Origin of the sequence: Enterobacter chinensis (genome assembly GCF_034008295.1) — a bacterium.
Taxonomy (GTDB): Bacteria; Pseudomonadota; Gammaproteobacteria; order Enterobacterales; family Enterobacteriaceae; genus Enterobacter; species Enterobacter chinensis.
The window spans coordinates 1-115,343 of record NZ_JARDVI010000009.1 but is presented as its reverse complement, the minus strand read 5'-3'; the positions used below and the strand labels follow the sequence as shown (position 1 = coordinate 115,343).

Sequence of the window (115,343 nt, the reverse complement as noted above, 5' to 3'; positions counted from 1 at the left end):
ATCGAAGGTTTCGATATCCGCTTCAATAATCGCAGCTCTTGGCGTCAGACTATCAAAAATGACGTGTAGCACTCGCCCGGAGAGTTCAAACTCATCAACGAGTTTAAACGACCTGGCAACTGTGCTCGGGCTATATGTTGTAGGCATCACGATCATATGTGAGTCCCCTCTTGTGAGTACCGGCATAATTCCCTTTATATCCCAATCTGCCAAATTTTGCGCAGCTTAGCATCACCGGCTTTAACGATGCTCTTGATGAAATCCTAAACAGGGGCGTTTAAAAACATATTTTCCGCAGCGCCTGCGCCAGCTGCACTCGCGTAAACGGCTTACGCAGTAACTGAACGTCCGGCAGCTGAGGGTTATGCGCAGGCCGTAAATCCTGGCCGCTGATCAGCAGCACCGGAAGCTGCGGATAATGACTGCGCACATGGTTAATCACCTCCGCCCCGCTCAGGTTTCCGGGCAACATCAGGTCGCTGATAAACATGCCAATATCCGGCGACGCCGCCAGCATGCTCAGCGCCTGCTCGCCGTTGTCCGCTTCCAGCGTCAGGTAGCCAAGCTGATGCAGTTGCTCGCACAGGGTTTGGCGAACATCGGCTTCATCTTCCAGCACCAGCACCAGCCGCTCGTTATCGACGGAGGCGGCGGCAGACTGCGTTTCATCAACTGCGGCGGCGAGCAGCGTCGAGCGCGGGAGGTGAAGCCGCACGGTCGTCCCCTGCCCCGGCGCGCTTTCGATCTCCACGCGACCGCCGGACTGACGCACAAAACCGTAGACCATCGACAGGCCCAGCCCGCTTCCACTCCCGGTCTGTTTGGTGGTGAAGAACGGTTCAAAGACCCGCGATTTCACCTCCTGAGACATCCCGCTGCCGCGATCGATGACTTCCAGCGCCACCATATCCTGCCGGCGTCCGTCGCTGCGGGTGACGCGCTGATTCCAGGTACGGATTTTTATCACCCCGCTTTGTCCTTCCATCGCATCGCGGGCGTTCATCACCAGGTTGATGATGGCGTTTTCCAACTGGCTGACGTCTATCCAGGCGGGCCACGCCGGGGATTGCGCTTCAATCTCAAGCGTGAGCGTGGCAGGCAAAGAGTGGCGCATCAGCTCCCGGAGGTTCTCCAGCAGCGGCAGCATGTCTACCGCATGCGGCGTCAGGGATTGCTTACGGGAAAACGCCAGCAGGCGCTGGGTCAGTAAGGCACCACGCTCGGCAGCCTTCAGCGCCCGGGTGATGCGCGGCGCGTCTTTTGATTCAGGATCGGTAAGCTCAAGGCTGCCGATGATCACCGCCAGCAGGTTATTAAAATCATGCGCCAGCCCTCCCGTCAGCTGTCCGACGGCTTTCATTTTCTGGCTGTGCAGAAGCGCCTCTTCCAGCCCCTGACGCTCGATGCGGTCGATCTCCATCTGCGTGGTTTTCTCTTTCAGCAGACGCGTGGTGTGCTCAAGCGAGGCGGTGTTGCGGGCAAAAACGTTAAACGCGCGCGCCAGCTCACCCAGCTCATCGCGCCGCTGCAGGGCGGGGACGGAGACATCCTGTTCACCGTGAGCAAGGCGCGACATTGCCCGGGAAATCGCCGTCAGGTTGGAGGCCAGATTGCGGTAGATATACCAGCAGGCGCACCCGGTGATGATCAGCGCCAGCACGGCGAAGAAGCTGATAAACACGCTGATGGATTGCAGTTCGTGATGACTCTGGGCCGTGCGAAGCCGGGAGGCCTGCGCCACCTGCTCAACGTACTGATTGATGTCACTGTTGAGGATCGCCACCAGCGCCTTAATGTGGAACATATACCAGCTTATCGCCAGGTCGCTCTCTTCCAGCTGTTTCGACAGGGGGGCGAGCTTACCTAACTCGGCATTAAAATCAGGCAGAACCCCCTTCACGATCGGCTGTACGGCACTCCGTGTCAGGGCTGCGGTCACCGCATCCAGCTGCTGAACGGTCGCGCGCGGCGAAGGAGTGTCGATGGCGGCAGCGAGCAGCCGGTCCATCTCCATCAGCTGCTGCGCATCCGGAACATTGCTGCCATAGCGGAGGTTGATGTCCTGCAGATGACGCAGGTAGCTCTGGCTTTGATACAGCGAGCTAAGCAGCGCGTTACGCTCCAGATGGCGTCGCTGTCCACGCTCAAGCATCTCCGTCACGCTCTGCTGCAGCTCATGACTACGCTGAATAATCCGCGCCACCAGCGCCGGCTCCTGCTGCGCCAGCGGCGCATCCGCAAGCTGCTCCAGCGAGTGGCGCAGCGCCATTTGCGTTTGCTTCAGCCTCTCGGCTTCGCCTTTGTACTCCAGCGCTCCCACCACCTGCGAGAGCCGCACCGCCGCCGTCGCCACGTTAGCGGTATCGCGGGCCAGGTTCATGCTGCCGGTCATATCATCCAGCGTTTGCTGCTGCACCTGCTCCTGGATTTGGCTGGCATGACGGAAACCGAGCACCGCCACGCCGCTCACCATCAGCGTAACGGCGACCACCAGCAGATTGAAAATCAGCAGGCGGCCTCGGGCGCTGGCGAAAAACGGGGGACGTGATGGCATGGAGTTAGGTTCCTGTGCGGTTTGGTGCCCTCACCCTGCCCCTCTCCCACCGGGAGAGGGAAAAGGAAAATGTGATGGCGATTAGCTATTCATAACTATGACAAATATGAACAGCTTCTGACATTTTGCATTTACGTACCTGTGATGAAGTGCAGATATCGACATTCACAGGAGATCCGCCATGAGCAGAACCCCAGTACTGGAGATGCGCAGCATTGCCAAAACGTTTGGCAGTTTCCACGCGCTCAAGGGTGTGGATTTGACGGTCTTCCCCGGTGAGATCCACGCGCTGATGGGGGAAAACGGCGCGGGAAAAAGCACGCTGATGAAAATCCTCGCGGGAGCCTATACCGCCACCAGCGGCGAAATCCTGATCGACGGCCAACCGTTTCATATCAAAGGGCCGAAAGATGCGCTGGCTGCAGGCATTACCCTGATTTATCAGGAGATGCAGCTCGCGCCCAACCTGACCGTTGCCGAGAATATCTTTCTTGGCAGCGAGCTGTCGCGCGGCGGGATGGTCCAGCGTAAAGAGATGGCCGCTCAGGCGCAGGCGGTGATTGAGCGCCTCGGCGCGCAGTTCAACGCCACCGATCTGGTGATGAAGCTGACCATCGCCGAGCAGCAGCAGGTGGAAATCGCCCGCGCGCTGCACCGCAACAGCCGCATTCTGGTGATGGATGAACCCACCGCCGCCCTCTCCTCACGCGAAACCCATCGCCTGTTTGAACTGATTTTGCGCCTGCGCGATGAAGGGATGGCAATCATCTATATCAGCCACCGGATGGCGGAAGTATATGAACTTTCTGACCGCGTCAGCGTTCTGCGCGACGGGCAGTACGTCGGCAGCCTGACGCGCGACAAGCTGAACGCCTCCGAGCTGGTGAAGATGATGGTGGGCCGCCCGTTAAGCGACCTGTTTAACAAAGAGCGTGATATCCCTCTCGGCAGCCCGCGTCTTAACGTGCATCACCTCACCGACGGTAAAAAAGTACAGCCCTGCAGCCTGCAGGTGCGTTCCGGCGAAATCGTCGGCCTGGCGGGGCTGGTGGGCGCCGGACGTTCTGAGCTGGCGCAGCTGATCTTTGGCGCGCGCAAAGCCACGGGCGGCATGATTGAGGTCGACGGCGAGCCGGTGGTGATCCACTCCCCGCGCGCCGCTATCGAAAACGGCATCGGTTTTCTCACCGAGAACCGCAAGGAGCAGGGGCTGTTTCTGGAGCTGGCGGCGCAGGAGAACATCACCATGGCGACGCTTGAGCGCGACGCCACCTTCGGCATGTTAAACCGCAAAAAAGCCCAGTCCATTTCCGATGACGCTATCGCCCTGCTTAACATCCGCGTGCCGCACTCTCAGGTGCGCGCGGGCGGGCTGTCAGGGGGCAATCAGCAAAAGCTGCTCATCTCCCGCTGGGTGGCAATCGGCCCGCGCATTCTGATTCTGGACGAACCGACGCGCGGCGTGGACGTCGGCGCGAAAAGCGAGATCTACCGCATCATGAACCAGATGGCGCGCAAAGGCGTGGCAATTTTGATGATCTCCAGCGAGCTGCCGGAAGTGGTGGGGATGAGCGACCGGGTGTACGTGATGCGAGAAGGCAGCATTGCGGGTGAACTCCACGGGCGTGACATCTCTCAGGAAAACATTATGACGCTGGCAACCGGCGTGAACGACACACATCATCAGGCGGTGCAATCATGACAACTCCTACCCATCCGCAGCAGGTGGCGAAATCCGCCTCCGCAAAAAAAATGCTGATGAGCGATCTGATGCAAACGGTCGGCATTTTGCCGATTCTGATCCTGATTGTGGCGGTATTTGGCTTTATCGCGCCCAACTTCTTCACCGAGAGCAACCTGCTCAACATTACCCGTCAGGCGTCGATCAACATCGTGCTGGCGGCGGGAATGACCTTCATTATCTTAACCGGCGGGATTGACCTCTCCGTAGGCTCGATTCTGGGCACCACGGCGGTGGCCGCGATGGTGGTGTCGCTGATCCCCGAATTCGCCATGCTCTCCATTCCCGCCGCGCTGATGCTCGGCATGGTGCTGGGCCTGTTCAACGGCGCGCTGGTGGCCTTTGCCGGACTTCCGCCGTTTATCGTCACCCTCGGCACCTATACGGCGCTGCGCGGCGCGGCGTACCTGCTGGCCGACGGCACGACGGTTATTAACTCCAACATCAGCTTCGAGTGGATCGGCAATAACTACCTCGGCCCGATTCCGTGGCTGGTGGTCATCGCCCTGGCGGTCATTGCTATCTGCTGGTTCATCCTGCGCCGCACCACGCTTGGCGTTCACATCTACGCGGTGGGCGGCAATATGCAGGCGGCGCGCTTAACGGGGATCAAGGTCTGGCTGGTGCTGCTGTTTGTTTACGGCATGAGCGGCCTGCTCTCCGGGCTTGGCGGGGTGATGAGCGCCTCACGCCTCTACAGCGCCAACGGCAACCTCGGCATGGGCTACGAGCTGGATGCGATTGCGGCGGTGATCCTTGGCGGGACCAGCTTCGTCGGCGGGATCGGCACGATCACCGGCACGCTGGTCGGCGCCCTGATCATCGCCACCCTCAACAACGGCATGACGCTGATGGGCGTCTCCTACTTCTGGCAACTGGTGATCAAAGGGGCGGTGATCATCATTGCGGTGCTGATCGACAAATACCGTACCCGACACCATCAAAGTGCATAACAACAAAACCCTACAGCTTCGAGGAAAACAATATGCGTTTGAAACCGTTAGTAACCGCGCTCTGTGCTGGCGCGCTGCTTGCCGCAACGCCGTTTGCGCAGGCGAAAGACCTGAAATCCATCGGCGTGACGGTGGGTGACCTGGCTAACCCGTTCTTCGTGCAGATCACCAAAGGTGCCGAGCTGGAAGCGCGCAAGCTGGCGGGCGATAACGTCAAAGTGACGCTGGTCTCCAGCGGGTACGATCTGGGCCAGCAGGTGGCGCAGATCGACAACTTTATTGCCGCTAAAGTAGACATGATCATCCTTAACGCCGCAGATTCCAAAGGGATCGGCCCGGCGGTGAAGCGCGCGAAAGACGCAGGGATTGTGGTCGTTGCGGTTGACGTGGCGGCGGAAGGGGCTGATGCCACCATCACCTCCGATAACACCCAAGCGGGTGAAATGGCCTGTAAATACATTACCGACCGTCTGAAAGGCAAAGGCAATGTGGTGATCATCAACGGACCACCGGTCTCAGCGGTGCAGAACCGCGTGGAAGGTTGCCAGACGGAATTCAAAAAACATCCGGATATCAAGGTGCTCTCGGATAACCAGAACGCCAAGGGCAGCCGTGAAGGTGGCCTGGAAGTGATGACCTCCCTGCTGGCCGCTAATCCGAAGATCGACGGCGTATTCGCCATTAACGATCCGACCGCGATCGGTGCCGATCTGGCGGCAAAACAGGCGCAGCGCAATGAGTTCTTTATCGTCGGCGTGGATGGATCACCGGACGGTGAGGAAGCCCTGAAGCGTGAAAACTCCCTGTTTGTGGCGACCCCGGCGCAAGATCCGCAGGTGATGGCGGCAAAAGCGGTGGAGATCGGCTATGACATATTACAGGGCAAACCTGCGCCGAAAGAGCCTGTGCTGATCCCGGTGACGATGATCGATAAAAAGAACGTCGGCACGTATAAGGGTTGGACGGTTAAGTAACCCTTCGCCCTCTCCTGCCGGAGAGGGCGTCGTTTACCTGGAGTCCCCATGAAACGCTCCGACATCAATGAAATCCTCGGCCACACGCGGCAGTTTTTTTCTATGCACGACGTGCATCTCCCGCCGTTTGCCAGTTTCCCGCCAACAAAATGGCAGCAGCTTGACCAGGCCGCATGGCAGGAAGTGTTCGATCTCAAACTCGGCTGGGACGTGACGGCGTTTGGTGGCAACAACTTTGCCGCCGAGGGTCTGACGTTGTTTACCCTGCGCAACGGCTCGCCGAACGGCATGCCGTATGAAAAATGCTATGCCGAAAAAATTATGCACGTGCGGGACGGTCAGTTGACGCCGATGCATTTTCACTGGCGTAAACGAGAGGACATTATCAACCGGGGCGGCGGGAATCTGATTGTTGAATTGTGGAATGCCGGTGCGCATGAAGAGACGGAAAACACCGACGTGACGGTCACCGTCGACGGCTGCCTTCAGACCCACGCGCCCGGCAGCCAGCTGCGCCTGCTGCCCGGGGAAAGCATCTGTCTCACGCCCGGTCTTTACCACTGTTTCTGGGGCGAACGCGGCTTCGGCGACGTGCTGGTCGGGGAAGTGTCGTCGGTCAATGACGATGAACACGATAACCACTTTTTGCAGCCCGTCGCCCGCTATAACAACATCGAAGAAGACGAACCGGCGCTGCTGGTGCTGTGCAACGAGTACAACCTGTTTCGGATATAAGGGGTGAATGATGCCACTGATTTCTCTTGCCGACGGTCTTGAGCACGCCAGGACGCATCGCTATGCGCTGGGCGCGTTTAACGTGCTCGACTCCCATTTCCTGCGCGCGCTGTTCGCCGCCGCAAAGCAGGAACGCTCGCCTTTTATCATCAACATCGCCGAGGTGCACTTTAAATACGTGTCGCTGGATTCGCTTGTCGAAGCGGTTAAGTTCGAGGCCGCTCGCCACGATATTCCCGTGGTGCTCAACCTCGACCACGGCCTGCATTTTGAAGCCGTCGTACGCGCCCTGCGCTTAGGGTTCAGCTCCGTGATGTTCGATGGTTCAACGTTGAGCTACGAGGAGAACATCCGCCAGACGCGTGAAGTGGTGAAGATGTGCCATGCCGTTGGCGTGTCGGTAGAAGCGGAGCTTGGCGCAGTCGGAGGCGATGAAGGCGGCGCGCTTTACGGGCATGCGGATGAAGCATGCTTTACCGACCCACAGCTGGCTCGCGAATTTGTCGATTCAACCGGTATTGACGCGCTGGCGGTTGCCATCGGCAACGCGCACGGTAAATACAAGGGCGAACCTAAACTCGATTTCCCACGCCTGGACGCCATTCGCCAGCAGACGGGGCTGCCGCTGGTGCTCCACGGAGGCTCCGGTATTAGCGATGCTGATTTTCGCCGCGCGATTGAGCTGGGCATTCATAAAATCAATTTCTACACCGGGATGTCGCAGGCCGCGCTTGCCGCCGTGGAGCAGCGTATGGCAAACCGCCAGCCGCTCTATGACGAGTTTGCCGAGCTGCTGCTGGGGATAGAAGAGGCGATTACCGATACGGTCGCCGAACAGATGCGCATCTTCGGCAGCGCGGGGCGGGCATAATGGAACGTAAAGGCATTATAGCCGCAGGCAATATGCTGGTGGATCACGTCCATCAGATCGTGCAGTGGCCGGAGCGCGGCTGGCTGGCGGAAATCACCCACAGCGAACGCTCAACCGGCGGCGCACCACTCAACGTCCTGCTGACGCTGGCGAAGATGCACGTCGGCCTGCCGCTGCAGGCGGTAGGGCTGATTGGCGAAGACGGCGACGGAGATTACATCCTGGCGATGCTCGACCAGTACCACGTCAACCGCCAGCGCGTGCAGCGCACCACCTTTGCGCCGACGTCTATGTCGCAGGTCATGACCGACCCCTGCGGGCAACGCACCTTTTTCCACTCACCGGGGGCCAACCGCCTGCTGGATCTGCCCGCTTTCGACCGTCTCGACGGGTCGATGAAAATTTTCCATCTCGGCTACCTTTTGCTTCTCGACAGCCTGGACATGCCCGATGACGAATTTGGCACCCGCAGCGCGCGGCTGCTGGCGCAGATGCGCGAGCAAGGGTATGAAACCTCGCTCGATCTGGTTTCCCGCAAGGGCGACCCGCGCTATCAGCCGCTGGTGCTCCCTGCCCTGCGCTATCTCGACTATCTGGTGATTAATGAGCTGGAAGCCGGGGAGTTTAGCGGCCTGACAATGCGTGATGAAAGCGACGCCCCGCACGTTGCCCATATCGCTGCAGCCGCGGCGCAGCTGCTGGCTGCCGGCGTTCGCCAGCGGGTGGTGATCCACTGTCCGGAAGGGGCATGGGGAGAAGCACGCGGTGAAGAAGGTCGCTGGATCCCGTCATGGATGCTGGAGCAGGAAGAGATTATCGGCAGCGTCGGCGCGGGTGATGCTTTTTGCGCAGGCTTTTTATATGGCTGCCATGAATCGCTGCCGCTTGCGGAAAGTATTTATCTGGCGCATGCCTGCGCGCGGGCAAGCCTGCTGGCCGCCAATGCTATTGACGGCGCAAAAACGCTGGTCGAGCTGCAACTGTTTATTAAAGAGAATACTTAGGCCGCTTTCTCGCAATGAGACACATCGGTGGCAAACACGTAACCTAACCCACGAATGGTTTTGATCAGGGCTGGCTGGTGCGGGTTAGCCTCGATCTTCCGGCGCAGACGCATGATCAACACGTCGATAGTGCGATCGAACACCTCGGCGCTTTCGCTGTGGGTCAGCTCAAGCAGCCTATCGCGGCTTAGCACACGGCGGGCATTTTGCGTGAGCGCCAGCAACAAGCCGTACTCGCCCTGGGTTAAGGGCACGGTATTGCGGTTCGGATCGCTTAGCTCGCAGCGGGTGGTATCGAGCGTCCATCCATTAAAGGCAATACCCGCGACGGGTGCCGCGGGAGTTTCTGCAGCCAGTACGCCCGTACGGCGCAGTACCGCTTTGACGCGGGCGACGACCACGCGCGGGTTGAACGGTTTGCCAATATAATCGTCGGCCCCCATCTCCAGCCCCACCACCACATCTGACTCACTGCCCAGACCGGTTAACATCACAACCGGTAGCGCCGGACGCTGCTTTTGCAGCTGCAGCAAAACCTGCAGGCCGTTGATATCGGGCAACATCATATCCAGCAGAACAAGCGCGATATTCGGATCCTGCTGTACCCGGCGCAGCGCATCCTGGCCGTTATGGCAGACAAGCACGCTAAAGACGTGCTCGCTCAGCACATCCTGAAGCAGTTCGCAGACTGCCGTATCGTCATCAACCACCAGAATCGCCGGTTTCATCGTATGCTTCCGTCAGGGAATTATGTTAAGTCTGAACCATTCTGCCGTCGGCTCCAGTTAAATAGTTTTTTCAGTGACGGAAATTCAACCCATGTCACATCCGCTGCCCTGTCGACACGTCAATTTTGACGATTCGCTGCTTTTGGTCAGCGTTTTCGCTGCGAATGGGCCGTAAAGTCTAAGCATACCCACACTAAAAACATGGCATAGAAGCTGCATAGTGGGTGCGAACGATTCGATTAACTGGAGCAGACTGATGAAAAAAGTCGTCACGGTTTGCCCTTATTGTGCCTCAGGTTGCAAGATCCACCTGGTGGTCGATAACGGCAAAATCGTCCGGGCGGAGGCCGCACAGGGGAAAACCAACCAGGGCACGCTATGCCTGAAAGGTTACTACGGCTGGGATTTTATTAACGATACCCAAATCCTCACCCCACGCCTGAAAACCCCAATGATCCGCCGCGAGCGCGGTGGCAAGCTGGAAGCCGTCAGCTGGAACGAGGCGCTCGATTACGTCGCCACGCGCCTTAGCGCCATCAAGGCCAAGTATGGTCCGGATGCGATTCAGACCACCGGCTCTTCACGCGGGACGGGGAACGAAACTAACTATGTGATGCAAAAATTCGCGCGCGCCGTTATTGGTACCAATAACGTCGACTGCTGCGCTCGCGTCTGACACGGCCCATCGGTTGCAGGTCTGCACCAGTCGGTCGGTAACGGCGCAATGAGTAATGCCATCAACGAAATAGACAACACCGATCTGGTGTTTATTTTCGGCTATAACCCGGCGGATTCTCACCCTATCGTCGCGAACCACGTTATTCGCGCTAAGCAAAATGGGGCGAAAATCATCGTCTGCGATCCGCGCAAAATTGAAACCGCGCGCATTGCGGATATGCACATCGCGTTGAAAAACGGCTCGAACATCGCGCTGCTGAACGCAATGGGGCACGTCATTATTGAGGAGAACCTGTACGACCAGGCGTTTGTCGCGACCCGTACGGAAGGTTTTGAAGAGTATCGGAAAATTGTCGAAGGCTATACGCCAGAGTCGGTTGAAACGATAACCGGCGTCAGCGCGCAGGAGATCCGTCAGGCGGCAAGGATGTACGCCGCAGCGAAAACCGCCGCCATTCTGTGGGGCATGGGCGTGACCCAGTTCTATCAGGGCGTAGAGACCGTGCGCTCTCTGACGAGTCTCGCGATGCTGACCGGCAATCTGGGTAAAGCGCACGTTGGCGTGAACCCGGTGCGTGGTCAGAATAACGTCCAGGGTGCCTGCGATATGGGTGCGCTGCCAGATACCTATCCTGGCTACCAGTACGTGAAATTCCCGGAGAACCGCGCGAAGTTTGCGAAGGCCTGGGGCGTGGAAAGTCTGCCTGAGCACACCGGGTATCGCATTAGCGAGCTGCCCCACCGTGCGGCGCACGGTGAAGTACGTGCGGCCTACATCATGGGTGAAGATCCGCTTCAGACCGACGCCGAGCTCTCCGCGGTTCGCAAAGGGTTTGAGGATCTGGAGCTGGTGATTGTCCAGGATATCTTTATGACCAAAACCGCAGCGGCGGCGGATGTGATTTTGCCGTCAACCTCCTGGGGCGAGCATGAAGGTGTCTACACGGCGGCAGACCGCGGCTTCCAGCGCTTCTTTAAGGCGGTCGAACCGAAGTGGGATTTGAAAACGGACTGGCAGATCATCAGCGAAATAGCCACCCGTATGGGTTACCCGATGCACTACAACAACACCCAGGAGATCTGGGACGAGTTGCGTCACCTGTGCCCGGACTTCTACGGCGCGACCTATGAAAAAATGGGTGAGCTGGGGTACATCCAGTGGCCATGTCGGGATGAGTCAGAGACCGATCAGGGAACGTCGTATCTCTTTAAAGAGAAATTCGACACCCCGAACGGACTGGCGCAGTTCTTCACCTGCGACTGGGTCGCGCCGATCGATAAGCTCACCGACGAGTATCCGATGGTGCTCTCCACCGTACGTGAAGTGGGCCATTACTCCTGCCGTTCGATGACCGGAAACTGCGCCGCGCTGGCGGCACTGGCGGATGAGCCCGGCTATGCGCAAATCAATACCGCCGACGCGCAGCGCCTTGGTATTGAGGACGAAGCGCTGGTGTGGGTGAATTCGCGCAAAGGGCGGATCATCACCCGTGCGCAGGTCAGCGATCGTCCGAACAAAGGGGCGGTCTATATGACCTACCAGTGGTGGATTGGTGCCTGCAACGAGCTGGTGACGGAGAACTTAAGCCCGATAACCAAAACGCCGGAGTATAAATACTGCGCCGTACGCATGGAGCCGATTGCGGATCAGCATGCGGCAGAACAGTACGTGATCGACGAATATAACAAGCTGAAAGCCCGGCTGCGTGAAAGCGCAATGGGTTGAAGCCGTTAATTCATCGTTGAATAAAGGGAGTGAGATATTCACTCCCTTTTTATTTCCGCTCAACACATTAAATATATCAATTACTTTTCTGGAAAGCGGCTCGCAGAAATAATGTAAATTTCACGAAAAAGAATTACATCTTTGCATTTTGATTCAGAGAGATAAGATATGCGGCGGGTGCTTAAGACTTTCTGTCTTGAGCATTGTTGAGGGACAGAAAGTGGAAAGCCCCGGGAAATCTTCATTTACCCGAGGCTACCCCTCAACACCAACAGGTTGAGAGTAGCCTCTTATTCTTTTTTTGACAAGGAGTAAAAGGCATGACGCCATTAAAAACTGCGTTAGGCATCGTCTTTATTATTTGCCTGACGATAGTGATATTTACCTTTATTACTCGCGGAAAACTTTGCGAGTTTTCAATAAAGGGTGAACATCAGGAGGTGGCGGCAAAATTAGCCTGTAACGCAGGCTAACCTCTGCGGGCGGAACGACAGTTCCGCCCGGCTTGTAGGATGCTGAGGTCTTAATGCACCCATTTTTTTCTTCCGCCACCGCGATTATACTGCGCGGCGTGTACCCAGATGATAAGAATCCATGAAACCTATTTTTCTGTTGTTGTTATTTTTCACCTTGTTCGCGCACGCGGATGAGATAGGCAGCCAGTATCAGAAACAGGCAGAAGCAGGCGATGCCCGCGCCCAGTATTATCTTGCCGATACGTACTTCAGCTCTGGCGACAGCAAGCAGGCTGCGCTGTGGGCCGAGAAGGCCGCAAAAGGCGGCGATGTCGATGCCATGGGGCTGCTCTCACAAATTCTCTTTACGCAGGGCGACTATGCCCAGGCTAAAGCGCTGGCGCAGCAGGCGACCATCGCGGGCAGCAAGCGCGGCACCATTATGCTGGCGCGCATTTTGGTGAACACGCAGGCGGGTAAAACGGACTATCTCCAGGCCATTAAGCTGCTGCAAACGGCCACCGAAGATATTGACAACGACTCTGCGGTCGATGCGCAGCTGCTGCTGGGGCTGATTTATGCCAACGGTGTAGAAGTGGCCCAGGACGACACTCTGGCGGCATCGTGGTTTAAACGCAGCTCGTCTCTTTCACGTACGGGCTACGCGGAATACTGGGCAGGGATGTTGTTCCAGCAGGGTGAGAAAGGGTTTATCACGCCCAATAAACAGAAAGCGCTGTACTGGTTGAACCTGAGCTGTACCGAAGGGTTTGATACGGGATGTGAAGAGTTTGATGCGTTGAGCGGCGAGTAAAGTGCCGGGTGGCGGCTTCGCCTTACCCGGCCTACAAAACCCGTAGGCCCGGTAAGCGCAGCGCCACCGGGCTTAAGATGTTACTGGTCAGCCGTCTTATCAAAACGACCCAGCACCTCACGTTCATACGCCAGCGCTTTTTTGCGATCGAATTTGTGTTCCCACTTGGCGATAACCAGCACCGCCAGGGCATTCCCCACCACGTTCAGCGCCGTACGCGCCATGTCGAGGATACGGTCGACACCGGCGATAAACGCCAGACCTTCCAGTGGAATACCGACGCTACCCAGCGTCGCCAGCAGTACCACGAACGAGACGCCCGGTACGCCTGCGATACCTTTGGACGTCACCATCAGCGTCAGGACCAGCACGATCTCCTGCCACAGCGACAGATCAATGCCGTACAGCTGCGCAATAAAGATAGCAGCGATACTCTGGTACAGCGTCGAACCATCCAGGTTAAAGGAATAGCCGGTGGGCACCACGAAGCTGGTAATAGAAGCAGGCGCGCCGTAGGTCTCCATCTTCTCAATAATGCGCGGCAGCACGCTCTCGGAGCTTGCCGTGGAGTACGCCAGAATCAGTTCATCTTTGAGGATACGGATCAGGATCCAGATGCTCAGCCCACACAGACGCGCCACAATACCCAGCACCACCAGCGCAAAGAACAGGATGGCGAAGTGCACCAGGATCACCAGCTTCGCCAGCGGCCACAGGGAGGCAAAACCGAAGTTGGCCACGGTGACGGCGATAAGCGCAAACACCCCTACCGGTGCGTAACGCATCACCATGTGGGTCACTTTAAACATGGTTTCGGAGATAGAACGGAACACGGTCACCAGCGGTTCGCGGTGTGTCGCGGGCAGCGAAGAGAGTCCCAGACCGAACAGTACCGAGAAGAAGATGATAGGTAACATCTCGCCCTTCGCCATCGAGGCCACGATGTTGGTCGGTACCAGCGAAAGGATTGTGCCCATCAGGCCGTGCGCATGGCTCTGCACGTCAGCGGTCGTACTTTGGTATTTCGAAATATCCACCGTTGCCAGTTGCGACATATCAATCCCGGAACCCGGCTGAAACACGTTCGCCAGCGTGATACCGAGGATGATGGCAACTGTAGTGATCACTTCGAAATAGATAATGGTTTTCGCACCAATACGGCCTAGCTGTTTCGCATCGCCAACGCCCGCAATCCCGACCACCAGCGTCGAGATCACAATCGGCACCACGATCATCTTGATCAGATGAATAAAGATATCTCCTGCCGGTGAGAGCAGGTTTGCAATCAGCCATTCGCGGCTGTCGCTGTGATAGTGGAGGTAACTGCCCAGCAAGATGCCCAGCACAAGGGCGATTAAGATCTGCCAGGCAAGGCTGACTTTAACGTTTTTCATAGAAACTGACTTCCTCAATGAAGCGCCTTATTCACTCAAACTGCATGAATATGGGGACATACTGAAAGGGTATGAATTGTGTTGCGTTGGTTTATGGGATTTTTTAACGCGGCGTATGAGTATCATTTGCGCGACCTGTTGCGCAAGTCTTAAAGAACGACGCGTTTCACTCACAAAAGCGACAATGACGGGAGTTTGTTCTAATTCTCATAAATAACCTTTTGTTATAAAAACGATTTTTTAAACATAAATGTGAATAATCGTCAGCATAAATTATTTTCCTTCAAAGTTTCATTCGCTCATTTTTCATACTCTTCAAACAATGCGTGATCTGTAGCCCAAATACTAAACAAAGCTTGTAAAGCCCCTACAATTAACGTTTTTGCGACATATTATTAACATCTTACAAGGAGAAAAAAAGCCATGAGCCAAATCCACAAACATGACATTCCCGCAAACATTGCGGACCGTTGCCTGATCACCCCGGAGCAGTACCACGAGAAATATCAGCAATCTATCACTTCCCCGGATAGCTTCTGGGGTGAGCAGGGCCATATCCTTGACTGGATTAAACCTTATCAGAAGGTGAAGAACACCTCCTTTGCGCCCGGCAATGTCTCCATTAAATGGTATGAAGATGGCACGCTGAACCTGGCAGCAAACTGCCTTGACCGTCACCTTGCCGATCGCGGGAATGAGACGGCCATCATCTGGGAAGGCGATGATGCCTCGCAGAGCAAACACATTACCTATAAAGAACTGCATCGCGACGTGTGCCGCTTCGCCAACGTCCTGCTGGAAAGAGGTATTAAAAAAGGCGATGTGGTCGCCATCTATATGCCGATGGTGCCGGAAGCGGCGGTTGCCATGCTGGCCTGCGCACGTATCGGCGCGATTCATTCCGTTATTTTCGGTGGGTTCTCCCCAGAAGCGGTTGCTGGCCGTATCGTCGATTCAAGTTCAAAACTGGTGATCACCGCCGATGAAGGCGTGCGCGCAGGGCGCGGTATCCCGCTGAAGAAAAACGTCGACGAAGCGCTGAAAAACCCGAACGTCAAAACGGTCAGCAACGTTATCGTCCTTAAGCGTACCGGCGGCAAAATCGACTGGAACGAGGGGCGCGATCTGTGGTGGAGCGACCTGATTGAGAACGCGAGCGACCAGCATCAGCCGGAAGAGATGAACGCGGAAGATCCGCTCTTTATTCTTTACACCTCCGGTTCGACCGGCAAGCCGAAAGGCGTGCTGCACACCACCGGCGGCTATCTGGTCTATGCGGCTACGACCTTCAAATATGTCTTCGACTACCATCCGGGTGACATCTACTGGTGTACCGCCGACGTGGGCTGGGTGACCGGGCACAGCTACCTGCTGTACGGCCCGCTGGCCTGTGGCGCAACAACGCTGATGTTTGAGGGCGTACCAAACTGGCCAACCCCGGCGCGGATGTGTCAGGTGGTCGACAAGCATCAGGTCAATATTCTTTACACCGCCCCAACGGCGATCCGCGCATTAATGGCGGAAGGTGATAAAGCCATTGAAGGTACCGACCGCTCTTCGTTGCGCATCCTCGGTTCCGTCGGCGAGCCGATCAACCCGGAAGCCTGGGAATGGTACTGGAAAAAAATCGGTAACGAGAAATGCCCGGTGATGGACACCTGGTGGCAGACCGAAACCGGCGGCTTTATGATCACCCCCATGCCGGGTGCGACGCAGTTGAAAGCAGGTTCTGCCACCCGTCCATTCTTCGGCGTACAGCCTGCGCTGGTGGATAACGAAGGCAATCCGCTGGACGGTGCCACCGAAGGCAACCTGGTGATCACAGACTCCTGGCCGGGTCAGGCGCGAACCCTGTTCGGTGACCACGATCGCTTCGAGCAGACCTACTTCTCGACCTTTAAAAACATGTACTTCAGCGGCGATGGCGCGCGTCGTGACGAAGATGGTTATTACTGGATAACCGGACGTGTGGACGACGTACTGAACGTCTCCGGCCACCGTCTGGGTACCGCTGAGATTGAATCAGCCCTTGTGTCGCATCCGAAGATTGCCGAAGCCGCCGTTGTCGGTATTCCGCACAACATCAAAGGCCAGGCGATTTACGCGTACGTCACCCTGAACCACGGTGAAGAACCGTCACCAGAGCTGTATACCGAAGTGCGCAACTGGGTCCGCAAAGAGATTGGCCCGCTTGCCACGCCGGACGTGCTGCACTGGACCGATTCGCTGCCGAAAACCCGCTCCGGTAAAATCATGCGTCGTATTTTGCGCAAAATCGCGGCCGGGGACACCAGCAATCTCGGTGATACCTCAACGCTCGCGGATCCTGGCGTGGTGGAAAAACTGCTCGAAGAGAAGCAGGCCATCGCAATGCCATCGTAACCTCCTCACCCTAACCCTCTCCCTCAAGGGAGAGGGAATAATAAAACCTCCCCTACCCATACTTCTGGAGAACTCTGTGATGAATAACGATATTTGTCAGCAGATAGAGAATAGTGCGCACTACAGGGAGCTCGTCGATAAGCGGCAACGGTTTGCCTTCATCCTTTCCATCATCATGCTGGTTATCTACGTCGGCTTTATTATGCTGATCGCCTTTGCTCCACACTGGCTGGGCACCCCGCTGCACGAGGGGACCAGCGTGACGCGCGGCATTCCGATTGGCATTGGCGTGATTGTGATTTCATTCTTGCTGACCGGCGTCTACGTCTGGCGCGCGAACGGTGAATTTGATCGTCTTAACAGAGAAGTCCTGCGCGAGGTAAAAGCATCATGAAGCGAGTTCTGACGGCGCTCGCCGCCACACTTCCCTTTGCCGCCCACGCGGCAGATGCCATTACCGGCGAGGTACAGCGCCAGCCAACCAACTGGCAGGCAATTGTGATGTTCCTGATTTTCGTCCTGCTGACGCTGTACATCACGTACTGGGCGTCGAAACGCGTGCGCTCCCGTAACGATTACTACACCGCAGGCGGCAACATTACCGGTTTCCAGAACGGGCTGGCGATTGCGGGTGACTTTATGTCCGCCGCCTCGTTCCTCGGGATTTCTGCGCTGGTGTACACCTCCGGCTATGACGGCCTGATTTACTCCCTCGGCTTCCTCGTCGGCTGGCCGATCATTCTGTTCCTGATTGCTGAGCGCTTGCGCAACCTGGGACGCTATACCTTCGCAGACGTGGCCTCGTACCGTCTGAAGCAGGGGCCGATTCGTACCCTCTCCGCCTGCGGTTCGCTGGTGGTGGTGGCGCTGTACCTGATTGCGCAGATGGTCGGCGCGGGTAAATTGATCCAGCTGCTGTTCGGCCTGAATTACCACATCGCGGTAGTGCTGGTTGGCGTGCTGATGGTGATGTACGTCCTGTTCGGCGGCATGCTGGCGACCACTTGGGTGCAGATCATCAAAGCCGTTCTGCTGCTGTTCGGCGCAAGCTTTATGGCCTTTATGGTAATGAAGCACGTCGGGTTCAGCTTCAATAACCTGTTTACTGAAGCGATGGCGGTCCACCCGAAAGGGGAAGCGATCATGAGCCCGGGCGGGCTGGTGAAAGATCCGATATCCGCACTCTCGCTCGGCCTGGGTCTGATGTTCGGTACCGCAGGTCTGCCTCACATTCTGATGCGTTTCTTCACCGTGAGCGACGCGCGTGAAGCGCGTAAAAGCGTCTTCTACGCCACCGGTTTTATGGGTTACTTCTACATCCTGACCTTTATCATCGGCTTTGGCGCCATCATGCTGGTGGGGGCGAATCCGGCGTTTAAAGACGCGGCAGGCGCGCTGATTGGCGGTAACAACATGGCGGCGGTGCACCTGGCTGATGCAGTGGGCGGTAATCTCTTCCTCGGCTTTATCTCTGCCGTGGCTTTCGCCACCATTCTCGCGGTGGTTGCAGGGCTGACGCTGGCCGGCGCTTCTGCGGTGTCGCACGACCTCTACGCCAACGTGATCCGTAAAGGGGCAAGCGAACGTGATGAGCTCAAAGTCTCTAAAATCACCGTACTGGTGCTGGGCGTGGTCGCCATTCTGCTGGGCATCCTGTTCGAGAAACAGAACATCGCCTTTATGGTGGGGCTGGCCTTCTCGATTGCTGCAAGCTGCAACTTCCCGATCATCCTGCTCTCCATGTACTGGTCAAAACTGACCACCCGTGGGGCGATGATTGGCGGCTGGCTGGGGCTGCTGACAGCGGTGATCCTGATGGTTCTGGGCCCGACCATCTGGGTGCAGATCCTCGGTCACGCCAGCGCCATCTTCCCGTATGAATACCCGGCGCTGTTCTCTATCGCCGTGGCATTTATCGGTATCTGGTTCTTCTCTGCCACCGACAACTCGCCGGAGGGTAACCTGGAGCGCGAGAAATTCCGCGCCCAGTTTATCCGTTCACAAACCGGTCTCGGCGTTGAGCAGGGCCGCGCGCACTAAGCTCTTCTCCCCGGTCACTTGACCGGGGAATTTAAAACATCACCCACGCCACCAGCGGTGCAATCAGCACCATCACCACGCCTGAGAGCATCATCACCAGGCTCGCAACAACGCCCTCCTGCTGACCCAGTTCATACGAGCGTGCCGTGCCCGCGCCGTGTGAAGCCGCACCAAACCCCGCGCCTTTCGCCATCCCTTCCCGAATAGAAAGCCGCAGAAACAGCATATCGCCGACCGCCATCCCAAAGACGCCCGTCACCACCACAAACAGCGCCACCAGATCCGGCTGCCCGCCAAGCGGTTTCGCGGCGGCCAGCGCAAACGGCGTGGTCACCGAACGCACGGCCAGGCTGCGCTGAATTTCATCGGGCAGCGTAAACAGCCGCGCCAGCCAGACCGAGCTACAGACCGCCACCACCGTGGCGGTGAGCACGCCTGCGCTGAGCGACATCCAGTGGCGCTTGATAATCGCCAGATTGTCGTAAACGGGAACGGCAAAGGCGATGGTCGCCGGGCCGAGCAGCCACAACAGCCAGTGGGATTCACCAATGTAGTTCTGCCAGGAGATATGGCCGAAGACCAGCATCAGCACCAGCAGAATCGGCGTGAAGACCAGCGGCATCAGCGGCAGGGCATGAAAACGGCGATACAGCCGCTTGTTGGCGAAGTAGATCCCCAGCGTCGCAATCAGGCACAGGACGCTTATCTGAAAGTTAGTCATGCTTGTGCCTGCGGATTTCAAACCGATAGACTTTGTCCACCACCCAGGCAGTCGCCCCCAGTACCATCAACGTACTCAGCGCGATGACCGCAAAGATCCGCCAGCCGTCCACCATCAGCAGTTGCGCATAGTTCACCACCGCCACCACGGCAGGAACAAAGAACAGCAGCATCTCTGCCAGCAGCCAGCGTGCGCCGGCGCGCACCCAGTTAAGGGGGATCACGCGACAGAGGATGAGCGTCAGCATCAGCAGCATCCCCACCAGGTTGGCGGGCAGCGGCAGATGGAGCCAGCCGACAAGATATTCAGCAAAAACAAACAGTCCCGCGTAGAGCAGTACCTGAACCGGTACCTGGAGTCGCTGTACAACGGCTGGCGTAACACGGCTTAACGCCACGGCCATGGGGGTTTTCCTCAAAAATGAGACGAGGCGCCAGTATAGTGAGCGCACGGAGTGGACTGAAATGAATTAAAATCATCAAAGGTATAGTTTCGAGGAATAATCATGGACATAAGAACGCTGCGCTATTTTGTCGAAGTGGTTCGCCAGCAGAGTTTTACCCGCGCAGCGGAGAAGTTGTTTGTTACCCAGCCCACCATCAGCAAGATGCTGAAAAACCTCGAAGATGAACTGAACTGTACCCTGCTGCTCCGCGACGGGCGCAAGCTGTTGCTGACCGACACCGGACGCGTGGTGTTCGAACGCGGGCTGGCGATTCTGGCAGAGTTCCGCCAGCTGGAAGCTGAGCTGGATGATATCAATCATCTGACCAAAGGAGTGCTTCGCCTCGGCATTCCACCGATGGTGGGGATGATGATGGCCGGGCCGATTAGCCTGTTTCGCCAGCGCTATCCCGGCGTTGAGCTGAAAATTTCGGAGTTTGGTGGGTTAACCGTCCAGCAGGCCGTCACTAACGGCGAGCTCGACGTCGCCATGACCGCCCTCCCCGTTGAGGAAGAGAGCGGTCTGGCGACGCTTCCTCTCTTTAGCCACCCGCTGTGCGTGCTGGTTCCCCGCTCCGGCGACTGGCTGAAGAGAGACTCGGTGAAACCTGAATTACTTGGCGAGCACCCTCTGCTGATCTACAACGAAGATTTCGCCCTCAGCCGCCAGCTGATGACGCTGTTTAATCAACATAACGTGAAGCCGCGCATTGCGGTGCGCAGCGGTCAGTGGGATTTCCTGGCGGCGATGGTGCAGGCCGGCGTGGGGATTGCCATCCTGCCGCAGCCGATTTGCGAGCGTCTGGATAAAAATACGCTGCGCTGGATCCCGCTGGAGAGCAAGTTGCACTGGCAGCTGGGGATGATCTGGCGCGAAGGGGTGTATTTGTCGCACAGCGCCCAGGCGTGGCTGGAGTGCTGTGAGGGGTTTTGGGTGCGGTCTGAATAGTGCCGGGCGGCGGCTTCGCCTGACCCGGCCTACGGTTCGAACGTAGGCCCGGTAAGCGTAGCGCCACCGGGCAAAAGCGCGTTACTGATTCTCTATCAACAACGCTTCCAGCAGATCCAGATCGTGCAGCAGCTTTTGCAGCGTCTCGTTGCTGATCTGCCGCGTAGCGCGCAGGTGGTACAGCTCGGCACGCTCTGAGCGCAGCGCCGCCAGACGGAATCGACGCTCCAGGTTCTCCTCCTGCAACGAGCTTTCCACATCGTTACGCCCATCGGCACGGCGACGCAGGTTACCAATCACGCGGGAACTGACCTCTGTCAGCAGCTGATTATCGATGTTCTCTTCCGCATCCGCGGCCAGGCGCTCTTCCATTTTCTGGATAGCGACAATCGCCACTTCGGCGGTGGCCGCACGCGCAATTCGCTCCTCTTTGTGCTGCTGGGTCGAATCACCCGCGTCGATATGCTGCAGCAAAATCGGCAGCATAATCACGCCGACAAACAGGGAGAACAGAATCACGCCCGCCGCCAGGAACACCAGCTCGTAGCGCGCCGGGAAGACATCGCCCGTAGGCAGCAGCAGTGGAATAGAGAGCACACCGGCAAGGGTGATCGCCCCGCGTACGCCAGCAAAGGAGGCAATCAGCAGCTCACGCGTTGTCCACGAGCCGAACTCCATCGGCTTTTTCTTCAGGAAGCGTACGCTGAAGTTTTTCATCGTCCACAGCCAGCCGAAACGCACCAGCATCAGCGCCAGGTAGATCAGCACGACGTCGGTAAACAGCATCCAGACCTCAACGTTCGGGTCGGCTTCGGCCGCCACCAGCGAGGATTCCATAATGCCCGGCAGCTGCAGGCCCAACAGCAGAAATACCATGCCGTTAAACACGAATTCGAGCATCGCCCAGGTACTGTTGGCGCGCAGGCGCATCGCCAGCGGCGCGCGGCGCATCACGCCGGAGCGGGTGATGGTCATCCCTGCCGCCACCGCCGCCAGAATGCCCGACACGCCGATGTGTTCAGCAATCAGGTAGGAAGCAAACGGCAGCAGGAACAGCAATACGATCTGCGTCGCGGGTTCATCACCGCCCCAGCGGCTGAGGAAGCGCAGCGAGCGGCCGTACAGCCAGCTCACCACGAAGCCCGCCAGGATACCGCCAATGGCCACCTTAAAGAACTCCAGGGTCGCGCCGCCGACGGTAAAGACCATCGTGCCCATCGCAACGGCCACGGCAAATTTCAGGGCGACCAGGCCGGAGGCGTCATTCATCAGCGCCTCCCCCTGTAAAATCCCCATAATTTTCTTCGGAATACGGCCTTCACCCACAATGCCGGAAAGCGCCACGGCATCGGTTGGCGACAGCACGGCGGCCAGCGCAAAAGCCGGAATTAACGGGATGCCTGGTACGGCCCAGTAGATGAGAAAACCAATCCCGACCACGGTGACCACCACCAGCGCCAGCGCCAGGCCGAAGATCTCTCGCCCGTGCTCAAGGAATTCGCGCGTGGGCGTTTTCCAGCCATCGGCAAACAGCAGTGGCGGGATAAACAGCACGAGGAACAGTTCCGGGTCGAACTCAACGTGCAGGCCAAACGTCGGCCACGCCAGCAGCGCGCCGATGGCAATTTGCATTAATGGCAGGGGGACCTGAAAGGGCAGTACGCGTGTAACCACCCCGGATAGCGAGACCACAAGGGTCATGATGAGTATTGTGAAGAAGATTTCCATGCGTTCCCTGTTTGCTGTGTTGCTTATGTACTACGGAAGGCGTCGTGCCTTTCATTCTATCTTCCCCAGAGTAACGTAAAAGGCAACAGGATGAGTCCTGAAAATAAAAACGGGCGGCCTGAGCCACCCGTTTTCGCATCAAAGGACAACTTAGATTGCCCAGCCGCCCGCGTAGAATGCCACCAGCGCAACAGCGATGACCACGGTGCCGACGTTCAGCTTGCGCCATTCACCGGAGACCAGACGACCAATCACCAGCGACGCGAAACCGATCATAATGCCGGTAACAATGTTACAGGTCAGCACGATAAAGACCGCGGTAATCAGGCCAGACATGGCGTCCACGAAATCCGCAAAGTCGATTTTCGCCACGTTGCTCAGCATCAGCAGACCAACATACATCAGCGCTGGTGCGGTCGCGTACGCCGGAACCAGATAGGAGAGCGGAGAGAGGAACAGGATCAGCATGAACAGCACGCCGACGGTGATCGCCGTCAGGCCGGTTTTACCGCCCGCCGCCGTACCCGCTGCGGACTCGATGTACACTGCCGCAGGTGCCGCGCCCACCAGGCCAGAGAAGACGCTGCTCAGGGAGTCGGTGGTCAGCGCTTTGCCGCCATCAATAATCTGACCGTCTTTATCCAGCAGGTTTGCCTGGCCCGCGACGGCACGAATGGTACCGGTCGCGTCAAATACGGCGGTCATCACCAGCGCCAGCACGCTTGGCAGGATCACCGGATTCAGCGCGCCGACGATATCCAGGCTGCCAATCAGGGAGTTGCCTTTGTCATCGCTCAGCGACGGCATAGCGAAAATACCGGAGAAGTGGACGTTCGGATCGAAAATCAGGCCGACAATGGAAACGCCGATAATCGTCAGCAGAATGCCGCCCGGGACTTTCAGTTTTTCCAGACCGATAATCACCGCCAGACCGATAAGCGACATAATCACCGGGAAGCTGGCGAAATGACCCAGCGCCACCGGCAGACCCTCCAGCGGGTTCTTGATAACCAGACCGACGCCGTTAGCGGCGATCAGCAACAGGAACAGGCCGATGCCGATACCGGTACCGTGCGCCACGCCCTGCGGCAGGTTGCGCAAAATCCAGCTACGGATGCCGGTTGCTGAAATAACGGTAAACAGCACGCCCATCAGGAATACGGCGCCCAGCGCAACCGGTACGCTAATGTGCTGGCCCAGCACCAGGCTGAACGCGGTGAAAGCGGTCAGAGAGATAGCGCAACCAATCGCCAGCGGCAGGTTCGCCCACAGGCCCATCACGATAGAGCCCACGCCGGCCACAAGGCAGGTCGCCACAAAGACAGCCGCTGGCGGGAAGCCCGCTTTGCCCAGCATGCCCGGCACAACGATGACGGAGTAAACCATCGCCAGAAACGTTGTCAAACCGGCAACGATTTCCTGGCGCACGGTGCTGCCGCGAGCCGAAATTTTAAACATGGCGTCAAGTGAACCGCCAGTACGCGCAGATGGCGTAGACATAGAAAACATCCCCTGAGAGTTTTTTAGGAAGCCCGTAAGCGAGGTGGAGACGCCACTGCCAGCTAAACGTCAAATCCTTGTGTTGCGTTTGCGACGAAAGGGCGTCACAAAAAAAGCAAACGTTTAGCTCCGCGCTTACAAACGGGTGGTCAAATTAAGGCAAACGATTATCTAGCCTAATCCCCGCCCTTTTCAACTGAACTTTCTCGTTTTTCGCTAAAATTCACTTATGACGCTGAAGAAATAAACAGAGGATGCGCAAACGTTATCGTCTATGCGCAATTTGTTTACATTTCAATCCTCACCCGGGATAGATAACGGGCCACCTTGTTGCAGCGTTTTTTGCCAGCCGGGGCTGTTCTCGACCTTTGTCTTCCATGCCTGAATATGCGGCAGATTAGGAATACCGCCGCGTGCCAGCAGGGCAAAGATCGGGAAACTCATCTGAATGTCGGCCATGCTGAGCGTATCCCCGGCAAACCAGCTGTTTGCAGCAAGATGTGACTCAATAAAGCGCGCATGGGTTTCCAGCTGACGGTTGAGATACGCTTTCTGCACCCCCTGACCCAGCGCTTTGCCCAGGGTTCTGATACCAAACGGCACGGGCGGCTTGCCGAGGCTGTTGAAGACCAGCTTCATTAACAGCAGCGGCATCAGCGATCCTTCAGCGTAATGCAGCCAGAAGCGGTATTGCACCTTATGCGCCGGATCTAAAGGTTTAAGCCGCGACTCGGGATCGTACGTTTCCTGCAGGTACTCCAGAATGGCGCCTGACTCCGCAAGGATCAGTCCGTTATCTTCAATGACCGGTGATTTGCCCAACGGATGCACCCTTTTGAGGGACTCCGGTGCCAGCATGTTCTTTTCGCGTTGGTAGTGAACGATCTCATACGGCAGAGCGAGTTCTTCCAGCGCCCAGATCACGCGGTGCGAGCGCGACTGGTTAAGGTGGTGTACCGTGAGCATGGTTTTCTCCTGTTATTCATACTTTTTAACTATAGAAAATCGAACAACACCGCGAAAAAAATTCGTCTAAAAAACGGTCAGCGCGGCTGGCGAAAAAACGGGTCTTGCATAAAATTAAAGTGTCAGCACAATCCGGAACCTCCCCAACCCGCTCGACACGAGGGGTGCTGACGTCGGGGGAAACCCTCCCGTGAACCAGCGGGATAGAGTGAAAGACAAAGACCGGGAAAAACTAAAGCGCCCTTATGTGGCGCTTTAGTTCTTTATGTATGCGGGGTTTTGCCGGGTGGCGGCTGCGCCTTACCCGGCCTGCATTTGACGGTTTGGTAGGCCGGGTAAGCGAAGCGCCACCCGGCGAATAGGCTACACGCACCCTCAATCCTCTTCCAGCAACCGCGCCCCTGTCCCCTGCTCGCCCAGCCGGTCTCCCGGGTTACGCAGCGGACAATCGCTACGAGACAAACAGCCGCAGCCAATGCAGCCATCCAGTTCGTCACGCAGTGCGACCAGCGTATGGATACGCCTGTCCAGTTCTTCACGCCACTGGGATGAGAGCTCCTTCCACTCTTTCGGGCTCAGCGTATGCCCTTCCGGCAGCACGCCAAAGGCTTCGCCAATGGTGGCCAGGGGAATTCCGATTCGTTGCGCAATTTTAATAATCGCCACGTAGCGGAGTACGTCGCGGGTATAGCGGCGCTGGTTTCCCCCGTTACGGATACTCTTGATTAACCCTTTGCTTTCATAGAAGTGGAGCGCCGATACGGCAACGCCGCTTCGCTTTGCCACTTCACCAGGGGTTAATAGCGCTTTAATTCGCGGCAATCTCTTTTCCATAAAACCTCTTTACCTCAAGTTAACTTGAGGAATTATACTCCCCCGCAGAGAAAACGACGAATTAACCGAGATAGTTGTATCTACAAAGGGGCAACCTTATGTCGCATCAGCAGATTATTCAGACACTTATTGAATGGATTGATGAACATATCGACCAACCGTTGAACATTGATGTGGTCGCGAAAAAGTCGGGCTATTCGAAATGGTATTTACAGAGAATGTTCCGTACGGTTATGCATCAGACGCTGGGGGAGTACATTCGTCAGCGCAGGCTGCTGCTGGCGGCGCAGGCGTTACGCTCAACGCAGCGGCCGATTTTTGATATCGCGATGGATCTTGGCTACGTGTCGCAACAGACCTTTTCCCGCGTGTTTCGCCGCGAGTTTGACCGCACGCCGAGCGATTATCGCCACCAGTTGAATTAATGATTCTCAGTGCAAAGGTTGCTGCTGCCAGGTCATAAATTCCTGCGGCGGCATCGCTTTCGCGAAGTGCCATCCCTGACAATACTGAACGCCGCGCTTCAACAGCCAGCTCACCTGCTCTGCCGTCTCTACCCCTTCCGCAATGGTTTTGAGCCGCAGGCTTTGGGCCATCTCGATAATATGCTCGGCGATCAGGTGGCTGGTACTGTTGGTCGTTAAGGTATCGATAAACGATTTATCGATTTTCAGAATATCCACGTTCAGCGAGTAGAGGTTGTGCAGGTTCGAGTAACCGGTACCGAAGTCATCGATCGCGACTTCATAACCCGCCTGACGGAAAGCCTGAATCACTGGCGTGGTTTTTGGCACATCGATAAAACCGCGTTCCGTCACTTCTATTTTGATTTGCTGCGCGCGGACGGCATAGTGGCGGGCCTTGTCAGAAATCATGGAGATCAACCGCGAGGAGTGAAAATCCGTGGCCGACAGGTTAATCGAAATATAGAGATGCGGATGCTCCGCCAGGAAATGGCCCAGATCGCTGAACATCTCCTCTACGACATAGTCCGTAATCCGCTCGCTCATGCCCTCTTTTTCCGCCAGCGGAATAAACTCAGCCGGGCTCATCACCTGCCCGTTAAAACCAGGCCAGCGTAACAATGCCTCCGCGCCCACACACTGATTATTCTTGATATCAATAATCGGCTGGTAGTGCACGCAAAGCTGACGTTTGTTCAACGCCCGGTGCAACAAGCGACCCGGCGAATTAAGCTCACGATGGGTACGGGACCATACCAGCAAAATAATAATACTGCAGATCATCCCCAGCGGCAGCGTCAAGGTCGCCTGATGATAAAGCGTTTCATAAAAGCGTTTATTTGATGTCGACACAATAGCCGCAATAGGTCTTTTGGCCGATTTTACGACCGTATAAAAGCGGTTATCTTTTTGAAATACCGATTCCTTATCTCGAATCATCGAATTTAATAAAGAAATATTGGCTTTCGGGCTGACGGAAAAGAACGCATTGGTTACCGTGTCGTACACTCCCCACGAGAGAGAATGATCTGCGGACATGACTTCGCTGTATGACAGCGGATTGACGACCACCACATAATTTCCGCGCTGCATATATGTCATTTTATAGCCAGTATAAAATGGGGTATCGCGATAATAATAGATTGCGACGTCAGGTTTACGTGTGTAATTAGCAACGGGAATGGCGTAGGGTTGATCCGGCGTAAAAATGGTCGAACAAAGAAAATTCTGACCTTCTGCATAAATTAAATCGGCAACAAACAGTCGGCCACGAACAACGTTCAACATATATTGACGGTGTCCCGGCGTACAACGTTCACCCTGATATTTTTCAGCCTCGTCGCGGGCCAGATCAACCTGCTGAATAACCAGCTCGGTCTTGTCTAAAGCCAGTTCAGCAAATGTGCGTAGCTGGGCGCTTGTTTCAGATACGGCTCTAAGCTGGGCAAACCATAGCGCAAGCATCACCGGCAGCATAACTACCATGATGATCCCTACCACCCTGAGCATCTTGCGCCGCGCGCTACGATTCATTTCCCGCCCTATATCCCTGCATGTTGTACGCCTGTAGTAATGAAGGCCGGATGCTTTGTTAAACAGGTGATTACGTTGCATGAATCATGCGAAGTTAGCAACTGACTTTTAGTATTAAAAATCTTAAATTTCGTTATGACGATAATATTTTCCCGTAAGTTAAACTGTAAGTATTCGTGCCGTTTCAATTAAGGAAAATAATTATCCAGCCCGCAAGGGCTGGTGGGAAGATAACACAACAGACGATTGTTGATTAAGCCGAACTTGTGGCAGCGCGAAAAAAGCACAACCTTACTATGACATTTCACGCTATTTGTTCGGGCGTATTTTGTTCGCTGATTTATAAATAATCAGCCGCCACTACCGTTTTTCCTCGCCCCGTCTGCTTGGCCTCATATAATGCTTTATCGGCACGCCTCAGTAAGGCTGAAGTATCCTGCTGTTCTCCGCAGACTTCCACGACCCCTGCGCTAAACGACAGCGACAGTTTTCTCTCATCCACTATCAGCGGATTGGTTTCCAGAACGGTGCGCAACCTGGCGGACAGCTGTGCAGCGCCCTTGCCGTCAGTTTGCGCCAGCAGGAGCAAAAACTCTTCGCCTCCCACGCGCCCTAATGCTGAGTCTGAAGGGACTAATTCGCGCACAGAATTACAAAAGTGAAGCAGCGCCGCATCGCCCACCGGGTGCCCCCATTCATCGTTGATCTGTTTGAAAAAATCCAGATCGAACATCAGGACACAAAAATGGCTGTTAACCTCCTGCCTGGCATTGGCCTCCAGCGCGAGTTCCAGCTGCTGCAAAATCGCCGAACGGTTATAGCAGCCGGTAAGATCGTCAGTGGTGGCTTTTACCTCCAGCTGCTGTTCGGCTTTTTTCCGCTCGGTAATATCCAGCCCAATATTGAGGATAGAGTTGTCTGGCAACAGAATATTTGACCACAGTACCGTCAACGGGGTGCCGTCTTTACGTAGCGGATGCCACTCATACATATCCTTAAGCGGTGAGACATTGACCGACTCCCTAACCCGCCGCCGCTCTTCGGGGTCGGGGTAAAACAGCGAAAGCGGATCGGCATGATCGGCGATCTCCGCCATCGTCCAGCCAAACACTTTTTCACATTCGGCATTCCACAGCACGCAGCGGTTAAATTTGTCGAAAGAGTTCATTAAAACCGGGGCACGTTCAAACAGAGTCTTATATTGCGTCACGACACGCTTCATTTCCTGCGCGGTTTTCTCACGGGCAATAATTTCCGCAAAATAGTCTTTTAATTTTTCCACCAGCACCACGACGATATTTTTCAGAATCGGCAGCGAATAAAGTCTTTCATTAAACGCTAAAAAGAAATAGCCGCTACAGTGCCAGTTATGGGTTGAAAGCTTGCACAGCACACCGCTTTGCAGTTGCGCATAGCCGGGGTGCTGATGAGGAAATAACGCACGGCCAATATTCTCTTTCCAGTAGACAACCCGCCACGATCGAGGGTGCCGCTGGAGCAGGGTATCCGCAAGGAAATCGGCCACCTCGAAGGGATGGCAGGTCATCTCTCCGGCACAGACCACGCGCTGCAGCCCGTCATCACCGTTAACACTCACCCAGGCAAGACTTGCTCCCAGGGCCCGGCTGATGGTCTCCAGCATATCGGCCAGAGAACATTGAGCATGAAGCTGGGGCATCAGTTTTGCCAGCGCATGCAACGCCTGCATGCTGTCATTAACAATCTCACGTCGGTTTTCTTTCATTTTTTTCGCTGATTATCAGGCGATAAACCGGACGCAACTTTCTTCAGATTCGAAAAATCGTCAAAACAACGCGGCAGGCTGAGTCTCAGCGCGGCGAATTAAAAACAACGTTGTGTGTAATTAAAAAAGTACGAATAAACAAAAAAGCAATAAAATTCAAAAACCTGAAATGTTAGCTGCGAGTAAAATTAATTGTCCACTCAAGCATAAGCCATAGGAATATTACTGTAAACGTTGTACATAACACCCGCTTTTGCATCAGTTTTGCTATCCCAATGAATTCTTTATAAAGAGTCCGGAAAAAGGGAGCTTAGCCTGCAAAGATATATTTTTTCACAGACGCGCACTGACAATAGGTAGCGATAACTCCCCCCGCTTTTCATCAGTCCGGCACTGGCGAATAAAACAGCGATCGTGATATAGTTCACAAATCTTATGTAACGAAAAAATTCTGTTTCATTCAGTTCGTCTGTTTTGTAGAGGATGGGTTCTATGGCAACCATTACTACCAGCATGGTTCTCCTGCGCTGGCCTTTGTTGAGTGCGGTACTGATGTTTTTAGCCAGCACGCTTAACATTCAGTTTCGTAAATCTGACTACGCAGCTCTTGCTGTCATCAGCACGCTGTTGGGGCTGGGGGCAGCCTGCTGGTTTGCCACGGGTCTGCTTGGCATTACCCTGCTGGATATGGCCGCCGTCTGGGAAAATATCAAAGTGGTAATGGTTGAGGCGATGAGCCATACGCCGCCGGACTGGCCGATGGTCATTACCTGATGATCGTTTTATAACAAGATTTTAAAAGCCTCTTTTAGAGGCTTTTTTATTTTCAGGGCATCAGTCCACGGCAGGCAGCGGGAATTTACTGATGATCGCCAGGCGATTCTGGTGGTGTTCTTCATCACCCCATAGCCAGTCAACCTGGTTGCCAATATCGCTGTCCTTCTTTATCGGCCTCATTTCACAGGTGATCATGTCGTAGGCATACAAATGATGGCCGCTGGCGATGGCGTCGTACAGCCGGGATTGCCAGAAGCTCATGCCGTCACGCGTCTGGTGACGGTCAGTGATAATGACGTTGTATTTTTCCAGTAAATATTGGGAAAACACTTTTCCTGGCAGATCGCGCAACACGCCACGATGCGACGGTTTAGGCGATCGCCATATCAGGATTTGCGTTACCGGCATGTAATTTAAGAAGGCATCTTTCTGATAAATCACGCGATTGTAGTAAACAATCTCGCTGGTGATTTCATTTACTAAGGCCAGCTCAAAATGCTCGTTAGGAATACCAGCAATACGATTTTCGGCCCTGACAAAATGATAGCCTGGAGGAAATGGACCAAAGCTCAGCTCATCATCGACTGCTGCACGAAGGGAAATTTCATTCAGCAACGTCGTATTATGGCTGTCCACTGTCAGCATTGAGAATGTTTTCTGGACGTCAGCAGGATCAAAGAGTTGTTGTGGCATAGCACCTCGCGGACGATATTATTCAGACAACATTTACACTGGTATGAATGTAATTATCAACTACCGGGTAATACAAGAAGCCCTGCGACAGCAGGGCTTTTCATAATCGCTGAAGAAAATCAGAACGGAATGTCGTCGTCGAAATCCATTGGCGGTTCGTTAGACGGCGCCGGCGCAGACTGCTGCTGTGGACGAGACTGTGCACCGCCGCTGAACTGGTTGCCACCCTGTGGCTGCTGAGGCTGACCCCAACCGCCCTGCTGCTGGCCGCCACCTGCTGGTGCCGCGCCACCGCCCTGACGGCCACCCAGCATCTGCATGGTGCCACCGACGTTAACCACAACTTCAGTGGTGTACTTCTCAGCGCCGGACTGATCGGTCCATTTGCGGGTACGCAGCTGACCTTCGATATACACCTGAGAACCTTTACGCAGATACTCACCGGCCACTTCTGCCAGTTTGCCAAACAGCACAACGCGGTGCCATTCGGTCTGCTCTTTCATCTCACCGGTCGCTTTATCACGCCAGGATTCGGAAGTAGCCAGCGTAATGTTGGCAACTGCGCCACCACTCGGCATGTAGCGTACTTCCGGGTCCTGGCCCAGATTACCGACGAGAATCACCTTGTTTACGCCTCTGCTGGCCATGTTCGTGTCTCCTGAATACGTTTCTTAATAGTGTAAACGCGCGAGTGTACCATTTCCACGCGTCAATTTGCATAGTTGCGTAGCAGGTTCAGAAATCTCCCGCGAACTCGACATTGTTACACAGCGAATCAGAAAATGCATTCCAATACTGTATATTCAAACAGGTCAAATTGTGTCATAATTAGCCGTTTCTGACAGCCGTTTGTCCTTCAAACAAACCAGGCAATCCGTGTTCCAACCGGGAAAGGTGAATGGATAAGATCGAAGTTCGGGGCGCCCGCACCCACAATCTCAAGAATATCAACCTCATAATTCCTCGCGACAAACTCATTGTCGTGACCGGGCTTTCGGGGTCTGGCAAATCCTCACTGGCTTTCGACACTTTGTATGCCGAAGGACAGCGTCGTTACGTTGAATCACTCTCTGCGTACGCGCGTCAATTCCTGTCGCTGATGGAAAAACCGGATGTCGACCACATTGAAGGGTTGTCCCCTGCTATCTCTATTGAGCAGAAGTCCACCTCGCACAACCCGCGTTCAACGGTCGGTACTATTACCGAAATCCATGACTACCTGCGTCTGCTGTATGCGCGAGTGGGTGAGCCGCGCTGCCCGGACCACGACGTCCCGCTGGCGGCACAGACCGTAAGCCAGATGGTGGATAACGTGCTGTCGCAGCCGGAAGGCAAACGCCTGATGCTGCTGGCACCAATCATTAAAGAACGTAAAGGCGAGCACACCAAAACGCTGGAAAACCTGGCAAGCCAGGGCTACATCCGCGCCCGTATCGACGGCGAGGTGTGCGACCTGTCCGATCCGCCAAAGCTTGAGCTGCAGAAGAAGCACACCATCGAAGTGGTGATTGACCGCTTCAAGGTGCGTGACGATCTTGCCACGCGTCTGGCGGAATCCTTTGAAACGGCGCTGGAACTCTCCGGCGGTACGGCCGTGGTCTCCGACATGGACGACCCGAAAGCGGAAGAGCTGCTCTTCTCCGCCAACTTTGCCTGCCCTATTTGCGGCTACAGCATGCGCGAGCTGGAACCGCGACTGTTCTCGTTCAACAACCCGGCGGGCGCGTGCCCGACGTGTGATGGCCTGGGCGTGCAGCAGTATTTTGACCCGGACCGCGTGATCCAGAATCCGGAGCTGTCCCTGGCGGGCGGTGCGATCCGCGGCTGGGATAAGCGTAACTTCTACTACTTCCAGATGCTTAAATCACTGGCTGAGCACTATAAGTTCGACGTGGAAGCCCCGTGGGCCAGCCTGAGCCCGAACGTGCATAAAGTGATCCTGTTCGGTTCCGGCAAAGAGAACATTGAGTTCAAGTACATGAACGATCGCGGCGATACCTCCGTGCGTCGCCACCCGTTCGAAGGGGTGCTGCACAATATGGAGCGCCGCTACAAAGAGACCGAATCCAGCGCGGTGCGCGAGGAGCTGGCGAAGTTCATCAGCAACCGCTCCTGCGCCACCTGTGAGGGCACGCGTCTGCGTCGCGAAGCACGCCACGTGTTTGTAGAAAACACGGCGCTGCCGACCATCTCAGACATGAGCATCGGCCATGCGATGGACTTCTTCAACAACCTGAAGCTCTCCGGCCAGCGTGCAAAAATTGCCGAAAAAGTGCTGAAAGAGATTGGCGATCGCCTGAAGTTCCTGGTCAACGTTGGCCTGAACTACCTGACGCTTTCCCGCTCGGCGGAAACGCTCTCCGGCGGTGAAGCCCAGCGTATCCGTCTGGCAAGCCAGATTGGCGCGGGCCTGGTAGGCGTCATGTACGTGCTCGATGAGCCGTCCATCGGCCTGCATCAGCGCGACAACGAGCGCCTGCTCGGCACCCTGGTACACCTGCGTAACCTCGGTAACACGGTGATTGTGGTTGAGCACGACGAAGATGCGATCCGCGCAGCAGACCACGTGATCGATATTGGTCCTGGCGCAGGCGTACACGGCGGTCAGGTGGTTGCGGAAGGTACGCTGAAAGACATTATGGCGGTGCCAGAGTCCCTCACCGGCCAGTTCATGAGCGGTAAGCGCAAGATTGAGGTACCGAAGCAGCGCGTGGCAGCGGATCCGGAAAAAGTGCTGAAGCTGACCGGGGCGCGCGGCAACAACCTGAAAGACGTCACCCTGACGCTGCCGGTTGGGCTGTTTACCTGTATTACCGGCGTGTCCGGTTCCGGTAAATCGACGCTGATCAACGATACCCTGTTCCCGATTGCACAGACGGCGCTCAACGGCGCAACGCTCGCCGAGCCTGCACCGTACCGCGAGATCCACGGGCTGGAGCATTTCGACAAGGTTATCGATATCGACCAGAGCCCGATTGGCCGTACCCCGCGTTCCAACCCGGCGACCTATACCGGCGTCTTTACGCCTGTACGTGAACTGTTTGCGGGCGTACCGGAATCACGTTCACGCGGGTACACGCCTGGACGGTTCAGCTTTAACGTGCGCGGCGGCCGCTGCGAAGCCTGCCAGGGCGACGGCGTGATCAAGGTTGAGATGCACTTCCTGCCGGATATCTACGTGCCGTGCGACCAGTGCAAGGGTAAGCGCTATAACCGTGAAACGCTGGAGATTAAGTACAAAGGCAAGACCATCCACGAAGTACTGGACATGACCATAGAAGAGGCGCGCGAGTTCTTTGACGCCGTCCCTGCGCTGGCGCGTAAGCTGCAGACGCTGATGGACGTCGGTCTGACCTACATTCGTCTGGGCCAGTCCGCCACCACGCTGTCAGGAGGTGAAGCACAGCGCGTTAAGCTGGCGCGTGAACTCTCCAAACGTGGCACCGGCCAGACGCTGTATATTCTGGATGAGCCGACCACCGGTCTGCACTTTGCCGATATCCAGCAGTTGCTTGAGGTTCTGCATCAGCTTCGCGATCAGGGCAACACCATCGTGGTCATCGAACACAACCTGGACGTGATTAAAACCGCGGACTGGATTGTCGATCTCGGCCCGGAAGGCGGCAGCGGCGGCGGTGAAATCCTCGTCTCCGGTACGCCAGAGACCGTTGCAGAGTGCGAAGCCTCGCACACTGCACGCTTCCTCAAACCGTTGCTGTAATTATCACACGGAGAGCTGCTGTCGGGTCGTTTCCGGCAGTAGCTCAACCGCCTGCTGATAAGACGCATCCACCAGATAGTAAATCTGTGAGCCTGGAATAGAGCCATCGAGATAAACAGTGCTCCAGTGCGCTTTATTAAGATGTTTGCTCGGTCTTACATCATCATGCTGCTGGCGCAATAAATCGGCCAGTTCCGGACTGGTTTTCAGCGACGCCGCCGGGCGCCCCTCAACCTCTTTCACCATCGCAAACAGCACGTCCCCCACTTTAATCTGCGTGGCTTTCCAGTCGCTATGAACGCTTTGCTCCGCACCCGGTTTACTCATGCAGTACTGAAGTAGCTCCGAAATTGTCATCTTTATTCCCCTTGTAGCGTGGCGATAATTTTACGCGAACCACCGTGAATGCGATGCTCTCCCAGCCAGATCCCCTGCCATGTACCCAACAATAGCTGCCCATTGTGTACCGGCAGCATCAGCGATACGCCCAGCAGAGAAGATTTGATGTGCGAAGGCATGTCATCGTCGCCCTCATAATCATGCTCATAAGGTGCGTTGTCCGGGACGGCCTTCAGAAAATGGTGCTCCATGTCAGACCGGACGGTGGGATCGCAATTTTCATTAAGCGTGAGAGAGGCCGACGTGTGCTGAAGAAGCAGATGCAGTAAACCCATTTTGGCCCGCGACAGGTCGCGGATCTGCCCGATGACGTCATCCGTCACCAGGTGAAATCCGCGTGGTTTAGCGCTTAAGGTCAGGGTTTGTTGATACCACATGTGCTGCTCCGTAATGAAAGATGAATCTTTCTAAGTGTGCAGCAAGAAGACGAAAGGTAAAACCCGCAGCAGCGAGATTTGATTAAAAAATCATCATACCCGCTGCCTGGTGCTTAATACTCCGAGCTGACGATCACCTCTTCGCCAAACTTTCCGGCCATTGGGAGCGGTCGGTACGTCGAGTTAGAGGCACGCAGTACCCTTATCCCTCTGGCCCCTACGTCATGCGCGGCGGTGATGTCGTTATCTGAATCGCCGTAGAATACTTTGATATTTTTCTTTTCCAGCCACTGGGTTTTGGTGTTTTGCCCTTCTTTATCACCCGCAAAAATTACCGGATTCATGCTTGATGCCGGGATCAGGAAATCATCCTGCAGCGTTTTAGAGACGGTTTCGGTTTTGGTCTGACTGCGTCCGGTCACGAAGTAAATGCTGTCGCCGCGCTTCACGTGCATGGCGATAAGCGCGCGGGCCACCTCTTTCGGGATGCTGAATTCGTCCCAGCCGTTATTCATTTTTTCCCAGAATTCCGGGTTCTTCAGATACGCTTCGCTGTCGGGCGAATACATTTTTTTGCCGCGCCAGAAACCCGGGCTGGAGAACAGAACGGTATCGTCAATGTCGAAGCCCACGGCCATTGGCGGGCGGCCCATCAGGCTGTTTTCGATTTGGGCCACGGAAACCCAGTGAATGGGTGCCTGCTCGGCAAGAATCGCGGCGGTGGTGCCGGTATAAAGCGGCGTGGGTGCGGAAGCACGCGCGACGACAGCACTGTTAAGCGAGAACAATAAGCAGGCGGCGCTGAGCGCCAGTGTGATCTTGCGCATATTTTCCCCTGAATATTCAGTTTGTTATCGTTTTATTTTGAGCGAATGGTCAAAAAACTCTCCGACCATAACTCCAGCGGAAGATGAAGGGAAGGAGTTTTTACTTATGAGGCTGAATAAAAAGAAGAAGATCACAAAGTACCGGGCAACGTTCTTGTGCGGCCTGATGCCCTCTCCCACAGGGAGAGGGCTGGTAAGTGAGCACTTACATTACTGCAGCAAACGCCTGCGCCACGCGATGAACGTTACCGGCATTCAGGCCCGCCACGCACATACGTCCGCTGGCAATCAGGTAGACGCCGAACTCTTCACGCAGGCGATCGACCTGAGCAGCGCTTAGGCCGGTGTAGCTAAACATGCCGCGCTGTTTAAGCAGATAGTCGAAGTTGTGTCCCGGTACGGCCTCTTTCAGCACGTTAACCAGCTCCTGACGCATGGACAGGATGCGTTTACGCATGGCCTCCACTTCCGCAAGCCAGTTAGCTTTCAGCTGTTCGTCACCGAGCACGGTCGCCACAACCTGCGCACCAAAGTTTGGCGGGCTGGAGTAGATGCGGCGCACCGTCGCCTTCAGCTGACCCAGCACGCGGCTGGCGGCTTCGGCGTCCTCACACACCACGGACAGCCCCCCGACGCGTTCACCGTACAGGGAGAAGATTTTAGAGAAAGAGTTACTCACCAGTGCAGGGAGCCCGGCGCTGGCAACGGCGCGAATCGCGTAGGCATCTTCTTCCATACCCGAGCCAAAGCCCTGATAGGCAATGTCGAGGAATGGGATCAGATTACGCGCCTTCAGAACCTCAATCACGGCATCCCATTGGGCATTCGTGAGGTCCGCACCGGTCGGGTTATGGCAGCACGGATGCAGCAGGACAATACTGCGCTCCGGCAGGGTATTCAGTTTTTCCAGCAGCGCTTCAACGCGCACGCCGTTGGTTTTGCTGTCGAACCACGGATAGGTCCCCACCTTAAAGCCTGCGCCTTCAAAAATCGCAACGTGGTTTTCCCACGTTGGGTCGCTGACCCACACGCCCGAATCCGGGAAATATTTCTTCAGGAAGTCTGCACCCACTTTTAGCGCACCCGAGCCACCTAACGTCTGGATGGTGGCCACACGTTTTTGCGCGAGCACCGGGTGATCGGCGCCAAACAGAAGAGGCGCAATGGTGCTGCGGTAGGTATTTAATCCTTCCATCGGCAGGTAGAGCGATGCGCCGTGTGGAGCGGCGTTCAGGCGCGCTTCGGCTTCGGCAACGGCCTGCAGCTGGGGAATAAAACCTTCGTGGTTATAATACAAACCGATGCTGAGGTTCACTTTATCGCTGCGAGGATCTTCTTTGAAACGCTCCATTAAGGAGAGAATAGGGTCGCCGGCATAGGCGTCAACTTTCTGAAACACGCGATGAATCTCCGGAATTCGATGAGGCAGGAATTTCAACAATAAACCGGAAGTGGGAGAAGATCGAGAGGATGTTAATAAAGTTGAAGTGAGGTGAATGACCTCACTTCATTGGCGGTTCAATCTATGTACTTCATCGCCACCCGTGACGTCAGGCGTGTGATAAGTTCGTAAGCACTCACTTTCGTAATTTCAGCGATACGTTCAACAGGCAAACCCTCGCCCCACATCACCACATCGTCGCCGGGCTTATCCTGGGCTTCAGGTCCCAGATCGACGCAAATCATGTCCATCGCCACGCGGCCCACAATCTGCACCTCGCGACCGTTGACCAGAACCGGCGTACCCGACGGCGCTGCGCGCGGATAGCCGTCGCCATAGCCCATCGCCACGACGCCGAGACGGGTATCACGCTCGCTGGTCCAGGTGCCACCGTAGCCCACCGGCTCACCCGCTTTGTGTTCACGTACGGCAATCAGGTTAGAAACAAGGGACATCACCGGCTGGAAACCCAGGTCTGGTCCCCAGGGATTGTTCTCCAGGGGCGACACGCCGTAAAGAATGATGCCCGGGCGAGCCCAGTCGAAGTGCGACTGAGGCCACAATAAAATACCGCCGGATGCCGCAAGGGACCGCATCCCCGGCTTGCCTTCGCAGAAGGTAGTAAAGATATCCAGCTGCCGCTCGGTCTCTCCGCATTCGGGCTCATCGGCGCGGGCAAAGTGGCTGACAATATTCACCGGCTGGCGCACGTTTTTGCACTGGCACAAACGCTGATAAAACGCCTCCGCGTTTTCCGGACGCACGCCCAGACGGTGCATGCCCGTATCGAGCTTCATCCACACGGTTACCGGCTCGCTCAGCTCGGCGGTTTCGAGCGCGGCGAGCTGCTCTTCGTTATGCACCGCCGTGTGAAGATGCTGGTCAGCAATGGTCGGCAAATCTGTGGCTTCGAAAAAGCCTTCCAGCAGCAGAATGGGTTGAGTAATCCCCCCCGCGCGCAGGCGGAGAGCTTCTTCAAGACGGGCGACGCCAAAAGCGTCGGCATCGGGGAGCGTTCGCGCGGTCTCAAGAAGACCGTGTCCGTAAGCGTTCGCTTTCACGACTGCAACGAGCTTGCTGGCGGGTGCCAGTTCACGCAGACGTTGCAGGTTGTGTCGCAGAGCGCGGCGGTTGATAACTACTGTTGCCGCTTGCATTTGAATTCCTTAGAAATTACTCATCATCGTATTGAGGACCGGCATAGTTGTCGAAACGCGACCACTGTCCGTTAAAGGTCAGACGCACCGTCCCGATCGGGCCGTTACGTTGTTTACCAATAATAATTTCGGCGATCCCTTTCAGGTCGCTGTTCTCGTGATAAACCTCATCACGGTAGATAAACATGATTAAGTCGGCATCCTGCTCGATGGAGCCGGATTCACGCAGGTCGGAGTTGACCGGACGCTTGTCGGCACGTTGTTCCAGAGAGCGGTTGAGCTGCGATAGCGCCACCACCGGCACGTGCAGTTCTTTGGCTAACGCCTTGAGCGAGCGGGAAATCTCTGCGATCTCCAGCGTACGGTTGTCGGAGAGAGACGGCACGCGCATCAGCTGAAGGTAGTCGATCATGATAAGACCGATACCGCCGTGTTCACGGGCGATACGACGCGCGCGGGAACGAACCTCCGTCGGCGTCAGGCCCGAGGAGTCATCAATATAGATGTTACGTTTTTCCAGCAGAATACCCATGGTACCGGAGATGCGCGCCCAGTCTTCATCGTCCAGCTGTCCGGTACGAATGCGGGTCTGATCCACGCGCGACAGCGATGCCAAAGAACGCATCATGATCTGCTCGGAGGGCATCTCAAGACTGAAGATTAATACCGGCTTATCCTGCAACATCGCCGCGTTTTCGACGAGGTTCATCGCAAAAGTGGTCTTACCCATCGACGGACGCGCGGCGACGATAATCAAATCCGACGGCTGCAGGCCAGCGGTTTTCTTGTTCAAATCGTCATAGCCGGTATTCACGCCGGTGACACCATCGTGCGGCTGCTGGAACAGCTGTTCGATACGGGCAACGGTGGCATCAAGGACATCGGCGATGTTTTTTGGGCCTTCGTCTTTATTGGCACGGCTTTCGGCGATTTTAAAGACGCGGGACTCGGCAAGGTCGAGCAGATCTTCGCTGGTGCGACCCTGCGGATCGAACCCGGCTTCAGCGATCTCGTTCGCCACCGAAATCATCTCGCGGACAACGGCACGTTCGCGCACGATGTCGGCGTAAGCGCTGATGTTCGCCGCACTAGGCGTGTTTTTTGACAGTTCCGCCAGATAGGCAAATCCACCGCAGCTGTCGAGTTGCCCAAGACGTTCCAGCGATTCCGCGAGCGTGATCAGGTCGATTGGGCTGCCCGACTCCTGCAGACGCGCCATTTCGGTAAAGATATGGCGGTGCGGGCGGGTGTAGAAATCTTCCGCCACGACGCGCTCAGCGACGTCGTCCCAGCGTTCGTTATCCAGCATTAAACCGCCCAACACCGACTGTTCCGCTTCAATCGAGTGCGGCGGGACTTTTAACCCTGCGACCTGGAAATCACGCTCGCGAGGTTCAGTCTGTTTGTTGAAGGGTTTGTTTCCTGCCATAGTGAATGGAGTTACCGAGATAAAGAGTGGGTCGAAAGATTACCATATTTTTCTGACGGAGGGAGCATGGCAACGCGCATTGAATTCCAGAAACACGGTGGGCCAGACGTACTGAAAGCGGTGGAGTTCACACCTGCCGCGCCTGGCGAAAACGAAGTGCAGGTTGAAAACAAAGCCATAGGCATAAACTACATCGACACCTATATTCGCGGCGGCCTCTACCCGCCTCCGTCAATGCCGAGCGGGCTGGGCACCGAGGCGGCCGGTATCGTCATCAACGTGGGCAGCGCGGTTAAGCATATTAAAGAAGGCGACCGTGTGGTGTATGCGCAATCTGCTCTGGGTGCTTACAGCTCCGTCCACAACGTCCCGGCGGATAAAGCCGCCCTGCTGCCCAACGCCATCTCTTTTGAGCAGGCCGCAGCCTCGTTCCTGAAAGGTTTGACCGTTTACTATCTGCTGCGTAAAACCTATGAAATTAAACCGGACGAGCAGTTCCTGTTTCATGCCGCAGCGGGTGGTGTCGGGCTCATCGCCTGCCAGTGGGCAAAAGCGCTGGGCGCGAAACTGATCGGCACCGTGGGCAGTGCGCAAAAAGCGCAGCGCGCGCTGCAGGCGGGAGCCTGGCAGGTGATTAACTACCGTGAAGAGAGCATTGTCGAGCGGCTGAAAGAAATCACCAACGGCAAAAAAGTCCGGGTCGTGTATGACTCAGTAGGGAAAGACACCTGGGAAGCTTCGCTGGACTGTCTACAGCGTCGCGGGCTGATGGTCAGCTTCGGGAATGCGTCTGGCGCCGTGACCGGCGTGAATCTCGGCATACTGAATCAGAAAGGCTCGCTGTACGTCACGCGCCCTTCCCTGCAGGGTTACATCACCAACCGGGAAGAACTGATTGAGGCCAGCAACGAGTTGTTCTCGCTGATCGCCAGCGGCGTCATTAAAGTGGATGTGGCTGATGCGCAGAAATACGCGCTAACCGATGCGCAGCGCGCGCATGAGGTGCTGGAGAGCCGGGCAACGCAGGGGTCGAGCTTGTTGATTCCATGAGCCCAAAAAGAAATTGGGCTTCCCTGAGGAAGCCCTTTCTTTTTTTAGTTCGGCTGTATGTAGGGTACAGCTCGATGAATTCTTTAACGGCAGTCATAGTGACAGATTCGATAAGTAAATCCTATTCTGTTCTAAGCCCCGCTGCCGGAAAAGTTACAAGTATGTGACGAACCCCTCAATACCTTAGTAACGAAAACGGTTATTGCGCTGATAACTGGGCACTTTTGGCGCTTTAATCGCCCGAATCACCCACACCACCGCAATGGCCAGCAGTAACCACGGCAGCAGCTTGATCGTCAGGGCAAACAATCCGCCAATAAACATAACCACCGTCGCCACAACGATAGCCGCCAGAATGCCGAGCAGCGAAACGCCTGTCGCTAACAGCATGACAAAGAAGCCAATCACAAAAAGTAGTTCCAGCATGATGCTCTCCCACGAGTTCCCGAGTAATGCAGTAAGCATTACAAGATCCATGCCAAAGCTAACATCTTGTTATTAAAGAAAAACGCCCCGCGAGAATTCGCAGGGCGTGGTGAATTTGACGACTTTTTAGCGTAACTTATCGTTTATCCGCGACCAGACGCAGCGCGTGCTCCAGCACCTCAATATCGGCTCCGGCTTTATGGGCGTTCTCGCTTAGATAGCGACGCCACTGGCGCGCCCCGGGGATCCCCTGGAACAGGCCGAGCATATGGCGGGTGATATGGCCGAGATACGTACCGTTGCTCAACTCGCGCTCAATGTACGGATACATCGCTCTCACCACCGCAACCGGATCGCTGTCTGCCCCTTCAACGCCAAAGATTTCACGATCGACCGTCGCCAGAATACCTGGATTCTGATACGCCTCACGCCCGACCATGACGCCATCCATATGCGCCAGATGCGCTTTGGCCTCTTCCAGCGACTTGATGCCGCCGTTAATCGACATCGTCAGGTGCGGGAAATCACGCTTCAGCTGGTACACGCGAGGATAGTCCAGCGGCGGAATTTCACGGTTCTCTTTCGGGCTCAGGCCAGAAAGCCAGGCTTTACGCGCGTGAATGATAAACATCTCGCATTCACCCTTGCCGGAAACCGTATTGATAAAATCGCACAGGAATTCGTAGCTGTCCTGGTCGTCAATGCCGATACGGGTTTTAACCGTCACCGGAATGGAGACCACGTCGCGCATCGCCTTGATACAGTCCGCCACCAGCTGCGCGTTCCCCATCAGGCAGGCACCAAACATGCCGTTTTGCACGCGATCGGACGGACAGCCAACATTCAGGTTGATCTCGTCGTAGCCGCGCGCTTCTGCCAGTTTCGCGCACTGCGCCAGCGCGGCCGGATCGCTGCCACCCAACTGCAGGACAACCGGATGCTCTTCTTCGCTATAGGCCAGGTAGTCTCCCTTTCCGTGGATGATTGCGCCCGTGGTCACCATTTCGGTGTACAGCAGCGTATGGCGGGAGAGCTGACGCAGGAAGTAGCGACAGTGTCTGTCCGTCCAGTCGAGCATTGGCGCAATGGAAAAACGGTGTGCGGGAAAAGCAGTCTGTAATTCTGACGACATGGCGAAGTTTTAAGCATCTGGTGGAAAAGGGGCGCTACTATAGCACAAAGAAAAGCCGGAGGCGCAGCGCCTCCGGTGGACTTTAGAACGTCATGCTCAGCTGAGCCCCTGCGCCCCAGGTTTCGTCTTCACCGTACAGCCCCATCAGGTCAACATGAACGGTGCTAAACGGCGCGAAACCAACACCGCCGGTAAAGACATTGCTGTCGTTACCCTTCACGTCCGCGCGATAACCCGCACGCACTGCCAGCCAGCTCAGCGGCGTAACCTCAGCACCGACGCCAACATACTGTGAGGTATCTTCGCTCTTGAAGCCTTTGGTTTCCGTCAGATCGCCATCAGCAGTCAGCGTCACCAGATCGTTATGCCAGGCGGCACCGGCGGTCACCAGTGGACGGATCTGATAGGTATCTTTATAGCTCACCACTTCCCCGGTACGCCCGTTGCGAATACGGATGTCTTTGGTATCGATATCACGCGACATCAGGTTTTGTCCGCTCACGCCGACCGTCCAGTTTTCGCCGAAATCAGCCGCAATACCGGCATCAACGTTAAAGCCCGTATCGTCTGTGCGATAGCGGCTGTCGTTCCACTTATTACTGTCGTAATCGTAGATTGAGGTGGTGTAGTTATAGACCCAGGTTTTTTGCAGTTTTGGCGTCACGCCCACGGAAACTGGAATGCCGCCAAGATCGAACTGACGAGCAACAGCAACGCCGTAGTCGGATACAATTGCCGCCCGGCCAGAAGCCGTTGAGTTGAGGTTTTTGGTGATTTGATCCGTGCCTCTTATCGCAGCGTCCAGAGCAACGCCGGCCGCTACCGCATCGCTTTTTTGTATACCGCGCAGATAATCAATGTCTTGTTGATCGATAGACGAGCTCACCCGACCATGGGCATAGCCTTTCGCCATAAAGGCCACAGAAAGCACGTCGTTAGGGATACTTACGGCAATGCCAGCCCCTGCCGTCGCGCGTGCGGTTTTGCCCTTGAGATAGTCCAGCTCATCGGCAAGATCTTTTGCTGCGCCCTGGAACTGGTTAATAGAACCCAGCGGATTAGTGATGATTTCAATCGGCGTAAGATTATCCACCACGTCTTTATAGTGGTTAATTTTGTCGTTGATATTATCAATCTCATCCTGAAGATTGTCTTTATCTGTGATCTGCGCGCCGACCGAAGGCAAGATAACCGTCACATCATCGTCCGGTTTTGCCTTTGCCAGCAGCGCGGGGTTGATTAACGCCCCACTGCCATAGCTCCCGGAGGCAACGCCAGTGCCACCCATTGCGTCGCTACGTGATTCTGTCCAGGTATTGGCTGCTCCCGCCTGATTTGCCATAAACAAGGAGACAGCGATACTCACCACCGAAAATTTACAATTTTTGTTCACAGTATGCCCGTTATAGTCTGTTATGAAATAACCCCTGTCTGTTATCACCCAAACAGGAACGAACTATTGCTGTGAATAAGTAGTAAAAGACCCGCTATTTCTATCCCTAAGTAAAACTCCCTTACGGCCTGTTATAATTTGTGACGGCCCTCAATATTTATAGAAGAGGAAATTATTTTTTCCCAGGTTTTCCATCATGCGGTCCAAAAAACTGGGGAGGATGGTCGACCCAGCGATCCTCACGCGTGGCGGCATACACGGGGTTGAGCGGGTAGTAGATGCGGTTGTGCTTCTTGTTGGCCTCGCCAACGACCAGTAACCGAACCTCTTCATCCGTGTTGTTGATAAAGGTATGGCAGATACCGGTTCCGGCGGGAAACCCTACGCTGTCGCCCGGTTCAAGTTTCCACAAATAGCCATTAATCCAGGCTTCAGGGTAGCCTTCAAGCACGTAAATGAACTCTTCTTCGTCGCTTTCCGCATGGGGATAGGACGTTCTGCGTCCTGGCGGCAAACGCTCATGATGGATGCCAATGCGCCCGAGCCCAAGCTTGCGAGCGAGCGGTGCACCGATAGCAAACAGCTCATCACTGTCTGGATAGGTCGAATCATCCGCGCCTTCTACGTCGCGCCAGTGCCGAATACAGTCAGGTCTTTTCATTGTTTATTTCCCGGTTTGCGATGGGTCAGGTATAGCACAGACTGGCGGATCTCGGTGTTTTTACCAGAACATGATAAAGTGAGGGTTTTCCGTCCTATAACATCCGGGGTGCTAAATGGATAAGTCCACAAAAGAGCTGTTAGCGCAGGCCGAAAAGCTGTGCGCGCAACGCAATGTGCGCCTGACTCCGCAGCGCCTTGAAGTCTTACGTCTGATGAGCCTGCAGCAGGGCGCCATCAGTGCCTACGACCTGCTCGACCTGCTTCGCGAAAGCGAGCCGCAGGCGAAGCCACCGACGGTCTATCGCGCGCTGGATTTCCTGCTGGAACAAGGGTTCGTGCATAAAGTGGAGTCCACAAACAGCTATGTGCTGTGCCATCTGTTCGATCAGCCTACGCATACATCGGCGATGTTTATCTGCGATCGCTGTGGAGCGGTGAAAGAAGAAGGCGCGGAAGGCGTGGAAGACATTATGCATTCGCTGGCCGCTAAAATGGGCTTTGCCCTGCGTCATAACGTGATTGAAGCACACGGGCTGTGCTCAGCGTGCGTGGAAGTGGAAGCCTGTCGTCATCAGGATGCATGTCAGCACGACCACTCTATTCTCGTGAAGAAAAAGCCGCGTTAGCAGCAAAAGCAAAGGCGGCTCATGGCCGCCTCAGAGTGTACTTCCTTGTACTTCGGGTATAGCCCGGTTACCAGCGGTAGTCGTTGCGTTTTTCCCAGTCGCCCACTTCTTTTTCCGCCTGGTCTTTTGCGTAGCCGTAACGCTCCTGGATTTTACCAACAAGCTGATCGCGTTTACCTTCAATGACGGTCATATCGTCATCAGTCAGCTTACCCCACTGTTCTTTCGCTTTACCTTTGAACTGCTTCCAGTTGCCGCCGATTTCGTCTTTATTCATCATCGTGTCCTCTTAGTTAAGCGTCGGGTCGTAACGTCCGTTACGTTCTTTTCTGCTGGACGTAATGATTATTGTAGTTAAGGATTCGGCAGTTGGTTTCATATTCGGAATCTTTAACCGTCACGATATATCGTGACGCGAGGGGAACCAGGTATTGTTCCGCCAGTGGCGCCGCCAGATAAAAGCCAGCGATATCCCCCGCAGCGAGAGGAAGACGGCAAGGGCCAGCCATAAACCGTGGTTACCAAGCCACGGGAGCGTCAGCAGCGTCAGGCCAAACCCTGCCGCAGCGACAGCCATGCTGTTACGCATTTCGGCTCCGCGCGTCGCACCAATAAACATGCCGTCCAGGAGATAACACCAGACGCCGACCACCGGTAAAATCACCTGCCAGATAAGGTAATGGCTCGCCAGCTCGCGCAGTGAAGAAAGAGAGGTGAGTAACGCAACGATCTGCTGGCCAAAACAGGCGTAAACCAGACCAAACGCCAGCGCGACCAGTCCCGACTGACGGCAGGCTGCCCGCCACACATCCTGGAGCTGCCCGCTTTCGCGCGCACCGTATGCCTGTCCAGAATGCGCTTCAACCGCATAGGCAAAGCCGTCCAGTGCGTAGGCAGTAAAGGTCAGGAGCGTCATCAATACCGCGTTGACCGCGACAATTTCTGGCCCCAGCCGGGCCCCGAAAACCGTCAGCGCGCCGAAACAGAGTTGAAGAAGCAGCGAGCGCAGCATGATGTCACGGTTGAGCGCCAGCAGCTTACGGATATTCCCACGCCATGCGGTTTTAAGCAGCGCAAGGGAGATCCCGCGCATCGCCAGAACACGCCAGACCATCCACAGACCAATAATAAAGGTCCCGTATTCTGCAATCGCAGTCGCCAGTGCCGCACCCCGCACGTTCATGTGCAGACCCATCACCAGCCAGATATCCAGCACAATGTTGAGAAGGTTACCCACCACCAGCAGAATCACTGGCGCACGGGCATACTGTACGCCCAGAAGCCACCCCAGCAGGACCAGGTTTGCCAGCGAGGCGGGCGCGCTGAGCCAGCGGATTTCAAGGAAACGTCGCGCCTGCTCCAGTACCGCCTCGCTGCCGCCCACGATATGGAGCGCAAGGTCAATCAGGGGAGCGCGCAGTAAAACGATTAACGCACCCGCACCAAGCGCAAGTATCAGCGGCTGCACCAGCGCGCGAGCCAGACGCAACGGATCTTTTGCACCATAAGCCTGTGCGGTAAGTCCGGTGGTACTCATGCGCAAAAAGAGCAGCAACATAAACAGGAAGCTGGTTGCCGTCGCGCCAATGGCCACGCCGCCAAGATAAACAGGGGAATCAAGATGACCAATAACAGCAGTATCGACCAGACCCAGCAAGGGTACGGTGATGTTGGAGAAAATCATCGGCAGAGCAAGACGCCACAATGCCTTATCTGATGCCGTCAGCAGTGACATGAAAAATACCGGGAGCAGGAAATGAATCAGGCTACAGCGGAGCCGTAGCCTGTCAGGAAGAGATTAGAGCCATTCACCGTTGCGAATGACCCCAACCGCCAGTCCTTCGATAGAGAAATTATGCTCACGGAGATCCACCACAATCGGGGAGAACTCATTGTTTTCAGGCAACAACTGGACGGTGTTACCCTGTTTTTTAAGACGCTTGACGGTGACTTCGTCATCGATGCGTGCGACCACAACCTGGCCATTGCGCACATCCTGCGTTTTGTGAACCGCCAGCAGATCGCCGTCAAGAATGCCGATGTCTTTCATCGACATACCGCTTACGCGCAGCAGGAAATCAGCGCTCGGTTTGAACATGGCTGGATCGACCTGGTAGTGGCCTTCAATATGCTGCTGTGCCAGTAAAGGCTCACCTGCAGCAACACGCCCCACCAGCGGAATGCCCGTCTCTTCTTCCACCAGCAGGCGGATACCGCGGGACGCGCCCGAAACAATCTCAATCACGCCCTTACGCGCCAGCGCTTTCAGGTGTTCTTCGGCAGCATTCGGAGAACGGAAGCCCAGACGCTGAGCGATTTCCGCACGCGTGGGTGGCATACCCGTCTGGCCGATATGATCCCGGATGAGATCAAACACCTCTTGCTGCCTGGTCGTTAACGCTTTCATTCCGCCCCCTGGGTGTATATACAGTTATGCTGTGAGTATATACAGTCAAAGGCGATTTTGGAACCAAAAACTGCACAAAAAACCAGGGACTTAATTATTCCTCGAGGCTCATCGGAAATGTGACCAAAGCAGCGTGACCCAGGTGATAACGGCGGTGATAATCGCCAGCAACACGGCAGCAGAGCCCATGTCTTTTGCCCGGCCAGAGAGCTCGTGGAAATCAGAACCTATACGGTCAACAACAGCCTCAATAGCGCTATTAAGAATTTCCACTATCATCACCAGAAGCACGGAGCCGATCAGAAGAACGCGTGTTATCGCATCAATATCAAGGAAACAAGCGATAATCACCGCGATGATAGCGGCGACGCCTTCCTGGCGAAAGGCGGCTTCATTGATCCACGCGGCACGGAAACCTTTCCAGGAATAGCCGGCGGCTTTGATGATTCGGGTTAACCCAGTGGTATTATTGGCCATTAAAAGAACCTTTTATTGGAAATAGCGTCAGTAACTACAGGAGCAGCGCGTTTCGCTGCCGCCTTAAGTATGACGGGTAACAACAGAAATTTTGCGCGCTTTCTGTTATCCTTGCGCCGCAATTGCATTATTAACCAGAGGCTTTACATCGTTTATGTCCGGCTGGCCACGAATTTACTACAAATTACTTAATTTACCATTAAGCATCCTGGTAAAAAGCAAGTCTATCCCAGCAGAACCCGCGCTGGAATTGGGGCTCGATACGTCACGTCCTATTATGTACGTTTTGCCTTATAACTCGAAGGCAGACTTACTGACGCTTCGCGCCCAGTGTCTGGCGCATGATTTACCTGACCCGCTTGAACCGCTGGAAGTTGACGGCACTCTGCTGCCGCGCTACGTGTTCATTCATGGTGGACCTCGCGTGTTTACCTATTACACGCCAAAAGAAGAGTCCATCAAGCTGTTCCATGACTATCTGGACCTGCACCGCAGCAATCCTGACCTGGATGTGCAGATGGTGCCGGTATCGGTGATGTTTGGTCGCCGCCCGGGTCGTGAAAAAGGTGAAGAGAATCCACCTCTGCGCATGCTTAACGGCATCCAGAAGTTCTTCGCGGTCTCCTGGCTGGGACGCGACAGCTTTGTGCGCTTCTCTCCTTCCGTTTCGCTGCGTCGAATGGCGGACGAGCATGGCACCGACAAGATCATCGCGCAAAAACTGGCGCGCGTGGCGCGTATGCACTTCGCTCGTCAGCGTCTGGCTGCCGTTGGGCCGCGTCTCCCGGCGCGTCAGGATCTGTTCAACAAGCTGTTGGCTTCCAAAGCGATTGCCCGCGCCGTTGAAGACGAAGCGCGCAGCAAGAAAATTTCACATGAGAAAGCGCAGCAGAACGCCATTGCGCTGATGGAAGAGATCGCAGCGAACTTCTCTTACGAGATGATTCGCCTTTCCGATCGTATTCTCGGCTTTACCTGGAACCGCCTCTACCAGGGCATCAACGTTCATAACGCCGAGCGTGTACGCCAGCTGGCGCATGACGGTCATGAAATTGTCTATGTTCCCTGCCACCGCAGCCACATGGACTACCTGCTTCTTTCTTATGTGCTCTATCACCAGGGGCTGGTACCGCCGCACATCGCTGCCGGCATCAACCTGAATTTCTGGCCAGCAGGTCCGATTTTCCGCCGCCTGGGCGCCTTTTTTATCCGTCGTACCTTCAAGGGCAACAAGCTCTACTCCACCGTTTTCCGTGAGTATCTGGGCGAGCTGTTCAGCCGCGGCTATTCCGTTGAGTACTTCGTCGAGGGCGGTCGTTCACGTACCGGACGTCTGCTCGATCCGAAGACCGGCACGCTGTCGATGACCATTCAGGCCATGCTGCGCGGCGGGACTCGTCCTATCACGCTGGTGCCAATCTACATTGGCTATGAGCATGTGATGGAAGTGGGTACTTACGCGAAAGAGCTGCGTGGGGCGACCAAAGAGAAAGAGAGCCTGCCGCAGATGCTGCGTGGCTTGAGTAAGTTACGCAACCTGGGCCAGGGCTACGTGAACTTTGGCGAGCCGATGCCGCTGATGACGTATCTGAACCATCACGTACCGGAGTGGCGCGAGTCCATCGATCCTATCGAAGCGATTCGTCCGGCCTGGCTGACGCCAACGGTTAACGGCATTGCGTCCGAGCTGATGGTGCGCATTAACAACGCCGGTGCGGCTAACGCCATGAACCTGTGCTGTACGGCGCTTCTGGCTTCGCGTCAGCGCTCGCTGACCCGTGAACAGCTCACAGAGCAGCTGGATTGCTATCTGGATATGATGCGCAACGTGCCGTATTCGGTTGATTCAACCGTGCCTTCTGCGACCGCCAGTGAGCTTATCGATCACGCGTTGCAGATGAACAAGTTTGAAGTCGAAAAGGACACGATCGGCGACATCATCATTCTGCCGCGTGAGCAGGCAGTGCTGATGACGTACTACCGCAACAACATCACCCATATGCTGATGCTGCCGTCGCTTATGGCGGCCATCATCACCCAGCATCGCCGCATCTCGCGTCAGGAGCTATTGCGTCACGTTGATACGCTCTACCCGATGCTGAAAGCGGAGCTGTTCCTGCGCTGGAGCAAAGATGAGCTGGCAGGCGAGCTGGATAAACTGACGGAGGAACTGCGTCGTCAGGGGCTAATCACCGTCACGAATGATGAGCTGCACATCAATCCGTCACGCTCCCGTACCCTGCAGCTGCTGGCAGCCGGTGCGCGCGAAACGCTGCAGCGCTACGCCATTACGTTCTGGCTGCTGAGTGCAAACCCGTCGATCAACCGCGGTACGCTGGAAAAAGAGAGCCGGACGCTGGCACAGCGCCTGTCTGTTCTGCACGGCATTAACGCCCCTGAATTCTTCGACAAAGCGGTCTTCAGTTCTCTGGTTCTGACGCTGCGTGACGAAGGCTTCATCAGTGATACGGGCGATGCCGAGCCGGAAGAGACGCTGAAGGTATACCAGATGCTGGCAGAGCTGATCACCTCGGATGTGCGTTTGACGATTGAGAGCGCCACTCAGGACGAGTGACAATAAAATGCCGGGAGGTGGTTTCACCTTTCCCGGCCTGTTGTTCTGCATAATATAAAGGCCCGGTGAGCGCTAACGCTACCGGGCCTTATTTTTAAGCCTTATTAACTCACCGCATTTAGCTCAGCAGCGTAAAGGCAATCATCCCGACAATCGCACCCGTCGTGCCGAGGATGGTTTCCATCAGCGTCCAGGTTTTCAGGGTTTGTGCTTCGGTGGCGCCGGTGAATTTACCGAACAGCCAGAAGCCTGCGTCGTTGACGTGGGAGACCACAATCGAACCGCCCGCGATACAGATAGACAGCGCGGCCATCTGCGCACCAGAGTAGTTCAGCTGTTCAATCACCGGCATCACCAGACCCACGGCGGTTAAACACGCCACAGTTGCGGAACCCTGGATGATACGCACCGCCGCAGCCAGCACAAAGCAGGTTACCGCAATCGGCAGACCCATACCGGTCAGCGCTTCACCCAGAGCCGGGCCCACGCCAGAATCCACCAGTACCTGCTTGAACACGCCGCCTGCACCGATCACCAGCAGGATAATCCCCGCAGGCTGCAGCGCTGCACCGCAGATCTCCATCACCCGGTCTTTCGGCATCCCCTGACGCATCGCCAGGCCGTAAATCGCCACCAGACAGGCCACCAGGATCGCCGTGAACGGGTGGCCGATGAACTCAAACCACTCGTAGGCAGAAGACCCTACCGGCACAAAGCGTGCGGCGATGGTTTTCAGACCCACGAGAACCAGCGGCAGCAGGATCAGCGACAGGCTGAAGCCGAAGGATGGCATTTTGCCTTCGCCCAGGTGCGGCTCGGTGACGTCATCCGGAATGTGCAGCTCAACGTAACGGCTGATGAAGTTGCCCCACAGCGGGCCGGCAATAATCATCCCCGGGATCGCCGCGCACAGGCCAATCAGGATCATCCAGCCAAAGTCAGCGTGCATCTGGGAGGCGAGCAGCATCGGCGCAGGCCCAGGCAGCAGAAACGCTGCGGCTGCCGCCACGCCCGCAAACAGTGGAATAACCAGCTTCACGAGGTTAGTGCCAGTATGGCGCGCCATGGAGAACGCGACGCTTATCAGCAGCACAACGGCCACTTCGAAGAACAGCGGCAGCGCGCAGATCAATCCCGCCAGACCTATCGCGTAGTGCGCGCGGCTGTGGCCAAAGGATTTCAGCATTTTGACGGCAATCTGGTCGACTGCGCCCGTCTCGTGCAAAATCTTGCCAAACATCGCGCCAAGTGCGACCACAATCGCCAGGAAGCCCAGCGTGCCTCCCATCCCTTTTTCCATCGTCGCAGCGATCTTGTCGAGCGGCATCCCAGAAAAGAGACCTGCACCTATAGAAACCACCATCAAAGCAACAAAGGCGTGCATACGTGCCTTCATCACTAAAAACAGCAGCAGCAATACGGAACCCACTGCTGTCAAAACTAGCGTTAATGTACTCAAAACTTACTGCCTTTTATTAATGACCTCGATGGTGCTGGCTACAACACCTTCCAGTGACTGATCGATATCAACCACTAAGACGTCTTTCTCATCTTCACCCGGCTCCTGCAGCGCTTCGAACTGCGTCACCAGCATCTGAGTTTTGAAGAAGTGACCTTTACGCGCCTTCAGGCGGCTTTCAATCACCTCGAAGTCCCCTTTCAGGTAGATGAAAGAGAGGTTCGGATTGCCGTCACGCAGCAGGTCGCGATAGGTTTTTTTCAGCGCAGAGCAGACAATAAGGGAGACTTTGTTGGTGCGCTGCATGGCGAACGCGGCGTCATTCAGCGCCTGCAACCACGGTTTGCGGTCGTCGTCGTTCAGCGGCTCGCCGGAGGCCATTTTCATGATGTTGCTGCGCGGATGGAGGAAGTCACCATCCAGAAACGCAGCCTGGAGTTGATGCGCCACTTCGCTGGCCACGGCTGATTTCCCGCTACCGGAAACGCCCATCAGGACGTAGACGTGGTGATCATGATTAGTCGTGCTCAAAGGGTGTCCCTCAGTCAATTGTTACGGGTAACAGTTATCGGTAACATTGTCCTGCCGGGGCAAAAGAGAAGCAATATCCAAACGTGCGCGAAGTGAATAAGTGTGAGCTACTTCAAATTTGTCAGTTCAAATAGATCCACCCGGTGACAAGGTGAAACCTAAATCTAACATTTTCGGGGTAACCGTCTCGCCACGAATGCGCGCCAGCAGGCGTTCTGCGCCAATACGGCCCATACGTTCACGCGGGGTCAGGACGCTTGCCAGACGTGGCTCCATCACCTGCCCAATGTCGTGGCCGTGGAAACCGGCGATCGCCATATCATCAGGGATCTTCAGCCCCAGACGCTGACACTCAAACGCCGCGCCGACCGCAAGGTCATCGTTGGTACAGAAAATACCGTCCAGTTGCGGATACTCGCGTCGTGCCTGACGCATCAGCTCAATACCCGACGTATAGGAAGAGGACTGCTCCACCATCACGCTGTACGGGGTTAAGTTCGCGTCGAGCATTGCCTGCTCGTATCCCTTCTGTTTGATGATAGTACGTTCATCAAGACGCGCACCCAGATAGGCAATATGACGATGCCCGCGGGCAATGATTGCCGCCGTCATCTGACGCGCCGCTTCGAAGTTATCAAAGCCCACGGCGATGTCGAGGCACGGCGACTGGCTGTCCATCAGCTCCACCACCGGAATGCCGGCGACTTCAATCATTTTGAGCGTGCGGGCAGTGTGGGTACGTTCGGTTAAAATCAGGCCGTCAATGTTCCAGGAAAGCATGGACTCCAGACGTTCTTCTTCCAGTTCCGGCTTATAACCGTAATGGGCGAGCATGGTCTGATAACCAAAAGCGTCAGTGACGCTTTCAATACCGCGCAGGACTTCGGCGAAAACCTGGTTGGTTAAGGAAGGCAGGAGGACCCCCACCGCACGGCTGGTCGCATTGGAGAGAATATCGGGTGCACGGTTGGGGATATAACCCAGTTCATCAAGGGCAGCGGCAATCTTGCCACGTAACGCCACGGAAACCTGTTCCGGGTTACGTAAAAAACGGCTGACCGTCATTTTGGTCACACCGACGCGATCGGCGACATCCTGAAGTACGGGGCGTTTCTTTTTCATCGTCCTGAGAAATCTTGAAGTGAGAGATTTTCTCAGTTTATCACGGACAAAGCCCATCCTTCCCCTGTCATAGGGAAGGATGGGCATTTATTTATGATTTATTACACCGGCGGCAGGTCAAACAGCAGAATTTCACTTTCGCTGTCGGCATGAACGGAGAGCGCCTGCTCATCCCAGATAGCCAGACCATCGGCGGTTGTCGCTTTGGTGCCGTTGATGGACACTTCACCTTTCACCACCTGGATCCACACGCGGCGGTTAGCGGCAATCTGATGCACAGACTGTTCATCTTTCGCCAGCGCCCAGCGGTACAGTTCCATATCCTGATGTACTTTCAGGGAACCTTCACGCGCATCCGGGGACAGTACCAGCTGTTTGCCCTGTTTCGCATCAAAGCGGCGCTGCTCGTAGCGTGGCGTGATACCGGTTTCTTCTGGAATGATCCAGATTTGATACAGGTGCAGTTTTTCCGTTTTGCTCGGGTTGTACTCGGAGTGACGCACCCCGGTACCCGCGCTCATAATCTGGAACTCGCCCGCAGGAACCTGCTCTTTGTTGCCCATGCTGTCCTGGTGCTCCACCGCCCCTTCCAGCACATAGGTCAGGATTTCCATGTCTTTGTGCGGGTGGGTGCCGAAGCCCTGGCCTGCATCAATCACGTCGTCGTTAATGACGCGCAGTGCGGAGAAGCCCATGAAGTTCGGGTCGTAGTAGTCGGCAAACGAGAATGAATGCCATGAGTCCAGCCAGCCATGATTCGCGTGACCACGTTCGTTTGCTTTGCGTAAGTAGATCATTGTTTTCACCCTCAGTTCGTTTCAATGGAGTAAGTGTGGACGCAAACCGTCTGGGATCATAGAGGGTGAAAATTGACTCCTCTGTTCAAAAATTATGAACAAGCGCAGAGGAGCCATTTTTGCTTATTTCGCGAGGGTTACCGTGGCAGGAGAAGCCTGTTCGAAGGCCCGTTCGAGGATTTCAAGATTGGTCAGAACGTCAGATTCCTTGACGTAATTCGGCGTGCCATTGGTAAGGGTCTCAAACAGCGCATCATAGACGCGACCATAGTCGCCAGTTTCCGGTTTCAGCGTTTCTTTGACCGTCACGCCCTCGTCGTTCACATACTCCAGCATGCCAACGGAATCATCCGCCGCAAATCCCGGCTCACCCGGCATGATGTTGGCCTTCAGGCTGGTCTCCTGCTGGTCAATACCGTACTTAATGAACGAACCTTTGGTGCCGTGAACGATAAATTTCGGATAGTCGATTTTCACCAGATGGCTGGTCTTGACGATGGCTTTGAGGTCGCCGTAGAACAGCTGCGCTTCAAAGGTATCATCCGGGTTGGCTTTATTCCGCAGGCTGCGGATGTCATAAGCGACATGATCCGGGCGACCAAACAGGGAGATGATCTGGTCCATGGTGTGCACGCCCAGCCCGTAGAAGGAACCATCCTGCGGCAGCCCGGGCTGGGTTTCAACTACCGGGCGGTAGTAGTCGAAGTGACTTTCAATTTCCACAATGTCGCCCAGCTTGCCGCTTTCAATCGCTTTTTTCGCCGTCAGGAAGCAGCTGTCAAAGCGACGGTTCTGGTACGGCGTAACGGTCAGTCCTTTGCTTTTCGCCAGCGTGAACAGCGCTTTCGCTTCCGCGATAGTCGGGATGAAGGGCTTTTCTACCAGCACGTTTTTGCCCGCTTCGAGCGCGCGTTTCGCATAGTCAAAATGGCTGTCCGCATGAGTGCAGACAATAACCAGTTTAACCTGCGGGTCGCCCAGTACCTCATCGAGATCGCTGGTGAAATGAATATGGGAATACTGCGGGTATTGCTCTTCCGGCTTCGCGCGGCGGCGGTAGATATGGGCCACATGCCAGGTATCTTTACGGTGAAGAACGTACGGAAGGTGGTAACGCGTGGTGCTTTTGCCAAATCCAATAAATGCGCAATGTAGTGTCATGGCTCAGTCCTTTTTAAGGTTACTGAGTCTAACCATAACAAAAAAAAAGCCAGCTAGAAGCTGGCTAAAGTAATACTGGAAGCAATGTGAGCAATGTCGTGCTTTCAGGTTCCCGTAGCGGTCTTCCTGAACGCAGAGCAATAATAATCATTCTCATTCGCACTTGTCCAATACTTTTTGCAAAAAATAGCGGTTGACTCAAATTTTAAAGTCATTGATGTTGGAAGGGATCTTTAACTGACTGAGGAATAAGGAATGAGTGAGATAGTGATACGCCACATCGAACCCAGCGATGCAGAAGCTTTGCGTGACATCATGTCGCATCCTGATGTGTATCACGACACGCTACAGCTCCCTCATCCCTCAATGGAAATGTGGCACGAACGCGTTGCGACAAAACCAGGCCGGCGCCATCTTGTTGCCTGTCTGGAACAGCGCGTCATTGGGCATATGGCGCTGGACGTGATGGAAAACCCGCGTCGCAGCCACGTTGCCACATTCGGCATAAGCGTGGCTGCGGATATGCAGGGTCGCGGCGTAGGCCGCAGGCTCATGAGCGAAATGATTAACCTGTGCGACAACTGGTTACGCATTGAACGTATCGAACTGACGGTCTTTGCCGATAACCCAGCGGCAGTTGCACTCTATAAAAATTTTGGGTTTGAAATCGAAGGGACCGGCAGGAAATTTGCCCTGCGCAACGGCGAGTATGTGGACGCGTATTATATGGCGAGAATGAAGTAGTTATTTGCCGGGTGGCGGCTTCGCCTTACCCGGCCTACGTTCGTGCAGTTGTAGGCCCGGTAAGCGCAGCGCCACCGGGCAATATATCAATATCCCGCCGTCAAATCATCCACCGAACGCGGATCCGATGCCCCAAACAGCGCCCCGTCCGGCCCCACCATAATGCTCTGGGTGCTGCCCATCGCCTCTTTCACCGCCACCTTCTGCCCGCGCTGCTCAAGCAGTTTGATGGTATCCGGGCTAAACCCCTTCTCGACGCGCAGCTCATCCGGCAGCCACTGGTGGTGGAAACGCGGGGCATTGGTCGCTTCGGCGACGTTCATCCCAAAGTCGATACTGTTCACCACCATCTGCAGCACGGTAGTGATAATACGGCTACCGCCCGGGCTACCGGTCACCAGCCAGGTTTTACCGTCTTTCACCACGATAGTGGGCGACATGGATGACAGCGGGCGTTTCTTCGGCCCTACTGCATTTGCATCGCCACCCACCAGCCCGTAGACGTTCGGCACGCCCGGCTTGGCCGAAAAGTCATCCATCTCGTTGTTAAGCAGAATGCCGCTGTTGCCCGCCACAATCCCGGTACCAAACGTGGTGTTGAGCGTGTAGGTCACCGCCACCGCGTTGCCGTCTTTATCTACAACAGAGAAGTGGGTGGTCTGGTTACTTTCATACGGCGCCAGCTTGCCGGGGCGGATCTCGCTCGACGGTTTGGCCTTGTTGATGTCAATCTGATCGGCAATGGATTTGGCATACGCCTTGTTGGTCAGCGCCTGCCACGGCACCTTCACGAAGTCCGGGTCACCGAGATATTCCGACCGGTCGGCGTAGGCGCGTTTTTCCGCTTCCGCCATCACCTGCATGGCATCCGCACTGCCGAAGCCGAACTTGTGCATATCGAAGTTTTCGAGAATGTTGAGGATCTGCACGATGTGAATGCCCCCGGAAGACGGTGGCGGCATGGAGAACACTTCGTAGCCACGGTAGGTTCCGCTAATCGGCTCGCGCTCCACCGCTTTGTATTCCGCCAGATCCGCTTTGGTGATGAGTCCGCCGTTCTTTTGCATCTCTTCAGCAATCTGGTCTGCAATCGCCCCCTTGTAGAAGGCGTCCGGGCCGTGCTCCGCAATCAGCTCCAGGCTTTTGGCAAGGTTCTTCTGCACCAGCTTGTCGCCCTTCTTCAGCGGCTCGCCGTCTTTCCAGAAGATCGCTTTGCTGTTTTCATGATTCGGAATGACTTCGCTGCCGTAGGTTTTGAGATCGTCCGCCAGCGCATCGTTTACCACAAAGCCGTCGCGCGCCAGCTTGATGGCAGGCTGCACCACTTTATTCAGCGGCAGAGTGCCGTATTTTTCCAGCGCCAGAGAGAAGCCTGCGACGGTGCCCGGCGTGCCGGTCGCTAGATGCGAGGTCAGGGATTTTTTGCTGTCAGGGTTACCCTGATCGTCAAGGAACATATCGCGGGACGCCTGAGAAGGCGCCATTTCGCGGAAGTCGATGGCGGTGGTTTTCCCGTCTTTGGTACGCAGCATCATAAAGCCGCCGCCGCCCAGGTTCCCCGCCTGCGGGTGCGTCACCGCCAGCGCGTAACCGACGGCGACCGCCGCGTCCACCGCGTTACCGCCCTCTTTGAGAATATCGACACCCACTTTGGTTGCCAGCGCATCCACCGATGCCACCATGCCATGCGTTCCACGCACGGGATGAAAAACATCTTCCTCCACGCCGTAAGAGACCGGAGGAGCCGCTGGCGGGTTGGCCGCCACGCTAAATGTGCCGCCGGCCATCAGCGCGGCGATCGCTACCCAGCGCAAAAACGTTGGTTTCATCATTATTGTTCTCCAGGTGATGGGGTCCATATTCCCCGCTTAAGCCTGGTTCACAACTCCTAAAAAATCATCGTCATGGTGAAATCAGGGTAAACTTAAGAGAGACCTCAAAAGGAGGAAATGACAATGAAACGCTTACTGATTCTTACGGCGCTGATCCCGTTTGCCGCGCTCGCACAGCCACTGAACACCATAAATAACCCGAACCAGCCGGGTTATGTTATCCCGAGCCAGCAGCGTATGCAGACCGAGATGATGAGCCAGCAGCAACAGCAGAAAGGGATGCTGAATCAGCAGTTGAAAATGCAAACCCAGATGCAGCAGCAGAGTCTGCAAAATCAGATGAATACCAACACGCAGCGCGTGCAGCAGGGACAGGTACGTGAACAACCGCTGCCCAATAAAAACGGCGGGATGTTAGGCGGCATGACGTCGTCAGGCAGCGGACAGCAGCATATGCTGCCGCCGCAGTCGAATGGCAGTATGCTTAATCCGCAGAACTAAAGTCCGGGCCGATGACGTCAATCGCATCGGTACAGATACTGTCCACGCCCCAGCGCAGCAGCTCGGCCGCGCGCTGGGGTTTGTTAACGGTGTAGACCAGAATATGCAGACCCGCGTCTTTCAGCATCTTCACCCGCGCCTCATCCAGCAGCCTGTGATTGAGATGGATAGAAACGCACGCTAAGCGTGTTGTCAGCTCGCGCCAGTCTTCACGCCATTCATCCAGCAATAGCCCGCGCGGCAGCGCCGGCACGGCCGCCTGTGCCGCCTCCAGGGCGTCAATTTCAAACGAGGAGAGCAGCGGCGGCGTCATGCCTTCCCACAGCTCACGTGCGGCCAGCGCGATAACCTTGCCCGTTAATGGCCCGGTGCCGGTGGTCGGTTTGATTTCGATATTGGCCATCATGCCATGCTGGCGACAGCGGTCCGCCACTTCCGCCAGCAGCGGCAGCGGTTCGCCTTTGAATTCGCCGCTGTACCAGCTTCCGGCGTCCACTTTCAGCAGATCGCGCCACGGCAGTTCCCCCGCCACGCCCCAGCCGTTGCTGGTGCGTTCGAGGTTATCGTCATGCAGCAGAAAGATTTCGCCGTCTTTCGACAGCTTGGCATCGAACTCGATCATCGTGTGGCCGTAGCGCGCGCCCGTGTCGATGGCCGCCAGGGTGTTCTCCGGCGCCAGTTTACCGCCACCACGGTGGGCGACGATGTGGGGATAAGGCCAGTTGCTCATACTCGTTGTCCTGTTTCACCATCAAAGAAGTGCAGGTGATTTTCCGGCAGGTGCAGCCACAGCGTACTGCCTGCTTTCGGGCGTTCCTGATGCGCTAAACGCACCACCAATTTTTGCTCGCCCCAGCGTCCGTGCGCAAGGTTATCTGCACCCAACATCTCCAGCGTGTCCATCACCAGCGGCACGCCGCCGTCCGCCTGAGAGGTTAAACCGATATGCTCCGGGCGGATACCGAGCGTCATCTTACGCCCGGCGTAGCCACGATAGTACCAGTTGATGGGCAGTGCCATCCCGCTTTCCAGTTCAAAGTGGGTGCCCGCGCTGCTGATCCGTCCTTCCAGCAGGTTCATTGCCGGGCTGCCGATAAAGCTCGCCACAAAGCGGGTGGCCGGTTTCTCGTAGACCTCCACCGGGGTGCCAATCTGCTCGGCGATGCCTTTGTTCATCACCATCACGCGCTGGGCGAGGGTCATGGCTTCGACCTGATCGTGGGTGACGTACAGTGACGTTGTCTTCAGACGACGGTGCAGCTGCTGCAGCTCAAGACGCATCTGCACGCGCAGCTTGGCGTCGAGGTTAGAGAGCGGCTCGTCGAACAGGAACACCGCCGGATCGCGCACGATGGCGCGGCCCATCGCCACGCGCTGGCGCTGGCCGCCGGAGAGTTCGCGCGGGCGGCGCTTGAGCAGACCATCCAGCTCCAGAATACGCGCCGCTTCTTTCACGCGCTCGTCGATGTGGCCTTTGCCCATTCCGCGAATTTTCAGCCCCCAGGCCATGTTCTCTTCCACGCTCATGTGCGGATAAAGCGCATAGTTCTGGAACACCATCGCGATGCCTCTGTCTTTTGGCTCCATCTCGGTGACGCGCTGGCGGTCAATCCAGATATCCCCGGACGTTACGCGCTCCAGCCCCGCCACCATGCGCAGCAGGGTGGATTTGCCACAGCCGGACGGACCGACCATGACGATGAATTCCCCGTCTGCCACGTCGAGCGTCAGCGGCTGAATAACCTGGGTTTTGCCGTCCCAGCTTTTGGTTACTGCCTGAAGTTTTAAACCTGCCATCTTATTTCTCGCTATCGACCAGGCCACGGACAAACGCACGCTGCATGGCTAAAACAATGACTACGGGTGGGATAAGGGTGAGCAACATTGCCGCCATCACCTGGTTCCAGAGGGTGGTGCCTTCGCCGGTGGCGATCATGCCTTTGATGCCCGCCACGGCGGTGCCGAGGTTGACGTCCTGGATAATCAACAGCGGCCACAGGTACTGGTTCCAGCCGTAGATAAAGGTGATCACAAACAGCGCTGCGAGGTTGGTTTTTGACAGCGGCAGCACAATGTCGCGGAAAAAGCGCATCGGCGAGGCGCCGTCGATGCGCGCGGCTTCAATCAGCTCGTCCGGCAGGGTCATAAAGAACTGGCGGAACAGGAAGGTAGCGGTCGCTGAGGCCATCAGCGGCAGGGTTAAGCCCGCGTAGCTGTCGAGCATCTTCAGGTTGGCGATCACTTCCACCGTCGGGAAGATACGTACCTCCACCGGCAGCATCAGGGTGATGAAAATCATCCAGAAGAACAGGTTGCGCAGCGGAAAGCGGAACCAGACGATGGCGAAGGCCGAGAGCATCGACACCGTGATTTTGCCGACGGTTATGCCAAACGCCATGATGAAGCTGTTGAGCATCATCAGCCAGAACGGTGCGCTGTTGGCCCCCACGCCCTGCGTCCAGATGGTCTTCATGTTCTCTAACAGATGCCCGCCGGGGATCAGCGTCATCGGCGTATCGAACACGGCTTTGGTGTCCAGCGTGGCGGCAACAAAGGCCACGTACAGCGGGAACAGGATGACGATGATCCCTAAAATCAGCATGGTATGGCTGAAAATCGTCAGCCCTCGACGGTTCTCAATCATTGGTAGCGCACCTTACTTTCAACATAGCGGAACTGCACCACCGTCAGGATGATAACGAGGAACATCAGCACGACCGACTGCGCGGCGGAGGCGGAAAGATCCAGACCGGCGAAACCTTCGCGGTAAATTTTATAAATTAGCGTCGTGGTGGCCTGAACCGGGCCGCCCGCGGTGGCGGCGTCGATCACCGGGAAGGTGTCGAAGAAGGCGTACACGAGGTTGACCACCAGCAGGAAGAAACTCACCGGAGCGATTAGCGGCAGCGACAGCCTGAAGAAGCGACGAATGGGGCCAGCGCCGTCAATCGCCGCCGCTTCCACCAGCGAACGCGGGATGGACTGCAGCGCGGCAAAGAAGAACAGGAAGTTGTAACTGATCTGCTTCCACACCGAGGCGAACACCACCAGGAACATGGCCTGACCGCTGTTCTGGGCGTGGTTCCAGTCGTAACCCAGCTCGGCCAGGAAGTGGGTAATCAACCCGCGGCCGGGGTTAAACAGGAAGATCCACAGCACGGCGGCGACGGCAGGGGCAACGGCGTAAGGCAGCAGCATCAGCGTTTGATACAGACGGCTGCCACGCACCACGTAATCCACCAGCGCGGCGAAAAACAGCGAGGCGACAAGGCCACTCACGGTAACCAGGGTGCTGAATTTGATCGTCGTCCAGAAGGCGTCGAGGTAGTAGCTGTCGTGCCACAGGGCCGCGAAGTTATCCAGGCCCACAAACTGGCTGGAAAGCCCAAACGGATCGACGCTTTGTACCGAGTACCACAGCGCTTCGCCCGCAGGCCAGATAAAGAAGATAACGGTGATGACCAGCTGTGGCGCGACCAGAAGATAGGGCAGCCAGCGGGAACGGAACACCGGACGGGATGATGACATTGAGATTTGGTTCCTGAACAATGCCGGGTGGCGGCTACGCCTTACCCGGCCTACATGTGGCACGTCGTAGGCCCGGTAGGCGCAGCGCCACCGGGCATTTTTTTACGATTTGGTCGACTGCTCAAAGCGACGCAGCAGCTGATTCCCGCGCTCTACCGCAGAATCCAGCGCCTGCTGTGGTGTTTTCTTACCGGTCCACACGCTTTCCAGCTCTTCATCGACGATGGTGCGGATCTGCGGCATGTTGCCCAGACGCAGGCCTTTGGTGAACGGCAATGGTGGCTTGTTCAGCATTTGACGCGTCGCGATATCCGCGCCCGGGTTTTTGCTGTAGAAACCCTGCTCGCGGGTCAGGTCATACGCGGCTTTGGTGATCGGCAGGTAGCCGGTCTTCTGGTGCCATTCGGCAGCATTTTCCGGCTTCGCCAGGAAGTCGAGGAACTCGGCTACGCCTTTGTAGGTGCCCTTGTCTTTGCCCTGCATCACCCACAGGCTCGCCCCGCCGATAATCGCGTTCTGCGGCGCGCCCTTCACGTCAGCATCGTAAGGCATCATGCCCACGCCGTAGTTGAATTTGGCGTAGTGGCGGATATCGGCCAGCGAGCCGGAAGAGGCGGTGGTAATGGCGCAGTCACCGTTGTAGAACTTCTCGGTAGATTCGTCTTTACGCCCGAAGTAGCTGAAGTCGCCCTTCTTATTCAACTCTTCCAGCAGGGCGATATGCTTCACCTGCTCAGGCTTATTGAACTCCAGCACTGCATCGGTGCCGTCGAAACCGTTGTTTTTGGTCGCAACCGGCAGGCCGTGCCAGGCGCTAAAGTTCTCAATCTGGATCCAACCCTGCCAGCCGCTGGCGTAACCGCACTTCATCCCCGCCGCTTTCAGCTTCGCGGTGTACTCGGCCAGATCCTGCCAGGTTTTTGGCGGCTGCTCCGGGTCTAAACCGGCTTTTTTGAAGGCGTCTTTGTTGTAGTACAGCACCGGCGTAGAGCTGTTAAACGGCTGTGACAGCAGATGCCCAGTTTTGGAATCGGTGTAGTAACCCGCCACGGTTGGCACGAACCGGGATTCATCGAAGTTAATGCCCGCTTCTTTGAACACTTCATAGACCGGCTTGATGGCTTTGGAGGCCATCATGGTCGCAGTACCCACTTCATAAACCTGTAACAACGCAGGTGCGTTACCGGTACGGAAGGCGGCAATGCCCGCGCTCAGGCTCTGCTCGTAGTTACCTTTGTACACCGGCACAATTTTGTAATCCGGATGGGTGTCGTTGAAACGCTGCGCCAGGGAGTCAACTTCTTTACCCAACTCCCCTTCCATGGAATGCCAGAACGGAATGGTCGTGACAGCCATTGCGTTCGTCGCAAAAGCCAGACCCAGTGCCAGACCCAAAGCTGTGTGTCGTAACGATGTCATTGTCATCTCTCTTATTGTGCCGGATGCGCGATATCACGCGTTTTATGCTCGCGAGGTAACATGACATGCTCGAATGACAGAAAAATAACTGTTTGTTTACAGATAAGTGACAACAAGACGTCAGGGGGATGATGGTTGTGTGAAGGGGTTTATGTGAAAAAGCCGGGTGGCGGCTTCGCCTTACCCGGCTACTCGATACCGTAGGCCCGGTAAGCGTAAGCGCCACCGGGCAATACAGACGGCTCAGCCGCCTAAATACGCACTCCGCACCGCCTCATTAGCCAGCAGCGCGTCTCCGGTATCGGAGAGCACCACGCGGCCGTTCTCCAGCACGTAGCCACGGTCGGCGAGCTTCAGCGCCTGGTTGGCGTTCTGCTCGACGAGGAAGATGGTCATCCCCTCTTTACGCAGCTGCTCGATGGTGTCAAAAATCTGCTGGATGATGATCGGCGCAAGACCCAGCGACGGTTCATCCAGCAGCAGCAGTCGCGGCTGGCTCATCAGCGCTCGGCCGATCGCCAGCATCTGTTGCTCACCGCCGGACATGGTGCCCGCACGCTGAATACGGCGCTCCCACAGGCGCGGGAAGAGTTCATAGACCCACTTGATACGGGTCTGGTACTGATCGCGGTGGGCGAAGAACCCACCCATCGCCAGGTTCTCTTCCACCGTCATACGGGAGAAGACGCGACGCCCTTCCGGAACAATCGCCACCGCCTCACGCATGATTTTGGCGGTCTGCCAGTCGGTAATGTCTTTGCCATCGAACACAATCCGTCCGCTGGTGGCGCGCGGGTCGCCGCACAGGGTGCCGAGCAGCGTGGTTTTGCCCGCGCCGTTGGCCCCAATCAGGGTGACGATTTCACCCTGATTGATATGCAGGCTGACGTCGTGCAGCGCCTGGATCTTGCCGTAGTGCGCATTGACCTTGTCGAACGTTAACATCGCTTTTTCCATCTTATGCCTCACCCAGGTATGCGCGGATCACGTCCGGGTTGTTGCGGATCTCTTCCGGCGTGCCGTTCGCCAGCGGCGTGCCCTGGTTTACAACGTAGATACGGTCAGAAATGCCCATCACCAGCTTCATGTCATGCTCAATCAGCAGAATGGTGGTGTCGTGACTATCGCGCAGCTCGGCAATCAGCTCGTCCAGCTCTTTGGTCTCTTTCGGGTTAAGCCCTGCCGCCGGTTCGTCGAGCATCAGGATTTCCGGCTGCGTGACCATGCAGCGCACAATTTCAAGACGACGCTGATCGCCATACGCGAGATTGCTCGCCTGGCGGTTAGCGTGCTGCAGCAGGCCAATTCGGTCGAGCCAGGTGGCGGCGCGATCAAGCGCTTCATCCTGCGCGCGGCGGAAGGCCGGGGTTTTCAGCAGGCCGGAGAACAGCCCGGTTTTCAGCTGCTGATGCTGTGCCACCAGCAGGTTCTCAATCACCGTCATCTCGCGGAACAGACGAACGTGCTGGAAGGTACGCACCACGCCCATGCGCGCAATCTGCTGACCCGGTAAACCTTCGAGGTGCTGGTCGCGCAGCATGATGGTGCCGCCCGTCGGCTTGTAGAAGCCGGTCAGGCAGTTGAAGACGGTGGTTTTCCCCGCGCCGTTCGGGCCAATCAGGGAGACAATCTCTTTCTTGTGCAGATCCAGTGACACATTGTTGACCGCCAGCAGGCCGCCAAAGCGCATCATCAGGCCGTTAACGGATAATAATGGCTGACTCATGCCTGCTCTCCTTTTGCCTGGGTGCGTTTCAGCTTCAGCTGTGGACGGGTCATCGGCAGCAGGCCCTGTGGGCGCCAGATCATCATCAGCACCATCAGCCCACCCAGCATCAGCATGCTGTACTCGTTAAAGTCGCGCATCAGCTCGCGCGAGACCACCAAAAGAATGGCGGCCAGGATAACGGCAAACTGCGAGCCCATCCCACCGAGCACCACAATTGCCAGCACGAAGGCGGATTCGGCAAAGGTGAACGATTCCGGGCTGACGAAGCCCTGACGCGCGGCAAACAGCGTCCCGGCGAAACCGGCAAACGCGGCGCTGATGGTGAACGCGGTCAGCTTGATGCGGGTCGGGTTCAGGCCCAGGGAACGGCAGGCGATCTCATCTTCACGCAGCGCTTCCCACGCGCGGCCCAGCGGCATGCGCAGCAGACGGTTAATCACGAACAGGGTAATCACCACCAGCAGCAGCGCCACCAGATAGAGCCAAATCACGCGGTCGGACGGGTCGTATTTCACGCCGAAGAAGTTGCTGAAGGTGTCCCAGCCGCCTTCGCGGGCGGTACGGCTGAACTCCAGGCCGAAGAAGGTCGGTTTCGGGATCTGGCTGATGCCGTTCGGGCCGCCGGTCACTTCGGTGTTATTCAGCAGCAGGATACGGACGATTTCGCCAAAGCCTAAGGTCACAATCGCCAGGTAGTCACCGCGCAGGCGCAGCACCGGGAAGCCAAGCAGGAAACCGGCGGCAGCAGAGACCAGCCCTGCCAGCGGCAGACAGGTCCAGAAGCCAAGGCCGTAATAGTGGTTCAGCAGCGCAAAGGTGTAGGCACCGATGGCGTAGAAGCCGCCGTAGCCCAGCACCAGCAGGCCAGAGAGCCCTACTACCACGTTCAGACCGAGACCGAGAATCACGTAGATCATGGTCAGGGTGGCGATATCTACGGTTCCACGCGACACCACAAACGGCCACGCCACGGCAGCCACCAGCAGCGCCACGAGGAACAGCTTCTGCTTAACGGTAGAACCGTCGATTGCCGGCAGGACGAATTTCGGCCCGGAGACGTTTTTCAGCGTCTTCTGGAACAGCGGACGCAGCAGCTGGAAAAGGAACACCACGGCGGTACCGATAAACACCCACTGCCAGCGGATGTCGGGAGCGGTATCTACCACCAGCTTAGTGCCGTCCAGACCTAACTGGACGCCCATAAAGACGCCGGCCAGCACGAAGAACATGGCAGCAGAGAGCAGCGCCATTGCAAAATGCATCGGTTTCATACTTTCTCTACCTCCGGACGGCCCAGAATACCGGTAGGCATCACCAGCAGAACCAGAATCAGCAGGGCAAACGACACCACATCTTTATATTCCGTGCTCAGGTACGCCGAGGAAAGTGCTTCCGCCACGCCCAGGATCAGGCCACCGATCATTGCGCCCGGGATACTGCCGATACCGCCCAGCACCGCCGCGGTGAAGGCTTTCATCCCAGCCATAAAGCCAATGTATGGGTTGATCACGCCGTAGAACTGGCCGAGCAGGACACCCGCCACCGCCGCCATCGCTGCGCCAATCACGAAGGTCAGAGCAATCACGCGGTCGGTGTTGATGCCGAGCAGGCTAGCCATCTTCAGATCTTCCGCGCAGGCGCGGCAGGCGCGTCCCATACGGGAGTAGCGGATGAAAATGGTCAGGGCGAGCATCGCAATAAAAGTCACCACCCAGATAACCAGCTGCATGGTGGTGATAGACGCAGAGAAGTTTTCGCTGGCCCCCACAATCCACTGGCCGTTAAACAGGCTTGGCAGCGCCACGTCGCGCGAACCTTCGGTCAGGCTGACGTAGTTTTGCAGGAAGATAGACATACCGATGGCGGAGATCAGCGCAATCAGACGCTTGGAGCTGCGCACCGGCCGGTAAGCCACGCGCTCTATGCTCCAGCCGTAGGCGCTGGCAATCACAATCGCGCCAACAAACCCGGCGGCAACCAGCAGCCAGCTGCTGTCGATGCCCATCATCATCAGCGCGGCAATAATCATAAAGGAGACATAGCTACCGATCATGTACACCTCGCCGTGGGCGAAGTTGATCATGCCGATAATGCCGTAAACCATCGTGTAGCCGATGGCGATCAGTGCATAGGTGCTTCCCAGCGTGACGCCGTTAAACATCTGCTGCAGGAAATAGAGAAACTGCTCGGACATATGCAAACCTTTTTATACCCGCCCGTCAGTCCGGGCGGTGGGATAATTATTTGGCGGCCGAGGACGAACCGTCGGCGTGCCACTTAAAGACACCAAACTCAAATCCCTTCAGATCGCCTTTCTCATCCCAGTTCAGCGGCCCAATCACGGTGTTCGCCCCGTGTGCTTTTAAATCTTTCACCAGATCCAGCGGTTCTTTACTGCCGGAGCGATCCAGCGCGGTGGCCAGAGACTGTACGGCCGCGTAGGTGATCCAGACGTACGGACCACTCGGATCTTTCTTCTGCGCCTTGAGCGCATCCACGATAGCCTTGTTGGCCGGATCCTGGTCATAGCGTTTTGGCATCGTCACCAGCATGCCTTCGGCAGAATCACCCGCAATGTTAGACAGGGAGGCATTGCCCACGCCCTCTGGCCCCATAAACTGGGTTTTCAGACCGGTCGCGCGCGCCTGGCGCAGCATCTGACCCATTTCCGGGTAGTAGCCACCGTAATAAACGAAGTCGATGTTCTCTTTTTGCAGACGGGCGATCAGCGCGGAGAAGTCTTTCTCCCCGGCGGTAATGCCGTCGAAGAAGACGATGTTCGCGCCGCCTTTTTTCAGGCCATCCTGCACGGAACGCGCCAGACCTTCGCCGTACTGCTGTTTGTCATGAATAATGGCAATGCGCTGCGGCTTAACGGTCTCGAGGATGTATTTGGCGGCGGTTGGCCCCTGGGAGGAGTCCAGACCGGCGGTACGCATAATGTGCTGGTAGCCGCGCTGAGTCAGCTCAGGGTTAGTGGCACCTGGGGTGATCATCAGAATGCCTTCGTCTTCGTAGATATCAGACGCGGGCTGGGTGGAGGATGAGCACAGATGGCCGATCACATACTGGATGCCATCGTTGACGATTTTGTTGGCGACCGCGACGGCCTGTTTAGGATCGCAGGCGTCGTCATATTCCACGCCCACCAGCTTGTCGCCTTTGATGCCACCTTTAGCATTGATGTCTTTGATGGCCTGGCGCGCGCCGTTGAACTCCATGTCGCCCCACTGGGCAACAGGGCCGGACATCGCACCCACAACCGCAACTTTAATGTCCTCCGCCATAGCGGCATGCGAGATCGACAGTGCGACCATCCCCGCGATTAATGTCTTCGCGTTCCTTTTCATCTCTGAATCCCCATTCGTGATGTCGTGTTTATATTTTGTTTTATTATGGTTAAAAAGCATTCTGTACTTTTAATGAACAACGCTATTTTTACCAGTGCCTTTAATGGTTTAGCGCAGTTTTTTATCAAAAACCAGACTAAAATCTCTATTTTTCAGGCGATTAAGCAAAGATAATATTCTGAAATCAGGCAGAGATAAACAAATAAAAGCGCAGTTTGCAGCATAAAATAACGGTACAATGCGCCGAATAAATCACTGCCGATCAGGTTAAAATTCTGCTTATTTTTCGATCCATGTGTTTTCAAACTGCCCATTGCGTTGCCAAAAAACTAATCACCTGGCGAATGACAATAAAAAGAGGAAGCCGCTGAGTGAATAAATTGAGTACACTGCCCTTACTCAATTTGATTTGGACATGTAGCTAATGAAACTGACTATCGTGCGTCTGGTGACCTTTAGCGACCAGGATCATATCGACCTGGGCAAAATCTGGCCGGAATATTCCCCTTCGTCGCTACGCGTCGATGAGACCCACCGCATTTATGCCGCGCGTTTTAACGAGCGCCTGCTGGCTGCGGTTCGCGTGACCCTGAGCGGTACAGAAGGGGCGCTGGACTCACTGCGCGTACGTGACGTCACCCGTCGTCGTGGCGTGGGACAGTATTTAATTGAAGAAGTGATCCGCGAAAACCCGAGCGTAACCTCCTGGTGGATGGCTGACGTGGGCGTGGAAGACCGCGGCGTGATGGCAGCGTTTATGCAGGCGTTAGGGTTTACGGCGCAGGAGAGTGGGTGGGAGAAGCGCCAGGGCTGATGTGTGCGGCCTGATGCCCTTACCCCTGCCCTCTGAGAAAACATTAAAAAAGGCAACTTACGTTGCCTTTTTGCTTTTATTTGGCGTCAGTAGCAGTCCCGTTAGCATGCCAGTCAAACACGCCGAACTCGAAGCCCTTCAGATCGCCCTTCGCGTCCCAGGAGAGTGGCCCCATTACGGTCTCGACGGTATTCGCTTTCAGCCAGGTGGCAATCTCAGCCGGATCGGCTGACTGGTTCAGACCCGCCTGCAGAGACTGCAGTGCCGCGTAGGTCGTCCAGACGAACGCGCCGCTTGGATCCTGTTTCTTCGCCTTGATGGCATCAACGACAGGTTTGTTCGCAGGTACCTGGTCGTAGTTCTTCGGCTTGGTCACCAGCAGACCTTCCGCAGACTCACCCGCGATGTTAGACAGTGAAACGTTCGCCACGCCTTCTGGTCCCATGAACTGGGTTTTCAGACCGGCCGCACGCGCCTGACGCAGGATCTGGCCCATTTCCGGGTGATAACCGCCGTAGTAAACGAAGTCAATATTCTCTTTCTTCAGACGCGCAACCAGCGTGGAGAAGTCTTTCTCACCAGCGGTGATCCCGTCGAAGAACACGATATCAGCTTTCGCTTTCTTGAGGTTGTCCTGCACCGAACGCGCCAGGCCTTCACCGTACTGCTGCTTGTCGTGAACGATGGCAATGCGCTTCGGCTTCACTTTTTCAACGATGTATTTCGCCGCGGTTGGACCCTGGTCAGAGTCCAGACCGGTGGTGCGCAGCGTCAGCTTATAGCCGCGCGCGGTCAGCTCCGGGGCAGTCGCTGCCGGGGTGATCATCAGAATACCTTCGTCTTCGTAGATGTCAGACGCGGGCTGAGTAGAGGAAGAGCACAGGTGACCGATAACGTATTTGATCCCGTCGTTCACCACTTTGTTCGCGACCGCGACCGCTTGTTTCGGGTCACAGGCATCATCATATTTTACGATCTGCAGTTTTTCGCCTTTGATACCGCCCTTAGCATTAATGTCTGCAACCGCCTGTTCTGCGCCGGTAAACTCCTGGTCACCGTACTGCGCTACCGGACCGGACATTGCGCCAACAACAGCCACTTTGATGTCTGCCTGAGCCATGGTGCTGAATGCCAACGCGATACATCCTGCCAGTAACGCTTTACCCTTCATGTTCATCCTGAGATTCCCCATTATTATGGTTATTACGATTGTTGTGATGTTGTTGTGTAGCGCTTTATTTCAGTTATAGGTATACCACTCGCGCTTTTTCAGCATACTCTGCTAAAACATACCCCATTTTTATGATTTTGGAATAGCAAATTTGAAATGAATATATGATAAGCCCGGCAGGAATTTCGCCGGGCTTCTGGCTTTAACGTGTCAGCGACGCGGAGATAATGTCCAGCGCCTGGCGGAACTGCGCTTCGGGGATAGTCAGCGGATACAGGAAACGAATAACGTTGCCGTAGACGCCACAGCTCAGCAGCAGCAGACCTTCCTGCAATGCGCGATCCTGTACCTGGCGGGTAAATTCCGGAGAAGGATGCCCCGTCTGCGGGTCGTTAAACTCCACCGCCACCATGGAGCCCTGCGCGCGAATATCAGCGATATACGGGCAGTGTTCCTTCGCTTTGTTCAGCACTTCCACCAGGTGATGCCCAAGGTGCGCCGAGCGCGTGCAGAGATCTTCTTCATCAATCACGTCCAGCACGGCATGCGCCGCCGCAATCGCCAGCGGGTTCCCCGCATAGGTACCGCCCAGCCCGCCTGGTGCAGGGGCATCCATCACCTCAGCACGGCCCGACACCGCAGAGAGCGGCATTCCGCCCGCCAGGCTTTTCGCCATGGTGATCAAATCGGGCTTCACGCAGTGGTGTTCCATCGAGAACAGCTTGCCGGTACGGGCGAAACCGCTTTGCACCTCGTCGGCAATCAGCAAAATACCGTGGGTGTCGCACAGGGCGCGCAGCGCCTGCATTAAATCAGCTGGCGCAATGTTGAAACCGCCCTCGCCCTGAACCGGTTCGAGAATAATTGCCGCGACCTGGTCGGGTGCAATATCCGCTTTAAAGATGCGCTCCAGGCTCTTTAGCGCTTCCGCCGTGCTGACGCCATGCAGTTCATTCGGATACTGGGCGTGATACACCGAACCGGGGAAGGGGCCGAAGCCAAGCTTGTACGGCGCGACTTTGCCGGTCAGCGCCATGGTCATAAAGGTGCGGCCATGGAACGCGCCGCCGAAGGTGATAAGGCCTGGACGTTTGGTAAAGGCGCGGGCAATTTTTACGGCATTTTCGACCGCTTCTGCGCCCGTAGAGAAGAACGCCGTTTTCGCCGGGCCGTCAATTGGCACGCGTGCGTTGAGGCGTTCAGCAAGCGACACATAGCCTTCGTACGGCACAATCTGGTAGGCCGTATGGGTAAAGGCGTGGAGTTGTTTTTCGATAGCGGAAATGACTTTTGGATGGCGATGGCCGGTATTCAGCACCGCGATCCCCGCGGCGAAGTCGATGTACTCATTGCCCTCGACGTCCCACACCGTGGCGTTTTCGGCTTTATCGGCATAGAAGTTACACATCACGCCGATGCCGCGCGGCGTCGCCTGTAAACGCCGGTCGTGCAGTTCGTTATTTTTCACCCTGTCCCCCTGAGAAATTCACCTGCTTAGCGCATCTGTAAGTGTTTGCCAGGGGGAGGGAATTCGCCAGAGCGGGAGATAAAAAAACAAAAACCCCCGAATTTGCATTCGAGGGTTATCGGGGACTTCGCGGAAATTACGCTTCGATAGCGGCGCGAAGTTTTTTCATGGCGTTCTTTTCAAGCTGACGGACGCGTTCCGCAGAAACGCCGTAGCGGTCGGCCAGCTCCTGCAGCGTGGACTTGTTATCTTCGTCCAGCCAGCGGGCACGGATGATGTCCTGGCTACGCTCGTCGAGGCCTTCCATCGCAAAGGTCAGCTTGTTCGCCGCCTGGTCTTCCCAGTTATCTTCTTCAATGCCGTCAGCAAAGTTAGAAGTCTTATCCTGCAGATACAGGACCGGGGCCATCGGCTGGCTGTCGGATGCGTCGTCGTCGGAAGACATGTCAAAAGTCATGTCCTGCGCGGCCATACGGGATTCCATCTCACGAACGTCTTTGCTGGATACGCCCAGCTCGCGCGCCACCATTTCGACTTCATCCTGATTAAACCAGCCCAGACGCTGCTTGGTTTTACGCAGGTTGAAGAACAGTTTGCGTTGCGCTTTTGTCGTGGCAACTTTCACAATACGCCAGTTACGCAGCACGTATTCATGAATTTCTGCTTTGATCCAGTGCACGGCGAAAGAGACCAGTCGCACACCCACTTCCGGGTTAAAGCGACGTACAGCCTTCATCAGGCCGATGTTACCTTCCTGAATCAAGTCCGCCTGCGGCAGGCCGTAGCCCGAGTAGTTACGAGCAACGTGAACAACAAAGCGCAGGTGAGACAGGATCAGCGTCTTAGCTGCTTCCAGATCGCCCTGGTAATGCAGCTTTTCAGCAAGCTCCTTTTCTTCCTCGGCCGTCAACATCGGCCAGGTGTTCGCAGCCCGGATGTAAGATTCCAGGTTACCAACAGGGGCTAAAGCTAAAGTTTGCATTTCTTTGGTCATTCATTCCTCTCAATGTTTCTTCTGGTCCAGGCTGTCCCCGTCAGGCAACAACCATGCCAAAGCGTTTGAGCAACGAGATTAGCATTCACTCTTTTATCAGACAGTGATTTTATCCACAAGTTCCAGGTGCAACGGTGAATAAATTACGCACAAATTGTGACATGGAGATGATAACAGGGGAAGAGACAACAGGGACGCTTTCCCTGCAGAGCGAACATCTCGGTGCAGGGAAAGATTATATCACGCTTTTATTAGTCGGGAGTAAAGTGACGTAAATGTTGAACGGTTGCCAGCCAGGCTGCCACCCACCCAATCATTGAGCAAACCAGCAGCAGTAACAGGCACTCATCGAACCCTAAGCCGCTGATATCAAACTTCGTTCCGAAAACCTGTGCCACTTCAGTCACGGCCGACGAAAGCCGCATCACCAAAATTTCTGACAATATCAGTGAAAGAAATGCGCCGGAAAAACCGAGCAATGCACCGCCGTAGAGGAACGGTCGAAGGATGAATCCATCCGTCGCACCAATCAGTTTCTGCACGTTGATGGTATCGCGACGGGCGAAGATGCTCAGGCGCACGCTGTTACCGATGACCAGGAACACCGCCGCCACCATCAGCACGCCAATCATCGCCGCGACGCGTCCGACCAGCCCGGTCAGGGCAGCAAGGCGTGCGAACCAGCTGTCATCCATGCGCACTTCATCAATGCCTTTAATGCGTGTGATGCGATCGCGCAGGGTGTTAAGCGAATCGGTCCCCTGGAAATCCAGCTTCGGGATCACCACCGCCACTGCGGGCAGCGGGTTCTCTTCGAGCATATCCAGCGCACCGCCAAAGCCTGACCAGTTACGGAACTCGCCCAGCGCGTCTTCACGTGAGAGATAATTGACCTTCTCCACGCCCTGCTCGGCCTGAATTTGCCCGACCACCTGCGCCGCGGCGTTATCGTCGAGCGCTTTATCCAGATAGACCGTGATCTGCGGGGACGGATAATACTGCGAGGCCGCCTGGTTGACGTTTTTATAGACCATATAGCAGACGCTTGGCAGCGTGAGGGAGATGGCGATCACCATCACCGTCAGGAACGTCGCCAGCGGTTTGCTTTTCAGGTCCTGCAGGGCACCGTGGAATGCGTAGCGCACCTGCTCGTTAAACACGTTGGTTTTACGGGAGGCCGGCTTTGGCGCGGCCTTCTGGCGCTTCGGCGCATTACGATTGCCGTCACCACCGCCCTGCGGCTTGCGGAAACGGTCAAACCGGTTCCCGAACTGCCGAATCTGGTTTATTGCATCACGCTTATTCACCGAGGCCTCCGTGCAAATGCCCGTCGCTTAGGGTCAGCATGCGGTACGAACGACGGGAAATGAGCCCGATGTCGTGCGTCGCCATCAATACGGTGACCCCCACGCGGTTAAATTCCTCAAACAGACGCAAAATCCCTTCTGACAGGGCATCGTCCAGGTTACCGGTCGGTTCATCCGCCAGCAGCACCGCTGGCTTATTCACCACCGCACGGGCAATGCCCACGCGCTGCTGTTCACCGCCGGAGAGCTGGATCGGGAAGTTCTTCGCTTTGTCCAGCAGCCCGACCTTATCCAGCGCCGCAGAGACGCGACGGCGGATATCATCATAGCTGGCACCGGCAATAATCAGCGGAATGGCCACGTTATCGAAAACGGTGCGATCCATCAGCAGGTGGTGGTCCTGGAAAATCATGCCGATCTGACGACGCAGGAACGGTACTTCGCGGTTTTTCAGGCGACTGATCTCATGACCACCGAAAAAAATTTTCCCGGCGCTTGGCCGCTCAATCCCACAGATAAGCTTGAGCAGGGTACTTTTCCCTGCGCCGGAATGGCCGGTCAGGAATGCCATCTCGCCTGGCTGCAGGTGAAATGTCACCCCCTGCAGCGCTTGTCTCCCACCGAGATAGGCCTTGCTGACGTGTTCAAAGCGAATCATTGTTAGTCCTCTCGGGCAAATAATGCCTCAATAAAGTCGTCCGCTTTAAACGGACGTAAATCCTCAATACGCTCGCCCACACCGATGTAACGGATAGGAATGCCGAACTGGTCGGCCACGGAGAAGATCACCCCGCCTTTCGCGGTGCCGTCCAGTTTGGTCAGCGCGATCCCCGTCAGTCCTACCGCTTCATTGAACAGCTTCGCCTGGCTGATGGCGTTCTGTCCGGTGCTGGCATCGATAGTCAGCATAATTTCATGCGGTGCGTCTTCGTCCAGCTTCTTCATGACGCGGACGATTTTCTTCAGCTCTTCCATCAGGTGCGATTTGTTCTGCAAACGCCCTGCGGTATCGGCAATCAGCACGTCCACGTTGCGCGCCTTCGCGGCCTGGATGGCGTCGAAGATTACGGACGCGGAATCCGCGCCGGTATGCTGGGCAATCACCGGAATATTGTTGCGCTGGCCCCATACCTGGAGCTGCTCAACCGCCGCCGCGCGGAAGGTATCGCCCGCCGCCAGCATCACCGATTTGCCCTGCTGCTCGAACTGACGCGCCAGCTTGCCGATGGTGGTGGTTTTACCCACGCCGTTCACGCCAACCATCAGAATAACAAATGGCGTTTTGCCTTCAATATTAAGCGGTTCGTCAACTTTTGCGAGAATTTCGCCCATCTCGTCTTTCAGCAGGCCGTACAACGCCTCGGCGTCGCGCAGCTGCTTGCGGCTCGCCCCTTCGGTCAGGTTGGCGATGATCTTACGGGTGGTTTCCACCCCAACGTCCGCAATCAGCAGCTGCTCTTCCAGTTCTTCAAACAGATCGTCGTCGATCTTTTTGCCGCGGAAAAGACTGATAAATCCGGAACCTAAGTTTTCTTTGGTTTTGAGCAGGCTGCGCTTCAGGCGGGCGAAGAAACCTTCTTTGGTCGGTTTTTCCTGTTCCTGAACAATCTCTTCTTCGGTCTGCTCTGGCTCTTCCACCGGCACGACGATAACCGCTTCTTCAGCGGCTTCCGCCGCCAGCGCCTGGGCTTCCAGCTCTTCGTCGGTCAGCTCGGGTTCGTTTTCTGTCTCTTCTTCTACCGCCTCAACAATTTCAACGGTTTCCGCTTCGGCCTGCCACTCTTCGGCTGCAACCTCTTCAGCCTTCACCTCTTCCGGCAGCGGCAGCTCTTCATGTTCAATAACGGCCTGCGGCGCTTCGGGGATCTCTTCAACCGCAACCGGTTCGGGCTTCTCGCTCTCCTGAACCAGTTCAGTGACCTCAACCACCTCTTCAGCGAAAGATTCAATCTCTTCTTTGCTGTGCGCCGTTTCTTCCGCTTCGACAACCGCAGCGGTTTCTACAGGCGTTTCAGGCTGCGACTGCTCTTCAACGGCTTGTTGCTCTTCGGTTTTCTGTTCTGTTTCTTGCTCTTTTTCACCGAAGCCCAGCCAGGAAAAGAAGCCACGTTTTTTTTGTTTTGCCATCTGCGACTACACTCCTCGCGGCGCTATATACATGGAAGCTAAAAAAATGATGAAATAGTCTAACACTTTACTTAATTGACATCACCGCCCGCAATCGCAGGCCAATTGTTAACAGAGCTTTCCTGAGATGAAGAAACCCAACCGCGCCCCGGCCGGTCAAATTCGTATTATCGGCGGTCAGTGGCGAGGCCGGAAATTACCGGTGCCGGACAGCCCCGGTTTGCGCCCCACCACCGACCGCGTGCGCGAAACGCTGTTTAACTGGCTGGCCCCGTCAATGGTAGACGCCCACTGCCTCGACTGCTTCGCCGGAAGCGGCGCACTCGGGCTGGAGGCGCTGTCGCGCTATGCCGCCAGCGCCACGCTGCTGGAGATGGAGCGCGGCGTTGCGCAGACCTTGCAGCAAAATCTGGCGACGCTGAAAGCGAACAACGCGAAAGTGGTGAACACCAACACGCTGAGTTTTCTTGCACAGAAGGGCACGCCGCATAACGTGGTATTTGTCGACCCGCCGTTTCGCAAGGGGCTTCTGGAAGAGACGCTATCCCTGCTGGAGCAAAATGGCTGGCTGGCGGATGACGCATTGATTTACGTTGAAAGTGAAGTGGAAAACGGTCTACCGCCAGTTCCCGCTCACTGGGATCTGCACCGTGAAAAAGTCGCAGGTCAGGTCGCTTATCGTCTGTATCACCGTCAGGCTCAAGGAGAATCCGATGCCGGTACTGATTAATCTGGGACGTTTGTTGATGCTGGGCGTCTGGGCGTTTTTAATTCTCAACCTCGTGCACCCGTTCCCGCGCCCGATGAATATTTTTGTTAACGTCGCGCTGATTTTCACGTCGTTCATGCACGCCCTGCAGATGGTGATGCTGAAAAACGGTCTGCCGAAAGACGGCCCGCAGATGACGGGCTGGCAGCAGCTTCGCGTCTTTATTTTCGGCGTGTTTGAACTGCTGGTGTGGATGAAGAAGTTTAAGGCGCAGGTGAAGAAGTAAGGTGCGCTTTTGCCCGGTGACGCTTCGCTTACCGGGCCTACAAAACCCCGTAGGCCGGGCAAACGCAGTGCCGCCCGGCGTTACTGCTCCGGCGTAAACCCCTCAAACCGCGACCCTTTGTAACTCAGCGTCCCTTTCTCCCCCACCGTCAGCTGATGGTACTGCTGCGCCTCCAGGCGGAAGGTCATCTCCAGGCCGCCCGTTTCCGGCTTAAAGCTCGCTTCATAGCGCATAGGTGTACCCGCAGGCGTAACCTGCTGTTGCCGCGAACGGCGGTCGTTCAGGGCGCGCTTATTGCTCACGATGACGCGCTTTTGCATCAGCGGCGCGGCGTCGTTATCCGCCTTCTCGCGGCGCTGCTGCACGAAACGGAACGAAGCGGCAATAACGATAATCGCTACTACGATAATGAAAAACAGCGGCATCTTGCTCATTCTAAAATCCCATAAGATTATGCGGAAATCAGGATACCTTGCCTTCCCCGCCATTGCCAAACGCCCGCCCGCGTCACTACACTGGATCAGAAACTGATTATTCAGACTTAACAGATACAGGGAGTTAATATGCTTTGGTCATTTATCGCTGTCTGTTTTTCCGCATGGCTTTATGTCGATGCGTCGTACCGTGGTCCCACCTGGCAGCGCTGGCTGTTTAAACCCGTCACGCTGTTGCTGCTCCTGCTGCTTGCCTGGCAAGCGCCTATGTTTAACGCCGTAAGCTATCTGGTCCTCGCCGGGCTGTGCGCATCTCTGATTGGCGATGCCCTGACTCTACTACCGCGCCAGCGTCTGCTGTATGCCGTAGGGGCATTTTTCCTGTCGCATCTGCTGTATACGATCTACTTCGCCAGCCAGATGACACTCTCGTTCTTCTGGCCGCTGCCGCTGGTCCTGCTGGTGATTGGCGCCCTGCTGATTGCGGTGATCTGGTCACGTCTGGAAGAGATGCGGTTGCCGGTCTGCACGTTTATTGCCATGACGCTGGTGATGGTCTGGCTGGCAGGTGAACTGTGGTTCTTCCGCCCAACGGCCCCGGCGATGTCCGCATTCTTCGGTGCAGCGCTGCTGTTGATCGGGAATATCGTGTGGCTTGGCAGCCACTATCGCCGCCGTTTCCGGGCGGATAACGCGATTGCTGCTGCCTGTTACTTTGCCGGGCACTTCCTGATTGTGCGCTCGCTGTATATCTAAATAGCGCTTGACTCTGGAGTCGACTCCAGAGTGTATGCTGCGGTTAATGAGAAAATTATCATTGCCGGAGACTGCCATGTCGACTCCAGAAATACCAAAAAAAGTTCCTCAATTCTCGGCACTTAAGCTCAGCCCGGTTCCGTCGAAAGACGACTGCTGCTGCGAAGGCGCGTGCGAAACACAAACTCAACCAATTCCTGAAAGCGGCAGCCGCTACAGCTGGGTAGTCAACGGTATGGACTGCGCGGCCTGCGCCCGTAAAGTTGAAAATGCGGTAAAACAGGTGCCGGGCGTAAGTCACGTTCAGGTGCTGTTCGCCACCGAAAAACTGCTGGTCAGCGCCGATAACGACGTCAGCAAACAGGTGGAAGCCGCGGTGAGCAAGGCGGGCTATAGCCTGCGTAGCGAAACCGCGCCTGCGGAAAAAACGTCATCCCGGCAAGAAAATCTGCCGCTTATCACCCTCATCATCATGATGGCCCTGAGCTGGGGGCTGGAACAGATTAACCACCCGTTCGGCAATCTGGCGTTTATCGCCACCACCCTGGTCGGGCTGTTCCCGATTGCCCGTCAGGCGCTGCGCCTGATGAAAAGCGGCAGCTGGTTCGCCATCGAAACGCTGATGAGCGTGGCCGCCATCGGCGCGCTGTTTATTGGCGCAACGGCAGAAGCGGCGATGGTGCTGCTGCTGTTCTTAATCGGTGAACGCCTTGAGGGCTGGGCTGCCAGCCGCGCGCGTAAAGGGGTCAGCGCGTTAATGGCCCTGAAACCTGAAACCGCCACGCGCGTGGTAAACGGCACGCGTGAAACGGTCGCCATCAGTACGCTGCGCCCGGGCGATGTGATTGACGTGGCCGCAGGGGGGCGACTGCCTGCGGACGGTGAGTTGCTCACCGCCACGGCAAGCTTCGACGAAAGCGCCCTCACCGGGGAGTCCATTCCGGTGGAACGCGCAATGGGCGAAAAAGTGCCTGCGGGTGCCACCAGCGTCGACCGTCTGGTGCAGCTTAAGGTCCTGTCCGAACCGGGCGACAGCGCCATTGACCGTATCCTGAAGCTGATTGAAGAGGCCGAAGAGCGCCGTGCGCCTGTCGAACGCTTTATCGACCGCTTCAGCCGGATCTACACGCCAGCCATTATGCTGGTTGCCCTGCTGGTTACCGTCGTTCCACCGCTGTTCTTCGGCGCACCGTGGGAGGGCTGGATTTATAAAGGACTGACGCTGCTGTTGATTGGTTGCCCGTGCGCGCTGGTCATCTCCACCCCGGCGGCCATAACGTCCGGGCTGGCGGCAGCGGCTCGTCGCGGCGCGCTGATTAAGGGCGGCGCGGCGCTGGAGCAGTTAAGTCAGGTCCAGCACATCGCCTTCGATAAAACCGGCACGTTGACCGTCGGTAAGCCGCAGGTAACCGGTGTTTATCCGCAGGATGTCAGTGAAAACGAACTGCTGACGCTGGCCGCCGCCGTTGAACAGGGTTCAACCCACCCGCTGGCGCAGGCGATTGTGCGTGAAGCGCAGACGCGCGGGCTGAACATCCCTGCGGCAACCGCCCAGCGGGCGCTGGTCGGGTCCGGTATTGAGGCCACCGTAGACGGTAAAAAGGTACTGATTGTCGCGGCGGGTCACGCCACTGACCCACAGGTAGAGGCATTAGAGAAGGCCGGACAGACGGTTGTTGCCGTCATGCAGGACGGCGTCATGAAAGGCATTCTGGCGCTGCGCGATACCCTGCGTGACGATGCAAAAGAGGCCGTGGCGGCGCTGCATCAGCTGGGGATTCAGGGTGTGATTTTAACCGGGGATAACCCTCGCGCGGCGGCGGCCATTGCCGGTGAACTGGGGCTCGAGTTTAAAGCCGGATTGTTGCCTGCCGACAAGGTCACCGCGGTCACGGAATTGAACAAGCACGCCCCGCTGGCGATGGTTGGTGACGGCATTAACGATGCGCCAGCGATGAAGGCGTCCACCATTGGCATTGCGATGGGCAGCGGTACCGACGTAGCGCTGGAGACCGCCGACGCGGCATTGACGCATAACCGTCTGACCGGGCTAGCGCAGACCATCGCGCTTGCGCGCGCGACGCGGGCCAATATCCGGCAGAACATCGGCATCGCGCTGGGGCTAAAGGGGATTTTCCTGGTGACCACGCTGCTGGGCATGACCGGGCTGTGGCTGGCGGTGCTGGCGGATACCGGGGCAACGGTGCTGGTCACGGCGAACGCGCTTCGGCTGCTGCGTCGCCGGTAAAAAAAAGCCCGGTGGCGCTAACGCTTACCGGGCCTATATGTTCTGCTAACGCGTAGGTCGGGTAAGGCGAAGCCGCCACCCGACTTTTTTATAAGAAATAGCTCATCGCCAGGCCTAAAAACAGCACCAGCCCGACGTAGTTATTGTTCATAAACGCTTTAAAACAGGCGTCACGTTCACGCTTAGCGATCAGCTTCTGCTGATAAGCAAACAGCAGCCCCGCCACCAGCACTGACCAGTAAAACTCCCAGTTCAGCCCGTTCAGACGACCGATCGCGACCATCAACGCCAGTACAGCGACCTGCAGAATACCGATAATCAGCTTGTCCTGACGGCCAAAGAGGATGGCGGTTGATTTGATGCCAATCTTCAGGTCGTCGTCGCGGTCAACCATCGCGTACTGGGTGTCGTAGGCCACGGCCCAGAGAATGTTCGCCAGGAACATCAGCCAGCAGCTGAGCGGTAACGACTCGCTGACCGCGGCAAACGCCATCGGAATCGACCAGCCAAACGCCGCGCCCAGCACGACCTGCGGCAGGTGGGTGTAGCGCTTCATAAATGGATAAACCCAGGCCAGTGCCAGCGCCGCCACGGAAAGCAGAATGGTCATGGTGTTCAGGGTTAACACCAGCAGGAAGGAGAGCAGCACCAGAACGATGAACAGCACGCGAGCTTCTTTCCCGGTCACCTGCCCGCTGGGCAACGGACGACCGGCAGTACGTTTTACATGGCCGTCGAATTTGCGGTCGGCATAGTCATTGACCACGCAGCCCGCCGCACGCATCAGCCAGACGCCAGCAACGAACACGCCGAGGATCCACAGCGGCGGCACGCCCGGCGTGGCGACCCACAGCGCCCATAAGGTCGGCCACAGCAACAGTAGCGCGCCAATAGGTTTATCGGTGCGCATTAAGCGGTGATAAGCCAACAGCTTACTCTGCGTCAGGCTCCACTCCATTTTTTCTTCCTCTTAGTACAACGGCGATGCCGGTAAAAAAAGCTCCGTCAGAATTAACGGTTTACCGCTCAGGCGAAGGCGGGAACGACGCCCCCACAGTTCGGCATCACGACCAATTTCAATAAAATCTCGGGTAAGCTCAGACGAGGTGAAGAGGTAACGCCCCAGCGGCGTTTTCCCCAGACGCTGCAGCGCCAGCTCTGGCCCGGAAAGGGTGGACTCGGGCACCACCGTCCGACCGGCAAGCCACGGCTCACCGTCAGCACAGAGTAAAATTTCACGCAGCCAGTAGCGTGGCTCCTGCGGCAGCAGCGGCAGCTCGCTGGCGATCTCATCGCCGGAGACAAACCCTTCCTGAATCAGGGTCACCGTGACCGTTTTACCCTGTTGCTCAAAACGTTTCGTCATGGAATCTTCCAGCAACAGCCAGTCAAGCTGCTGCGGATCAAGCGCAGGTATTTGGTCGAAATAGCGCAGCGCACGCAGTTGCGTTAGCGCGGGGTGTGACATGCCAGACTCTCCGATACATAACGTACTGGCATTGTATCGCAGAAACGCGGATTGAGGGGGGCCAAACGTTATTTAACGATCGCTATTGCAACAGGGGCGCAACAACCAGGCCGGGACGAAAAAAAGTGCGCCCACTCAGGCGCACCAAACGACTAACAAATCAGCACTGTGGGGAAACGGTTACCCCTTGCCTTTTACACTGCTGATAAAGGTGGAACGGGCAGTGGTTGAACCTAAACGTTCGGCTTCATCAAGCAGTTTCAGCGCTTTATCGACATCGCCGCGCTTCACCGCCTGCTTAATGGCGTTGTTGAAGTACTCTTCGGTGTCATTCAGTACCGGCTCAGCTTTCTTCGCCGGGGCTGGCGCTGCGGTCGCTACCGGTGCGGCTGCCGTGGCAACTGGCGCGGCATAGGCAGGTGCAGCGGTATTCCCCACGGTCACCGGGCCTGGGCCAGACGAGCCAAACAGTGGGCCAACGAGTACGCTGGAGGCGCTGTTGGTGGAGACTTTCAGTTTGATCAGGCCATCAGTGGTGTGGCGGGCAATCGGGTCCGGGATATCTGGTGCGGCATTACCTACGCCTTTGGCATAGGCCTTCGCAGGGTCAAGCAGCGTTGTGGTTTGCTGCAAATCTTTTTCAGTTGTGAAGACGAGTACATAAATTTTCTGCTGACCCAGCGCTGGTGTCAGTCGCATCACCCCTTCCAGGCGGTCTGCACTCATGACGCCCGGTGCCTGATAGGTGAAATACTCACTCGGGAAGAATGCTGAAGGCGTCATGTTCTGATCAAGAATAAGCACGTTTGGCGCAAAGACGCTGGTCTGCTTATTAACTTCACTGGTGAGCGTCAACGTCAGTTCCCCAATATTTGCAGGCACGCTGTATGCAACCACGGGACCACTGATACCCGGGACATTAAGCGGCTGCCCGCCCGTCGACAGCTGGGTCGTTTGGGCTTTAGATTGATCGACAGGCGTCCAGACCAGCTGTTGCAACGCAGCTGACGGAATGGCTGGCGCGGATGTTGTGTTTTGCGGAACGAAATTCACATTAGCGAGCGTTACGGCAGGCGCGCTGGCCAGCAGCCCTGCGGATAAACAAAGGGCAAGGAGAGTTTTGTTCATTTTCATTGTTATCACCTCAAAATGCACAGGTCAGCGGTAGCCAGGCAATAGCGCGCCTTCCCAAGGATTGAGGGGCTTTCGCCCCTCAGTTTGGTCATTACGTCAGATTAAGACGGATTACCACCAGATTTCCATCTGGGCGCCGAATGACCACTCATCGTTGTCACCACGGCTGTAGGTTGTGGCTTTGGTATCGCTTTTTGCAATGCCGTTGTCATAACCCCATTTCTCATCCCACTTCGCATAAGTTGCGAAGACACGGATCGCTGGACGGGACCAGATGCTGTTACCAGCCTGCCATTGCTGTGCAAGGGTAATTTTGTACTGATTGTTGGTATCGTCGGTTTTCTGCGACTTAACGTTGTCGTAGCCAACTTCCAGCAAGGTGCTCATGATTGGCGTCCATTTATACATTGGGCGCACACCCACGGTGTACCAGGTCGTACCGTTGTTGTCGTCACGATCGATATCCTGATACATGCCGACGTACATCAGATCCCAGCTGTCACCCAGAGAGATCGCACCGTGGTCGAGAATACGAACCAGGGAGCCATTGTTGTTAATATTGTTGTCTACAACACCAATTTCAGTGTCTTTGTTATAGTCTTTGCCGGTGAAGGAACCCTGCGGAATACCTTTGCCCTGAGTGGTCATTGCATCGGTAGCGTACTGAACGACAAACTTGTTGTAGCCTTTCAGCATGCTCTGGGTATGTTCAGCAGTGAACATCCAGCCATCTTTAGATGCGCCGTCAGCGAAGCTGTAACCGTCAGTTTTGTTAGCACGACCATAGTCAGCACCCAGTTCCAGCGTACCGCCCGGGTTGATTTCCATCTGCGCTAAACGCACATCGAAGACGTCGTTAGCGGTATCTTTGAAGTTATGATAGATATCGTTGCTGGTGAAGATGTAAGAGCCGCCAGCTTCCTGAGAACGGGTCGCGGCCAGAGACAGTTTACCGAAGCCCAGGTCGATGTTTTCAATACCCGCACCAGGACCAGAGATATCCCAGTAGTAGAAGTCGATCATGTGGACGTCATGACGCTGATAGAAGCGCTTACCGGCCCAGATAGTCGAACCAGGCAACCACTCAATCAGGTTTTTACCCTGCACGTTGGCTTCTCGGAACGCCGGGTCAGTGGCTTCCCAGTCGTTCTGCTGCGCCACGGAGTACGCTACGTTGGTGTCGAAGTAGAAGCTTTTATCGCCTTCTTTCCACACTTCCTGGCCGAGTTTCAATTCCGCATAGGTTTCACATTCGTTACCCAGACGGTATTTACTTTGAGCACCGGTTGCCTGGAAACATTGTTGTTCGCCGCCACTACCTGTCCAGCCGATACCGGAACGAGCATAACCATGGAAATCCACGGCCAGTGCCTGAGCGGACATTACGCCCGCTGCGACGGCAACTGCCAGAGGAAGTTTGCGCAGAGTAATCATCATTCTATCTCCTGAGATCATTGCTTTTCTTTGAACACTTCACCTGTCGGTTTCGTGTCTTCTTTTGGGATTGCTTAAACGCCTGGCTCTTTGTGCAACCGACGACATGCAGTGCCATCCTCACGGAACAGATGGCAACGCTCTGGCGGCAAGCCGATAGCGAATGTGGCACCCTCTTCTACCAACACCACGTCATTCTGGCGGTAGACCAGGTTCTGACGGATGGCGGGGATCTGGATATGAATCTGTGTTTCGTGACCGAGCTGTTCGACGACCTGAACGTCACCTTCCAGGGTCACATCGGCGATGTGGCTCGGGAGTAAATGTTCAGGACGAATACCCAGGGACATGTTTGCCCCGACCTGTACGTTGGCGCTGTCGACCGGCAGCCAGACCTGCTGACGGTTTGGCAGCTCCACCTGTACCTGTTCAATGGCTGTCGCGGTCACTTTGACGGGCAGGAAGTTCATCTTTGGCGAGCCAATAAAGCCCGCAACAAAGCGGTCTGCCGGGTAGTGATACAGCTCCAGCGGTTTACCCACCTGCGCCACGCGACCGGCATCCAGCACCACAATTTTGTCCGCCAGAGTCATCGCTTCGACCTGATCGTGGGTGACGTAAATCATCGTGCGGCCAAGGCGTTTGTGCAGACGGGAGATTTCAATACGCATCTGGACGCGCAGGGCGGCATCCAGGTTAGAGAGAGGTTCATCGAGCAGGAACACGCGCGGCTCGGCGACAAGGGTACGACCAATCGCCACACGCTGACGCTGACCACCGGAAAGCGCTTTCGGTTTGCGCTCCAGCAGGTGCGCCAGCTGTAACACTTCCGCCACCTGCGTGACGCGCTGGTTAATGACCTCTTTTTTCGCGCCGGCCAGCTTCAGGCCAAAGGACATGTTCTCGGCAACGGAAAGATGGGGATAGAGTGCATAAGACTGGAACACCATACCGACGCCGCGTTCGGCAGGTGGGATGTCATTCATTCGGGTATCACCAATAAACAAATCGCCGCTGGTGATGGTTTCAAGACCGGCAATCATACGCAGCAGAGTAGATTTACCACAGCCTGATGGGCCAACAAACACCACGAATTCACCTTCGTTGATGTCCAGATTGATGTCTTTCGACACCACAACGTCACCCCAGGCTTTCGTTACATTACGCAGCTGTACGCTCGCCATGCCCTTCTCCCTTCGTTACAACCTGTCACCGACAGAAACATTCAAGATAAGTTCACTATGGGGTATCCATAACTTTCCTGAATCCTCCACCCCCCGGCTTTTTTATGGGGGAGGAGGCGGGAGGATGAGAGAGCAGGCTCTGCGACCGTCGCTGGCGGGCTGAGGCGAAATTCGTGAAGCGGCCTGCAAAATTCGGTGCGTTTTTGTGTGCGCCAGCACTCATAACTTAAATTTATGCAACAGAGATCACACAAACCGGGGGTGGGGCGTAGGGGTTGGGAGGATGGAAAGAGGATGTCAAATAAGGAGACTGAGTCACGTTGAACCACTGAAGTCATACCACGAGACATCACCAAAAAGGATGGCAGATATGAATATCAAGACTGGCGCACGCGTTTTCGCATTGTCCGCCCTTGCAGCAATGATGATTTCCGCACCGGCGCTCGCCAAAATTGAAGAAGGCAAGCTGGTTATCTGGATTAACGGCGATAAAGGCTATAACGGCCTGGCCGAAGTGGGCAAAAAATTCGAGAAAGACACCGGTATCAAAGTTACCGTAGAACACCCGGACAAACTGGAAGAGAAATTCCCGCAGGTTGCAGCAACCGGCGACGGCCCGGACATTATCTTCTGGGCGCATGACCGTTTCGGCGGTTACGCGCAGTCTGGTCTGCTGGCTGAAGTCACCCCAGACAAAGCCTTCCAGGACAAACTGTTCCCGTTCACCTGGGACGCCGTTCGCTATAACGGCAAACTGATTGCTTACCCAATCGCGGTTGAAGCCCTGTCTCTGATTTACAACAAAGACCTGGTACCAAACCCGCCGAAGACCTGGGAAGAGATCCCGAAACTGGATAAAGACCTGAAGGCGAAAGGTAAATCTGCGCTGATGTTCAACCTGCAAGAGCCGTACTTCACCTGGCCGCTGATTGCTGCCGACGGCGGTTACGCGTTCAAGTTTGAAAACGGCAAATATGACGTGAAAGACGTGGGCGTAGATAACGCTGGCGCGAAAGCAGGCCTGACCTTCCTGGTTGACCTCATCAAGAACAAACACATGAACGCGGATACCGACTACTCCATCGCGGAAGCGGCGTTCAACAAAGGCGAAACTGCGATGACCATCAACGGTCCGTGGGCCTGGACTAACATCGACAAGAGCAAAATCAACTACGGCGTCACGCTGCTGCCAACCTTCAAAGGCAAACCGTCTAAACCGTTCGTTGGCGTGCTGAGCGCAGGTATCAACGCCGCCAGCCCGAACAAAGAGCTGGCGAAAGAGTTCCTGGAAAACTACCTGCTGACCGATCAGGGTCTGGATGAAGTGAACAAGGACAAACCGCTGGGTGCCGTTGCGCTGAAATCCTTCCAGGATCATCTGGCGAAAGACCCACGTATCGCGGCAACCATGGATAACGCCCAGAAAGGCGAAATCATGCCGAACATCCCACAGATGGCCGCGTTCTGGTACGCCACGCGTACAGCCGTCATCAACGCTGCAAGCGGTCGTCAGACTGTCGATGCCGCGCTGAAAGATGCGCAGGGTCGTATTACTAAGTAAGCAGAAAAACGGCGGGTGGCGCTTGCGCTTACCCGCCCTACGACTACGGCACGATCCGTAGGTCAGGTAAGCACAGCGCCACCTGACGATAAGTTTTCACCGTTGTAGAGGAATAACCCCATGGATGTCATTAAAAAGAAACGCTGGTGGCAAAGCGACGCGCTGAAATGGTCAGTGATTGGTCTGCTCTGTCTGCTGGTGGCTTACCTTGTTGTTTTAATGTACGTACAAGGGGAATATCTGTTCGCCATCATGACGCTGATTTTAAGCTCTGCTGGCCTGTATATTTTCGCCAACCGTAAAGCCTATGCCTGGCGTTATGTTTATCCAGGCGTCGCCGGGATGGGGCTGTTTGTTCTTTTCCCGCTGATTTGTACTATCGCCATTGCGTTTACCAACTACAGCAGCACAAACCAGCTTGCGCAGGAACGTGCCCAGCAGGTCCTGCTGGACCGCTCTTACCAGGCCGGCAAGACCTTTAACTTCGGCCTGTATCCTGCCGGTAACGAGTGGAAGTTAGCGCTTACTGACGAAGCAAGCAGCAAATATTATGTCTCCGACGCGTTCAAATTTGGCGGCGAACAGAAGCTGGCCTTAAAAGAGGCCGCAGCGCTGCCGGAAGGTGAACGTGCCAACCTGCGCGTCATTACCCAGAACCGTCAGGCGCTGACCCAGCTCACCGCCGTGCTGCCAGACGAAAGCAAAGTGACCATGAGCTCGCTGCGCCAGTTCTCCGGCACACAGCCGCTGTACACGCTAGCGGATGACGGCACGCTGACCAACAATCAGAGCGGCGTGAAATATCGCCCGAACAACGACATTGGTTTCTATCAGTCCATTACTGCCGATGGCAAATGGGGTGATGACAAACTCAGTCCGGGTTATACCGTGACCATCGGCTGGGACAACTTTACCCGCGTCTTTACCGATGAAGGTATCCAGAAACCGTTCTTCGCCATCTTCGTCTGGACGGTGGTCTTCTCGGTCCTGACGGTGATCCTGACCGTTGCCGTGGGCATGGTGCTGGCCTGCCTCGTGCAGTGGGAATCTCTCAAAGGCAAAGCGATTTACCGCGTGCTGCTGATCCTGCCGTATGCCGTACCGTCGTTTATCTCGATTTTGATTTTCAAAGGGCTGTTTAACCAGAGCTTCGGTGAAATCAACATGATGCTGAGCGCGCTATTTGGCATCAAACCGGCCTGGTTCAGCGACCCCACGACCGCCCGCTCGATGATTATCATCGTGAATACCTGGCTGGGTTATCCGTACATGATGATCCTGTGCATGGGGCTGCTGAAAGCCATCCCGGATGACCTGTATGAAGCCTCGGCGATGGACGGTGCGGGTCCGTTCCAGAACTTCTTCAAGATTACGCTCCCGCTGCTCATCAAGCCGCTGACGCCGCTGATGATTGCCAGCTTTGCCTTTAACTTTAATAACTTCGTGCTGATTCAGCTGTTGACCAACGGTGGCCCGGATCGTCTCGGCACCACCACGCCGGCAGGCTATACCGACCTGCTCGTGAGCTACACCTACCGCATCGCCTTCGAAGGCGGCGGCGGTCAGGACTTCGGTCTGGCGGCGGCCATTGCGACCCTGATCTTCCTGCTGGTTGGCGCTCTGGCGATTGTGAACCTGAAAGCCACACGCATGAAATTCGACTAAGGAGGGCACAGAATATGTCTATGGTCCAACCCAAATCTCAAAAGCTGCGCCTCTTCGCGACGCACTTAGGCCTGCTGATGTTTATCGCGGCCATCATGTTCCCGCTGCTGATGGTTATCGCCATCTCCCTGCGTGCGGGTAACTTTGCGACCGGAAGCCTGATCCCGGATGAAATCTCCTGGGAGCACTGGAAGCTCGCGCTGGGCTTCAGCGTGGAACACGCGGACGGCCGCGTGACGCCGCCGCCGTTCCCGGTCCTGTTGTGGCTGTGGAACTCGGTGAAAATCGCTGGCATTACCGCCATTGGTATCGTGGCGCTCTCTACCACCTGTGCCTACGCCTTCGCCCGTATGCGTTTCCCGGGCAAAGCCACGCTGCTGAAAAGCATGCTGATTTTCCAGATGTTCCCGGCAGTGCTGTCGCTGGTGGCGTTGTATGCCTTGTTTGACCGTCTGGGTCAGTATGTGCCGTTTATCGGTCTCAACACCCACGGTGGCGTGATCTTCGCCTATCTTGGCGGTATCGCACTGCATGTGTGGACCATTAAAGGTTATTTCGAAACTATCGACGGCTCGCTGGAAGAAGCGGCTGCTCTGGATGGTGCCACCCCGTGGCAGGCGTTCCGTCTGGTGCTGCTGCCGCTGTCGGTGCCGATTCTGGCGGTGGTGTTTATCCTGTCGTTTATCGCCGCCATCACCGAAGTGCCGGTCGCGTCCCTGTTACTGCGTGACGTGAACAGCTACACCCTTGCCGTGGGTATGCAGCAATACCTCAACCCGCAAAACTACCTGTGGGGCGACTTTGCCGCGGCGGCCGTACTTTCTGCCATTCCGATTACCGTGGTGTTCCTGCTGGCGCAGCGCTGGCTGGTCAACGGCCTGACGGCGGGCGGGGTGAAAGGTTAAGTTTCATTTTGTTATGCCACTGCAACCCTCAACTTTAGACGTATTGTATTGACCCAACTTGTGACTGTTGTTAGGCGCTCTTCGGAGCGCCATTTTTTTATTCTCGCTTCAGCCGCTTCGAATTACACAGCCAGAGGGTGATCACCAGCAGCAGGATCGCCGCGGAGTAGATGAGTACATCAAGGGGAGATTTATGATCCACGATGATCAGCCGCACTATCGCGGTGATCCCAATGTAGACAAAATAACGTAGCGGGAAGTGAAAGCCCGACTGAAAATACTTCACAATCAGGGCGATAAATTCAAAGTAGAGAAAGTAGACCACCAGTCCTTCCACCAGCGCATATTTGCTGGTTTGCTCGGGGGCGAACAGCACATCCGCCAGATGCACCGTCTCTTTACCCAAAAAGACGACCAGTATCAGGCCAAGGCTCAGCAGACCGAGGTTCAGCACGGTCTGGAGGATTGTTGAGATAAACTCAACGCGCGGACGAGTCAGGGATGCCATACAGCACCTCATTCTCCAGGGCGAGGTTCCTGTATAACGCAAAAATGTGACGGGGATCTATATTTTTTGTTTATGTTTGGCGCATTCGCCCGGTGGCGTTGCGCTTACCGGGCCTACAAAAACCGTAGGCCGGGCAAACGCAGTGCCGCCCGGCGTGAAGCATTAGCGGAAGTTAATGTTCTTATCGCTGGTCATATCATACAGCTGGAACTTACGACCCAGCTGCTGGCCGCCGTCACGCGTCAGCGGCGTCCAGCCAATAGCCGCGCGGCTGCGGGTTGGGCCTGATGAGAAGAGATCCAGCGGAATTGACACATAGACCCCTTTGGTGAAGTCCCCTTCTCCGTACTCGTCCGGCGAGACGTTGGTGATCGTCGCATAGCCGCCTACCACCACGCCGCTGTCGAAGTGTTTAGAGATGTCCAGCGTGCCGCCCTTATCACCCGCCAGATACTGGCCGACGCTGGCTTTCACCAGCACGTCAGGTGCGAACGACGGTGTCCAGTAGGCGGTCAGATGGCCCGTTTTGACGCTGTAGTCGGTGAACTTCATCATGTCCTGCGCGCTGCGCCAGTCACGCTGCTTGACGTAGTTGGCATCAATACCAAACGCCCAGTTGCTGTCTACCGGACGATAAAGCACTTCTGCCCCGGCGCCGCCGTACATGGTTTCCAGATACCCGCCGTACACCTAGCCGTAGAAACCGTTGCCGAAGTACTGGAAGTAGTTGGCCTGCAGGTTATTCACATAGGCATTGTTCTGCACATATTCACGCACGCGGGTACGCACGCGCGGCAGCTTTGAGTCGTTCGGCGGGTTGGTGTAGTTGAACTTGTCGTAGTTGTTGGCGATGTTACCAAACAGGCTACCGGTGGTCAGCAGGTGGTCGGTGAGCCACAGATCCGCCGTCGCCATCACGCCCAGCTGATACATGTAGAAGTTTTCAGGCCCGCCGACGGACTGGTTCAGCACCGGATCGATATGGAAATCAAAGCGCGATTTATCGATATACCAGCCCTGTTCAGTGGTGTCCGGCACCACGGGCTCAACGCGTTTTTGCACCAGCTCAGTTTCATGCCCGAGCGGTTCGCCTTCCAGATGGCGCTTGAGGCTGGCGACGTCCGTTTCCGTCGTCACCTGCGGCAGGTTAAGACGGTTCTCCGTCACGCGGATCGTGCGGATCCCATCCGGGAGATCGTTCATGATGATCCGGTTGGCGCGCTCGATCCCTTCCCGCGAGTCGCGGTATTTTACCTGCTCGCCGGTAACGTACAGCGTATCGCCTTTCACCTGAATTTTCGGATCGGCCAGGCCGGCGTTGTATTTCAGCAGCGTCAGCTGGTTAGCCACCACGGAGTGCTGCAGAATCGCATCCTGCGGCTCCGGCTGATAGGCAGGTCGCGCGTTATCATTGTAGTGCGGCCGCATGTCGTTGAAGTTAGTACGCAGCGTGAAGCCGAACATCACCGTATTGCCGCGCTCGTAGCTGAGGTTAACGTCGGCCCAATCGGTGACGCGGTAAATGGCGCCGACGTTAAACTTGCTTTTCTGCTCAATCTTCCCGGCGAAGTCCTGCGAGTAGTCATTCCCTTCGTACTCCAGCTTCAGGCGCAATGGCTGCCAGGGCGTCTGATATTCAATACCGCCAAACAGCGATGCCGGACCGTGGAACATCTGGTCGCCGTTGATGGAACCCGCTTTCTGATAGCTGTTATCGCGGTAGCAGTATTTATCGCTGTAGGAGCAAAACGGATTTTTTACGTTACCGCTGGTGCCCAGATAACCCCATCCCAGGCCGAGCGAGAAGTCGAATGGCCCCCAGGCTTTGCTGGCCACGACGTATTCCGCATCAAACAGACCGGTACCGCCGATATCTTTGGCACCCACGGACACCTGCGGCATCCAGTAGCTCTCTTCCCACAGCCGCAGTTTGACGTCGAAGGCTTTATCTTTGTAGGTCTGATCGCCGGAGAAGGCATCGACGCTGCTGTATCGTTTGGTACGCACATCGGTATAGCGCAGCGTGGTTTCGAGCCACGGGAACAGCTGCACCGACGCCGAGTAGTAGCGGTACTGATCGTTATCGCGGTAGTTAAGGCTAATTTCCCCTTCACGCGCCATTCGCGCGGTAGGCGTTTGCAGTAAACCGACGCCGCCGAAGTCTGACTGAGACGGGCCAATGGGTGCCGGATACGTTTCTGCATGGCAGGCGGCACTCACGCAGAGCGCCAGCATGCTGTAGAGATAGATTCTTTTCATTATTCCGGTATCCGCTGAATCAGGGAGTGAAGGATATCGGCGTTAAGCCCGTCATACGCCTTCGTCCAGAAATGGTCGGCAAAACCGACAAAAATGATGCTGCCAGGCATGGGTTCGATATGGCGCTTGTTCCAGTAAGCCACTGGCGCTTTTTGTGTGTGCCCGTCAGGGTAAACGACCCAGGCGTAGCTGTTATCCGCTCCGCTCAGCAGGCTTTGCTCATCGAGATAGCTCGCCACATCGCGGCCTGGCGTAAAGGGCTTTTTACCCGGGCTACTGATAAGCCCGAAGACGGTAATGGTGGAAGGCTTTACGGGTAGCCAGAGCGTGTAATCTCCCTGCAGAACCGGGTTACCGTTCTCCGACACGCGCACGTCATCCGGATCGAGATTGACCAACAGTCGCCCAGCGATCTTCAGAGCCTGAAGCTGCTGGCGAACGCTGTTAATGGCCGCCGCATCGTCACCATCTTCCTGCTCCGCTAACCCCGTCAGCCTGGCGAGGAGCGCCTTCTGCTGTTGTTCCGCTTCAGCGGTCTTCTGGCGTTCAGCGATCAGCGCGCCTGGCCACCAGCTGTTTGCCAGCCGCGGCTGGCCGACGAGATCGATAAGATGCCCGGCGTTGGTCAACGTTTTGGGCTGCGCGCTGTCCTGGGTATAGACCTTCACCGTCCCGGCAGACCATGCGAGCGGCGTGGCAAAGCTTGCGATCAGTGCAACGCGAATAAGTATTTTCATGATTTCGCGGCCTTGATCAGCGTGGTTTTAACCGGGAAGAATCCGGCACCGAGATACTGCTGAGACTGGCGGATATGCCCGTCTTCATCGATCCAGAAGCGGTTATGCCAGGTGGCCTGGTCAGTGACGACTTCTTCATCCAGCACGCGAACATGGGTTTCGTCGCTGCCCACGCTGACGCTGTCCGTGCCGTCCCAGCGGAAGGTAGAGCGTGCCGTGGCGTAACGCACCTGCTTATGTTCGGTCCAGCCCATCGTGCGCGTCCAGCTTGCGCCGTCGGTAATCTGATTCGGTTTGATCAGCGGGTCGGCAGCGAGGTTATTCACCTCAAGCAGGTTGTCGCCGCCCAGCAGGGTTTTTACGATACGACCGTGCTGCGTCACAATGGTGGCCTGATCCTGCGTCACCCATTTCTGCTGCCCGTTTTCATCGAAAGCGAGCACCACAAACAGTTGCGGGCCATCGTTAAGCTGCATGTACTGACTGGCATACGGCATGTTTTGCAGTTCGTCATCGGTCAGATGCACGCCCGGCGTACCGAACATGCTGTCCCACAGTGAGTTTCCCAGCCCTTTGGTGGTGGCCGAGCACGCCTGCAAAAGCAGGCAAATCAGGATGATCCCAGGTCGCTTCACGACTCTTCTCCGCATTATTGCCGGGTGGCGCTGCGCTTACCCGGCCTACAGGTCCCGAAGGCTACTGAAAAGCCAGAATAACCACACCGAAGTGTGGTTATGATTAAAACACCCGCTATTACTGGGTGCTGGTTGTCGTGGTGGTCGTGGTTCCGGTATTGGAGCCATCACCGCCACCGGTTGCCGCCAGCGCGACACCCACGGCTGAACTTACGGTGCTGGCGCTGGCTGCGGTAGAACTTCCCGCAGACGCAGACGTCGCAGCCGAACCTGCCGCTTCCCCGACCTGAACCGGAGCAGCATAAACAGATGTCGCCGCAAGCGCAGATATGGCAAAAATGCCATACAGTACTTTCTTCATAAGAATTTCCCTTCATTTAATGAATGGAGATTTGCCCAAAAAGAATTTCAGGCGGATTCGAGTATACACAACTCCTGCCGCGGGTTTGCCGTAAGGGGAAATAGGAAAGGGGTTTTCAGACTAATGGATAAAATTGAAATATAAGAAGAATTAACGAAATATAAAAAACAATAAAATCAATAAGATATAATTAATTAAGGGTCGTAGTGTTATCCGTATATTCCTAAAGTAAACCGCAGTAATTAACGGGTTAACGGCTTTTTTCAGATAAAACTCAGTAAAGGAATTAGAGCTAAATAACAGACATCAGGAATTATCTGATAAAAAAATGCCGGCATTTCGCCGGCACGTTTTCATGACGTTTTAATTACGCGCGCCATGCTTTATAGCGGTTGATCAAACCATTTGTCGAGCTGTCATGGCTGGCAATCGCCTTATCGTCACCCAGCTCTGGCAGGATACGGTTTGCCAGCTGTTTGCCCAGCTCAACGCCCCACTGGTCAAAGGTGAAGATATTCAGGATTGCGCCCTGAGTGAAGATCTTGTGCTCGTACAGGGCGATCAGCGCACCCAGGCTGAACGGCGTGATTTCGCGCAGCAGGATGGAGTTGGTTGGACGGTTGCCTTCGAACACTTTGAACGGGACAACGTGGTCCAGCGTGGCTGGATCTTTACCCTGATCACGGTATTCCTGCTCAACCACCTCGCGGGATTTACCAAACGCCAGCGCTTCGGTCTGAGCGAAGAAGTTCGACAGCAGCTTCGGATGGTGGTCGGACAGCGGGTTATGGGTGATAGCCGGAGCGATGAAATCGCACGGTACCATTTTGGTGCCCTGGTGGATCAGCTGGTAAAACGCGTGCTGACCGTTAGTGCCTGGCTCGCCCCAGATGATTGGACCGGTCTGGTAATCCACCGCGTTGCCGTTACGGTCAACGTATTTACCGTTGGATTCCATGTTGCCCTGCTGGAAGTAGGCCGCAAAGCGGTGCATGTACTGATCGTATGGCAGGATGGCTTCGGTTTCAGCACCGAAGAAGTTGTTGTACCAGATGCCGATCAGCGCCAGCAGTACCGGCAGGTTTTTCTCAGGCGCGGTCGTGGAGAAGTGTTTATCCATCGCGTGCGCGCCGGAGAGCAGCTCAACAAAGTTGTCGAAGCCGACGGACAGGATGATGGACAGGCCGATCGCGGACCACAGAGAGTAACGGCCGCCAACCCAGTCCCAGAACTCAAACATGTTCGCCGTGTCGATGCCGAACTCGCTGACCGCTTTACCGTTGGTGGAGAGCGCCGCGAAGTGTTTTGCCACGTGCTTGTTGTCACCAGCGGTTTTCAGGAACCAGTCGCGCGCGCTGTGGGCGTTGGTCATGGTTTCCTGAGTGGTGAAGGTTTTGGACGCCACCAGGAACAGCGTGGTTTCCGGGTTCACATTCTTCAGCACTTCGGCGATGTGGGTGCCATCGACGTTAGAGACAAAGTGCATGTTGAGGTGGTTTTTGTAAGGGCGCAGCGCTTCGGTCACCATGAACGGGCCAAGGTCAGAACCGCCGATACCGATGTTAACTACGTCGGTGATCGCTTTACCGGTATAGCCTTTCCAGCTTCCGGAGATGATCGCTTCGGAGAAGGCCTTCATCTTTTCCAGCACCGCGTTTACTTCCGGCATGACGTCTTTGCCGTCAACGATAATTGGCGTATTGCTACGGTTACGCAGGGCTACGTGCAGCACGGCACGATCTTCGGTGCGGTTAATCTTCTCACCGGAGAACATGGATTTGATAGCGTCGGCCAGCTCAGTCTCTTTCGCCAGATCCTGCAGTTTTGCCAGCGTTTCTTCGGTAATGCGGTTTTTGGAGAAATCCACCAGCATCAGGTCGTCGAAGGTCGCGGAGAACTTACTGAAACGATCGGCATCTTTCGCGAACAGGTCCGCGATGGTGACGTCTTTCATTTCATCAAAATGTTTCTGTAGTGCCTGCCAGGCAGCGGTCTGCGTTGGGTTGATGTTTTTCATTAGCAATACTCTTCTGATTTGAGAATTGTGACTGCGGTCGATTGTAGCGCCTGCAAATAAAAATTGTGATGGTTTTTATGCCATTGCCCTGGCCTGCATCAAACGCAGGTGAAAAGACCCGAAAAGTATAGCTGCTGAAGCGCCCTCCCGAGGCGGCGAAATGTCGCCCAAAACAGGGTAAAACGGAGCATAAAATATGGCCCTGTTATAAGTCCTGTTTCTCAGGGGTACCCCCCCATGAAAAATCCGCATAATCCCAGCATTGACAGGACCTCCCCCGCATTTTATTTATAGGGCCGTATTTTGCGCCTGCACCTGTTTTCATTTCATTCTTGTGCCATGGTCGCTTATTCATTCCCTGACACGAGGTTGTTATGACGAGTTTTGTGGTCGCCAAATTTGGCGGCACCAGTGTGGCAGATTACGCTGCCATGAACCGCAGCGCCGATGTAGTGCTGGCCGATCCGAATACCCGCCTGGTGGTGCTCTCTGCCTCTGCAGGCGTGACGAACCTGCTGGTTTCTCTGTCTGAAGGACTGGAAGCAACCGAACGTTTCGTTAAGCTGGACGCACTGCGCAAAATTCAGTTCGACATCCTTGAATGTCTGCAGAATCCGAATGTGATCCGCGAGGAAATAGAACGTCTGCTGGAAAATATCACCACCCTGGCAGAAGCGGCCTCTCTGGCGAACTCTTCTGCCCTTACGGATGAACTGGTCAGCCACGGTGAGCTGATGTCTACCCTGCTGTTTGTTGAGATCCTGCGCGAACGTAATGTTCAGGCGCAGTGGTTTGACGTGCGTAAAGTGATGCGCACCAGCGATCGCTTTGGCCGTGCCGAACCGGACGTTGAGGCGCTGGCCGAGCTGACCAGCCAGCAGCTGGCACCGCGTCTGGAAGAGAGCATTGTGATCACCCAGGGCTTTATCGGGAGCGAAGCCAAAGGCCGCACCACGACGCTTGGCCGAGGTGGCAGCGACTACACCGCCGCACTGCTGGGTGAAGCGCTGCACGCAACGCGCGTGGATATCTGGACTGACGTGCCGGGCATTTACACCACCGACCCTCGCGTGGTCTCTACGGCAAAACGTATTGATGTGATCGCGTTTGAAGAAGCGGCCGAGATGGCCACCTTCGGCGCGAAAGTGCTGCACCCGGCAACCCTGCTGCCCGCCGTGCGCAGCGATATTCCGGTCTTCGTCGGCTCCAGTAAAGAACCGAAAGCGGGCGGTACGATGGTGTGTAAGAGAACCGAAAGCCCGCCGCTGTTCCGCGCGCTGGCTCTGCGTCGCAAGCAGACGCTGGTCACGCTGCACAGCCATAACATGCTGCACTCCCGCGGCTTCCTGGCGGAAGTGTTCGGGATCCTTGCGCGCCACAACATCTCCGTAGACCTGATCACTACGTCAGAAGTGAGTATTGCCCTGACGCTGGATACGACCGGTTCAACATCGAAGGGCGATACCCTTCTGACCCAGTCACTGCTGATTGAGCTTTCTGAGCTGTGCCGCGTGGAAGTGGAAGAAGACCTGGCGCTGGTTGCCATCATCGGTAATAAACTGTCGCGCGCCTGCGGCGTGGGCAAAGAGGTGTTCGGCGTACTCGACCCGTTCAGCATCCGTATGATTTGCTATGGCGCGTCCAGCTATAACCTCTGCTTCCTGGTGCCTGCCGATCAGGCCGAGCAGGTGGTGCAGAAACTTCATCAGAATTTGTTTGAATAAAATTCGTTAGCACGATAAACATTATCTACAAGCCGGGCACAGACCCGGCTTTTTCATAACTAAACAACACGACAATACTGCAAGGAACTCACTATGTTATCCGCTATCACCCGGCTGTTCCCGTTGTGGGCGCTGCTGCTCTCTGTACTCGCGTATTACACGCCCACCACGTTCACCGGCATCGGGCCATGGGTCACCACGCTGCTGATGCTGATCATGCTCGGCATGGGTATACACCTGAAAATCGACGACTTTAAGCGCGTGCTGTCTCGCCCTGCGCCCGTCGCGGCAGGAATATTCCTCCACTACCTGGTGATGCCGCTTGCGGCGTGGCTATTGGCGATGGCCTTTAAGATGCCGCCCGACCTCTCCGCCGGGATGGTGCTGGTGGGTAGCGTGGCCAGCGGTACGGCGTCTAACGTGATGATCTACCTGGCGAAAGGCGATGTGGCGCTCTCGGTGACCATCTCTTCCGTTTCCACGCTGGTCGGCGTGATTGCGACCCCGCTATTAACGCGTCTGTATGTGGACGCACATATTCAGGTGGATGTGATGGGCATGCTGCTGAGCATTCTGCAGATTGTGGTGATCCCGATTGCGCTGGGCCTGGTCATTCACCATCTCTTCCCGCGCGTAGTGAAAGCGGTAGAGCCGTATCTGCCTGCGTTTTCGATGGTCTGTATTCTGGCCATCATCAGCGCCGTGGTGGCGGGTTCCGCGTCGCACATTGCTTCCGTGGGGTTTGTGGTAATCGTCGCGGTTGTGCTGCATAACACCATAGGCCTGCTGGGCGGCTACTGGGGCGGGAAGCTGTTTGGCTTTGACGAATCTACCTGCCGCACGCTGGCAATCGAGGTGGGCATGCAGAACTCCGGCCTGGCGGCGGCGCTCGGGAAAATCTACTTCTCACCGCTGGCGGCACTGCCGGGAGCCCTGTTCTCCGTCTGGCATAATCTGTCCGGTTCGCTGCTGGCGGGCTACTGGTCCGGCAAACCGATTGATGAACAAACGAAAAAAGATGCGGTGAAACAGGGTTAATTGGCGGTACTTGCTTTACACTGAAGCCTCTCTCTCAGGAGGCTTCAGCAATGGCTACACCACGATTGACCCAGAAAGACATGACGGAAGCCGAGCAGCGCGAACTTAAAACGCTTCTCGACCGCGCACGCATCGCACATGGCCGCACGCTGACGAACGCCGAAACCAATCAGGTTAAAAAAGAGTACATCGATAAACTGATGGCGCAGCGTGACGCCGAGGCGAAGAAAGCCCGCAAACTGAAAAAGCAGCAGGCTTATAAGCCGGATACTGAAACGACCTTTTCCTGGTCGGCCACTACCTCTACCCGTGGAAGGCGCTAACTAGCGCCCTTTCTTTTTGCGGCCAGGCTGGACAAAGCGCTTCCCGTTGGCCGGTTTGCCGCGTCCTTTCTCTTCCGCTTGCGGTGCCTTCACTACCGGGCGCTTAATCGCCTGGGTTTTCGGTTTTGCTTTGGCCTTCGGCTTCGCTTCGGACGAGGAATTCTCGATTAACTTGAACAGCTCAATCAGCTCATCGCCGGTTAAGTCACGCCACTCGCCCAGCGGGATACCGGACAGGCTGACATTCATGATGCGCGTGCGCTCGAGCTTTGTCACTTCGTAACCGAAGTGCTCACACATGCGGCGGATCTGACGGTTTAAGCCCTGTACCAGGGTAATGCGGAACGCGAACGGCGCTTCTTTCTTGACCTTACACTTTTTCGTGACGGTACCGAGGATCGGCACACCGGCGCCCATGCCACGAATAAATTCGTCCGTGACCGGCTTATTCACCGTCACGATGTACTCTTTCTCGTGGTCGTTACCGGCACGCAGAATTTTATTGACCAGATCGCCGTGGTTGGTGAGGAAAATCAGCCCCTGAGAGTCTTTATCCAGTCGGCCTATCGGGAAGATACGGCTGCTATGGTTCACGAAATCCACGATGTTATCCCGCTCGCCATCCTCGGTGGTGCTGACAATCCCAACCGGTTTGTTCAACGCGATAAACACCAGGTCTTCAGCATCGCGCGGTTCGATGAGCTGACCATTCACTTTAACCACGTCGCCAGGTACTACCTGATCGCCGATAGTGGCGCGTTTGCCGTTGAGGAACACGTTACCTTGTTCAATGTAACGGTCCGCCTCGCGACGTGAGCAGATCCCGCTCTCGCTAATGTATTTGTTTAATCGGGTTGATTGAGTTGGCAGCATAGTTTCTCCTGTGAAGGCGAAATATACCTTAGGTTTGGGCTGGAAAAAAAGATTAGCCGACGGTAACTGAGACGGGTTTTCCAAGTTTGCCCAGCATCATGACCAGCGTATCAAGGGTAAACTTATTGGTTTTAAGGTTAACCACATCGGATACTCGCGGTCGGGACACATTAAGCCTGGCGGCAACATCAACCTGGCGGAGTTTATTTTCCGCAATCCATAAGGCGATCTCCTGCATGAGTTGTCGCTTAATGGCGAGCAACTGCTCAACTTCTTTCTCGGCGCTTACCTGGAGTTGTTTAGCCTCGCTCTCTTCGAAACCCAACTCTGCGAAAATATTCGTGTCGGCCGGTGTCACATGCCGAATTTTAGTATCAACGCGAATCCCCATTTTTAACCTCTCCGGGCATCAAGCACTGCCTGAAAACGTGCCTTTGCTATATGTTTATCATGGACTGATGTCCGCGGCGTCTTCTTATTAAAGCTATGCAGTACGTACACAGCATCTTCATATCGTGCCAGATAGAGGATTCGATAAGCACCAGAATGATCACGGAGCCGTATTTCAGAAACACCTTTACCTATCTCTGACATCGGCTTCCAGTCAGCCGCTTCTAATCCGGCCTGCAGTCGATGTAACTGATAGCCAGCGTCTTTGCGTATTTCCTCAGGGAAACGGAGCAAATCATTAAAGGCACTTCCCATCCACGCAATGGGCCTCAGTGCTGGCCTTTCTGATAGCATATCACATCCTTGTATAAAATTTTATACGCCAATAAACGTAAAATGTGGCTGAGTAGGTTTATCAACACCCACTCAGCCACGTTACGTTTTTGTCAGGACGTAGTCATGTTAGATAGAATGAAACTGCGAGGCACTTTCAGAGATTAATACTCATCCCGCTCGTCATCTTCATCCGGCTGTTCCATCACGCTGTACGCCACCGCGCAGAACAACGAATTAAGGCGTTTCATATCGCCCAGCAGCCCCAGGTGTAGCGAGCTGGTTTCAATGCTCTGCACGTTCTGCTGGTGCAAACGCTCAACGTGGGCGTGCGAATAGCGGCGGTTCAGAATGCGGAAACGATGCTTGTTACGGCGCAAGCGGCGCGCGCTCGGCACGTCGCTGGAAAAGAAGACCGACATGGCCAGCTTCAGGTTGCTCACCAGCTGTTCTTGCAGCGCCTCCAGCTCCTTCAGGCCTTCACCTGAGAACGCCCGACGTGCGGCCAGCGATTTATCTGCGATCTCGCTGCCCATCCGTTCAACGATATCCGAGGCCTGTTCCAGGTTAAGCGACATCTCAATAATTTCGGCCCAGCGGCGTGACTCCTCCTCCGCCAGCTCATCCTGCGGAATGCGCGCCAGATAGAGCTTGATGGCGGTATAAAGCACGTTGATATCGTCCGCCAGTCTGCGCAGATCTTTTTCTTCTCGCGGCTCGCCGTGCATCACCTTTTGCAGGCCTTCAAGCATGGTTTCCATGGCGTCGCCCATGCGCAGCGTCTCGCGAGCGGCATTCGCCAGCGCCAGGGCCGGGGTATCCAGCGCGGAGGTATCCAAATGCTTGGGTTTCAGACGCGCATCCAGCTCCGGTTCATCCTGGATAAGGCGTTCGCAGAAGCGGGCCATCGGCTCAGCAAAAGGGACCATCGCCAGGCAGCGCACCAGGTTATAGAAAACGTGGAAATAGATCACCAGCTCCGCCTTCGGCAGCGGGAGGTTGTCCATCAGGTTCGCCAGCGGATGGATAAAGGGCAGGATAATCAGGCTGCCCACCAGCTTAAACAGCAGGCTGCCGAGGGCCACGCGGCGGGCGGCAGCGTTGGCGGCGCTGTTATTGAGCATCGCCAGCAGGCCAGACCCGAGGTTAGCCCCAATCACCAGACATAGCGCGACCGGGAAGGAGATCGCCCCGGCGGCGGTTAAGGTCGCCGTCAGCAGCACCGCAGCCAGACTGGAGTAGCTGACGATGGCAAACACCGCGCCGATCAGCGCGTCCAGCATGATGTCACCGGTGAGGGAGGCGAAGATGACCTGAACACCGTTGGCCTCGGTGATAGGGGTGACCGCCTGCACAATCAGCTCCAGCGCCAGCAGGATCAGCCCCAGGCCAATCCCCACGCGACCAAGCTGTCCGGCCCGCGTCTGTTTGCGGCCGAGGAAAAAGATCACGCCGAGAAAAATCAGCAGTGGCGACAGCCACGAGAGATCGAACGTCAGGATACGCGCCATCAGCGCGGTACCCACATCCGCCCCCAGCACAATAACCAGCGCCGGGGCCAGCGCCACCAGATCCTGCGCCACAAAGGAGGTGACCAGCAGGGTTGTGGCGTTACTGCTCTGAACCAGTGCCGTCACGCCAATGCCCGCGCAGAAGGCGAGCGGCTTCTTCTCGACGCTACTGCTGAGAACGGTACGTAAACGGGCACCAAAGACGCGCATCACGCCGGTACGGACGATATGGGTCCCCCAGACAAGCAGTGCGACTGCAGAGAGCAGATGTAACAGGGTCAGCACGGAAGGTTTTCCTCCTTATCGTTATTCGTTTTCCTTAGGTTCAGTATAAGGGTTTAAACGTAAGAAAGAGACAGGGCGCCCAATGAGCGCCCTGTTTGTTGTAAGGAAAAGTGACGTTAGTCGGCGTCGTAGCCCAGATTTGGCGCTAACCAGCGTTCAACTTCAGATACGCTCATCCCTTTACGCAGCGCATAATCTTCGATCTGATCGCGTTGCAGTTGCGCGACGGCGAAGTATTTACTGTCCGGATGGCTGAAGTACCAGCCGGAAACGGACGCGCCCGGCCACATAGCGAACGACTCGGTGAGCTTCATACCGGTATGCGCCTCTACGTCCAGTAATTTCCAGATGGTGCCTTTTTCAGTGTGTTCCGGACAGGCCGGGTAACCCGGTGCCGGACGAATGCCCTGGTAGTTCTCGCGGATCAGCTCCTCGTTGCTGAGGTTTTCATTGGCCGCGTAGCCCCAGTGCACCTTACGCACGCGCTCGTGCAGGTACTCGGCGAAGGCTTCCGCCAGGCGGTCGGCAATCGCTTTTACCATGATTTTATTGTAATCATCGTGCTGCGCTTCGAACGCCTCCGCCAGGGCATCTTCTTCCAGACCACCGGTCACGGCAAAGGCGCCGATGTAATCCGCTTTCCCGGAAAGCTTCGGTGCCACGAAATCGGCCAGGCAGTAGTTGGCAAAGCCCACTTTTTCGGTTTGCTGGCGCAGATGGCGGCTGACCGCCAGCACGTGGGTGCGGGTTTCATCACGATAAATTTCGATGTCATCACCCACGCGGTTCGCCGGGAAGAGCCCGACCACGCCGCGTGGATTAAGGGTTTGCTCCGCACTCAGCTTATCCAGCATATCATTGGCGTCTTTAAACAGGCGCTTCGCCTCTTCACCTACAACTTCATCCTCCAGGATACGCGGATATTTGCCCGCCAGCGACCAGGTCATAAAGAACGGCGTCCAGTCGATGTAGTTGCGCAGCGTTTCGATGCTGGCGGTGACGTCCTGCACGCCCAGACGATGCGCGACCGGGGGCGTATAGCTCGACCAGTCAAAGGCCAGATCGTTATCGCGCGCCGCCTGCAGCGTGACGGGCGGCGTGCGCGGTTTCTTGCGCCCGTGCTGGATGCGAACGGTTTCGTACTCTTTGCGGGTGCGCGCCACAAAATCATCACGCTGGGTGTCGGAGAGCAGCGCGGACACCACGCCGACAGTGCGTGAGGCGTTCTGCACGTAAACCGTCGGGCCGCTGTAGTTCTGTTCGATTTTCACCGCCGTGTGCGCTTTCGAAGTGGTCGCCCCGCCAATCAGCAGCGGAATGGTGAAGCCCTGACGCTCCATCTCTTTTGCCACGTTGACCATCTCGTCCAGCGACGGGGTAATCAACCCCGAAAGACCGATCAGATCGGCATTCACTTCGCGCGCGGTCTTGAGAATTTTATCTGCGGGCACCATCACGCCAAGGTCGATAATCTCGTAGTTATTACACTGCAGCACTACGCCGACGATGTTTTTGCCGATGTCGTGGACATCCCCCTTCACGGTCGCGATCACCATTTTACCGTTAGTGGAGCCTTTCTCTTTGCTGGCTTCAATATATGGCTCAAGGTAGGCCACCGCCTGCTTCATGACGCGTGCAGATTTTACGACCTGTGGCAGGAACATTTTGCCCTCACCGAACAGATCGCCGACCACGTTCATGCCATCCATCAGCGGGCCTTCAATCACTTCGATGGGACGCGCGGCCTGCTGGCGAGCCTCTTCGGTATCAAGTTCAATAAATTCGGTAATGCCTTTGACCAGCGAGTATTCCAGACGCTTTTTCACGTCCCAGGAACGCCACTCGGCCTGCTGAACGTTTACCGCCTCATCCGATTTGCTGCCACGGTATTTTTCTGCCAGATCCAGCAGCCGCTCGGTGGCATCGTCGCGGCGGTTAAGGATCACGTCTTCTACCGCTTCGCGAAGCTCCGCAGGCAGATCGTCGTAAATCGCCAGCTGGCCGGCGTTAACAATCCCCATGTCCATCCCGTTGCGGATGGCGTAGTAGAGGAACACGGCGTGGATCGCTTCGCGCACCGGGTCGTTGCCGCGGAACGAGAACGATACGTTCGACACGCCACCGGAGATCAGCGCATGCGGTAGCTCGCGTTTAATGTCTTCACACGCGCCGATAAAGTCCTGCGCGTAGTTGTTGTGCTCTTCAATACCTGTCGCGACGGCGAAGATGTTCGGGTCAAAGATAATGTCTTCCGGCGGGAAGCCCACCTCTTCAGTCAGTATTTTGTACGCGCGGCGGCAAATCTCAATTTTGCGCTCGCGGGTGTCGGCCTGGCCCACTTCGTCAAAGGCCATCACCACCACGGCAGCACCGTAGCGGCGCACCATCTTCGCGTGGTGGATAAAGATATCCACGCCCTCTTTCATCGAGATGGAGTTGACGATGCCTTTGCCCTGAATGCACTTCAGCCCTTTTTCGATGACCTCCCATTTGGAGGAGTCAATCATGATCGGCACGCGGGCGATGTCCGGCTCACCGGCAATCAGGTTGAGGAAGCGCACCATCGCCGCTTCGGCGTCGAGCATCCCCTCATCCATGTTGATATCAATAATCTGCGCGCCGCTTTCCACCTGCTGGCGGGCGACGTCCAGCGCTTCGCTGTACTTCTCTTCTTTGATCAGTCGCTTGAATTTTGCGGAACCCGTAACGTTGGTACGTTCACCGACGTTCACAAACAGGCTGTCGTCGCCGATGGTCAACGGCTCAAGGCCGGCAAGACGGCAGGCAACGGGAAGCTCAGGCAGCTTGCGCGGCGGCAGACCCGCCACCGCATTGCTCATGGCGGCGATGTGCTCCGGCGTGGTACCGCAGCAGCCGCCGACAATATTCAGGAAGCCAGACTCAGCCCACTCGCGGATTTGCGCCGCCATGGTATCTGCATCCAGATCGTACTCACCAAACGCGTTCGGCAGACCGGCGTTCGGGTGCGCCGTGACGTAGCACTCCGCGATGCGCGACAGCTCCTGCACGTACTGGCGCAGTTCGTCCGGTCCCAGCGCGCAGTTCAGGCCGAAGGAGAGCGCCTCCGCATGGCGCAGAGAGTTGTAAAACGCTTCAGTTGTCTGGCCGGACAGGGTACGGCCAGAGGCGTCGGTGATGGTGCCGGAAATCATGATCGGCAGGTCAACGCCCAGCGCCTCGAACTCCTCTTTCACCGCGTAAATCGCGGCTTTGGCGTTGAGGGTATCGAATACCGTTTCAATCAGGATCAGATCGGAACCGCCTTCCACCAGCGCTCTGGTCGATTTCCGGTAGGCCGCGACCAGCTGGTCAAAGGTGATATTACGAAACGCCGGGTCGTTGACATCCGGTGAAATCGACGCGGTGCGGTTGGTGGGGCCAAGTACCCCGGCCACGTAGCGCGGTTTTTCCGGCGTGCGGGCCGTCCACTCGTCTGCGCAGGCGCGCGCCAGCTTCGCGGCTTCATAGTTGATTTCCGCCGACAGGGATTCCATCTGGTAATCCGCCATGGCGATGGTTGTCGAGTTAAAGGTGTTGGTTTCAACGATATCCGCACCCGCTTCGAAGTACGCGTTGTGGATATCCTTAATCACGGACGGCTTGCTGAGCACCAGCAGGTCGTTGTTCCCTTTCAGGTCGCATGGCCAGTCAGCGAAGCGTTCGCCGCGGAAATCGTCTTCGCTCAGACGATAGCCCTGGATCATGGTGCCCATGCCGCCGTCCAGCACCAGAATTCGTTCATTTAACTGCGCACGCAGTTGCTCTACTTTGCTACTCACACTTGCTCCCGACAACGCTCAACATAGCCAAAAGGCTGCGTTCCATACTGGCACAATCTCGCAGGGTGGAAAAGCCACTCAGGGGTAACATGAGACATGTTCACCATCACTCCTCCGATCAGTCAGGATAACGGTTGCAAATTCACCAAATAAAACGAAAATGATTTCCACGATACAGAAAAAGGAGTTCGTCATGGTCGCGACCGTTCCCGCTAAACGCGGCAGAAAACCTGCTGCCACCACCTCCGCACAACAGGGCGGACAGGTTCAATCGCTCACGCGCGGTCTGAAGCTGCTGGAGTGGATAGCCGAGTCGCACAGCAGCGTGGCCCTGACGGAGCTGGCGCAGCAGGCTGGCCTGCCGAACTCCACGACGCATCGGCTGCTGACCACTATGCAGCAGTTGGGCTTTGTCCGTCAGGTAGGCGAACTCGGGCACTGGGCGGTAGGCGCGCATGCGTTTATCGTCGGCAGCAGCTTCCTGCAGAGCCGCAACCTGCTGGCGATAGTGCACCCGATTCTGCGCAAGCTGATGGAAGAGTCCGGCGAGACGGTGAACCTGGCGGTGCTGGACCAGAGCGACCATCAGGCGATTATCATCGACCAGGTGCAGTGCACGCAGCTGATGCGCATGTCCGCGCCGATTGGCGGCAAGCTGCCGATGCACGCCTCCGGGGCGGGGAAAGCGTTTCTCTCGCAGCTGAGCGAGGAGCAGGTGACGGGGCTGCTGCACCGTAAAGGTCTGCACGCCTATACCCACGCCACGCTGGTGTCACCGGTGCATCTGAAAGAAGATCTGGCTTTGACCCGCAAGCGCGGCTATTCGTTTGATGATGAGGAACATGCGCTGGGGCTACGCTGCCTGGCGGCCTGTATTTTCGACGAGCACCGCGAGCCGTTTGCCGCGATCTCCATCTCCGGTCCGATTTCGCGGATGACCGACGACCGCGTGACCGAGCTGGGTGCGCTGGTGATTAAGGCGGCGAAAGAGGTGACGCTGGCGTACGGTGGGATTCGTTAAGCATGCTTTGCCGGGTGGCGGCTTCGCCTTACCCGGCCTACATGATGCCCTCTGAAAATCTGATGCTAAACCGCTGCTTGCGGCGGTAAGCGTACACATCTTCGACATGTCCATTTTTGATCCGCGTTTGCAGTCCACGCCAGTAGCTGGCACGGAACAGATCCTCATGCATCTCTTCGAATAGCGGCCCGATGCGCGGGTCGGCGCACAGCCAGTGGCGAAACTCCTCCGGAAACACATCGCCCGGCGAGACGCTGTACCACGGCTCACCGGAAAGCTCATCTTCCGGGTAGCGGGGTGGCGGGATATCGCGGAAATTCACCTCGGTCATGTAGCAAATTTCGTCGTAATCGTAGAACACCACTCGCCCGTGGCGGGTGACGCCGAAGTTTTTATACAGCATATCGCCCGGGAAAATATTGGCGGCGGCAAGCTGGCGAATCGCGTTGCCGTACTCTTCAATGGCATCCCGCAGCGCCTGACCTTCGGACTGCTCCAGCCAGATATTCAGCGGCACCATACGACGTTCAATGTAGAGATGGCTTATCACGATTTTGTCACCAAGATCGGTGATTTTTCCGGGTGCTTCCTGCAGTAAAAGCGTCATGAGCGCCGGGTCGATCTGCTGCTTATCCAGCACAAAGTTTTCGAATTCCTGGGTATCCGCCATGCGCCCGACGCGATCGTGCTCTTTGACCAGCTGGTAGCAGGCGCGAACATGGGCAGCGGTCATCTCTTTCTGCGGCGCGAATCTGTCTTTAATCACCTTAAATACCCGGTCGAAACCCGGAAGCGTAAACACCAGCATCACCATGCCGCGAATGCCGGGTGCTTCGATGAACTGTTCATCAGCGGTGGTGACATAGCGCAGGTACTCCCGGTAGCTTTCCGTTTTGGCGTGCTTCTGGCAGCCAATGGCCATATACAGCTCGGCGGTGGTTTTGCCCGGCAGGATCTCGCGCAGCCACTCCACCAGAGCGGCAGGCAGCGGGGCGTAAACCATGAAATAAGAGCGGGCGAAGCCAAATACGATGCTGGCCTCGGCGCTGGTGGTCAGGCAGGTATCGACAAACAGTTCCCCGTCGTCGGTACGGTGAATGGGCAGCAGAAACGGCACAATGGCGGTCGGCGTAACCAGTTTGCCCACCAGCCATGCGGCTTTATTGCGGTAAAAAAGCTCATTGGCAACCTGCAAATGGCTGTGGCTGAGCACCTCCGCACCGAAGGTTTCGTTGAGATGTGCGTGGATATAACCGATATCCCGGGTTTTATTCTCCCAGGGCAAGCGCAGCGGCAAATCCGTTAAGACGCGGTGCAGGAGCTTTTCCCACCCGCGCTCGGGAAAGAAATCTTTCGCCAGCGGACGAGGAATGGTTCGAAAGCGTCGCTCGGGCTGAGAGCTGAAGATAAATAACCGCTCAGGAGATAATGAGCGGTGGTCAAATAACCGGCAATAGACGGAGTTAAAAAAGCTCTCCGCAATCTCGAAGCGCGGGTAGTCGGGTAACAAATGGGTGTAATGCTCTTTGACGCGCAGTAAAAATTCCGCATCCGGACTTTTACCATCGGTAATACAACGCAACTGCTCCACCACCAGACCCACATGGTGGTCATAGAGATGGATACGCTGCTTCATGGCCTGCTGAACCGCATGCCAGTCAGCATGTTCGAAGCGCTGCTGCGCGCCGGAGGTCACTTCAAGAAAACGACCATACTGGGCATCGAAGCCCTGCAAAATAGTTTGGGCAATCAGTAATTCCAGGCCACGCGACATATATTCCCCTTACCCAACCCTCTCCCCAGAGGGGAGAGGGGGAAAAGATTAGAACTGTGCTTCTTCCGTTGAACCCGTTAAGGCGGTGACGGATGAGGTGCCACCCTGAATGATGGTCGTCACGTTATCGAAGTAGCCCGTTCCCACCTCCTGCTGGTGAGAGACGAAGGTATAGCCATCTTTACCGGCGGCAAATTCTGGCTGCTGAACCTTCTCAACATAGTGCTTCATGCCCTCACCTTGCGCATAGGCATGTGCCAGGTCGAACATGTTGAACCACATGCTGTGGATCCCTGCCAGGGTAATGAACTGGTATTTGTAGCCCATGTCGGACAGCTGCTGCTGGAAGCTGGCGATGGTTTTGTCATCCAGCTTTTTCTGCCAGTTGAAGGACGGCGAGCAGTTATAGGCCAGCAGTTTGCCTGGGTACTTCGCGTGAATAGCATCAGCAAAGCGTTTTGCCAGCGCCAGATCCGGCGTGGAGGTTTCACACCAGACCAGGTCCGCGTACGGCGCATACGCCAGGCCACGGCTGATCGCCTGTTCAATGCCTGCATGGGTACGGTAGAAGCCTTCACTGGTACGCTCACCGGTGATGAACTCGCTGTCGTACGGGTCGCAGTCAGAGGTGATCAGATCCGCCGCATCCGCATCGGTACGGGCAATGACCAGCGTCGGCACGCCGAGCACGTCAGCAGCCAGACGCGCCGCCACCAGCTTCTGAATCGCTTCCTGAGTCGGGACGAGAACTTTCCCGCCCATGTGTCCGCACTTCTTCACAGACGCCAGCTGATCTTCGAAGTGAACGGCCGCTGCACCGGCCTCAATCATCGATTTCATCAGTTCGAAGGCGTTCAGCACGCCACCAAAGCCCGCTTCTGCATCCGCGACGATCGGCAGGAAGTAGTCAATAAAGCGCGGATCGTTTGGTTCGATACCTGCGGCCCACTGGATCTGATCCGCACGGCGGAAGGTGTTGTTGATCCGATCCACGACCGACGGCACGGAGTTAGCCGGATAGAGCGACTGATCCGGGTACATGCTGGAGGCCAGGTTGGCGTCCGCCGCAACCTGCCAGCCGGAGAGATAAATAGCCTCAATACCGGCCTTCGCCTGCTGCAGTGCCTGACCGCCGGTCAGCGCGCCGAGGCTGTTGATATAGCCCTTTTTAGAGCCACCGTGCAGCAGCTTCCACATTTTCGCCGCACCGTTCTGTGCCAGCGTGCATTCCGGATTGATCGAGCCGCGTAATTTCACCACTTCCTCCGCGCTGTATGGACGGCGGATGCCCTCCCAGCGAGATTGTGTCCACTCTTTTTTTAAGTCTTCGATTTGTTGGGTACGGGTTTTCATGTGCAGATGCTCCATATTGTTATGTGGTGAGTTACGCCAGGAAGCGGTAGCCCGGCAGGGTCAGGAAGTCGATTAGGTCATCTGATGTGGTGATTTGCTCCATCAGGCGCGCGGCGTCGTCAAAACGTCCGCTGCTGAAGCGGTGTTCGCCCAGCTCGTCCTGGATCACCCGCATCTCTTCAGCCAGCATCTGGCGGAACAGGGATTTGGTCACCGGCTTGCCGTTGCTGAGCGTTTTTTGATGGTGAATCCACTGCCAGATTGAGGTGCGTGAGATCTCCGCCGTCGCGGCATCTTCCATCAGGCCGTAGATCGGTACACAGCCGTTACCGGAGATCCACGCTTCGATGTACTGCACGGCAACGCGAATATTGGCTCGCATGCCCTCTTCGGTACGTTCACCCACACACGGTGCCAGCAGCTGTTCTTCAGCCGTCGGGGCATCGTCTTCGCGCGTGACGAACAGCTGGTTTTTGTTGTCACCGAGTACGCGGTTAAAGACTTCCATTGCCGTATCCGCCAGACCCGGGTGCGCGATCCACGTCCCGTCATGGCCGTTACGCGCTTCAAGCTCTTTATCGGCTTTCACCTTGTTGAGCACCTGGTTGTTACGCTCTGCGTCTTTGCTCGGGATAAAGGCCGCCATGCCGCCCATCGCAAAGGCACCACGCTTGTGGCAGGTTTTGATCAGCAGACGCGAGTAGGCGCTCAGGAACGGTTTATCCATAGTCACAACCTGACGATCGGGCAGCACGCGATCGGGATAATTTTTCAGGGTTTTGATGTAGCTGAAAATATAGTCCCAGCGCCCACAGTTCAGGCCGACGATGTGGTCGCGCAGGGCATGCAGAATTTCGTTCATCTGGAACACGGCGGGCAGCGTTTCAATCAGCAGCGTGGCTTTGATGGTGCCGCGCGGCAGGTTGAAACGATCTTCCGCGTAGCTGAACACTTCACTCCACCAGGCCGCTTCCTGCCAGGATTGGGTCTTCGGCAGATAGAAATAAGGGCCGCTGCCTTTAGCCAGCAGGTTTTTATGGTTGTGGAAGAAATAGAGCGCAAAATCAAACAGGCTGCCCGGAATGGCTTCCCCACGCCAGGTGACATGTTTTTCGGGCAGATGCAGCCCGCGTACGCGGCAGATCAGCACAGCCGGATTCGGTTTGAGTTGATAAATTTTACCGGCTTCGTTGGTATAGCTGATGGTGCCGTTCACGGCGTCGCGCAGGTTGATCTGCCCGTCGATAACTTTGTTCCAGTCTGGCGCCAGTGAGTCCTCAAAATCGGCCATAAAGACTTTAACGTTGGCGTTCATGGCGTTGATCACCATTTTGCGCTCTACCGGACCGGTGATCTCAACGCGACGATCCTGTAAATCTTCAGGGATGCCGCGGATTTTCCATTCACCACGACGAATGGAAGCGGTTTCCGAAATGAAGCCAGGCAACTTGCCATCGTCAATTTCTTGCTGCTGATGAATGCGTGCCGCCAGCAGCTTATTACGCTGTGGTGTAAAGCGAGTCACCAGCTCAGTCAGAAATTCTACCGCTTCCGCCGTCAAAACTTGCTGTTCTTGCTCGCCGTACGGCTTGGTAAAGGCCAGTTCATCGACCGTCGTTGCCTGTTGAGTCATTACTCTGCTCCTCATCAAAGATCCAAAATCACGCTCCCGATGCGAACGAAAGATCGTTGGGTAGTTTTCGCTCAGCAGAATTAAGACTATCTATATTTTTTCTAAAATCAAAAACAATTTCCATTTTAATTATTAAATGAAATCAACTTATTGATTTTTATGGCGTTAAAGTTAGGTTGAATGATGAGTGGTATTTCGGAAATAAAAAAGGCACCCGAAGGTGCCTGATCTGAATAGCTGAAACGCTTTAGGATCGTTTAATGCAGAAGATTACTCCAGCGTCGGATTCATGTGACGCAGATCGTATGGCGTTATCTGGTAGACGTAATAGTTGAGCCAGTTAGTAAAAAGCAAATTCCCGTGGCTGCGCCAGGTCGCTCTCGGTTTGTTTTGTGGATCGTTTTTCGGGAAATAGTTGTACGGCACATCGGGATTGAGACCCGCTTCGACATCACGGAAATACTCTGACGCGAGGGTATGCGGATCGTATTCAGGATGTCCGGTCACAAAGGCAATGCGTTTATCCTTGCTGGCAAACAGATAAGCATCTCCATCCTCTGTTTCGGCCAGGATCTCCAGATCGGTGTAATCGCGGATCAGCTGTGCCGGGAAATCGGCATAGCGTGAATGCGGGGCCAGGAAAGAATCATCAAACCCGCGCGTCAGCAGAGCATGTGGATGGAGAATATGGTGTTCGTATACGCCGGAGAGCTTTTCAGTGCGGGTTTGCTTGGGGATGCCATAAAGAATATTCAGTGCGGCTTGTACCGCCCAACAGACAAACAACGTGGACGTGACGTGATCTTTTGCCCACTCCAGCACCTGTTTGATCTGCGGCCAATAGGCAACATCGTTGAATTCAACCAGACCCAGCGGGGCGCCGGTCACAATCAGTCCATCGAAGTTTTCACCCTGAATGTCATCAAAGTTGCAGTAGAAATTGTTCAGATGCTCAGAAGGCGTATTACGTGACTCACGGGCATCGATCCGCAGCAGCTGAATATCGACCTGCAGCGGGGAGTTCGAAAGTAAACGCAGGAACTGGTTCTCTGTTTCGATCTTTTTCGGCATCAAATTGAGAATAAGAACCTTCAGCGGGCGAATTTCCTGGCCTGTTGCACGTGAAGCCGTCATGACGAAGACGTTTTCTTCACGTAAGAAATTGACGGCTGGTAGCTCGTCCTGCACCCGAATCGGCATAACCTTACTTCCTCACAGTATACGTATAAACGTTTAGACATCCAGACAGCTAACGATACCGAGAAACGATCGGAATGTCGAGTCTGCAAGTCGAAGGTGAGAAAGTTTCAGGGAGAGGGGGAGGAGAAAAACAAAAGCAAAAAACCCCGCACCTTACGGTACGGGGTTCTTCTATTTGATGCCTGGCAGTTCCCTACTCTCACATGGGGAGACCCCACACTACCATCG

The 115,343-nt window shown here is 55.9% G+C and carries 103 protein-coding genes and 1 pseudogene (1 of these 104 running past the window's edge); 33 read left to right on the top strand and 71 right to left on the bottom strand.

Annotation, left to right across the window (positions count from 1 at the left end; translation table 11 throughout):
• Together PYW49_RS22180 and PYW49_RS22175 are read right to left on the bottom strand one after the other, a co-directional pair.
• A protein-coding gene (locus PYW49_RS22180; RefSeq protein ID WP_134347293.1) for a GNAT family N-acetyltransferase crosses the window boundary here: on the bottom strand, positions 1-156 show its start. 477 nt of this gene lie to the left of the window's left edge; the window shows 156 of its 633 coding nt (coding positions 1-156); the start codon lies at positions 154-156; its stop codon lies off the left edge, out of view.
• A 121-nt stretch (positions 157-277) separates the two neighbouring features.
• Positions 278-2,554 carry an ATP-binding protein gene (locus PYW49_RS22175; RefSeq protein ID WP_320387525.1) on the bottom strand — a complete coding sequence of 759 codons (2,277 nt, stop codon included), beginning with the start codon at positions 2,552-2,554 and terminating at the stop codon, positions 278-280.
• A 181-nt stretch (positions 2,555-2,735) separates the two neighbouring features.
• Between PYW49_RS22175 and PYW49_RS22170 the strand changes: the two genes are divergently transcribed.
• Genes PYW49_RS22170 through PYW49_RS22145 form a run of 6 tightly spaced genes read left to right on the top strand, consistent with a single transcriptional unit; the run spans position 2,736 to position 8,832 of the window.
• Entirely contained in the window at positions 2,736-4,256 is a 1,521-nt protein-coding gene (locus PYW49_RS22170) for a sugar ABC transporter ATP-binding protein (protein WP_320387524.1), read from the top strand.
• Positions 4,253-5,248 carry an ABC transporter permease subunit gene (locus PYW49_RS22165; protein WP_042719147.1) on the top strand — a complete coding sequence of 332 codons (996 nt, stop codon included), beginning with the start codon at positions 4,253-4,255 and terminating at the stop codon, positions 5,246-5,248. Before PYW49_RS22170 ends, PYW49_RS22165 begins: the two co-directional genes overlap by 4 nt.
• A gap of 32 nt (positions 5,249-5,280) precedes the next feature.
• Positions 5,281-6,222: an ABC transporter substrate-binding protein gene (locus PYW49_RS22160; protein WP_126817613.1), complete on the top strand. Its 942-nt coding sequence runs from the start codon at positions 5,281-5,283 to the stop codon at positions 6,220-6,222.
• Positions 6,223-6,270: 48 nt separating this feature from the next.
• On the top strand, positions 6,271-6,957 hold the full coding sequence (locus tag PYW49_RS22155; protein ID WP_320387522.1) for a D-lyxose/D-mannose isomerase: 687 nt from the start codon (positions 6,271-6,273) through the stop codon (positions 6,955-6,957).
• Between the two features lie 10 nt (positions 6,958-6,967).
• On the top strand, positions 6,968-7,828 hold the full coding sequence (locus tag PYW49_RS22150) for a ketose 1,6-bisphosphate aldolase (protein WP_320387543.1): 861 nt from the start codon (positions 6,968-6,970) through the stop codon (positions 7,826-7,828).
• Positions 7,828-8,832, top strand: coding sequence for a carbohydrate kinase family protein (locus PYW49_RS22145; RefSeq protein WP_320387521.1), 1,005 nt, complete (start codon positions 7,828-7,830; stop codon positions 8,830-8,832). The genes PYW49_RS22150 and PYW49_RS22145 overlap by 1 nt, the downstream gene beginning before the upstream one ends.
• Here PYW49_RS22145 and PYW49_RS22140 read toward each other — a convergent pair.
• Entirely contained in the window at positions 8,829-9,560 is a 732-nt protein-coding gene (locus tag PYW49_RS22140) for a response regulator (protein ID WP_134347298.1), read from the bottom strand. The genes PYW49_RS22145 and PYW49_RS22140 overlap by 4 nt on opposite strands.
• 256 nt (positions 9,561-9,816) lie before the next feature.
• Here PYW49_RS22140 and fdhF point away from each other — a divergent pair, with 256 nt between their 5' ends.
• The 3 genes from fdhF (at position 9,817) to PYW49_RS22125 (ending at position 13,233) form a co-directional block, all read left to right on the top strand.
• Entirely contained in the window at positions 9,817-11,964 is a 2,148-nt protein-coding gene (gene fdhF, locus PYW49_RS22135; protein ID WP_320387520.1) for a formate dehydrogenase subunit alpha, read from the top strand.
• Between the two features lie 320 nt (positions 11,965-12,284).
• Complete coding sequence (locus PYW49_RS22130; protein ID WP_032644722.1) at positions 12,285-12,437, top strand: Hok/Gef family protein; 153 nt, start codon at positions 12,285-12,287, stop codon at positions 12,435-12,437.
• A gap of 121 nt (positions 12,438-12,558) precedes the next feature.
• On the top strand, positions 12,559-13,233 hold the full coding sequence (locus tag PYW49_RS22125; protein WP_134347300.1) for a tetratricopeptide repeat protein: 675 nt from the start codon (positions 12,559-12,561) through the stop codon (positions 13,231-13,233).
• Between the two features lie 80 nt (positions 13,234-13,313).
• On the opposite strand, the gene gltP is transcribed toward PYW49_RS22125, so the two are convergent.
• Positions 13,314-14,627, bottom strand: coding sequence for a glutamate/aspartate:proton symporter GltP (gene gltP, locus PYW49_RS22120; protein WP_320387518.1), 1,314 nt, complete (start codon positions 14,625-14,627; stop codon positions 13,314-13,316).
• A gap of 423 nt (positions 14,628-15,050) precedes the next feature.
• Here gltP and acs point away from each other — a divergent pair, with 423 nt between their 5' ends.
• The 3 genes from acs to actP all read left to right on the top strand — a co-directional run bounded on the left by acs (position 15,051) and on the right by actP (position 19,049).
• A complete protein-coding gene (gene acs, locus PYW49_RS22115) occupies positions 15,051-17,009 on the top strand; it encodes an acetate--CoA ligase (protein ID WP_320387517.1) in 1,959 nt (652 codons plus the stop codon).
• A gap of 79 nt (positions 17,010-17,088) precedes the next feature.
• On the top strand, positions 17,089-17,403 hold the full coding sequence (locus tag PYW49_RS22110) for a DUF485 domain-containing protein (protein ID WP_134347361.1): 315 nt from the start codon (positions 17,089-17,091) through the stop codon (positions 17,401-17,403).
• Entirely contained in the window at positions 17,400-19,049 is a 1,650-nt protein-coding gene (actP, locus tag PYW49_RS22105) for a cation/acetate symporter ActP (RefSeq protein ID WP_133550930.1), read from the top strand. Before PYW49_RS22110 ends, actP begins: the two co-directional genes overlap by 4 nt.
• Positions 19,050-19,080: 31 nt before the next feature.
• Here actP and PYW49_RS22100 read toward each other — a convergent pair whose 3' ends face one another.
• Together PYW49_RS22100 and PYW49_RS22095 are read right to left on the bottom strand one after the other, a co-directional pair.
• Positions 19,081-19,770, bottom strand: coding sequence for an LrgB family protein (locus PYW49_RS22100; RefSeq protein ID WP_134347302.1), 690 nt, complete (start codon positions 19,768-19,770; stop codon positions 19,081-19,083).
• Positions 19,763-20,173: a CidA/LrgA family protein gene (locus PYW49_RS22095; RefSeq protein ID WP_025757857.1), complete on the bottom strand. Its 411-nt coding sequence runs from the start codon at positions 20,171-20,173 to the stop codon at positions 19,763-19,765. Before PYW49_RS22095 ends, PYW49_RS22100 begins: the two co-directional genes overlap by 8 nt.
• 102 nt (positions 20,174-20,275) lie before the next feature.
• On the opposite strand from PYW49_RS22095, the gene PYW49_RS22090 reads away from it, so the two are divergent.
• On the top strand, positions 20,276-21,163 hold the full coding sequence (locus tag PYW49_RS22090; protein ID WP_134347303.1) for a LysR family transcriptional regulator: 888 nt from the start codon (positions 20,276-20,278) through the stop codon (positions 21,161-21,163).
• An 81-nt stretch (positions 21,164-21,244) separates the two neighbouring features.
• Here the strand turns inward: PYW49_RS22090 and PYW49_RS22085 are convergent, their stop codons facing one another.
• From PYW49_RS22085 to soxR, 4 genes are all read right to left on the bottom strand, one after another.
• Positions 21,245-22,891 carry a Na+/H+ antiporter gene (locus tag PYW49_RS22085; RefSeq protein WP_023334184.1) on the bottom strand — a complete coding sequence of 549 codons (1,647 nt, stop codon included), beginning with the start codon at positions 22,889-22,891 and terminating at the stop codon, positions 21,245-21,247.
• Positions 22,892-23,041: 150 nt separating this feature from the next.
• Positions 23,042-24,391, bottom strand: a complete 1,350-nt coding sequence (gene ghxP, locus PYW49_RS22080; RefSeq protein WP_047345583.1) for a guanine/hypoxanthine transporter GhxP — start codon at positions 24,389-24,391, stop codon at positions 23,042-23,044.
• Positions 24,392-24,685: 294 nt separating this feature from the next.
• Positions 24,686-25,357, bottom strand: a complete 672-nt coding sequence (locus tag PYW49_RS22075; RefSeq protein WP_320387514.1) for a glutathione S-transferase family protein — start codon at positions 25,355-25,357, stop codon at positions 24,686-24,688.
• A gap of 375 nt (positions 25,358-25,732) precedes the next feature.
• A complete protein-coding gene (soxR, locus tag PYW49_RS22070) occupies positions 25,733-26,191 on the bottom strand; it encodes a redox-sensitive transcriptional activator SoxR (protein WP_023331806.1) in 459 nt (152 codons plus the stop codon).
• 98 nt (positions 26,192-26,289) lie between these two features.
• Here soxR and soxS point away from each other — a divergent pair, with 98 nt between their 5' ends.
• Entirely contained in the window at positions 26,290-26,616 is a 327-nt protein-coding gene (soxS, locus tag PYW49_RS22065) for a superoxide response transcriptional regulator SoxS (RefSeq protein WP_013095071.1), read from the top strand.
• Between the two features lie 6 nt (positions 26,617-26,622).
• Here soxS and PYW49_RS22060 read toward each other — a convergent pair whose 3' ends face one another.
• Positions 26,623-28,188, bottom strand: a complete 1,566-nt coding sequence (locus tag PYW49_RS22060) for an EAL domain-containing protein (protein WP_320387513.1) — start codon at positions 28,186-28,188, stop codon at positions 26,623-26,625.
• 340 nt (positions 28,189-28,528) lie between these two features.
• Positions 28,529-29,932: a GGDEF domain-containing protein gene (locus tag PYW49_RS22055; protein WP_320387512.1), complete on the bottom strand. Its 1,404-nt coding sequence runs from the start codon at positions 29,930-29,932 to the stop codon at positions 28,529-28,531.
• Between the two features lie 492 nt (positions 29,933-30,424).
• Between PYW49_RS22055 and PYW49_RS22050 the strand changes: the two genes are divergently transcribed.
• Entirely contained in the window at positions 30,425-30,706 is a 282-nt protein-coding gene (locus PYW49_RS22050) for a YjcB family protein (RefSeq protein ID WP_134347307.1), read from the top strand.
• Between the two features lie 60 nt (positions 30,707-30,766).
• Here PYW49_RS22050 and PYW49_RS22045 read toward each other — a convergent pair whose 3' ends face one another.
• A complete protein-coding gene (locus PYW49_RS22045; protein WP_320387511.1) occupies positions 30,767-31,402 on the bottom strand; it encodes a hypothetical protein in 636 nt (211 codons plus the stop codon).
• Positions 31,403-31,521: 119 nt separating this feature from the next.
• A complete protein-coding gene (gene ssb1, locus PYW49_RS22040; protein ID WP_047345589.1) occupies positions 31,522-32,049 on the bottom strand; it encodes a single-stranded DNA-binding protein SSB1 in 528 nt (175 codons plus the stop codon).
• Positions 32,050-32,300: 251 nt separating this feature from the next.
• On the opposite strand from ssb1, the gene uvrA reads away from it, so the two are divergent.
• On the top strand, positions 32,301-35,123 hold the full coding sequence (uvrA, locus tag PYW49_RS22035) for an excinuclease ABC subunit UvrA (protein ID WP_320387509.1): 2,823 nt from the start codon (positions 32,301-32,303) through the stop codon (positions 35,121-35,123).
• 3 nt (positions 35,124-35,126) lie between these two features.
• Here uvrA and PYW49_RS22030 read toward each other — a convergent pair whose 3' ends face one another.
• From PYW49_RS22030 to dnaB, 6 genes are all read right to left on the bottom strand, one after another.
• On the bottom strand, positions 35,127-35,480 hold the full coding sequence (locus PYW49_RS22030) for an MmcQ/YjbR family DNA-binding protein (protein WP_134347309.1): 354 nt from the start codon (positions 35,478-35,480) through the stop codon (positions 35,127-35,129).
• A 2-nt stretch (positions 35,481-35,482) separates the two neighbouring features.
• Entirely contained in the window at positions 35,483-35,899 is a 417-nt protein-coding gene (locus PYW49_RS22025) for a secondary thiamine-phosphate synthase enzyme YjbQ (RefSeq protein WP_320387508.1), read from the bottom strand.
• Positions 35,900-36,012: 113 nt separating this feature from the next.
• Positions 36,013-36,726 (bottom strand): acid phosphatase AphA, encoded by a 714-nt coding sequence (gene aphA / locus PYW49_RS22020; protein WP_134347311.1) that lies wholly within the window; start codon positions 36,724-36,726, stop codon positions 36,013-36,015.
• 205 nt (positions 36,727-36,931) lie between these two features.
• Positions 36,932-38,125: an aromatic amino acid transaminase gene (gene tyrB, locus PYW49_RS22015; RefSeq protein WP_134347312.1), complete on the bottom strand. Its 1,194-nt coding sequence runs from the start codon at positions 38,123-38,125 to the stop codon at positions 36,932-36,934.
• Positions 38,126-38,244: 119 nt separating this feature from the next.
• Positions 38,245-39,324, bottom strand: a complete 1,080-nt coding sequence (gene alr, locus PYW49_RS22010) for an alanine racemase (RefSeq protein WP_320387507.1) — start codon at positions 39,322-39,324, stop codon at positions 38,245-38,247.
• A gap of 16 nt (positions 39,325-39,340) precedes the next feature.
• Positions 39,341-40,753, bottom strand: a complete 1,413-nt coding sequence (gene dnaB / locus PYW49_RS22005) for a replicative DNA helicase (RefSeq protein WP_023310046.1) — start codon at positions 40,751-40,753, stop codon at positions 39,341-39,343.
• Between the two features lie 66 nt (positions 40,754-40,819).
• Here dnaB and PYW49_RS22000 point away from each other — a divergent pair, with 66 nt between their 5' ends.
• On the top strand, positions 40,820-41,803 hold the full coding sequence (locus PYW49_RS22000; RefSeq protein WP_320387506.1) for a quinone oxidoreductase: 984 nt from the start codon (positions 40,820-40,822) through the stop codon (positions 41,801-41,803).
• Between the two features lie 183 nt (positions 41,804-41,986).
• Here the strand turns inward: PYW49_RS22000 and pspG are convergent, their stop codons facing one another.
• The 4 genes from pspG to PYW49_RS21980 form a co-directional block, all read right to left on the bottom strand.
• Complete coding sequence (gene pspG / locus PYW49_RS21995) at positions 41,987-42,229, bottom strand: envelope stress response protein PspG (RefSeq protein WP_023310044.1); 243 nt, start codon at positions 42,227-42,229, stop codon at positions 41,987-41,989.
• Positions 42,230-42,365: 136 nt separating this feature from the next.
• Positions 42,366-43,361, bottom strand: a complete 996-nt coding sequence (gene dusA, locus PYW49_RS21990) for a tRNA dihydrouridine(20/20a) synthase DusA (RefSeq protein WP_320387505.1) — start codon at positions 43,359-43,361, stop codon at positions 42,366-42,368.
• Positions 43,362-43,443: 82 nt separating this feature from the next.
• Positions 43,444-44,754, bottom strand: a complete 1,311-nt coding sequence (locus PYW49_RS21985) for a conjugal transfer protein TraF (protein ID WP_320387503.1) — start codon at positions 44,752-44,754, stop codon at positions 43,444-43,446.
• A gap of 172 nt (positions 44,755-44,926) precedes the next feature.
• Positions 44,927-45,415, bottom strand: a complete 489-nt coding sequence (locus tag PYW49_RS21980) for a cupin domain-containing protein (RefSeq protein ID WP_134347317.1) — start codon at positions 45,413-45,415, stop codon at positions 44,927-44,929.
• A gap of 115 nt (positions 45,416-45,530) precedes the next feature.
• Here PYW49_RS21980 and zur point away from each other — a divergent pair, with 115 nt between their 5' ends.
• Positions 45,531-46,043, top strand: coding sequence for a zinc uptake transcriptional repressor Zur (gene zur / locus PYW49_RS21975; RefSeq protein ID WP_134347318.1), 513 nt, complete (start codon positions 45,531-45,533; stop codon positions 46,041-46,043).
• Positions 46,044-46,110: 67 nt separating this feature from the next.
• Here zur and PYW49_RS21970 read toward each other — a convergent pair whose 3' ends face one another.
• The 4 genes from PYW49_RS21970 to PYW49_RS21955 all read right to left on the bottom strand — a co-directional run bounded on the left by PYW49_RS21970 (position 46,111) and on the right by PYW49_RS21955 (position 48,927).
• On the bottom strand, positions 46,111-46,320 hold the full coding sequence (locus PYW49_RS21970) for a CsbD family protein (RefSeq protein WP_014830284.1): 210 nt from the start codon (positions 46,318-46,320) through the stop codon (positions 46,111-46,113).
• Positions 46,321-46,440: 120 nt separating this feature from the next.
• Positions 46,441-47,778, bottom strand: a complete 1,338-nt coding sequence (gene dinF, locus PYW49_RS21965) for an MATE family efflux transporter DinF (RefSeq protein WP_320387502.1) — start codon at positions 47,776-47,778, stop codon at positions 46,441-46,443.
• Between the two features lie 63 nt (positions 47,779-47,841).
• Positions 47,842-48,450: a transcriptional repressor LexA gene (gene lexA / locus PYW49_RS21960; RefSeq protein WP_024906710.1), complete on the bottom strand. Its 609-nt coding sequence runs from the start codon at positions 48,448-48,450 to the stop codon at positions 47,842-47,844.
• Positions 48,451-48,558: 108 nt separating this feature from the next.
• Positions 48,559-48,927 (bottom strand): diacylglycerol kinase, encoded by a 369-nt coding sequence (locus tag PYW49_RS21955; RefSeq protein WP_028017941.1) that lies wholly within the window; start codon positions 48,925-48,927, stop codon positions 48,559-48,561.
• 154 nt (positions 48,928-49,081) lie between these two features.
• Between PYW49_RS21955 and plsB the strand changes: the two genes are divergently transcribed.
• The gene (gene plsB / locus PYW49_RS21950) at positions 49,082-51,502 is read left to right on the top strand and encodes a glycerol-3-phosphate 1-O-acyltransferase PlsB (protein WP_320387501.1); all 2,421 of its coding nucleotides are present in this window, start codon (positions 49,082-49,084) and stop codon (positions 51,500-51,502) included.
• 118 nt (positions 51,503-51,620) lie between these two features.
• Here plsB and gntU read toward each other — a convergent pair whose 3' ends face one another.
• The 5 genes from gntU to PYW49_RS21925 form a co-directional block, all read right to left on the bottom strand.
• Complete coding sequence (gntU, locus tag PYW49_RS21945; RefSeq protein ID WP_023310036.1) at positions 51,621-52,961, bottom strand: gluconate transporter; 1,341 nt, start codon at positions 52,959-52,961, stop codon at positions 51,621-51,623.
• A gap of 3 nt (positions 52,962-52,964) precedes the next feature.
• Positions 52,965-53,492 carry a gluconokinase gene (gntK, locus tag PYW49_RS21940; protein ID WP_008503362.1) on the bottom strand — a complete coding sequence of 176 codons (528 nt, stop codon included), beginning with the start codon at positions 53,490-53,492 and terminating at the stop codon, positions 52,965-52,967.
• 126 nt (positions 53,493-53,618) lie between these two features.
• On the bottom strand, positions 53,619-54,614 hold the full coding sequence (gene gntR / locus PYW49_RS21935) for a gluconate operon transcriptional repressor GntR (RefSeq protein ID WP_021242747.1): 996 nt from the start codon (positions 54,612-54,614) through the stop codon (positions 53,619-53,621).
• A gap of 101 nt (positions 54,615-54,715) precedes the next feature.
• A complete protein-coding gene (locus tag PYW49_RS21930) occupies positions 54,716-55,411 on the bottom strand; it encodes a pirin family protein (protein ID WP_000639796.1) in 696 nt (231 codons plus the stop codon).
• A gap of 123 nt (positions 55,412-55,534) precedes the next feature.
• Positions 55,535-56,572 (bottom strand): oxidoreductase, encoded by a 1,038-nt coding sequence (locus PYW49_RS21925; protein ID WP_320387499.1) that lies wholly within the window; start codon positions 56,570-56,572, stop codon positions 55,535-55,537.
• A 255-nt stretch (positions 56,573-56,827) separates the two neighbouring features.
• Between PYW49_RS21925 and yhhY the strand changes: the two genes are divergently transcribed.
• On the top strand, positions 56,828-57,316 hold the full coding sequence (yhhY, locus tag PYW49_RS21920; protein ID WP_047345606.1) for an N-acetyltransferase: 489 nt from the start codon (positions 56,828-56,830) through the stop codon (positions 57,314-57,316).
• Between the two features lie 86 nt (positions 57,317-57,402).
• Here the strand turns inward: yhhY and ggt are convergent, their stop codons facing one another.
• Positions 57,403-59,145, bottom strand: coding sequence for a gamma-glutamyltransferase (gene ggt / locus PYW49_RS21915; RefSeq protein ID WP_134347362.1), 1,743 nt, complete (start codon positions 59,143-59,145; stop codon positions 57,403-57,405).
• A gap of 126 nt (positions 59,146-59,271) precedes the next feature.
• On the opposite strand from ggt, the gene PYW49_RS21910 reads away from it, so the two are divergent.
• Entirely contained in the window at positions 59,272-59,649 is a 378-nt protein-coding gene (locus tag PYW49_RS21910) for a DUF2756 family protein (RefSeq protein WP_320387497.1), read from the top strand.
• Here the strand turns inward: PYW49_RS21910 and ugpQ are convergent.
• The 10 genes from ugpQ to livK form a co-directional block, all read right to left on the bottom strand.
• A complete protein-coding gene (ugpQ, locus tag PYW49_RS21905; RefSeq protein ID WP_320387495.1) occupies positions 59,633-60,379 on the bottom strand; it encodes a glycerophosphodiester phosphodiesterase in 747 nt (248 codons plus the stop codon). The genes PYW49_RS21910 and ugpQ overlap by 17 nt on opposite strands.
• Positions 60,376-61,446 carry a sn-glycerol-3-phosphate import ATP-binding protein UgpC gene (locus tag PYW49_RS21900; protein WP_320387493.1) on the bottom strand — a complete coding sequence of 357 codons (1,071 nt, stop codon included), beginning with the start codon at positions 61,444-61,446 and terminating at the stop codon, positions 60,376-60,378. Before PYW49_RS21900 ends, ugpQ begins: the two co-directional genes overlap by 4 nt.
• A gap of 1 nt (position 61,447) precedes the next feature.
• Positions 61,448-62,293, bottom strand: coding sequence for a sn-glycerol-3-phosphate ABC transporter permease UgpE (gene ugpE, locus PYW49_RS21895; RefSeq protein ID WP_320387492.1), 846 nt, complete (start codon positions 62,291-62,293; stop codon positions 61,448-61,450).
• On the bottom strand, positions 62,290-63,177 hold the full coding sequence (gene ugpA / locus PYW49_RS21890; RefSeq protein ID WP_134347326.1) for a sn-glycerol-3-phosphate ABC transporter permease UgpA: 888 nt from the start codon (positions 63,175-63,177) through the stop codon (positions 62,290-62,292). Before ugpA ends, ugpE begins: the two co-directional genes overlap by 4 nt.
• Before the next feature lie 102 nt (positions 63,178-63,279).
• Entirely contained in the window at positions 63,280-64,596 is a 1,317-nt protein-coding gene (ugpB, locus tag PYW49_RS21885) for a sn-glycerol-3-phosphate ABC transporter substrate-binding protein UgpB (RefSeq protein ID WP_134347327.1), read from the bottom strand.
• A 243-nt stretch (positions 64,597-64,839) separates the two neighbouring features.
• On the bottom strand, positions 64,840-65,553 hold the full coding sequence (gene livF / locus PYW49_RS21880) for a high-affinity branched-chain amino acid ABC transporter ATP-binding protein LivF (RefSeq protein WP_134347328.1): 714 nt from the start codon (positions 65,551-65,553) through the stop codon (positions 64,840-64,842).
• A 1-nt stretch (position 65,554) separates the two neighbouring features.
• Entirely contained in the window at positions 65,555-66,322 is a 768-nt protein-coding gene (livG, locus tag PYW49_RS21875; RefSeq protein ID WP_134347329.1) for a high-affinity branched-chain amino acid ABC transporter ATP-binding protein LivG, read from the bottom strand.
• The gene (locus tag PYW49_RS21870) at positions 66,319-67,596 is read right to left on the bottom strand and encodes a high-affinity branched-chain amino acid ABC transporter permease LivM (RefSeq protein WP_148244237.1); all 1,278 of its coding nucleotides are present in this window, start codon (positions 67,594-67,596) and stop codon (positions 66,319-66,321) included. The genes livG and PYW49_RS21870 overlap by 4 nt, the downstream gene beginning before the upstream one ends.
• Positions 67,593-68,519 (bottom strand): high-affinity branched-chain amino acid ABC transporter permease LivH, encoded by a 927-nt coding sequence (livH, locus tag PYW49_RS21865; protein WP_134347331.1) that lies wholly within the window; start codon positions 68,517-68,519, stop codon positions 67,593-67,595. The genes PYW49_RS21870 and livH overlap by 4 nt, the downstream gene beginning before the upstream one ends.
• A gap of 46 nt (positions 68,520-68,565) precedes the next feature.
• Positions 68,566-69,675, bottom strand: coding sequence for a high-affinity branched-chain amino acid ABC transporter substrate-binding protein LivK (gene livK, locus PYW49_RS21860; RefSeq protein ID WP_024906696.1), 1,110 nt, complete (start codon positions 69,673-69,675; stop codon positions 68,566-68,568).
• Between the two features lie 424 nt (positions 69,676-70,099).
• Between livK and panM the strand changes: the two genes are divergently transcribed.
• Positions 70,100-70,489: an aspartate 1-decarboxylase autocleavage activator PanM gene (panM, locus tag PYW49_RS21855; protein WP_023310021.1), complete on the top strand. Its 390-nt coding sequence runs from the start codon at positions 70,100-70,102 to the stop codon at positions 70,487-70,489.
• 76 nt (positions 70,490-70,565) lie between these two features.
• Here the strand turns inward: panM and PYW49_RS21850 are convergent, their stop codons facing one another.
• From PYW49_RS21850 to ftsY, 6 genes are all read right to left on the bottom strand, one after another.
• On the bottom strand, positions 70,566-71,666 hold the full coding sequence (locus PYW49_RS21850; RefSeq protein ID WP_320387491.1) for a branched-chain amino acid ABC transporter substrate-binding protein: 1,101 nt from the start codon (positions 71,664-71,666) through the stop codon (positions 70,566-70,568).
• Positions 71,667-71,862: 196 nt separating this feature from the next.
• Complete coding sequence (locus tag PYW49_RS21845; protein ID WP_320387490.1) at positions 71,863-73,128, bottom strand: 4-aminobutyrate--2-oxoglutarate transaminase; 1,266 nt, start codon at positions 73,126-73,128, stop codon at positions 71,863-71,865.
• A 136-nt stretch (positions 73,129-73,264) separates the two neighbouring features.
• Positions 73,265-74,122, bottom strand: coding sequence for an RNA polymerase sigma factor RpoH (gene rpoH / locus PYW49_RS21840; RefSeq protein WP_010436497.1), 858 nt, complete (start codon positions 74,120-74,122; stop codon positions 73,265-73,267).
• A 251-nt stretch (positions 74,123-74,373) separates the two neighbouring features.
• Positions 74,374-75,429 (bottom strand): permease-like cell division protein FtsX, encoded by a 1,056-nt coding sequence (ftsX, locus tag PYW49_RS21835; protein ID WP_023326488.1) that lies wholly within the window; start codon positions 75,427-75,429, stop codon positions 74,374-74,376.
• On the bottom strand, positions 75,422-76,087 hold the full coding sequence (ftsE, locus tag PYW49_RS21830) for a cell division ATP-binding protein FtsE (protein WP_134347334.1): 666 nt from the start codon (positions 76,085-76,087) through the stop codon (positions 75,422-75,424). Before ftsE ends, ftsX begins: the two co-directional genes overlap by 8 nt.
• A gap of 2 nt (positions 76,088-76,089) precedes the next feature.
• Positions 76,090-77,556, bottom strand: a complete 1,467-nt coding sequence (gene ftsY / locus PYW49_RS21825; RefSeq protein ID WP_320387489.1) for a signal recognition particle-docking protein FtsY — start codon at positions 77,554-77,556, stop codon at positions 76,090-76,092.
• Positions 77,557-77,683: 127 nt separating this feature from the next.
• Between ftsY and rsmD the strand changes: the two genes are divergently transcribed.
• On the top strand, positions 77,684-78,286 hold the full coding sequence (gene rsmD, locus PYW49_RS21820; RefSeq protein ID WP_134347336.1) for a 16S rRNA (guanine(966)-N(2))-methyltransferase: 603 nt from the start codon (positions 77,684-77,686) through the stop codon (positions 78,284-78,286).
• Entirely contained in the window at positions 78,270-78,551 is a 282-nt protein-coding gene (locus tag PYW49_RS21815) for a DUF1145 family protein (RefSeq protein WP_010436509.1), read from the top strand. The genes rsmD and PYW49_RS21815 overlap by 17 nt, the downstream gene beginning before the upstream one ends.
• A gap of 80 nt (positions 78,552-78,631) precedes the next feature.
• Here the strand turns inward: PYW49_RS21815 and PYW49_RS21810 are convergent, their stop codons facing one another.
• Positions 78,632-78,985, bottom strand: a complete 354-nt coding sequence (locus tag PYW49_RS21810; protein WP_320387488.1) for a DUF2500 domain-containing protein — start codon at positions 78,983-78,985, stop codon at positions 78,632-78,634.
• 129 nt (positions 78,986-79,114) lie between these two features.
• Here PYW49_RS21810 and PYW49_RS21805 point away from each other — a divergent pair, with 129 nt between their 5' ends.
• The gene (locus PYW49_RS21805; protein WP_045909154.1) at positions 79,115-79,741 is read left to right on the top strand and encodes a lysoplasmalogenase; all 627 of its coding nucleotides are present in this window, start codon (positions 79,115-79,117) and stop codon (positions 79,739-79,741) included.
• A 76-nt stretch (positions 79,742-79,817) separates the two neighbouring features.
• Positions 79,818-81,989 carry a Zn(II)/Cd(II)/Pb(II) translocating P-type ATPase ZntA gene (zntA, locus tag PYW49_RS21800; protein ID WP_320387487.1) on the top strand — a complete coding sequence of 724 codons (2,172 nt, stop codon included), beginning with the start codon at positions 79,818-79,820 and terminating at the stop codon, positions 81,987-81,989.
• Between the two features lie 88 nt (positions 81,990-82,077).
• Here the strand turns inward: zntA and ubiA are convergent, their stop codons facing one another.
• The 5 genes from ubiA to malK form a co-directional block, all read right to left on the bottom strand.
• On the bottom strand, positions 82,078-82,947 hold the full coding sequence (gene ubiA / locus PYW49_RS21795) for a 4-hydroxybenzoate octaprenyltransferase (protein WP_134347339.1): 870 nt from the start codon (positions 82,945-82,947) through the stop codon (positions 82,078-82,080).
• Positions 82,948-82,959: 12 nt separating this feature from the next.
• Positions 82,960-83,457 carry a chorismate lyase gene (gene ubiC / locus PYW49_RS21790; protein ID WP_023334136.1) on the bottom strand — a complete coding sequence of 166 codons (498 nt, stop codon included), beginning with the start codon at positions 83,455-83,457 and terminating at the stop codon, positions 82,960-82,962.
• Positions 83,458-83,637: 180 nt separating this feature from the next.
• Positions 83,638-84,591, bottom strand: a complete 954-nt coding sequence (gene malM, locus PYW49_RS21785) for a maltose operon protein MalM (RefSeq protein WP_134347340.1) — start codon at positions 84,589-84,591, stop codon at positions 83,638-83,640.
• 111 nt (positions 84,592-84,702) lie between these two features.
• Positions 84,703-86,028, bottom strand: a complete 1,326-nt coding sequence (locus tag PYW49_RS21780) for a maltoporin (RefSeq protein ID WP_134347341.1) — start codon at positions 86,026-86,028, stop codon at positions 84,703-84,705.
• A gap of 71 nt (positions 86,029-86,099) precedes the next feature.
• Complete coding sequence (gene malK, locus PYW49_RS21775; protein WP_134347342.1) at positions 86,100-87,209, bottom strand: maltose/maltodextrin ABC transporter ATP-binding protein MalK; 1,110 nt, start codon at positions 87,207-87,209, stop codon at positions 86,100-86,102.
• A 370-nt stretch (positions 87,210-87,579) separates the two neighbouring features.
• Here malK and malE point away from each other — a divergent pair, with 370 nt between their 5' ends.
• From malE to malG, 3 genes are all read left to right on the top strand, one after another.
• Positions 87,580-88,770 carry a maltose/maltodextrin ABC transporter substrate-binding protein MalE gene (malE, locus tag PYW49_RS21770; RefSeq protein ID WP_134347343.1) on the top strand — a complete coding sequence of 397 codons (1,191 nt, stop codon included), beginning with the start codon at positions 87,580-87,582 and terminating at the stop codon, positions 88,768-88,770.
• Positions 88,771-88,890: 120 nt separating this feature from the next.
• The gene (gene malF, locus PYW49_RS21765; protein ID WP_134347344.1) at positions 88,891-90,435 is read left to right on the top strand and encodes a maltose ABC transporter permease MalF; all 1,545 of its coding nucleotides are present in this window, start codon (positions 88,891-88,893) and stop codon (positions 90,433-90,435) included.
• A 14-nt stretch (positions 90,436-90,449) separates the two neighbouring features.
• A complete protein-coding gene (gene malG, locus PYW49_RS21760; protein ID WP_134347345.1) occupies positions 90,450-91,340 on the top strand; it encodes a maltose ABC transporter permease MalG in 891 nt (296 codons plus the stop codon).
• Between the two features lie 97 nt (positions 91,341-91,437).
• On the opposite strand, the gene psiE is transcribed toward malG, so the two are convergent.
• The 6 genes and pseudogenes from psiE to pgi all read right to left on the bottom strand — a co-directional run bounded on the left by psiE (position 91,438) and on the right by pgi (position 97,857).
• Positions 91,438-91,848, bottom strand: coding sequence for a phosphate-starvation-inducible protein PsiE (gene psiE, locus PYW49_RS21755; RefSeq protein ID WP_320387486.1), 411 nt, complete (start codon positions 91,846-91,848; stop codon positions 91,438-91,440).
• Between the two features lie 162 nt (positions 91,849-92,010).
• Positions 92,011-94,107 (bottom strand): annotated as a pseudogene (locus PYW49_RS21750) (YjbH domain-containing protein).
• Entirely contained in the window at positions 94,107-94,844 is a 738-nt protein-coding gene (locus PYW49_RS21745) for a capsule biosynthesis GfcC family protein (RefSeq protein ID WP_134347347.1), read from the bottom strand. The pseudogene PYW49_RS21750 and the gene PYW49_RS21745 overlap by 1 nt, the downstream one beginning before the upstream one ends.
• The gene (locus PYW49_RS21740) at positions 94,841-95,479 is read right to left on the bottom strand and encodes a YjbF family lipoprotein (RefSeq protein ID WP_320387485.1); all 639 of its coding nucleotides are present in this window, start codon (positions 95,477-95,479) and stop codon (positions 94,841-94,843) included. The genes PYW49_RS21745 and PYW49_RS21740 overlap by 4 nt, the downstream gene beginning before the upstream one ends.
• Before the next feature lie 118 nt (positions 95,480-95,597).
• On the bottom strand, positions 95,598-95,840 hold the full coding sequence (gene yjbE, locus PYW49_RS21735) for an exopolysaccharide production protein YjbE (protein ID WP_008503423.1): 243 nt from the start codon (positions 95,838-95,840) through the stop codon (positions 95,598-95,600).
• 367 nt (positions 95,841-96,207) lie between these two features.
• Positions 96,208-97,857, bottom strand: coding sequence for a glucose-6-phosphate isomerase (gene pgi, locus PYW49_RS21730; RefSeq protein WP_096151295.1), 1,650 nt, complete (start codon positions 97,855-97,857; stop codon positions 96,208-96,210).
• 374 nt (positions 97,858-98,231) lie between these two features.
• On the opposite strand from pgi, the gene lysC reads away from it, so the two are divergent.
• The 3 genes from lysC (at position 98,232) to PYW49_RS21715 (ending at position 100,942) form a co-directional block, all read left to right on the top strand.
• On the top strand, positions 98,232-99,581 hold the full coding sequence (lysC, locus tag PYW49_RS21725; RefSeq protein ID WP_320387484.1) for a lysine-sensitive aspartokinase 3: 1,350 nt from the start codon (positions 98,232-98,234) through the stop codon (positions 99,579-99,581).
• A gap of 93 nt (positions 99,582-99,674) precedes the next feature.
• Positions 99,675-100,619 (top strand): ketopantoate/pantoate/pantothenate transporter PanS, encoded by a 945-nt coding sequence (gene panS / locus PYW49_RS21720; RefSeq protein ID WP_320387483.1) that lies wholly within the window; start codon positions 99,675-99,677, stop codon positions 100,617-100,619.
• Positions 100,620-100,669: 50 nt separating this feature from the next.
• Positions 100,670-100,942 (top strand): DUF3811 domain-containing protein, encoded by a 273-nt coding sequence (locus PYW49_RS21715; RefSeq protein WP_059312969.1) that lies wholly within the window; start codon positions 100,670-100,672, stop codon positions 100,940-100,942.
• On the opposite strand, the gene rluF is transcribed toward PYW49_RS21715, so the two are convergent.
• From rluF to metH, 5 genes are all read right to left on the bottom strand, one after another.
• Entirely contained in the window at positions 100,943-101,815 is an 873-nt protein-coding gene (rluF, locus tag PYW49_RS21710; protein ID WP_134347351.1) for a 23S rRNA pseudouridine(2604) synthase RluF, read from the bottom strand.
• A gap of 52 nt (positions 101,816-101,867) precedes the next feature.
• The gene (locus PYW49_RS21705) at positions 101,868-102,206 is read right to left on the bottom strand and encodes a helix-turn-helix domain-containing protein (RefSeq protein ID WP_320387482.1); all 339 of its coding nucleotides are present in this window, start codon (positions 102,204-102,206) and stop codon (positions 101,868-101,870) included.
• A 2-nt stretch (positions 102,207-102,208) separates the two neighbouring features.
• On the bottom strand, positions 102,209-102,559 hold the full coding sequence (locus tag PYW49_RS21700) for a type II toxin-antitoxin system RelE/ParE family toxin (RefSeq protein ID WP_320387481.1): 351 nt from the start codon (positions 102,557-102,559) through the stop codon (positions 102,209-102,211).
• Between the two features lie 143 nt (positions 102,560-102,702).
• A complete protein-coding gene (locus PYW49_RS21695) occupies positions 102,703-104,334 on the bottom strand; it encodes a Na/Pi cotransporter family protein (protein WP_134347354.1) in 1,632 nt (543 codons plus the stop codon).
• A 116-nt stretch (positions 104,335-104,450) separates the two neighbouring features.
• Positions 104,451-108,134, bottom strand: coding sequence for a methionine synthase (gene metH, locus PYW49_RS21690; protein ID WP_320387480.1), 3,684 nt, complete (start codon positions 108,132-108,134; stop codon positions 104,451-104,453).
• Positions 108,135-108,327: 193 nt separating this feature from the next.
• Between metH and iclR the strand changes: the two genes are divergently transcribed.
• A complete protein-coding gene (gene iclR / locus PYW49_RS21685) occupies positions 108,328-109,155 on the top strand; it encodes a glyoxylate bypass operon transcriptional repressor IclR (protein WP_134347356.1) in 828 nt (275 codons plus the stop codon).
• Positions 109,156-109,192: 37 nt separating this feature from the next.
• Here the strand turns inward: iclR and aceK are convergent, their stop codons facing one another.
• The 4 genes from aceK to metA all read right to left on the bottom strand — a co-directional run bounded on the left by aceK (position 109,193) and on the right by metA (position 115,115).
• Complete coding sequence (aceK, locus tag PYW49_RS21680; protein ID WP_134347357.1) at positions 109,193-110,929, bottom strand: bifunctional isocitrate dehydrogenase kinase/phosphatase; 1,737 nt, start codon at positions 110,927-110,929, stop codon at positions 109,193-109,195.
• Positions 110,930-110,977: 48 nt separating this feature from the next.
• Positions 110,978-112,282 carry an isocitrate lyase gene (gene aceA, locus PYW49_RS21675; RefSeq protein ID WP_134347358.1) on the bottom strand — a complete coding sequence of 435 codons (1,305 nt, stop codon included), beginning with the start codon at positions 112,280-112,282 and terminating at the stop codon, positions 110,978-110,980.
• 31 nt (positions 112,283-112,313) lie between these two features.
• On the bottom strand, positions 112,314-113,915 hold the full coding sequence (gene aceB / locus PYW49_RS21670) for a malate synthase A (protein WP_134347359.1): 1,602 nt from the start codon (positions 113,913-113,915) through the stop codon (positions 112,314-112,316).
• Positions 113,916-114,185: 270 nt separating this feature from the next.
• The gene (gene metA, locus PYW49_RS21665) at positions 114,186-115,115 is read right to left on the bottom strand and encodes a homoserine O-acetyltransferase MetA (RefSeq protein ID WP_023334115.1); all 930 of its coding nucleotides are present in this window, start codon (positions 115,113-115,115) and stop codon (positions 114,186-114,188) included.
• Positions 115,116-115,343: the final 228 nt, after the last annotated feature.

Coding starts and splice junctions, on each gene's coding strand:
- PYW49_RS22175 (WP_320387525.1), bottom strand. CDS start 2,554: ATGCCATCACGTCCCCCGTTTTTCGCCAGCGCCCGAGGCCGCCTGCTG.
- PYW49_RS22170 (WP_320387524.1), top strand. CDS start 2,736: ATGAGCAGAACCCCAGTACTGGAGATGCGCAGCATTGCCAAAACGTTT.
- PYW49_RS22165 (WP_042719147.1), top strand. CDS start 4,253: ATGACAACTCCTACCCATCCGCAGCAGGTGGCGAAATCCGCCTCCGCA.
- PYW49_RS22160 (WP_126817613.1), top strand. CDS start 5,281: ATGCGTTTGAAACCGTTAGTAACCGCGCTCTGTGCTGGCGCGCTGCTT.
- PYW49_RS22155 (WP_320387522.1), top strand. CDS start 6,271: ATGAAACGCTCCGACATCAATGAAATCCTCGGCCACACGCGGCAGTTT.
- PYW49_RS22150 (WP_320387543.1), top strand. CDS start 6,968: ATGCCACTGATTTCTCTTGCCGACGGTCTTGAGCACGCCAGGACGCAT.
- PYW49_RS22145 (WP_320387521.1), top strand. CDS start 7,828: ATGGAACGTAAAGGCATTATAGCCGCAGGCAATATGCTGGTGGATCAC.
- PYW49_RS22140 (WP_134347298.1), bottom strand. CDS start 9,560: ATGAAACCGGCGATTCTGGTGGTTGATGACGATACGGCAGTCTGCGAA.
- PYW49_RS22130 (WP_032644722.1), top strand. CDS start 12,285: ATGACGCCATTAAAAACTGCGTTAGGCATCGTCTTTATTATTTGCCTG.
- PYW49_RS22125 (WP_134347300.1), top strand. CDS start 12,559: ATGAAACCTATTTTTCTGTTGTTGTTATTTTTCACCTTGTTCGCGCAC.
- gltP (WP_320387518.1), bottom strand. CDS start 14,627: ATGAAAAACGTTAAAGTCAGCCTTGCCTGGCAGATCTTAATCGCCCTT.
- acs (WP_320387517.1), top strand. CDS start 15,051: ATGAGCCAAATCCACAAACATGACATTCCCGCAAACATTGCGGACCGT.
- PYW49_RS22110 (WP_134347361.1), top strand. CDS start 17,089: ATGAATAACGATATTTGTCAGCAGATAGAGAATAGTGCGCACTACAGG.
- actP (WP_133550930.1), top strand. CDS start 17,400: ATGAAGCGAGTTCTGACGGCGCTCGCCGCCACACTTCCCTTTGCCGCC.
- PYW49_RS22100 (WP_134347302.1), bottom strand. CDS start 19,770: ATGACTAACTTTCAGATAAGCGTCCTGTGCCTGATTGCGACGCTGGGG.
- PYW49_RS22095 (WP_025757857.1), bottom strand. CDS start 20,173: ATGGCCGTGGCGTTAAGCCGTGTTACGCCAGCCGTTGTACAGCGACTC.
- PYW49_RS22090 (WP_134347303.1), top strand. CDS start 20,276: ATGGACATAAGAACGCTGCGCTATTTTGTCGAAGTGGTTCGCCAGCAG.
- PYW49_RS22085 (WP_023334184.1), bottom strand. CDS start 22,891: ATGGAAATCTTCTTCACAATACTCATCATGACCCTTGTGGTCTCGCTA.
- ghxP (WP_047345583.1), bottom strand. CDS start 24,391: ATGTCTACGCCATCTGCGCGTACTGGCGGTTCACTTGACGCCATGTTT.
- PYW49_RS22075 (WP_320387514.1), bottom strand. CDS start 25,357: ATGCTCACGGTACACCACCTTAACCAGTCGCGCTCGCACCGCGTGATC.
- soxR (WP_023331806.1), bottom strand. CDS start 26,191: ATGGAAAAGAGATTGCCGCGAATTAAAGCGCTATTAACCCCTGGTGAA.
- soxS (WP_013095071.1), top strand. CDS start 26,290: ATGTCGCATCAGCAGATTATTCAGACACTTATTGAATGGATTGATGAA.
- PYW49_RS22060 (WP_320387513.1), bottom strand. CDS start 28,188: ATGAATCGTAGCGCGCGGCGCAAGATGCTCAGGGTGGTAGGGATCATC.
- PYW49_RS22055 (WP_320387512.1), bottom strand. CDS start 29,932: ATGAAAGAAAACCGACGTGAGATTGTTAATGACAGCATGCAGGCGTTG.
- PYW49_RS22050 (WP_134347307.1), top strand. CDS start 30,425: ATGGCAACCATTACTACCAGCATGGTTCTCCTGCGCTGGCCTTTGTTG.
- PYW49_RS22045 (WP_320387511.1), bottom strand. CDS start 31,402: ATGCCACAACAACTCTTTGATCCTGCTGACGTCCAGAAAACATTCTCA.
- ssb1 (WP_047345589.1), bottom strand. CDS start 32,049: ATGGCCAGCAGAGGCGTAAACAAGGTGATTCTCGTCGGTAATCTGGGC.
- uvrA (WP_320387509.1), top strand. CDS start 32,301: ATGGATAAGATCGAAGTTCGGGGCGCCCGCACCCACAATCTCAAGAAT.
- PYW49_RS22030 (WP_134347309.1), bottom strand. CDS start 35,480: ATGACAATTTCGGAGCTACTTCAGTACTGCATGAGTAAACCGGGTGCG.
- PYW49_RS22025 (WP_320387508.1), bottom strand. CDS start 35,899: ATGTGGTATCAACAAACCCTGACCTTAAGCGCTAAACCACGCGGATTT.
- aphA (WP_134347311.1), bottom strand. CDS start 36,726: ATGCGCAAGATCACACTGGCGCTCAGCGCCGCCTGCTTATTGTTCTCG.
- alr (WP_320387507.1), bottom strand. CDS start 39,324: ATGCAAGCGGCAACAGTAGTTATCAACCGCCGCGCTCTGCGACACAAC.
- dnaB (WP_023310046.1), bottom strand. CDS start 40,753: ATGGCAGGAAACAAACCCTTCAACAAACAGACTGAACCTCGCGAGCGT.
- PYW49_RS22000 (WP_320387506.1), top strand. CDS start 40,820: ATGGCAACGCGCATTGAATTCCAGAAACACGGTGGGCCAGACGTACTG.
- pspG (WP_023310044.1), bottom strand. CDS start 42,229: ATGCTGGAACTACTTTTTGTGATTGGCTTCTTTGTCATGCTGTTAGCG.
- dusA (WP_320387505.1), bottom strand. CDS start 43,361: ATGTCGTCAGAATTACAGACTGCTTTTCCCGCACACCGTTTTTCCATT.
- PYW49_RS21980 (WP_134347317.1), bottom strand. CDS start 45,415: ATGAAAAGACCTGACTGTATTCGGCACTGGCGCGACGTAGAAGGCGCG.
- zur (WP_134347318.1), top strand. CDS start 45,531: ATGGATAAGTCCACAAAAGAGCTGTTAGCGCAGGCCGAAAAGCTGTGC.
- PYW49_RS21970 (WP_014830284.1), bottom strand. CDS start 46,320: ATGAATAAAGACGAAATCGGCGGCAACTGGAAGCAGTTCAAAGGTAAA.
- dinF (WP_320387502.1), bottom strand. CDS start 47,778: ATGTCACTGCTGACGGCATCAGATAAGGCATTGTGGCGTCTTGCTCTG.
- lexA (WP_024906710.1), bottom strand. CDS start 48,450: ATGAAAGCGTTAACGACCAGGCAGCAAGAGGTGTTTGATCTCATCCGG.
- PYW49_RS21955 (WP_028017941.1), bottom strand. CDS start 48,927: ATGGCCAATAATACCACTGGGTTAACCCGAATCATCAAAGCCGCCGGC.
- plsB (WP_320387501.1), top strand. CDS start 49,082: ATGTCCGGCTGGCCACGAATTTACTACAAATTACTTAATTTACCATTA.
- gntR (WP_021242747.1), bottom strand. CDS start 54,614: ATGAAAAAGAAACGCCCCGTACTTCAGGATGTCGCCGATCGCGTCGGT.
- PYW49_RS21930 (WP_000639796.1), bottom strand. CDS start 55,411: ATGATCTACTTACGCAAAGCAAACGAACGTGGTCACGCGAATCATGGC.
- PYW49_RS21925 (WP_320387499.1), bottom strand. CDS start 56,572: ATGACACTACATTGCGCATTTATTGGATTTGGCAAAAGCACCACGCGT.
- yhhY (WP_047345606.1), top strand. CDS start 56,828: ATGAGTGAGATAGTGATACGCCACATCGAACCCAGCGATGCAGAAGCT.
- ggt (WP_134347362.1), bottom strand. CDS start 59,145: ATGAAACCAACGTTTTTGCGCTGGGTAGCGATCGCCGCGCTGATGGCC.
- PYW49_RS21910 (WP_320387497.1), top strand. CDS start 59,272: ATGAAACGCTTACTGATTCTTACGGCGCTGATCCCGTTTGCCGCGCTC.
- ugpQ (WP_320387495.1), bottom strand. CDS start 60,379: ATGAGCAACTGGCCTTATCCCCACATCGTCGCCCACCGTGGTGGCGGT.
- PYW49_RS21900 (WP_320387493.1), bottom strand. CDS start 61,446: ATGGCAGGTTTAAAACTTCAGGCAGTAACCAAAAGCTGGGACGGCAAA.
- ugpE (WP_320387492.1), bottom strand. CDS start 62,293: ATGATTGAGAACCGTCGAGGGCTGACGATTTTCAGCCATACCATGCTG.
- ugpA (WP_134347326.1), bottom strand. CDS start 63,177: ATGTCATCATCCCGTCCGGTGTTCCGTTCCCGCTGGCTGCCCTATCTT.
- ugpB (WP_134347327.1), bottom strand. CDS start 64,596: ATGACATCGTTACGACACACAGCTTTGGGTCTGGCACTGGGTCTGGCT.
- livF (WP_134347328.1), bottom strand. CDS start 65,553: ATGGAAAAAGCGATGTTAACGTTCGACAAGGTCAATGCGCACTACGGC.
- livG (WP_134347329.1), bottom strand. CDS start 66,322: ATGAGTCAGCCATTATTATCCGTTAACGGCCTGATGATGCGCTTTGGC.
- PYW49_RS21870 (WP_148244237.1), bottom strand. CDS start 67,596: ATGAAACCGATGCATTTTGCAATGGCGCTGCTCTCTGCTGCCATGTTC.
- livH (WP_134347331.1), bottom strand. CDS start 68,519: ATGTCCGAGCAGTTTCTCTATTTCCTGCAGCAGATGTTTAACGGCGTC.
- livK (WP_024906696.1), bottom strand. CDS start 69,675: ATGAAAAGGAACGCGAAGACATTAATCGCGGGGATGGTCGCACTGTCG.
- panM (WP_023310021.1), top strand. CDS start 70,100: ATGAAACTGACTATCGTGCGTCTGGTGACCTTTAGCGACCAGGATCAT.
- PYW49_RS21850 (WP_320387491.1), bottom strand. CDS start 71,666: ATGAACATGAAGGGTAAAGCGTTACTGGCAGGATGTATCGCGTTGGCA.
- rpoH (WP_010436497.1), bottom strand. CDS start 74,122: ATGACCAAAGAAATGCAAACTTTAGCTTTAGCCCCTGTTGGTAACCTG.
- ftsE (WP_134347334.1), bottom strand. CDS start 76,087: ATGATTCGCTTTGAACACGTCAGCAAGGCCTATCTCGGTGGGAGACAA.
- ftsY (WP_320387489.1), bottom strand. CDS start 77,556: ATGGCAAAACAAAAAAAACGTGGCTTCTTTTCCTGGCTGGGCTTCGGT.
- rsmD (WP_134347336.1), top strand. CDS start 77,684: ATGAAGAAACCCAACCGCGCCCCGGCCGGTCAAATTCGTATTATCGGC.
- PYW49_RS21815 (WP_010436509.1), top strand. CDS start 78,270: ATGCCGGTACTGATTAATCTGGGACGTTTGTTGATGCTGGGCGTCTGG.
- PYW49_RS21810 (WP_320387488.1), bottom strand. CDS start 78,985: ATGAGCAAGATGCCGCTGTTTTTCATTATCGTAGTAGCGATTATCGTT.
- PYW49_RS21805 (WP_045909154.1), top strand. CDS start 79,115: ATGCTTTGGTCATTTATCGCTGTCTGTTTTTCCGCATGGCTTTATGTC.
- zntA (WP_320387487.1), top strand. CDS start 79,818: ATGTCGACTCCAGAAATACCAAAAAAAGTTCCTCAATTCTCGGCACTT.
- ubiA (WP_134347339.1), bottom strand. CDS start 82,947: ATGGAGTGGAGCCTGACGCAGAGTAAGCTGTTGGCTTATCACCGCTTA.
- ubiC (WP_023334136.1), bottom strand. CDS start 83,457: ATGTCACACCCCGCGCTAACGCAACTGCGTGCGCTGCGCTATTTCGAC.
- malM (WP_134347340.1), bottom strand. CDS start 84,591: ATGAAAATGAACAAAACTCTCCTTGCCCTTTGTTTATCCGCAGGGCTG.
- PYW49_RS21780 (WP_134347341.1), bottom strand. CDS start 86,028: ATGATGATTACTCTGCGCAAACTTCCTCTGGCAGTTGCCGTCGCAGCG.
- malK (WP_134347342.1), bottom strand. CDS start 87,209: ATGGCGAGCGTACAGCTGCGTAATGTAACGAAAGCCTGGGGTGACGTT.
- malE (WP_134347343.1), top strand. CDS start 87,580: ATGAATATCAAGACTGGCGCACGCGTTTTCGCATTGTCCGCCCTTGCA.
- malF (WP_134347344.1), top strand. CDS start 88,891: ATGGATGTCATTAAAAAGAAACGCTGGTGGCAAAGCGACGCGCTGAAA.
- malG (WP_134347345.1), top strand. CDS start 90,450: ATGTCTATGGTCCAACCCAAATCTCAAAAGCTGCGCCTCTTCGCGACG.
- psiE (WP_320387486.1), bottom strand. CDS start 91,848: ATGGCATCCCTGACTCGTCCGCGCGTTGAGTTTATCTCAACAATCCTC.
- PYW49_RS21745 (WP_134347347.1), bottom strand. CDS start 94,844: ATGAAAATACTTATTCGCGTTGCACTGATCGCAAGCTTTGCCACGCCG.
- yjbE (WP_008503423.1), bottom strand. CDS start 95,840: ATGAAGAAAGTACTGTATGGCATTTTTGCCATATCTGCGCTTGCGGCG.
- pgi (WP_096151295.1), bottom strand. CDS start 97,857: ATGAAAAACATCAACCCAACGCAGACCGCTGCCTGGCAGGCACTACAG.
- lysC (WP_320387484.1), top strand. CDS start 98,232: ATGACGAGTTTTGTGGTCGCCAAATTTGGCGGCACCAGTGTGGCAGAT.
- panS (WP_320387483.1), top strand. CDS start 99,675: ATGTTATCCGCTATCACCCGGCTGTTCCCGTTGTGGGCGCTGCTGCTC.
- PYW49_RS21715 (WP_059312969.1), top strand. CDS start 100,670: ATGGCTACACCACGATTGACCCAGAAAGACATGACGGAAGCCGAGCAG.
- rluF (WP_134347351.1), bottom strand. CDS start 101,815: ATGCTGCCAACTCAATCAACCCGATTAAACAAATACATTAGCGAGAGC.
- PYW49_RS21705 (WP_320387482.1), bottom strand. CDS start 102,206: ATGGGGATTCGCGTTGATACTAAAATTCGGCATGTGACACCGGCCGAC.
- PYW49_RS21700 (WP_320387481.1), bottom strand. CDS start 102,559: ATGCTATCAGAAAGGCCAGCACTGAGGCCCATTGCGTGGATGGGAAGT.
- iclR (WP_134347356.1), top strand. CDS start 108,328: ATGGTCGCGACCGTTCCCGCTAAACGCGGCAGAAAACCTGCTGCCACC.
- aceK (WP_134347357.1), bottom strand. CDS start 110,929: ATGTCGCGTGGCCTGGAATTACTGATTGCCCAAACTATTTTGCAGGGC.
- aceA (WP_134347358.1), bottom strand. CDS start 112,282: ATGAAAACCCGTACCCAACAAATCGAAGACTTAAAAAAAGAGTGGACA.
- aceB (WP_134347359.1), bottom strand. CDS start 113,915: ATGACTCAACAGGCAACGACGGTCGATGAACTGGCCTTTACCAAGCCG.
- metA (WP_023334115.1), bottom strand. CDS start 115,115: ATGCCGATTCGGGTGCAGGACGAGCTACCAGCCGTCAATTTCTTACGT.